Here is a 113444-nt window from a genome sequence, read left to right on the forward strand (position 1 = left end):
CCGATATGGCGTCGCGCTTTCCGCACGAGTTCTCCGGCGGTCAGCGTCAGCGCATCTGCATTGCCCGGGCGCTGGCGCTCGATCCGAAGGTGATCGTCGCCGATGAAAGCGTCTCGGCGCTCGACGTCTCGATCAAGGCGCAGGTCATCAATCTGATGCTGGACCTGCAGCAGAGCCTCAACCTCGCCTTCCTGTTCATCTCGCATGACATGGCCGTCGTCGAACGCGTCAGCCACCGTGTTGCGGTCATGTATCTCGGTGAGATCGTCGAGATCGGCCCGCGTGCTGCCATCTTCGGCAACCCGCAGCACCCTTATACGAAGACGCTGATGGCGGCCGTTCCCGTGCCCGATCCGGATCGCCGGCGCGAGAAGCGGATGGCGGCCAATGACGAGATCAAAAGTCCGATCCGGGCAGTGGACTACAAGATCGTGCCGCTTGAATACCACACGGTTTCGCCGGGGCATCTGGTGGCGATCAGCTAAATCAGCTCTGTCCGGATCCCCAAAAGCGCAAATGCTCACGCTCTATCGGCAGAACATCGAAAGTCTCGGCTATCAGGAAATTAAACGCCTGTATAATCCTCGAGCGGCGTACTTCTTCCAGTTGACGTGAGCGCGATCGCCGAGGCGACTTCAGTCAAAAAGACCAATCGCTAATCAGGAGCACCTGCTCGGCTGTGCGTCGCTCCAAAGCGACGCTTGCGCGATCGCTGGCTTCCTCATTCGTCAAGATAGCAACGATGACGGAAGTGTCGAAATAGAACATCAGTATCTGGATGGTCATATTACGGAAAAATGTGCCCGGACGCGATCACTTGCCGCGTCCACGGTGGCGCGAATACAGCGAAAGCCGCCGGTGGGGGAAGACGGCAGCTCTCGCACGGGGCAGGGAAGGTCCCCGGGAAGTCAGCAGAAGCAGGAAACTGTCGTCGGGTTCAAGCCGGCGCGATTGGCGATCGCGTTGATGAAGCCACCCACCTCGGAGGCATTCGGTTCGCGCTTGCGGGCTGCCGTTTCCAGGAGTTGCTTGAAATCGTCAAGCTTCACGCCATCGGCGCGCATCACCATGGCGATCAGCGGGTCGCGAAGGGCTTCGGATATCGTGAGGTCACTGGTCTTTCTCATGGTTCGTCCTCCTTTCGTGGGCGGTCGCCCGTGTTCCGCTGACGCCGCCAGCCCTCTCGGCATTGACTTGTACGATCGGCGGTGTTACCGGTAAGTAACAATGCATTTGTTACCGATCGGTCACATCTATGTCAAGGACTTCGTCCGTAAAAAAATCCGAAACTTCGCATGAAATCCCAAACGTGCTGACAAACGAGAAAATCCCGCCGAGGGAACGCATCGTCTCGACGGCTTCCGAGCTTTTCCGCGAACATGGCATCCGCGGCATTGGCGTCGATGCGATTGCAGATGCGGCGCTCACCAACAAGATGACGCTCTACCGGCATTTCGGCTCGAAGGACGAGCTCGTCTGCGAGACGCTGCGTCGCGCCTCCGAAAAGGCCGAAGCGATCTGGCGTGATCTCGAGGCGACGCATCCGGGCAATCCCCGGGCGCAGCTCGACGCGTGGGTTCAGGGGCGGGCTGAGTGTCTGAACGGAGAGCCGGCCGGCTGCGATCTTGCCAATGCGGCGATCGAACTAAAGGGTGAGGGACACCCTGCCCATGAGGTGATCGAGCGTCATAAGGCCGAGCAGCGCCAACGCCTTGAAGAGCTCTGTTCCGCCGCCGGGGCTCGGGAGCCTCAACTTCTTGCTGACACGCTGACACTTCTTTTGGAAGGCGCCCGCGTCACCCGGCAGGCGATGGGCAGCGACGGTTGCTGCAGCCACTTCTCAAAAGCCTGCAGTGCGGCAATTGCATCGCTCTGCTAAGCGTTGGGCTGTATCGGAACCTTCCATCTTCGAGATCGTTTTCCAACGTGATGAGGAAGGCAATATCGGAAGTGGTAGAGATATGAACTACACCTATCTCCATCGCCTGTATGCCAAGCGCGCCGAACTGGAATCCAAACTCGAGCTTCACGATGCGCGCAATTGTTTTGGCGAGGAAGAACTTGAGGATGGCACGCAGTCCGATCTGCGCGAGCGCCTCAATGAGATCTCCGACGAGATTGCAGCGCTGGAACAATCCCCCGGCCGTTAAGTCGCGGCATTGAGGATTTCTATCGTCCGCTCATCGAATTTTCCGCCGTAGAACCGATCGATTGCTTCATGAAACAGCGAACCTTGATCACTGACGGCTGCAAAAAGCGTCAGTGAAGAGCGAAGTTTGAGATCATCCGGGGACCCGAGAATCTCGTGCGCCGTGCATCCTTTGACCGAGAGGATCGCTTGGACGCAGCGAAGAAGTCGGCCGCCCAGAACGGGGTTGCCCAAATAGGCGGCAGCTTCCTCTGCTGAGCGGATCGCATATTTCTCGGCCATCGCCGACGAGCCTAGCCCGGCAATCTGCGGGAAGATGAACCACATCCAGTGCGAGCGTTTCCGCCCCGCGCTAATTTCTTGCAGGGCCTGGTCATACATCCCGTTCTGGGCATCGATAAAGCGCCCGAGATTGTAATCGACGTGACCGGCCATGGTTTTTTCTCCTTCTGGTGCGACACATCGAAGGCAGCAGACTTTCATGCAGTGGGCCGTAGCGATCCGAAGTCAACACCTCTTCTCTGCGTAAGGGCTATATTCCCGGCAAGAATCCAGGCTGCTATGAGAGGATGCGAGCGGCGCAGGCGCAGCAATAGCACCGGTCGCCTCAGGCGATACCGAAGAATTAAGATGCCCAGTCAGTCCGGCAACACCGAGAAGGACCAAGGCGCCGACCACAAGCAGCCGTTCACCTAAAGAGAGCTTCTGCGCGTTGAGGTGTTCCACATAATCGCGCTCACCTTCGCTGGCGGCTTGTGCGTTTGTTGGGTGATGTGCCACCATATCGTTGTGGTGCGGGTTCAAAATATCGTGGTGCGTCATTTTTATTGCTCCTGCGGCACAGCGGGACCGGGTGGATCAAAATATGATGCCCGGTGGGGGCCCCGCGTGTCGGACGCATGTGGTCTTGCATGGGGCAGAGTTGAAGAGCCGATCTGCAAACTCAGTGTTCAGAAAATCAGACCAATCGCGGATACCACGGTAAACAGGCTGGTCCGCAGCGACGATCCGCGATAGGTCAAGGGGAACGATGCCTTTACGGATTCTCCCATGACCAAGCCATTCGGCGCGATGACTGTCGCGCAACTGTCGGTCCTCATTCAGAGCGGCGCTGCTGATCCGGTCGAGGTCGTGCGATCGATCTTCGACAGCATCGAAGGCCATCCCGACAAGGCGGTCTTCACGGTGCTTCTAAAGGAACGGGCCATTGACGAGGCCAAAGCTTCCTCACTGCGCATCCGTAAGGGCCGCTCGCTCGGCGCGCTCGATGGTATCCCGATCGCATGGAAGGATCTCTTCGACATCGAGGGCCTTGCAACGACAGCCGGGTCGAAAGTGTTGGCGAGCACTGCGCCGGCGGAAAGCGATGCGGCGATCGTTATGGCGCTTAAGCGGGCCGGAATGATTGCGGTCGGGCGAACGAATATGAGCGAATTCGCCTTTTCAGGTCTCGGCATCAATCCGCATTACGGCACGCCGCATAACGTCCACGGCATCGATGTGCCGCGTATCCCGGGTGGTTCTTCTTCAGGGGCAGCTGTGGCTGTCGGCGCCGGCCTCGTACCGGTCGCGATGGGAACCGACACGGGCGGGTCAGTCCGTATCCCGGCCGCACTCAACGGCCTCGTGGGCTATAAGGGAACGCGCGGCCGATATTCCATGGATGGCGTCTTTCCCCTTGCAAACAGCCTGGATTCGCTTGGTCCACTGTGCCGAACAGTCAAGGATGCCGTGTGGATCGATGCTGCGATGCGCGGCCTGACCTCATCCGAGGTGCGTGCCCGTCCGCTGAAGGGCATTGAGATTGCCATTCCCACAAATGTGGTCTTCGACGGCGTCGAGCCGGACGTTGCGGCTGCCTTTGACGCAGCGGTGGAACGGCTGGAGAGGACCGGGGCCATCATCAGCCGCATGACGATGTCCGCTTTCGACCAAATCTTGACCTCGATGACCCGTTACGGAGCGCTGGTTACCGCCGAAGCTTTCGCGCTGCATCGCGAGCGCCTGGCCGGACCGGAGGCTGCGGGCATGGATCGTCGCGTTGTCATGCGCACGCGTCTCGGCGAAAAGACAGGAATGGCGGACTATATTGCAATCCTCGAGGTTCGTGAGCGGCTCATCGCCGAATGCAAGCGGCTGATCGGCAACCGGCTGATTGCATTCCCCTCCGTCGCCCATGTGGCGCCGCCGATCGCGCCTCTGGAGATGGATGACGACCTTTTCTTTGCGACGAATGCCAAGACACTGCGAAACACGGCGCTCGGCAATTTTCTCGATTGGTGCGGGGTGTCGATCCCGTGTGGCGCCGGCGATGCCGGGATGCCGGTCGGCTTCCTGTTGTCTGCGCCGGCCAATGGCGACGAAGTGCTGCTTGGTGCCGCACTTTCTGCGGAAGCCGTCATTCGCGGCGATTTCGTTTGAAGGGTCAAGCCTTTAATGCCTAGGATGGGAACAAACGAGGAAGGCGATGATGGCGCAGACTTTGCCGAACGGTCGTTTTGCAGTTTCCACATGGTCGTTGCATCGCCTCCTTGGACCGGTTTATCCCTATAGTCCTGATCAGGAAAGAAGTGCGGGGCCAAAGGAACCTTACGGCCCGGGTGTGGCCTCTCTGATCGAGTTGCCGCAGCACCTTGCCGAGCGTGGCATTCACCGGCTTGAGGTCTGCTCCTTTCACCTGCCGAGCCTTGAGGCAGGTTATCTCGCCGACCTCGGCGGTGCGATGAAGGCATCGGGCGTGCTCTTTCAGACCCTCCTGCTTGAGGATGGCGATCCTAGTCACGCCGATCATGCCAAACGCGACGCAGCGTGGATGGCCGGCTGGATCGAAAGGGCGGTCGTGGTGGGAGCGCAGAACTTACGGGTAATTGCGGGCAAGCAGCCGCCAACCGAGGAAAATCTGAGCCGGGCTTTGAAGCATCTGAGGCAACTGGCGAAGGAAGCCGATGGCAGTGGGGTGCGCATCGTCGTCGAAAACTGGTTCGACCTTCTGCCTTCGCCTCGGCAGATGAACTGGCTGCTGGACGGGCTTGAGGGCAAGGTCGGCCTCAATGGCGATCTTGGCAACTGGACTGCGCCCGAAAAATACGCAGACCTTGCCGATATCATGCGCCGCGCGGAGCTTTGTCATGCGAAGGCGGATTACAATGCCTCCGGTCTGGATGCTGCTGACTACCTCATGTGCCTGGAGGCTTGCGGCGCTGCGGGTTACGTCGGACCGTTCACGCTGATTTACGATTCACCGTTTTTCGAAGACGAGTGGGATGGAATCTTGTTGCAGAAAACATTCATCGAGGAATTTCAAGATCAGCAAACACGCGCTCGCCTGAGCGGTGAATGGAGAACGACATGACGGAGACACCGGCAATCGACAGTTTCGCGGACAGGATCAAGACAGACGGGCATGCCGGACTGGTTTCCGCCTGGATCGGTATACCCGAACCGATGGTCGTCCATCATCTGGCGCAGGAAGATTTCGATTCCGTCGTGCTCGATATGCAGCACGGCATGTGGGACATGGCTTCAGCATCGAATGCCGTTACCCAATGCCGTTCTGCGGGAAAACCGGCAATCGCGCGCATCCCGGTTGGCGATTTCGCTTCGGCCTCACGGCTGCTCGATGCTGGTTGCACCGGCGTCATCGCGCCAATGGTCAATTCGGTCGCCGATGCGGAGGCGCTTGTGCGGTTTGCGAAGTATCCGCCGCTTGGCGAGCGAAGCTGGGGACCGACACTGGCGCTCAACCACATGAAGCTCTCGGCAGATGAATACCTGCGCACCGCCAACCGGCTGACGCTGACGATTGCGATGGTGGAGACGCGGGCAGCACTTGATGCCATCGATGGCATCCTTGGTGTCGAAGGCATCGACGGCGTCTTCGTCGGTCCCTCCGATTTGTCGATTGCCCTTTCAAACGGTGCAAGGCTCGCGCCGGACACCGACGAGATCGACAGGGAACTGGCGTACATTGTCGCGCGGTGCCGAGCACACAAGAAATTCACCTGCGCCTTCGGCAGCAATGGCAAGCGCGCTGGCGAGCTGTTGGCGCTCGGTTGCGATCTTGTTGTTGCGAGCGCCGATACGACGCAACTGCGCGCTGGCGCCGCCAGTGCGATCAACGGTGCCCGGACGTTTGCTGCCGGCCACTAGGCGGACGATTTGACAGCGAGCCAGATGACGTGGCGCGCCCCGCCGCGCTTGCCGTTGGCGCGTGTATTGACAACGTCCACCGAAAAGCCGCTGTCGCGCAGCTTGCGGCTGAAGCTCGGATTGGGGCCGGAAGACCAGACGGCAAGAACGCCGCCAGAGCGCAGCGCTTCGCGGGACGCTCGCAGGCCGTTGAAATCATAAAGCCGATCATTGGATTTGCGGGTCAGGCCGTCCGGCCCGTTGTCGACATCGAGCAGGATTGCGTCGAAGCCCGCTTTGACTGAGCCGATCGCCTCACTGACGTCGCCTTGATGGATTAAGACGCGCGGATCCTCCAGGCATCCCTTAAAAACCTCCGCCATTGGCCCGTGCGCCCAGGCGACCACGGCCGGAACCAGTTCAGCGACAACCACTTCGGCCTCCGCGGGTAGGACCGCGAGCGCTGCGCGCAAGGTGAAGCCCATGCCGAGGCCGCCGATGAGGACCTTCGGGCGGCTGTGGCCCTTGATGCGATCCCAGGAAAGCGTTGCAAGCGCTTCTTCGGATCCGCTGAGACGGCTGTTCATCAGTTCGTTCGAGCCGAGCATGATGGAGAATTCGCTGCCACGCTGCTTCAGGCGCAATTCTCCGCCGTCCCCGGGGATGATCGTGGAGTCGAGCTGTATCCAAGGTAGCATTGCGGCAAGGCCTCACGGAAATTCGTGGTCTCCCCTAACACGAAATGCATGCCGGCGAGATAGAAATTGGCGTGGCGGCTCGCTGCGCCCGCTGTTGTTCTATTGCGGGCACGCCTGACCGTAGCGGCTTGTCTTGGCCGCAACGCCGCGTTTCGGCGGTGGGCAGCGCCTGACATCGGTCGGGCCGGTGTTGCGCGGTATGACGACATCGACACTGCCGGTTTCTACCGGATCAAGCGGAATGACGAGACCATTCGTCGTTGGGCTTTCCGGCGAGGTGCCGAGAGGAGGAGTGCCGTCAAAGCGCCCGGTATAATCCGTGCCCATATTGGATTGCGCCAACACGGGACCGGCTATGCCGAGAAAGACAATCGAAGTCACCGCGAAAATCGTGCGCATGATCAAAATCCTTTCGAGCTGATCAACGCGGCCACAACGGCAAAGGCGGCCATTTGTTCCGGACCGTTCCGATCACATCGCAGAGAGCGCTTCGCCTTATAGGCCAGCGGGTTTAACGCGCTGCCCAGTTGGCGCCGCGCCGGAAGATAGACTTCATCTGCGGCACGCCGAATTCTTTGGCCTGATGGCCGAGCGAGGAATAGAAGACGCGGCCTTTTCCGTATTTCCGCTTCCAGACGACCGGCATTACCACGCCGTCAATCCAGTAGGCATGATCACCTGTGAACATCGTCGTTGCCAGCACCTCGTTCGAGGGGTCGACATGCATGTAGTATTGCTCCGACGTATAGGGAAAATCGCTGATCCCTTCCATGACCGGGTCGTCACGCCGCGTGATATTCACCGTGTAGTCGATGATGTTGCCCGGATGCGCGACCCATTGCCCGCCCATGATGAACTGATATTCGACGCACTCGCGAAAGCTGTCGCCCGCGCCGCCGTGATAGCCGGCGATGCCGACGCCGTTTTCGATCGCAGCAGCGAGGTTCTTGATCTCTTCCTTTTCGATCTTCGACATGGTGATGATCGGAACCACGAGGCTCAGATCATGCACCGACGGATCGGCGAAGGCTTCGGTGCTGTGCTCGACATAGACCTTGAAGCCGTCCTCCTGAAGCATGTCCTTGATGATGGCCGCGCATTCCTGTGGTTCGTGGCCGCTCCAGCCGCCCCAGACGATCAGTGCTTCGCGCATGTTCTTTCCTCCTGAATATTACTTGCCCAACCGTCCATTGATAAGGGAATCCGACAGCGGCGCCGGGCGCTCCGTTTCTGTGGCAATCGTGACCGTGCGGCCGGTTTCGGAGGCCGCGTGAAACGCCTCCATGACTTCGAGAACGTGCAGCGCGAGGCTGCCGTTTGCCCGATGCGGGCGATCGGAACGGATGGCGTGTGCAAGATCGGCAACGCCGAGCGAGCGGTAGTTGCCGTCTGCGTAAGGCCCTGTCAGTTCCTGCGGTTCGAAGCTTCCGCCCTTTTTCAGAAGCTGGACCTCGCCGCCGAAATGGTTCGGGTCGGGAGCGATCAGCGTGCCTTCCGTGCCATAGAGTTCAAGCGGCACATGCTTGTGCCCGGCGACGTCGAAACTCATGCCAATCTGAACGACCGCCCCGTTGGCAAAGGCCATCATGCCGACGACATGGGTTGGCACGTGCACTGGAATGTGCTCGCCGCTGTGCGGCTTGCTGGTGATGATACGCTCCTTGCGTGGCGCAATCGCAAAGCCCGCGACCTGCGCCACCGGTCCGAAGAGATTGACGAGATCGGTGATGTAATAAGGTCCCATGTCGAGCATCGGCCCGCCGCCGACCTCGTAGTAGAAGGCCGGGTTCGGATGCCATCGTTCGTGGCCGGGACACATGAAGGTGGCCGTGCCGCCGACCGGCTGGCCGATCACGCCCTTGTCGATCAGGGCACGCGCCGTCTGATGCCCGCCGCCGAGAAAGGTATCGGGTGCCGCGCCGATGCGGAGGTTTTTCGCCTTCGCGGCTTCAGCGAGCTTTTTCCCTTCCGCGAAATTAATTCCGAGGGGCTTTTCCGAATAGGTGTGTTTTCCTGCTTTAAGTGCCTGCAGGCCGACCGCCACATGCGCTTTCGGTATCGTTAGGTTGACGATGACTTCGATTTTTGGATCGGCAAAGAGCTCGTCGACGTTTTTTGCCGGGAGGTTGAATTCGGCGGCTTTTGCCTCTGCCAGGGACCGGTTGAGATCGGCGACGCCGCGGATATCGAGGATCGGGAACGAGGCCATGGCCTTGAGGTATGCGCCCGAAATATTGCCGCATCCGATGATGCCGATGCCGACTGTCTCCATGATTTCCTCCCAATCGATTTTACAGTTACAGCGTTTAGAGTGCCGGCCCCGTCGTGTTCCAAGGCGACTCGTAGAGTTCGTAAAGCGCAACGGCTGCCGCACCTTGCGCCCAGAAATCGTCTGTGGAGTCGTCGAAGATGAGTTCGGTGACGCCTTTTAAGGATGGCGGGATCGCAAGTGCATAGGCATCGCGCAGGCTGTTCAGAAATGGCTCGCCGAGCGCCAGGCTGGAGCCGACGAGGATCACGCGCGGCGGGGCAAAGAGCGTGACGATATTGGCAATCGTCAGCCCGACGGCCTCGCCGGCGCGGACGGCGGCGCCGATGAGGACATTGTCCTCCGCCTTGATCAGCGCCTGGGCGTGGGCCATGCCGCGGCCGAGACGGATTGCTTCCGCAAAACGCCCGTCGGCCTGGTGTTCGCCAAGGATCGCACTTTCGCCAGCCTGGCTCGACAGCCGCACGGTGCCCTGCGACCCCGTGCCGAGCACGAGATCGCCGAGATTGTGGCTGAGGCCGCCCGCACCGCGGAAGAGTTGATTGCCATGCAGCACGCCAAGCCCGAGCGTCTGTTCCAGGGAGATCAACACCATATCCTCGAGATCTCGCGCCTTGCCGAACCAGTGATGGGCAAGCGTGATTGCATGCGCATCGCTCTCGATGATGGTCGACGTCCCAAGCCGCGCAGTCATTTCCGAGGCGAAATCGACATTCGTATCCCGAAAGACGGGGCTGCTGCGAACATGGCCGGTGCGATGCTCGATAACGCCCGGTAGGCCAAGGCAAACGGAATCGACGTCTTCCAGCGACAAGCCGGCATCCACGACGCAGCGGCGTACGCCATCCTCCACCAGGTCGGCGATGACTGTGATCGGCTGCCGGTCGATGCGGATCGGCAGGGTGAGTTTCGAAAGCACGTCTCCGCGGAAATCGGTGAGGACGAAAACGAGCCGGCTTGCCGCAATCTTTGCACCGACGACGCGCGCGGCATCCGGGTTCAATTCCAGCATCACACGGGGTCGGCCGCGGGCCGCCTCGTTGCGGATGTCGCCTTCGTGACGCGGCAGAATGAGCCCGTCATCGAGAAGCGAGGCGGTAATTGCCGATACCGTCGTGGTCGAAAGTTCGGTGCGTTCGCTGATCTCCACGCGTGCGATCGGTCCGTGGCGGCGGATCGTGTCCAGCACGTTCAAGCGATTGATCGCGCGCATTAACTCAGGATCTGCGGTCTTCATGAAAACTGGCCGGGCAATCGCTTTGCTTCAGGGCTCAGCCCCGATTATTTTCGACGGAATACAAATTAAATAACAGGCAGTTTGCGGATCCTGTCAAGCAGATTTGGCAAAAATTCCCTCCATCGGGTTGACATCGGTCAGGGCTGCGTTGAATTATTCCGCATAGGGGAAAAATTAGTGAGGACATTGGCCCCCTGGGAGGAAATCCATGACGTATATTCGCACGAATGCCGCTCTTCGCGGCAAGCGCATCGCATTTCTGGCCGCTGTCGCAGGCATTTCCGTGATGCTCGGAGCCGGTGCAGCCTCGGCAGCAACGGTCGTAAAGTGGCTGCATCTGGAGCTCGATCCGACCTATGTGGCCAAGTGGGAGGAGATTGCCAAGGCTTATGAAGAAAAGCACCCGGATGTCGACATACAGATGCAGTTTCTCGAAAACGAGGCCTTCAAGGCAAAACTGCCAACGCTTCTCCAGTCCGACGATATACCGGATTTCTTTTTCAGCTGGGGCGGGGGCGTCCTCAAGCAACAATCTGAGACCGGCGCGCTTCAGGATGTGACAGCCGCGCTCGATGCGGATGGCGGCAAGCTGCGCAACGCCTATAGTGCCGCCTCTGTCAGTGGTCTGACCTTTGACGGCAAGGTCTGGGCAATGCCATACAAGGTCGGTCTCGTCAGCTTCTTCTACAATAAGGAGCTCTTTGCAAAGGCAGGCGTGAAGGCCGAGGACATCAAGACCTGGGCAAACTTTCTCGACGCCGTGAAAAAGCTCAAGGACGCCGGCATCGTGCCGATCGCAGGTGGTGGCGGCGAAAAATGGCCGATCCACTTCTATTGGAGCTATCTCGTCATGCGCGAGGGCGGAGAAAAGGTCTTCGACGCTGCCAAGAAGGGCGAGGGCGAAGGCTTCCTCGATCCGGCGATCGTCAAGGCCGGCGAGGATCTTGCCGAACTCGGGAAGCTTGAACCCTTCCAGCCTGGCTATCTGGGTTCGACCTGGCCGCAAACGCTCGGCGTCTTCGGCGATGGTAAGGCCGCTATGATCCTCGGTTTTGAGAATACCGAAGCCAATCAGCGTAAGAATGCCGGTGACGGCAAGGGACTTTCGCCGGAAAACATCGGTCGCTTTAATTTCCCGGCCGTAGAAGGCGGCGCCGGCAAGGTTACCGATACGCTGGGTGGTCTGAACGGCTGGGCGGTCACCAAGAAGGCTTCCAAGGAAGCAATCGATTTTCTCGCCTTCCTGACGAATGCAGAAAACGAAAGATCCATGGCCAAGGCCGCGATGCTTCTGCCGGTGGCCGTCGGCGCCGATGATGGTGTGACCAATTCGCTTCTGGCTCAATCCGCCAAGGAACTCGCCGCCTCGACCTGGCACCAGAACTATTTCGATCAGGATCTCGGCGCTGCCGTTGGCCGTGTCGTCAATGACGTCTCGGTTGAAATCGTCTCCGGCCAGATGAATTCGCAGGACGGCGCCCAGCAGATCCAGGACGCCTTCGAACTGGAGCAATAACCCGCTCCGCTTCCTTTGTCCCGGCGCCTTCTCAACAGGTGCCGGGATCGGACCCGGCGAATGCGAAGGCAAGACAGATGGCGAATATTTCCATTTCACCGGCGATCGGTGCGGCAAGACCGGCCAGGAGCGCGACGAGAAACCGCAGTTCGGCTGCGCATGACCGTTGGGCCGTACTTCTGCTCTTTCTGCCGCCGGCTCTGCTGCTCTTTACGCTTTTCGTCATCATGCCGATGGGCGAGGCGGCCTGGTACAGCCTCTACAAGTGGAACGGCTACGGCATGCCGACGGAGTTCATCGCGCTCCGCAACTTCCAGGTCCTCTTGCGCAACACCGCCTTCACACAGGCGCTTGTCAATAATGGCCTCATTATCTTGATATCCATCGCCATCCAGGTTCCGCTGGCGATCTGGCTGTCGACGATGCTGGCCCACCGTATCCCTGGCGTCGTCGCCTTCCGCTTGATCTTCTTTCTGCCCTACGTTCTTGCCGATGTGGCAGCTGGCCTGATCTGGCGCTTCGTCTATGACGGCGACTACGGGCTCTTTGCCGCAATCTCGAACTTCTTCGGGCTCGCAACGCCCTATGTGCTCGCCGACAAGGATCTCGCCATCTACGCCGTGCTTGCCGTTGTCGTGTGGAAGTATTTCGGCTTTCACATGATGCTCTTCATCGCCGGCTTGCAATCGGTCGACAAAAATGTGCTCGAAGCAGCTGAGATCGACGGGGCGACAGGCTGGCAGAAGTTCCGCTATGTGACGCTGCCGCTGCTTGGATCCACGCTGCGCCTTTCCATCTTCTTTGCGGTCATCGGTTCGCTGCAGCTCTTCGACATGATCATGCCGCTGACAGGCGGCGGGCCATCGAATTCGACGCAGACGATGGTGACCTTCCTTTACACCTACGGCGTCATGCGCATGCAGGTTGGTCTCGGCAGCGCCGTCGGCGTCGTCCTCTTCATCATCTGCATGACACTCGCCTTCGGCTACAAAAGGATTTTCATGCGCAATGATTGATACGAGCTCCACCGTTCGCATGCCGCTGCAGACGCGGTTTTATCTCTACGTGTCGCTGACGCTGATTGCGGCGCTGGTTCTCATCCCCTTGCTGACGACGGCGCTCGGCGGTTTCAAGACGCTGGGCGACCTGCGCACCAATCCCTTTGGGCTCCCTGCAGAGTGGCAATGGTCGAATTATACCGATATCCTCTTCGGGGAGCGATACTGGCTGCAGATCTTCAATTCGCTGGTCATTGCAGCGCTCACGGTCTCTCTCACGCTGATCGTCTCGTCGATGGCCGCCTTCACCTTTGCGCATGTCCGCTTCTTCGGCTCGTCGTTCCTGCTGAACTATTTCCTGCTCGGCCTGATGTTTCCGGCGGCAACGGCGATCCTGCCGCTCTTCATCCGCATCCGCGACCTGGGTCTTCTCGATACCTATTGGGGCGTGGTGCTGCCGCAGGTCGCATTCGGCCTCGGCATGAGCATCCTGCTTTTCAGGAATTACTTCCGAAACCTCCCGGAAGAATTGTTCCAGGCGGCCTTCGTCGATGGTTGCGGCTATCTGCGCTTCTTCTGGTACATCTCGCTACCGCTTGCGCGGCCGATCGTTGCAACCGTCAGCATCATCTCCTTCGTTGGCAGCTGGAACAGTTATATCCTACCGCTGATCATGCTGAATTCGGAATCGAAATATCCGTGGCCGCTCGGCATCATGGTCTATCGTGGCGAGTATGGCACCGAATGGCAGCTGGTGCTCGCCTTCATCACGCTTACCATCCTGCCGACGGTGATCGTGTTCTTCGTCGCCCAAAAGCATATCATCGCCGGTCTCACCGCTGGCGCCGTGAAGACCTAAGCAGCTCAGTGCCTCATGGCCAGAGCTGATGAAAATGCTGAACCGGACCGTGGCCCGAACCGACGCTGAGCGCGCCGGCTTTGGCAACGGCGGCAGCCAGGTAATCTTTGGCTGCAGCGACCGCGGCTTCGAGCGATCCGCCCTTTGCGAGCTCTGCTGCAAGCGCGCTTGAAAGCGTGCAGCCGGTGCCGTGCGTGTTCTTCGTCGGAACGCGTGGCGCTTCAAACCAAGTAAACCCGCTTTCGCTTACCAGGACGTCAGGGCTTTCCATCCCGCCAAGATGGCCGCCCTTTACGAGAACGGCAGAGGGACCAAGTGAACGCAGCTTTTCCGCTTGCCACTCCATAGCATCTCGGGTCCCCGCGACCGGCTCTCCGAGCAGGGCGGCGGCTTCTGGAAGATTGGGGGTAAGAAGCGTTGCGAGCGGCAAAAGCCGGGTTTTGAGAAAGTCGATCGCTTCAACATCAAGGAGGGCCGCACCTCCTTTGGCAATCATCACCGGATCGAGCACGATCGGTATGCCGCGGTGCGGCAAAAGCGCATTGGCGACCGCTTCGGCAATTGGTGCATTGGCGATCATGCCGATCTTCACCGCATCGACACGGATATCGGCGAAGACCATGCCGATCTGCTCGGCGACGAAGTCAGCTGGAACTGCATGCACGCTGGAAACGCCCTGGGTATTCTGAGCCGTCAAGGCCGTCAAAACGGCCATGCCATAGGTGCCGCGCGCCGAACAGGTTTTCAAATCGGCCTGGACGCCCGCGCCGCCCGAAGGGTCGGAGCCGGCAATGGAAAGAACGTTGTAGATCATGCGCGTGCCTTTCGGATTGCGTCAGTAATGCTCGCGGCAGCCTGCCGCGGATCCGGCGTGCCACAGATAGCAGATACGACCGCGAGCCCCTTTGCCCCTGCCGCAAGCACATCTTCCGCATGGGTCGCCGTGAGGCCACCGATCGCGACCGCTGGTACGCGGCAGGCCCCCGCGAGCCTTGCCACGCCATCGATGCCGATCGGAGGCTTGTGATCCGGTTTTGTCGATGTGGCAAAGACAGGACCGATACCGGCATAGTCGACGATTGCCGGGTCGATGGCCGCTGCCAGGTCCTCGGTTTCCACCGAAAGTCCGAGGATCATCGATGATCCGATCTGCTTACGCGCGTCGCGGGCGGCCATGTCATTTTGGCCGACATGCAACCCATCCGCGTCGATCGCAATTGCAGCCTCGGCGTCATCATTGACGATCAGGAGGGCACCGGTTTCGGCAAGCGCGGCTTTCAACGCCCGGCCGGTCTTGATCAGGCTTGCCGTGCCTGCCTGCTTATCGCGCAGCTGTATGATCGTTGCTCCGCCGGAAGCCGCGGCGAGCGCCGTGTTGACCATGCCGGTGCCGGCGCACAGGCCCGGGTCGAGGACAAGATAAAGGGAAAGATCGAAACGCTTCATATCGATGCTATTCTCGCTGCTGCATCGAGCGTGGTTCCATCGAGCTGCGCAAGCGCGTCAAGAAAGCGCCATGAAAAGGAACCGGGGCCGTGTGCCAGCTGAGCCGCCTTTTCACCTGCCACCGCAAAACTTGCGAGCGCCGCAACAGTGGCATTGAAAGGATCGTCGGGGGCTGTCGCGGCAAAGGCACCGACAAGGCAGGTCAATGCGCAGCCGAGCGCCGTCACCTTGGGCATCAGCGGCGATCCTCCCGCAATGCGCACGGCCTTTGCGCCATCGGTGACGAAATCGACTGCACCGGTGACTGCGACGACAGCGCCGTATTGGATGGCAAGGCTATGCGCCATCTCTTCCGCTTCCTCGACTAGGTCACGGCTGTCGACGCCTTGGCCACGGCTTTCGAGCCCTCCTAACGCCAGAATTTCGGATGCGTTGCCGCGAATGATCGTCGGGTTAAGATCGATGAGACGCGCCACGGTCTCGCGGCGGAAAGCGGTCGCATAATGGGCAACCGGATCGAGAACCCACGGCTTGCGGTTTTTCGCAGCCGACCTTGCCGCATTCTGCATGCCGTTCACCCAGTTCGAAGAGGCGTGCCGAAATTGATCGTCAGCGCGCCGGCAATCGCGACAAACTCGCCAGCCTCTTCTTCGGCATGCACCATGGCGGGTGAAGCGCCTGCGGCAAGCAGGACATTGGCCGCGATACTCATCGCGACGTAGTTGGTGATGCAATGCACGAGCGGCGGCGTCGCGCGCATGGCCGCGAAGAGTTGTCCGGGTGAATTTCGTATCGGCATTTGCCCCTTTCCAGCGGGGCAAAGGCGCGGGGAGCGGGACTTAATAAGCCAAGGCTCCGAGCGACTCCCTCCGCCAGCATTATCCGGTTCAGGTTCGAAGGGTACTTCTCAGCCCGTCTTGCAACGAACGCCCCTGTCTCTCATCGCGGTCTTCATTGCAGACAAATCTCTGTCTGTCACCACAAAAAAAGGCATGGCTGTATTGCCTGAAGTCAGACCCCGTGACCAATATCGGCCCTGAGAGAGCCTGATGGGAGAAAGGCGGGAATAAAGACGTTTTCATGCCGCTCTTTTGTCGAACTATGGCGCTCCTTTTTCAGCAAGCGGCGGAGTTTGAAAACCTTCGATGACGGCGATGACAAGAACGAGTCCGGACGCTCAACGCTCCGATATTTGTTGGGACGCTTCGACGCGTTCGGCCGGAATACACACCCACTCGGGGCGACTGCGATCATGTATTGCGTAATCGTTTTCGTTAAATATTCTGGCTACGTCGTCAAAATTCTCGGTAACTTCCACCACTATGAGTGGCCTTATATTCGCTAGACAGCGCGAACTACCGAGAAGCACACGGTGTTCAGCGCCCTCCACATCGATCTTCAGCAGCGCCGGACGAAGGCCCGACCTTTCCAAGAATGTGTCAAGCTGCATCATCTCGACCCTGACGGATTCCATGAGCGCATCGCTGAACGCATTTTCTCGGTTTTGTTCAAAATTTTTATAGTTTTTGTCCAATGAATTGTTCTGCCCCGATAGGCCTTCTATCCAAAATTCCACGGGGCCGTCGTGATCGCCACAGGCGGCCTCAACGATTCTAATGTTCGGAAAGCGCTCTGTATTGGTTCGAAGATACGGCAAATTGTTGGGTCCAGGTTCGAAAACGATAACAGTACCGTCATCGCCAACAATCTTTGCTAAATGAACCGAAAGATAGCCGATATGGCCACCGAGCTCGACAACGGTATCTCCCGGCTTTGCAAGCTCGGCGAGCGTCTTCATGATATGCTTCTCGCGGTGCTTCCCTTTGAACCAATATCCCCGATGCTTATACAGGTTTAATCTTAAGGGCGCATCGCGCCACCAATGATGGCGCACGACAATATCGCGCGTTCCACAAGTGCGAAGGAGATGTAGTGCAACTCGTCGCAGAGGGCGGTATCTCGCCAGACTTCGCAGCGGCATCGTACGGTCTCCGATCCCAGAAGATTTAAGGGCAAGCTCTCCACGCTTGGAAGTTACTTCACTTTTTTGCGTTTTAGAATACCCTAAACCAATGGAGGCGTTGGCGATGAGCTTAAATAACGTTACATCGGCTCATAAAATCGATGAACGTGCAGGGGGGCATGAGCAACCTGCGGTCGCAATTTCGCAATCTTTGGAGTTGTATGCCTTTTTTGCTGCTATATTTCTCTGCTCGATGAATTATTTTAGAAGTGACTATATTTACTTCACACTTGCAGATCTGTCTTTCCTTCTTTGCTTCTCTCTTGCTGTTGCGAACGCAAATATCGTTGTCAATGTCATTGGCAAGCTGAGCACGGCCGCCTGGTGTTTTGGACTTGCCTTGCTGCTTTTGGGGTTGACTGCAAGCAGCATCGTAAGCCCAGGGCCGGAACGCGGACTCGTGGTCGTCCTGCAGTATTTCTACGCGTATTTCATTGTGCTGCTTTTGTTTGGTGGAAGGAGCTATGACGAGCTCTTAGCAGCCGCAAAGATTTATGTCTTTTCGATACTTATAATTTGTATCCACGGTATTTACCTCATTCATGTTATTGGAGAGACAAATACGCAGTTCGTCACCGGGAGCGGACGCTTTAACGGATTGATGGAAAGAGAAAATGCGTGCGCCGCCGTTATTGCGCTCGCAATTCAAGTCCTGCTTCTGCTCGTTTCCTTAAGAAAATTAAACAGATTTCTCGCGCTTTGCGCGTTTATAATCATGGCCTACGGACTTCTTCTGACTGGCTCTAATACCGGGCTTATTGGCTGTGGGATCGGCATCGCAATCTTTCTCTTGTTCAATCTTACGTGGAGAACGGTTGTGCCTGCCGCTGCTCTTTGCCTCTGCATTCCGCTTGTCGCGATTACCCCGTTGCGCGATTATCTACCGGACGTTTTCCAAAAACGCGTGCTTACCGCTGTCGATACAGGAGACATCAGCCAGGCGGGAACGTTTGGGCGTCGCTTTGAGCTCATACAGGAGGCGGCCGGTCAAACGGGCTCCACGCTTTTGCTCGGGATTGGGGCGGATCAGTACAGAGTAAGCAGCGCCGTACAGAAGCCTGTGCACAATATTTACTTGCTTCTCTGGACGGAGGGGGGCTTCATCGCCGCCCTTGGCTTTGCGGTCATGGTGATCAGCCTCTTGGGGCCGGCGCTTGCGGCTAGTCGCATCAAGAACGGCCTTCCGTTCGCGATCTGTATCTTTGCGACAGTTACGGCGTTCTTGGCTATGGGCAACGCAATGACTCATATGTATGGACGCTTTTGGCCGGTTCCGCTGCTCATTCCTGCCGTTCTAGGGCAGGCCTTTGTGAAACGATCGCAATCGTAGTCACTTAGGATTGGTTGTGATTGTAGACTGTGGCGCAGTGCGGAGCGTCGCGAGGCACGCGTCGAGATCAAAAAGACTAGTTATTACCGCATCGGGTCTATGGTCAGGCTCGGTAGCGTATGCCATGCGGATGCGGCCGATCCGGGCAATCTGGATCGTCCTCCATCCCAGACGCCGCGGAGCGATAAAATCCTTGGCGGGATTGTCAGCTACGTAAACCAGCTCCGCGCACGGCACTCCTGACCATTCTTGGATAGCCTCGAACGCCCTCGGATGCGGTTTCCAGAACTTGGGCCCCCAGACATCTGTATAAATGATGTGGTCTAGAATCTCCTCAAGACCCAGCGCCTTGACCTTTGCCATTTGTGTTGCTGCGTAGCCGTCGGTTATGAGGGCCAGGCGCGCCTCCCTGGCAGGATTGCAAAGATATTCCAACGCATCGGGGGCCAACGCGATGCGCGGATGATGTTGCCGGTAAACTTCAATTAGCTTTGCAGTTAACGTCCGGTCCCCGGCCATACCTGCAGCGGCGAGCGCTTCATCGAACACGTGTGAGTGTCTGCCGGTAGCGAAGATTGCATGGCAATGATCAGCGAAATTCGCAACACCCATTTCTCGATACAGCCAGGCGGACGCGGCCTCGAAGCCACTCCTGGCAAAGTCGCTTTCGAGATAGAGTGTGTCATCCAGATCGAAGACTAGAACACCACCTTGTGATTCACTCATCTTCACCATCCACGAAGATCGCTTCGTCGTAGCGCAGCATCAACACGCCGGAGTGCCAGTTGTCATGACAGCTTGCAGGTAGGCCCGAGACTTCCTCGAGCAGCCATTTTGCAAATTGCGCGCCCGCATGATCAGCCAGAGGATAGCCTCCTCCGAACCGTGCGTTGATTTCGATCACCTTGGGGCCGGCAGCGCCGTTGTCCATAATCTGAAAGCAGAATGCACCCCTGAGGCCCGGCAGCGCGGCGACGATGTCATGGGCGATGCGGGAATGTTGCGGCTGGCGCTCGGTGATTCCTTTTTCGACCTCGCCGGCCCTGACACGAACGCGACGATGTGTAATGGCTGTCTGTAGTCTACCGCGCGCGTCGACAAAACCGTTGACCGTGTATTCCGCGCCGGTCAGATTTTCTTGCACAATCATCGGTTCGCTGACCTTGGCGGGCAGCTCATCTCTCGAACCGGCGACACTAATCGCGCGGCTGGCGCTTCCAGACCGCGGCTTGACAAAGACCGGCCAAGACCATTCGCTGGTCGAGGCGAACTCCTCAAGTGCGATGGTGCGTGGGACGGGGACTCCCGCGGCCGCAAGCACAGTCATCGTTTCAAGCTTGTCGCGAACGATGTCGACCACCGCTGGTTGGCTGACATGAACGCGACAGCCGAGTGCCGCAAAATCGTCCATCGCCCCTGCGAGAGCCGGGAGTTCGGGATCGATCGTTGGAACGATCAGATCGATTTTTTCACGCGATGCAATTTCTCGCAACGCTGAAACGAAGCCCGGATCGTCGCAGGCTGGGACAGCATAGCTCGCATCGGCGGATCGGCAGGCAGGGCTCATTCTTGGATCGAGATCACATGCCACCACCGTCAGGGATATGCCGATCTCCTTCGCCGCCCTGCGGAAGCAGTCGATGAGCGCGACCCGTCGACCGGCGGACGAAATTAGGATCTTGATCGCTTCTGACGTCATTCCCGTATCCCTTTAGGCGTCCGAAGCTGCGACGGCTTTTCCAGACTGAATGATGCTTATTTCGGCCAAGCCTCGAGCGAGGACCCGGGCCGCAAGTGGCTATGCATCCGCAGCCGCGATGTTTCAGGGCGCCAAGCGCTCACATCAACACAATTGCCGTCGCCACACATAACGAGAAATCCGGTGGCGCTGACCGTTTGAATTTGTCCGGGAAGGCCTATGTAGCGATCCGGGTTGGGGAATAGATCGGCTGCATCGATATATATCCTCTCGCTTCCAGAATGGGTAAAAGCGCCGGGGTAGGGGTCTCCGACCGCACGTATGAAGCGCAGGATGTCAGCGGCCGGCAGGCGCCAGTCGATCAAGCCGTCTTCGGGCCGGCGCCTCGCGCAATAGGAGGCCTTCTCATCATCCTGGGGGATCCTGGGCGCGTTGCCGGACTCGACCATCCTGACCGCCTGGGGGACCATTTCTCGAATATTCAGCAGGTGCTTTTCGTATAGACTGCGGGCCGTCTCATTATCGGCTACGTCAAAGACGCGCTGAAGCAGGATCGGTCCGGAATCGACGCCGTCATCAAGCCAGAAAAGCGTCGATCCCGTCGTCTGTTCGGCTCGAAGAATGGTCCAAGGTATTACGCCCCGTCCCCTTAGTCGTGGAAGAGCGGCGGGATGAAAGCCAATCGTGCCGATGCTTGCAAGCTCCCGCAACGGGCGTCCGCATATTTGGGACCATCCGACGACAAGGATCACATCCGGACCGATACTGGCAATTTTCGCCAGGGTCTCGGCAGAGTTCACATTCGTCGTATGAAAAAAGGAAATGCCGCTCTTGCGCCCCATTGAACTGAGATCGGCAAAATCCGAGTGACGATCAGCAGCGGTTGGCGGCAGGGTTATGACAAGCACAGGCGGTCGCTCAGAGGATACGAGCGCTGCAAGGGCGACTCTTGAACCTTCCACTGCTCCGACGAGAACGATCCGCATTCTGGGGCCTACGACAGCGAGTCATTGTTGTATCAAGCAAGGCTTGCCTTCACGGGAGGCTCTTTAGAAGGTATAAAAACACGAGCGCGCAATTCCTGTCCAGAGGCCTGGCGGGCTCTGTCGTCTTGCCACGCGCTGAGGGGCACTATGGCCAAGGCAGATGTCATGCATATCATTACCAATTTCACAGCGCATGCCGGCGCTGAGACAATGCTGGCACGGCTGCTGCATGCCTCAGCCGACCAGCGTATAGTGGTCGTTTCGCTCATGGGGATTTCGGAGCGAAATCTCAAAATTTCGAGCAATCCCCGTGTCGAATACGTATCGCTCGAAGCCACAAAATTGACGTCTCTCGCATACGCCTCGCTGAAACTTGCCAAACTAATCAGGCAGGAGAGGCCACCCGTCATAGTGTGTTGGATGTACCATGCGATGATTGTTGGCACGGTCGCGGCCTTGCTGGCACATAGGAGCACTCCAGTGATCTGGAACGTCCGTCAGTCGTTGGATGATTGGCCGGCTCTGACCCGAAGTTCACGTGCCGCTGTGACTGTGGCAAAGTGGCTATCCTGGCATCCGGAGGGTTTCGTCTTCAATTCAGCGAGGGCGCTCAAAATGCATGCGGCGGCTGGTTATCGAACGCACAATGCCGTGGTCATACCGAACGGCTTTGAATTGCCGCAATCCGTGACCCCTCAGCCTCGATCGGCCAAGCGGATCGGCATTGCAGCGCGCTTCCATCCACAGAAGGATTATCCGACATTCTTCAGGGCCGCGGCTCGCCTGCTTCAAACACATCAGGGGCTGACATTCGTGGCTGCGGGAAGTGGCCTGTCCTGGAGCAATCCAGCCGTCTCACAGATGATCTTGTCCGCAGGCTTAGCGCGAGAAAATGTCCAACTCTTGGACGAAGTCGATGACATGGCTGCTTTCTATCGATCGATCGACATTCTCGCTCTCTCTTCGAGAACAGAGGGCTTTCCGAACGTCCTGGCGGAGGCGATGAGCTATGCGCTACCTGTTGTCACGACTGACGTTGGTGACGCTGCAAGTATCATCGGCGACGGCGGCCTGGCAGTCCCCTCCCAGGATCCGGAGGCGCTGGCCGCGGCGCTACGAATTCTTCTTGACGGTGGAACTGCTCGATATGCTGAATATGCGGCGGCGGCACGACGGCGTATCGAAGAAGAGTACGACCTGGGCATAATAGTACGGAAATACGATTATTTTCTGAACCAATGCAAGGCCGCAGTTGAAAGAGAAAATAACATCGCTCTGTAAAACTGCATAATCAGCACGGGCTAATGCCGATTGCCTTCGTTCTTTATTGGCAAGCTTACTATTTTTAAGCAATATTTGTCGGGCGCCTTTCAATGCCTGAGGCAAGTCCGGTATTGGATATGAGTTGGAACCTCAGGTGCTACGGTTTCGACGCTTCGAGGTGGCGATGTTGAAACGGCTGTTCGATGTGCTGTTTTCCGTTACCGTAGGACTATTGGCACTGCCAGTCCTTATCATCTTGGCTATTGCCGTAAGGATCGTTCTCGGTTCCCCTATCATGTTCAGCCAGGAGAGAGCTGGCAAAGCGCGTCGACCATTCAGGATGAAGAAGTTCCGGTCAATGACCACCGATGTGGATGCTGACGGGAAGCTCTTGAGCGACGACGAACGCACTGGGAAATTCGGCGGGCTTTTGCGACGTTCCCGGCTGGATGAACTGCCCGAATTGTGGAGTATCGTCATTGGCGACATGAGCGTCATAGGACCAAGACCGATACTCTTGGACAAAATACATGCCCTTGGCGAGCGCGGCATCTTGCGGTGTTCAGTGAGGCCCGGACTAACCGGCTGGGCACAGATAAATGGGAACACCAAGCTCACTGACGATGAAAAGGTTGATCTCGATATCTGGTATATCGAGAACCGCACATGCCTAATGGATGCCGAGATAATCGCTAAGACCGTTTTGGTTATGATTTTCGGCGAGAGACGGAACGAGAAACGCCTTGCTGCGGCCGTTGTTGCTGCGAGCAGTCGCATTGCGCTCGGTAAGGGACCAGAGTAAAGCTCGTTTGAAGATCGACGAGGGACGCCCGTCAAATTGCCGAGAGCATTATTATGCTTGCAGGAAAGGTAAATGTTTACCCCCCGGTATCGTCAATATACGACCTGTCAGTGGCTCTTTTTACTATGAAACCAATATACTTGTTCCTACTTTTTACAACGAAGTATTTATGCAGAACAGTTTCTGCGAAATGGAAGAAAGCGAGATTGTCTTGAATGTCATCGGAGATAAACACACCGCCAGGCCTCAGCGCCTGCCAAAGGCGGCTATAGCCAAACATTCGTCCTGAATAGCTTTTATCACTGTCGTAGTGACACATATCCAACGGATATAAGCGCCCTAGTGCCTTGCCTATCCCGCTGCGGTCGGCTTCTCGGATGAGTTCCCAACAATTGCGAAGGTATGGAGGAACCGCTGCGCCAACATGTTTTTCGCTCCCAAAGCGCAGGTAGGGTCTATCAACGCTGATAAGCCTTCCCCCGCTTCGTTTGGAAACGCTCGCAAGAATAGCGAGACTGGAATCACCCAAGGCGACTCCCGTTTCAACAACTTGCTTGGCGTTCAACGATTCGGCCATGCTATAAAGGAAGGACATATCGGCTCCGCCCCCAATGTATTGGGGGGCGACACTTCGGGCCTTAGCTATTAGTCGCGCGAGTTCAGGCTGCGCATCCTCGAACGGGGTCCAAACAAATCCGGACATGACAGAAGGAAGTCGATCACATTCGACAGCCTCTCTTGCACAACGAGCTTTCGCGAGGTGGCCGGTTGCCTCACCTTCAGCAGGAAACAGTGTACGGGAAACCAGCGATGGGATGGTCGGCCACAACGATGGTCGCAGAGCGTAACCGGCAACAGACTTAAACGCGGCCTTCATCATCTGCTCCTATTTCGGGCCGAGCGCGCTGGCGAATGGGGCTACATTCAGTATATCGCAGGCCGCTGCAGACAAACGCCCCCAAGAAATTTCAGGACTATATTATTTATAGATTACTAATATGCAAGTGGGCTGGTTGCAGTATTTCCTTTCGGCTGCAGTCATTTTGGACAGCCTGTTCGCGCCCTTCCTGTCATCGCAGCAGCGAGCCGATCGTAACTGGAGCCAACGGTAGAGGTCAGGTATAATCCTCCATTGAGGACGCGGCTGACGAAAGACGTGCCATCTCTACCCAGGCCAAACAATTCCAGGCCGCTCTCGGATCCTCGCAACCCTTGCGCTTCGTAAATCTCCGGCATGACGAGAACTTTCCGGCTTCGGCAGCATGGTCAGGTCTTTTCACCAGGTGAGCATCAAACCACGTCAACGAATTTATACCTTGGCCACCTTGACACAATGGGCCGCGGCGCCGATGAATTTCTAACGTGCGCCGGGGGGCAATTGGATTATGCAACACGGCAATCAGAACGACTTAGGGCTAGTTGCAGCAATACCAGCGCGAAACACGACTGTTGACTTTTTAAGGGCAGTAAGCGTCCTTTGGATCGTTGGCGTGTGGCATCCGATAGGATATTCGCCAATCAGGGAAGTAGGCAAGAACGCCGTGACCTTGATGGTGACGGTCTCCGCTTTGGGGCTTTTTGTGCTTCTATCTGGCTACCTACAAGGAGGCCGCGGCCGCAATCTTTTCGACTTCTATAGGCGACGTTTTTGGAGGATTTACGTACCATTCGTTGGAGCTAGCTTGATATTCCTCGTGATGAATATTGGAGATCATCTTCCGCTGATTAAAGGCGTCTTCCTGGTGGCTATGTTGGATGAACCGGCAGCGGTTACGCTGTGGTTCATCAATATGATTATGCTCTTCTACCTGTGTGCGCCAGCGCTGCTCTGGGTCAGACGGAAATCGTTGACGTTGTTGTTGATTATATCAGCCATAATCCTATTGGGGTTGCTGGCTGCCGACTGGTTTTGGAAGGTTCTGGACAATCGGCTGATGATCTACTTCCCCTGCTTCGTGGCTGGGATTGTTTTGTCTGGATCACCTCCGCCCAAAGCGGTCTGGCCGGTAGTGCTTGTGGCCGCTATCGCTTGTGTCGCCACGCTTTCTGCGCCGATCAATGGGACAGATATTGTCCTTTTGCCTTGGGCTGTGCTCGCCTCGATCTCCGTGTTTTGCTTAACCGCGGGGCGGCTTGACGACCTATCGGATACGGCGACGATGTGGATTGAGCGAGCGGCCTATGCCAGCTTCTTCGCCTATCTTCTGCACCGTCCCGTATATCGGATCTTGGAAGCACTTTCGGCTGCAATTGGGCTTGATCCGTTGATCCTAATTGTCGCGCTAGGGGTTCCGACAACCGCTGTCGCGGCGTACTTCCTACAGCAAGGGTACGATCGCTTGCTCGCGTCCGCTAGATTGGCGTAACGTTGGGCTTGCATGCGACTGCAACTGTTATAGCGTGATAGTCTGCTTGAGGGCCTCGTTCACGGCGATGCAAGATATAATGCGCTGATACCGCCAAGCCCACACGCGTAGTCGCTGAGCCCCAGCGCGCATTATATCCGTACACATCATAGGTATTACCGTGAGAAGAGAACGTGAGGCTTCAAACGGGAATCTCCATACGGTTGATCAACCGGCAATTGCAGCGCGGTTGAACGTTCAGAGAGTGGCCCGGCATTTACTCGCATCCTGGCGGTAAAAGCACCGCCTACGCGAACGGAAAATCACGTTATAATTGAATTCGTCTGGAGATTTTCGACGTAATATTATCGCACCCGTATATAAAACTAAATGATTAATCAGTATATCAAAGTATTAATATCAAATAGCTTTAATATAATGTGGCTTTACAAAAAAAATTGCTGATGTACCGTCCTACGATAAATAGAAGACTTGATTAAAACTGTCACGGAAACGTCACGGTACGCTTATGTTTTACCGACTAACGTCGGGATTCGCAAGGCATCGGAGTTTATCTTGCTATTCGCGTCGACAACGACGCGCGTTGCAGTTGTACGGGAGATGCATGCATGGAACGGGGCGAAAAAGTCATCTCTGCTCAGCGGCAGGAGATGGGCGCTAGACGAGACGACGTGTTGGCGGCCTGGAAGGCCGCGATTGCTTATGCGGGTTCTGCGGTCAGCGCGGCGTTTCTTTTGTCAAAAAAAACGGCCAGCTCTCACGTTCGCAAGGTTAGGCAGGCACCCTTGTTGTTTGCGACCGACCTCGTGTCTGCATGCTTTGCCCTGAGCTTTGCGTTCGTCGCGCGCTATGGATTGGAGCAGGTTCAGGCAAGTCCGGAGCTGATCCAAACGCTGTTATTTGCGGGTCCGCAGTATCTTGCGATTTGCATCGTGGTCTTTCCCATGGCCGGCCTTTATAGCCGCAATTGGCGATACGGTTCGATCTCCGACCTTTGGACAATCCTACGGGCAGTCCTCATAACCACGGCCCTTTTGGTCTGCGTACTATTCTTCATAACAAGGCTGGAAGATATCCCGCGCGCGGCCTTGCTTCTCGAGGCGCTCCTGCTCTCACTATTCCTTTCGGCGTCGCGGCTGAGCTTTCGCATTAACGAATTGTCCCTGCCGGATAACGCCGGCTGGCTGAAGCAAGCGCCCGAACGAGAGCAAAAGATTCCAACGCTGCTGGTTGGTGCGGGAGATGCTGCGGATCTCTATCTGCGTGCCGTGAGCCGCGACCGCAGCTGCTTCCATCGTCCGGTTGCCATCATCGAGCCGACTGGCGCCTGCGAAGGGATTATGCTGCGCGGCGTACCGATACTGGGCGCCCTGACGGATTTTGAGAGGGTCGTTAGGGAACTGCGCCTCTCCAATTCCTTCCCGCGGCACCTTGTCTTCACCGAGGCACCTTCCGTGTTCGGTGAGGAAGTCTGCGAAAAGCTCATCAGACAGGCCGAAGCGCTCGGCATCGCCGTTTCCCGTTTATCGCAGATGACGGAGCTGAAGAACGCCAAGCGGGGAAACAGATTTGAACTTAAATCGATCGAGCTGACGGACCTGCTGGAACGGCCGCAGGCCGCTTTGGACAGGGATGCCATCCTGCGGCTCATCAGGCGGCGCCGGGTTCTCATTACTGGTGCCGGCGGCTCGATCGGCTCCGAACTCACGCTTCAGATCGCCGCCTGCGAGCCGTCGCAGCTCGTTCTCGTCGAGAATTGCGAGTTCAATCTTTACACAATCGACCTTGAGCTTGCGGAACGCTTCCCGACGTTGCCCCGCGCGACCTGTCTCTGCAATGTTCGGCGGGCCAACCGCGTCAACGACGTTTTCGAAGAATATAGGCCGGAACTGGTTTTCCATGCGGCAGCGCTCAAGCACGTGCCGATGGTGGAGATCAATCCGTGTGAGGGCGCGCTCACAAACGTGATCGGCACGATGAACGTCGCCAATGCCGCCAGGCAGATCGGCGCCCTCGCGATGGTTCAGATCTCTACTGATAAGGTGGTCAATCCGACAAGCGTCATGGGAGGAACGAAACGTCTCGCGGAACTCTATTGTCAGGCGCTCGACCTCGAAGGCGTGGAGCGGGGGAGCGGGCCTCGTTACATGACCGTGCGGTTCGGCAACGTTCTTGGCTCGAGCGGCTCCCTCATCCCGTTGTTCAAGAGACAGATCGCCAGCGGTGGACCGTTGACCGTGACCGATCCCGACATGACGCGGTTTTTCATGACCATTCGGGAGGCCGTGGAACTTACCCTCCAGGCCTCCGCCTACGGGCTTGAGGGCGACATCGGGAAAGGCGAGATCTTCGTTCTGGACATGGGAAAACCGGTGAAGATCATGGACATCGCACGCAGGATGATCAGGCTTGCAGGTCTTGTTCCCGACAAGGACATAGCGATCAAGGTCATCGGGCTGCGTCCCGGCGAAAAGTGCTACGAGGAGCTTTTCGATATGAATGATACTCCGGTTCCGTCACCTGTTCCGGGGGTTTTCGGTGCAATTCCGCGGCCAGTGCCCCTTTCCAAGCTTCGCACGACGTTCGCCCGGCTGGAGCGCTTCGCCGAATTGGGTGATGCATCCATGGTGCTCGCGCTCATCAGCAGCCTTGTCCCAGGTTATGCGTGGCAGCGCCCCGCATTGGCCGGTGCGGCCCTGGCTCCAATGCAAGATGAAAGTACTCGCGAGGGCGAGGATCATGACGTGGGTCTCCCGGACAACTTACTTGCAGCTCTTGTGGCTGAGACTGATGGAGGAAGTGCTGAGGTGTCTGGGTGGATCAGCCCATCACGGCTGCAATGAAACGCAATCAGCGGCAGGCGCCGGTCGCTCCCACGAAGTTAGTCTATTGGATCTCGCTTGGAGACAACTGTGTTGAATGTAGATGCGGCACCAACGGATTGCACTCCATTGGATCGCTTGCTTTGGCGGCAGCAGGAACGAAGTCAGCGCATCCTGGTGCTGTCCAGCTATAGCCGTTCGTTGACGAATTTCCGTTTGGAACTTTTGAAATCCATGGTCCGCGCCGGCCATGTCGTGGTAGCTGCAGGTCCAGAAGACGATCCGGACGTGAAGTCCGATCTTTCCAAGATCGGAGTTGAGTTCGCCAGAATCCCTATGGCCCGCGCCAGCTTGAGCCCGGTCAGGGACATTGCGACGTTCTTCCAGATCCGGCGACTTATAAAGAAAATAAGGCCTGACGTCGTGGTCCCCTATACGATGAAACCGATCGTCTACGGCGGAATCGCAGCCCGCTCAGCGGGCGTTCCGAGGCGTTGCTTTCTTGTAACCGGTCTGGGCCATGTTTTTTCGGACGCGAGCCTCAGGACTCTAAAGGGCCGTTGGATTAAACGACTGTGCGTCTGGCTTTATCGGCTGGCGATGGCGGGAGCGAAGGCGGTCTTTGTCTATAATGATGCCGACCGCTCGGACATCATTGAAAATTCATTGGTCCACGACGTTTCCGTCATTCATCGCGTTGCCGGCTCCGGCGTGGATGTCGATCACTACGCCTTCGCACCCGCCCCATTCGAAAAGCCTGTCTTTCTGATGGTGACCCGGCTGATCAAGGACAAGGGCGTCTTCGAATATGTGGAGGCGGCGCGCCGCTTGAAGCAGCATCTGCCGAATGCCGAATTCCAACTTCTCGGACCGTTTGATCCCAATCCGGGGGCAATATCGCGGCTGCAGGTTCAGGAGTGGATCGAAGAGGGGGTCGTAGATTATCTTGGCGAGACAAACGATGTCCGCCCCTTCCTCGCGAAGTGCAACATATTCGTCCTCCCCTCCTACTACCGAGAGGGAATACCCCGCAGCATCCTGGAAGCGATGGCCGTCGGACGCGCGATTATTACAACGGACCTGCCGGGTTGCCGGGACACCATCGAACCCGGCGAGAACGGTTACCTTGTCATGCCGCGAAGCGCAGACAGCCTTTTTAGCGCCATGTCTCCGCTTGCCGACCGGCTGCGGCTGGCAGCTGAGATGGGTCGGCGTTCTCGCGAACTGGCTTGCACCAGGTTCGATGTCCACTCAATCAACGAAACACTCATCGATCGAATGGGTCTCTCAAATCATGACCATGCGAGCCGAAAGGCTGCAGGAGCCTGTGGGCGGGAGGCAAGGCAAGCTGACGCGATCAACCAACAGCTCGATGCAACGGGGAGGGTCATCTCTTGGAGAGGGTGAAAATAACACCACATGGGCTCGTTCCATCGCCGGCGGGCAGGCATCACAGCATCACTTATCAGCGGCGCCTGCTCCGCCCGCGTCCAGGCTATGGAGTTGTCGATCTGCTGGAATTGGTGCGCAGGCACCGATGGTCCTTTGGGTCAGTCCTTGTGGGCGGGCTGGTTCTCACAGTCTTGACCGCCGTCTTTATGACAAGGGTCTATGTTGCTTCGTCTGCCATTGTTTTCGATCGGAATGATGCCCGTCCCTACGAGGCGGTCGAGGAACTCCGCAAACAGGAGCGGGACAAATCCGTAATGGAAACGGAATTGGACGTAATCAAATCGCGGGTGTTCGTAGGCACCGTTGTGGACGCGCTCGACCTGGTGAGCGATCCCGACTACAATACCTACCTTCCGCGTCGTGACGACGAAAATGAAGGGGGTATCAGCCTTCTCGTTTCTGCTACGACCAAATTCTTCGCTCCGAAGCAGAACCCCGACATGGTCCGCAGCCGGCTGGTTTCGAAGAGCGTTCAACGCGACAGGGCTATATCGGCGCTGCTGGGCTCCTTCACCGTCGACCGCAATGGCGACAGCCTTGCGATGACGATCCAGGTGCGGCAGACAAGGGCGCTGAAGGCAGCGGCGATCGCCGACGCCATTGCTCAACATTATGTTGATTGGACTGCCAAGCTCACGGATGAAGCAACGAAGAACACGATCGATTATCTTCGAGGTCAGGCGAGGGAACTTGGCAGTCGCATAGCGGCAATGGAACGTGAGATAGCCGCGTTTTCGGCCAATCGCGATCTCACTTTCGATCCCAAGGATGACATTCTCAGGTCGCGATTGGAGCTTCTGAATGAGCAATTTACAGTGGCGAGTACTGACGAAACCGCCGCGCGGTCGAAGTATCTCGAGGCCAAAGCACTGATTGCGTCGGGCGATGTTTCATCCGTTGTACGTGTGGTCGCGTCCGAGCCGTTGGATCGTCTTCGCACTGAGCAGTCACGCCTGGAACGACTGAAGGCGCAGCTTAGCTCTAAATTCGCCAAGAACCACCCGTTGGTCGCTGATGCCGACGCCGAACTCGAAGCCAATCGACGGATGATGACGGACGAAGCAGAACGAATTGTCCAGGAATTGGCAAATAGCGCAGAGGTCGCGGCGGTCCGCGCTGCCAAATTTAGTACTGATGTCGCGATGCTCCAGAAGCAGATACAAGGGCGAAGTCTTGCGGAAATCCGCAGGCGCGAACTTGAGAGGGACTTGCTGGCTGAACAAAAGCGTTATGATCAGGTCGTACTTCGACTGGGGGATTTAGATCCCGAGCGGGGCGAACACAAAGCGTCAGCGAGTGTCGCGTCCTATGCGGAAGTGCCGACAAGCCCTACGTTTCCGAAGCCGGCTCTCGTTGTCGTGTCGGGGTCGATGGGTTCTCTCATCCTCGCGGTCCTGACTGTCATCATTGTCGATGTGCTGGACGATCGCCTGTATCGCTCGAACGACCTGGAAGACATTCTGGGCCGGCCGAATCTGGTGACCGTTCCGCGCGTGACCCGGCATTTTCGGGACGGTGCCAGCTCATTCGAATTTGCCGTCGACAATCCATCCTCGCCCTTCGGAAAGGCAATGCGAAATTTGTGTCTTGCGTGGCGAACGATCGAACGGTCGATTGGTGGAAAGATCGTGATGCTTTGTTCACCGTCGCCTGGTGAGGGCAAGACTGCGCTCGCTCTCGGCATGGCTGCCGCGGCGGCAACGAGCAATCTTCGCACGGTTCTGGTTGACTTTGACTCATCAGCGAAAGGTGCGGGCGCTCTTCTTGGCATAGCCGCGCCTCGCCTGGTGCCTAAGATCGCAGATCCACCCGATTTATGCATCTCGAGCATGACCTCGCCGGCCCATCCCCGCCTTGACGTCGTCTTCGCAAGCTTCACCGCCGACGATTCAGGACCACTTTGCTCCTATTTGCGCAAAATGTATGATTTGGTCATCATCGACGCGCCTAATTTGGAAAACGAAGAAGGGGCCGTTTGGCTCGCCGCCCATGTGGATTCCATCGTCGTGGTCGTCTCGGCGGGACACACAACGGAACGAAAGCTGGTCAATGCGTTGAACCGCCTTTCGGTCAATCAACCCTTCATACTTGGAGGAGTTCTCAACCAAGCCGAGATGTCTGAAGCCGGCAATGCAGCGCTGGTGAATTCCGGGTTGTGGGCGCAGGTCAAAGCACGGTTTCGCCAGAAAGCAACCGCATAACTGAGCTTCCGGATGAGAAGCCCTGGATAGTTGAAACACTGGAAACGAAATCCATCATATCGTTCGAGAAGGTCGTAGGTCAGCGCATTGCAAAAGATTCGATGGCAGAGATTGGAAAGCAAGAAAAGCACGCTCGTAAGGATTGCGTTTGAGCGACCCGCCATCGAAAACGGGCCGTCGGCCGCCTGAGGGTCTCGCGCTCGAAATCCCTTGATACCTGGATCAAATGGCCGGCGACGGTCCGTTGGGGAACGCGCTTTGCCGCAGGTTGGCAATTCAGTCCTCACTTATGCAGGGTTTGACCAAAGCATTGATCATGCGGTTCTGCCGGTAAGCTCGCGATAGATATGCATTATTTTTTCTGTATGAGGACGAATTCCGTATTGTGCCAAAGCAGATTTTTGCGCATTTGCGCTCACGCGCTGCCATTCAGACGGATCCTTCAAGAGCTTGACCATCGGCGGCACAAAGGCGCTCGGCACTTCGGGCTCGACCAGATAGCCGGTCTCTCCGTCAACGATTGCTTCGGGATTTCCGCCGTGGTTCGTCGCGACAACTGGCGTCCCGACTAGCATCGCTTCGATGAGGGTTCTTCCGAACGGTTCGTTGATTGCCGGTACAAGTAGCATGTCCATGGCGCACATCAGACGGTTGATCGGCGAGCGGAAACCCATCAGGTGAATCGCCTTTTCTATGCCCAACTCGCGCGCACGTGCTGTCACCTCGACATCAAGTCGCTCGCCGCAATGCTGGGGCGAGCCAAACAACAAACCTGCGACCGTCAGTTCAGGATGCTGCGCGCAAAACGCGTGTATGGCTTCGACAAAGCGGATTGGCCGCTTGCGATCGATGAGTGTGCCGAAAAATCCAATGAGGCGTGTTTTCTCATCGAGTCCGAGCTCCCGCACGAGATCCATACGGCACTCCTCTCTGTCAAGCAGGGGCTCGGGATGGTCAAAAGGACTATGGATCACCGAGGTTCGGGCGCTGATGGGTAGCAGAGGTGAGGTCGGCTTTGCATAGTTGGAGACAGTAACGATGTGACTGGCAATAACCGGCGCGAGAAGGTTTATGCCCCTTCCTGCCGGATCCCCGCGATGGTGCCATAGTAGGCGTGCTCCGGACAGCACGGTTGGGAGCCCCCATGTCGCGTGAATCGACCCGTCGTTGGTGTGGACGATATCGGCCTTGTGCCGGCGAAGAAAACGGATCAATCGGGCGACGGTACAAAGGTAGCCTGCTGCCGCCGCGCTTCTGGTGGCGCCGCGATATCGAGGTCTGAGAACCGATACCTCCACCGTCAGATGGTCAATCTGACGCTGGTCCAAATATTTTACGAAATCTCCGTTTGGCCTATGGACGACGACCACGGGCCGCACCTCGGAGGGCTGAAGCGCTTCAATCAGCTTGATTGCTGAGATGTCGCTTCCGCCGAATTTATCTCCGACAAACGGATAGACGACGACTATTGGCCTCGAATTCATGGATTTACCTGTGTAAACCGATTGGCAATAGTATCGCCGAATGTAGCGATATTTGATATCACCCTAATTAGTTATTGATTGTACTGGAGCCCGGCCCAATTCGACAGGGCGCGCTTCGACAAGTGGTCATTCTCGTCCAGCTGAACGGCTAACTAACGATAGCGCGAGGCGCGCTCTTTTCAGCTGTTATTGGGTTGTGAGATGGCTTTGGATGCGAACGGCATGGACGCAAGAGATGGTATGCATTGGCAAAGGCCCTGCCGCTCTCCAATGTTCAGCGCTGCAACGTGCCTACTAGCACTCAGTTTAATCTGCCTGGAGGCTGTCGGTCACACTCAGGCGGCAAACGCAGCGTCCGAAGCGTTCCCTGGTGCCGAAGGTTACGGAAAGAATGCGCAAGGCGGAAGAGGCGGCGCGATCATCGCTGTCACAAATCTGGAAGACAGCGGGCCCGGAAGCCTCAGAGCGTGCATCGAGGCCGCGGGTCCGAGGAACTGCGTCTTCCAGATTGGCGGTACGATCAAGCTCAAGCGAACCCTAATCGTTCGAAGTGACAACGCGTTAGTCTCCATCCTCGGGCAGACGGCACCCGGCGGCGGCATAGTCTTGACGATTGAGCGGCCCGACAAAAAGGGAAAAAATACGCTGCTGGGCATCAAGGGAACGAAAGACGTTATCGTGCGACATATTCGCATCCGGCCGCAGCTCCCAAACACCGTCAAAAACGTTGACGGGCTGGTCATCGAGAACAGCCAAAGGGTATACGTCGACCACGTCTCGGTTTCCTGGGCAACGGATGAAAACATCAGTACCCACGCCGACGCCACGGAGGTCACGATCGCAAATTCGATCCTTGCGGAGGGCCTCAACAAACACAGCAAATGCACGTTGCTTGGATCCGATCCACAGGCGCCGCAAAAACTGACATTTCTCAGGAACCTGTGTCTGTCGAATAATGATCGGAATCCAGACAACAATCACTTCGGACAGTCCTGTATTGAGATCGTTAATAACGTTTTCTTCAATGCGCGGTCCGAGTGGGCGGAGATTTTCTCGCAATTTCCGGGGGGAACCCCGATTGCATACGCCGGGAATTATTTCAAAGCAGGCCCGAGTACAAACGATTTGACCTATGCCATTCGGTCGAAAGATGCCGCCAGGGTTGCGAATCCGCGGATCTATCAGGAAGGCAATGTAACCTGGGCACCGCCTTCCAAGACGATCGTCACCGTGGCGCCCGATACGGAGCGCTTCCTTGTCTCCAGTCCGCCCTGCGCCTTAAGCGTGACTGCGATCGCTCCGGCAGCAAAAGCTTACCATAACGTTCGAACACGCTCGGGCGCGTTCCCGCGCGACAGTCTCGATCAGGGCTGGGCCAACGATATGGGACCGGAGGGGGAGAAGGGCGACGGCAGGATGGTAAGCGAACCCGGTCAGATTCCGTCGATGGAAACCGGGGCCCCTTATAGGGACGACGATCAGGACGGGATGGCCGACTCCGTCGAGGCCAAATTTGCCGCCAAGCCCGGGGTGAGTGATGCCTGGGCGGTGAGCAACCCTGACGGCCCAGCCCATTTCGACGAATTCATGGAATGGCTCTCGGAAGAACGGATCGCTGGTCGGTATCCACGATGATGCAGGCGCCGACCGGCAGGAACCGGCTAGTCGGTAAGCAAGGTCGCTGCAGAAGCGTCCGATCTCAGTTCCGGGGGGCGGCTGTTGGCTTACACCGACTTTCTGGCGCGATCGGTCGCCGCAAGGACAGCTTCCCGCAGCGCTCTGGCGTCTTGAAGAACTGCCTCTTCGGTCAAGCTGGGATCGACAAGGAGAGCCAGGCTTGTTTCGCCGAGTTTTTGCGCGACAGGCAATCTTCCCGCCGGTTGCACCAGGTTAGCGAATGCTTTTTCGAGGTAGATCTCTGAGCAGCTTCCGGCAAAGCAGGAAACGCCTGCGGTATTCAGGCTCGACAGGATCTGGTCGCGATCATGGCCTATCTTCAATCGATCCGGACGAATAAACGTATAAAAGCGGTAGTATGCATGGCGAATGCCATCACGCGGCACTGGTGTTCGAAGAGCGTCGAGGTCGGCAGTCGCTGCGATAAGAATGTGGGCGTTTCTTTCTCGTACCGCTTGCCACTCCTTTAGACGGGCGAGTTGGCACAGGCCAAGGACCGCCTGATACGACATCATCCGCAAGTTGGTGCCGATGGATTCGTGGAGCCATCGAAAACCGCTTCGAGCTGACTTTTGCTGAACGGCATCATATGACTTTCCGTGATCCCTTCTGCTCCATGCCTTCTTCCAAAGTACTGTATCGTTCATGGCAATGAGGCCGCCTTCGCCGCCTGTGGTGATGATCTTATCCTGGCAGAACGAGAACACCGCAATATCGCCGAACGATCCGACCGGCTTCCCGTCAATTTCCGCGCCATGTGCTTGGGCGCAATCTTCAATGACCCACAAACCTCTTTCGCGGGCAAAGGCCATGATCTCAGGCATGTCGCACGGCCATCCTGCAAGATGGACGGCGATGATGCCTTTGGTCCTCGATGAGACTTTCTCTGCTATCGCGGCTGTCGTGATATTCTGGCTGTCCTGATCGATATCTGCAAAGACCGGCACTCCCCCGCAAAAGGGTACGCAAGCAGCTGATGCGACGAAACTGCGTGGGGTCACGATAACTTCGTCCCCAGCGCTTAAGCCGAGGGCGAACAGTGCGAGTTCGAGAGCAGCGGTTCCATTTGTGACGGCGATGGCGTGTTCAACCCCGAGCAAGGCGGCGTACGCTTCTTCGAACTGCGCGACATAGGGACCTGTCCAGGCATTGACCCGACCGGTCCGAAGCATGGAAGCGACGGCTTCGATCTGCTCTTCATCAAAAACGGGCCAACGCGCCATTTCGCCCTCCGTGTTAGATGCGATATCCGCTTCCGAAACTGGTTCCTGCGTCACAGAACCTGACGAACCATCACGAAGGCTTCCGCTGCTTGACTGAAGACGGTTGCGCCGCGCAACGTCGCAAGCGCCCTCAAGGTTTCAATAGCGCGCTCATGTGGGGTGGGCCGGAGCTGCGATTGAAAGGCCGACATCGCTTCCAATTTGGTTTCGAGATGCTCCTCGATATCGATGAAGACATGTGGAATGAAACTGGGCGTCACATAGGCCGCGTTCCAATTTGTCTCCGAGAGCGTCTCATATGCCAGAATCAATCTCGGATATTGCTCCTGATGAGGTCTTGCCGCCACGAGCGCAGACGTGAAGACGATCTGATGATCGACATGCATGTCTCCGACGAAAGGGAGGAGAAGCGTTTGCGGGGAATATGCCGACACGATTTCGAACAACGCGCGGTTCAAATCGGAGACGGCCGTCTCGGCCAGGCCGGCTGCAGGGAAACCCATCCAATCGGTTCTGCCGACACCAAGGATCGCGTGCGCCCGGCGCGCCTCTTCCCTCACGCGAGATACGGCCTCGGATGCGTAATGCGGCGGCTTACCCTCGGTTACGATGACGATCCGAACTTCGGCTCCCTCCGAAGCGAGCCGTGCAATTGTGCCACCTGCCCCGAGGACCTCGTCGTCCGCATGGGGCGCGATGACAAGCGTCCTACCGAAGACGTCGCTCAACATGTGTGCGCCGCCTTTGTCCATCGGTTTTCGATCCCGCGTTCATATGGGGAGGTGGCGCTGATGCTCGGGTCCACGTTCGCTCCTCGGATTGTTACATGCCCGCGATCGAGACGGCGACGACATCCCCCGGAAGCAGCTCCGTGAATGGCGCACCATCGATCACGGTATTGACCCCGCTCTTGGGGCGGCGAACCTCGTAAGTGAAGGAGATCTGGTCGCGATTTCTTTCGTCCGCGGCTACCGAAGCAATGAGATAGAACTGCTCTTCGGCGGATTGGCGCGTGGATTCGAGCTTCTTGATCGCCGCTTCGCGCTCCTGGAGCTTCAGCAATATGTCTTTCTCCCGATCTGCCTGCAGTTTCGCGAGTTCCAGCTTGAGATTACCGAGTTCGCGTCTCGACCGGGACGTCTCCGCGTATATCTCCAGAAGCTGGGTTTTCTCATTCGAAGTCGTATTCTTGACCCGCGCGATCTCGGTCTCCGTATTCAGTTCGCGTTTGCGTAGCGCGGTCACACGTTCAAGATCTCGCTCGTTCATCTCGACGACGCCTTTTTGCTCGGTTTCAAGCTGAGCGAGAATCTTCAGACCTGCCTCTGTTTCGGCAATCCCTTGTGTCAGAATCTGGATTTGGGCCTGTGTCGTGATCAGATCGGTCTTCAGGATCTTCTCTTCGATTTCGAGCACGCTCTTGAGAGATGTTCTTTGGAGATAGGGGCGAGCGCTTTCTGGAGCGTCTTGCAAATCGATGGTTTCGGCACCGTGTAACTGGGCGACCAAACGCGCTGCATAAATCGCTTCATGGACGATTTCCACCTCGGCGCCGTCCATCACCCCACGCAATCGTGCGCGAGCCATGATCTTGTCAGCCGCACTCGACGCCGCCGTCAAAGTTCCACCTGCAAGGCCGACAGCCTGTTCGACCGTCAAGCCCGGATAAAATGGAAAGGATCCGGGGTTTTTGACCTCGCCCAGAACAAAAACCGGCTTGTAGGTCGCTATGTTCAAAGCAATTTTAGGATCGACCAATATCTGCCGATTCATGTATTCGGCCCGTAATTTTTCCAGCGCCTGGTTAACACTGAGCCCGCCGATCTCAACGCCGCCGACCAAGGGAAATTGCGCAGCCCCGTCCGCATCAACTGTCAACAGGACTGGCAGTAGGGCGTCGTCAAGAAAATCAAAATTGACGACGTCTCCGGGCTGCAGCTGGTAAACCTCTGATCGCGTATCAGTCGCGACCGCAACAAGCATTGCAATGGCGACCCAAGTAGCCCGGCGAGAAGCATTGCGTTCGCCGGAAACTGCGCCGCTTTTCACCCAAGGATGAGCTGACATCATGTCCCCCATTGACGCACTGGTTGTCGCGCAACCGACGTGGATTCGATCTCTATCTAAGAAAGCTGTTACTTTTAACGTCAAGTAAATAAATGTTAAACGGCGCACTAGATATTATAGAAGCGTCTATATAATTTGGGCTATGATGTTTTAATCATATAGCCCATCAGTATTATATTCGGCTAGATGCGCTATGTCTGCAAGACAATTTAAAAGTGTATTTATTGTATCGCATTATTCGATTTTTAGGAAATGTTTATTGCTTTTTAAGGTTAGATTTTTTGCCAGTAATATTCTAACATGAGGATATGCCGTTATACCTGCGACCAGCTGATGCGCATTACTGATGCTCTGTTGAATCCTAGCCAGTCGATATCGAGAGCCTCACCAGGAGTTGAGAGATGCTCATTGAAACCAAAGCTGAGTTGGGAGCGTATCAGCCACTTTCTCAAACACACAGCGAACGGCAAGTGTCGAAATATCGCGTCCATGCGTCCCGCCTCGAAGGGGAAGTCTTAGTCAGTGGAGCGAAGAATAGCGTCTTGCGTCTTCTCGCAGCCTCGCTGCTGACATCTGGTAAAATCGAGATCTCGAATTACCCCACGATGCTCTTGGACGCCCAAGTTCATCTTGGGATGCTGGAGGCGCTTGGAAAGCATTGCGTTGTCGACGGCGACATTGCCTATATCGAGGAAATTGTTCCCCCGCCGTCGGAGTTGGTGTGGAGGGGACGCTCAATTCGCAACACACTGTTGATATTGGGTGCCCTAACGGCTCGTACCGGGAGAGGCTCTGTGCCGCTGCCGGGTGGCTGCAAACTCGGCGAACGAAAGTATGACCTGCATGTTATGCTTTTGGAGGCACTTGGTGCGACCGTTACAGAAACAGACACCTATCTCGAAGCCTATGCACCGAAAGGTCTGACAGGCGCCGACATCCGTTTGCCGATCCGCTCAACCGGCGCTACCGAGAATGCTCTTTTGTGCGGCGCATTGGCCCGTGGTGTTACGACCGTTTGGAACCCGCATATCCGTCCTGAAATAATCGATCTGATCTCCATGCTTCGAACGATGGGCTCGAAGATCAAGGTGTTCGGTCAGGAGCGTATCGAAATTGAAGGTCGAGAAGGGCTCACAGGTGTTCGACATAGGGTCATTGGCGACAATATGGAAGCTCTAACGTGGTTGGTCGGGGCGTGTATCACGAACGGCGACGTTGAGATCCATGGCTTTCCGCTATCGGACTTGGAGGTCCCCCTCATACACCTCAAGGAAAGCGGCGCGCGTGTCTATACTGGTCAAGAGAGCATAATCGTTCGCGGCGGCAACTGTTATCCTGTGGAGATCAGTACGGGCGCCTATCCAGGGATAAATTCGGACATGCAGCCTCTCTTTGCAGCGTTCGGCGCTATGTCACGCGGAGAGAGCAAGATAATTGATTTGCGCTTTCCGGGACGCTACCTCTACGCGGAAGAGATGGGTTTGATGGGACTTGACTATTCCATCGAGGATAATCTCCTGCGCATTCGCGGCGGGACCAGGTTGCGTGGCGCGGAAGTTACAGCACGTGATCTTCGCGCAGGCATCGCCCTGACGCTGGCCGGTCTCGTCGCCGACGGAGAGACGGTCGTGCGCGATGCCTGGCAAATAGAACGTGGCTACGATCGATTCATCGAGAAAGTTACATCGCTGGGTGGGGACGTCCTCGCCGAATGAAGACAGGCGGAAATGGCGCGTTGGTCACCGTGGAACTGACTGTGAACACTCCTCAGATATCAACCAGGAATATTTCGTCGCTTCTCGGGAAAATCAGGAACGTTGAGATTTCAACTCAGGTCCCGCTGAAGTATGTCGGGCGATGGCAAATTGGCGGGCCGGCTGACGTCGTGGTCGAACCGCTCGATGCGCGCGCGGTCAGCGAGGTTTTGCAGTGCCTCGGTGCGGAAAAAGTGCCATTCTTGGTGATTGGCGATGGCACGAACCTACTCTTTGATGATGCAGGTTTTCGAGGTGTTGTTCTGCGGATCGGCCGTAGAATGTCGCAGATTGCAATCAACGGTACACACGTCGTCGCTCAAGCCGGAATCTGGACGCCTGTTTTTGCCCGAAAAGTCGGATGTGCGGGATTGACAGGTGCGGAGCATACGGTGGGAATTCCTGGAACGCTGGGCGGCCTGGTTGTTATGAACGGTGGCAGCCAGAGAAAGGGGATCGGCAGCAACCTAGTAAGGGCAACCGTCGTCGACATTGATGGCAAGGTGAACATCTTGGATCGAAACGCATGTGAATTCTCATACAGAAAATCCAACCTGCAGCGGCCGGACCTGGTTCTCCTTGAGGCAGCTTTTGAGTTTGCCACCGCCAACAAGGCGGACGTGCGAAGGAGGATGATTGAAATTATGGTGTCGAGACGAAAGAAATTCCCCCTTCGCCTCCCAAACTGCGGCTCCGTTTTCCTCAGTGACCCCAAGATGTATGACGTGGTTGGCCCCCCCGGAAAAGCGATCGAGGATGCTGGCTTGCGGGGACGTCGCATAGGTGGAGCTCAGATTGCCCCCGGTCATGGTAACTTTATCGTTAACCTCGGCGGTGCAACGAGCTCGGATGTGCTGGGCCTGATCGATTTAATAAGAAGGACGATTTTTGAACGAAGCGGCTTTTTAATGGACTGCGAAGTTCGTCACGTTCGTCCCGACGGACTGCTCCAACCAGCTCATCTTTCGGTTCAATCAGGAAAGTGGATTTGATGCCTCGCGTGGTCGTCGTGTCCCCATACTACAACAGGGCTCATTTGGTCGATGAGACTGTCAAGGCAATTCGTGATCAGACATATCAGGATCTCGAGGCTTACTTCGTTGACGATGGGTCGCAAGACGGCACCTATCATGCACTTTTGAAATATAAGTCGGATAAAATCCGCGTTTCGACGCAACCCAATGTAGGGTTCACGCGGACTATGATTTCGACGATCGCTTGCACGGATAGCGAATTCATCGCGGTGCAGGGATCAGGCGATATATCCTATCCAACGCGGCTGCAGAGCCAGGTTCGATTTTTAGACGAGAATCCCGACGTCGTTGCAGTGGGCTGCTATCGGGAAGTCGTATCAGACATAGCTTCGAGGAGTTACGTTGTTAAGCCGCTCGTCCATAAGGATATAAAAGTACAACTCTTTAACGGCAATCCTTTTTCGCAGGGCGAGGTCCTTATGCGGCGCTCTATATATGAAAGAGCTGGGGGATATAGACCATTCTTCGTATATCGCCAGGATCTCGATCTGTGGCTGCGCATGACGGACTATGGGAGTATGGCCGTCGTTCCCGAGATTTTATACAAGGCTTGGAAGCGCAAGGATTCCGTAACCGGCGATCCGCGCAAGTTAGCAGTGGCGATGAGCTGCAGAGATTTCGCCTTGTATTGTGCGCGAGAGCGCATGGCAGGGAGGCCCGATCCCTTGGACACGAATGGGCCGATTTCCGCGTTGATGCGGCCGCGGTCAAAGGATCTTGCGACGAGCCTCGCCTCAGAGGCCAGGCGGCGAGCCTTAATTGGGCTGGAAGATGATGCAAGGCATTTGCTAAAGGCAGCTTTTAACGAGAAACCAGTCATCTCAGCTTGGTTTACGCGCGTCATTTTATTCGCTCCGTGGCTGAGGCCACTGGCTCCGCTTGCCAATCGTCTTATGCGCCTACTCAAAGGCTGGGCGCCAGCGCCCGGCGCGGACAGGGCCGCTCGATCTAGATGATTTCGTCAGAGCCCGAAAACAAAGGTCTCAGTCACAAAGTCCGATCCGAGGTCGCGATGACCTCGATATTCCAAGGCGCAGGCATAGCGATCGACTTGGCTTACATGGCCATTCTATCACGCCTACTGTCGCCGGCGGATTTTGGCATCATGGCAACGGCGATCTTGTTCCTCTCATTTTGCAATCTTCTGCGTGAAATCGGAATCGGCGCGACGATCGTTCAATTGCCAAGCCTCACAGAAGTTGAGCAGCGGACGGCACTGACGTTAGTGCTGATCTCGTCGGCCATTCTCTTCCTTTTGGCGCAGGCTTGTGCTGCGCCATTTGCGCGATTCATGAACATGCCCGCTTCAGAAGATGTTGTTAGAGTATTGTCGTTCATCATCATCGTTCAAGCATTTACCTCCATATCTGAGGGCCTGCTCTTACGCCGACTGGAGATGCGCCGTATCCGAATGAGTGAGATTGCGGCCAAGACACTCGCATACGGCACGACCGGCATCGGTTTGGCATTCGCGGGCTTCGGATATTGGTCCCTTGCTGCGGCATCGATATGTGAGGCCAGTTTCCTGTCCTTCGTTCTGGTTTACGCTGCTCAGCCGAACCTTCGACCGATATTTGATAGCCAATCCAGCCGTCGCCTTATGGGAATGGGATCTGGCTTTACTGCATCACGTGTAATCAACTTTATCGCGCTTCGCGCAGACATCACCATCGTCGGCCGATCTTTGGATGCAGTTCACCTTGGACTCTACTCACGAGCATATCGTCTCATGAGTCTGCCGACGGACGTTTACGCCCGTATAGCGGATCGGGTCGTTTTTCCTGCGATGGCGCAAGTGCAGTCTAACCCAGAGCGGCTCAAGAAGGCATACCTGCGAGGCGTTGGTCTAACCGCTCTTTTTGGAATGCCAATGAGCGCAGTGATCTATATTCTCGCTCCGGAAATTGTTTTGTCTCTGCTCGGCAAGCAATGGGAGAAGGTAATCCCCGTGTTTTCCTTCCTCGCTATCGGAATGTACTTTAGGTTGGCTTCACGAGTGAGCGGGTCTCTGCTGCGCGCAACGGCGGCCATACGCGCGCTCATACTATCGCAAGCTGTTTATGCGTGCCTGACAGTATGCGGCACTTTGTTGGTTGTAGAGTATGGACTATCAGCAGTGGCGACAGCAGTGGGGCTTGCAATTTTTGTATATTTTTGCGTAATCACCGCGTTTGCCTGCCAAGCGGCCCGCGTCTCGCTCATGGAGTTAATCATAGAGCATCGATACGGTATGCGTGTATCGGCTATGGTTGGCATTCCTTGCTTTGTCATCGCTTACGTGCTGCGGCTCGAAAATGCGCATGCGAGCATCGTACTATTTTCCGAGATCTTGTTTCTGGGCCTCTTTTCGCTTTGCTTCGCATATCGCATGCCGATCAATCTAATTGGCAAAGAGGGTGCTGAATTTAGCGGCCACATGCGCAGTGCAATTCGTTCAATGCTGCGCTTCGGTTGAGGCGCGTCTTTCGCCTCCAGAAGGCACATGACGACTGCCTGCCATCAGCCGGTTCTGCGCTGTTGCGGTGGGTCTATGCCGCAAAGCTCAAAACCGCAGCCTAAAACGGATTCTTTCCTTGAACACTGCGCCGAGGATACACGGCGGGGGGCGTAAGACAGCGGCATGCCCCTGTCACGGCGACAAATGCAGCGCTGCCGTTGCCACCGGCGAGTCCCATAGAGCGATCTCGTCGTCGGTCAGCAAAGCCAGTGTGACCGACAGGCCCTGCATATCGAGCGAGGTGACATAGGTGCCGACCAGGGCGCGTTCGACGTGAACCAGCCGCTCTTCCATGAAACGGTGAGCGGCGTTGTAAGCAAGGTAGAGTTCGGCCGGCGGGGTGCCGCCAAGGCCGTTGACGAAGAGCAAGGCCTTCGTATCCGGCAGGATGGAGATGTCTGCGGAGATTGTTTCGCAGAGATGACGGATGATGGCATCGGCGGCCAGGAGGCGTTGTCTCGAATGGCCCGGCTCCCCATGGATGCCGACGCCCATTTCCATTTCGTCTGTGTTCACTGAAAATGTCGTACGCTGGATCTGAGGTATCGTGACTCCGCTGAGCGCCACCCCCATTGTCCGGATACGTCCGTTCAGCCGGTCGCCGATCCGCTTCAATTCCTCGAGCGGCAGGCCCCGTTCAGCAGCCGCACCAATGATTTTCTCGACGACCAGTGTGCCTGCAACGCCGCGGCGTCCTCGGCCTTCGCCGGTTCTCCCCGCCTCGATATCGTCGCTGACGATGACAGTTTCGATCCTGTGCCGGTGGGCGGCCATTTCTATCGCCATCTCGAAGTTCATGATGTCGCCGTCATAATTCTTGATGATGAGCAGGCATCCGGCACCTGTGTCCGCCTCCTCGATGGCGCTCACGATCTGGTCGGGCGTCGGCGAGGTAAAAATATGCCCGACGCATGCCGCATCCAGCATTCCCTTGCCGACAAATCCGATATGCATAGGCTCATGGCCGGCGCCCCCACCGGAGATGAGTGCGACCTTACCTGGTGTGAAGTGTCGACGGCGGACAAATTTTCGCCCTGCGCCGAACACGACGAATTCCCCATGGGCGCGCACGAAGCCTTCCAGGCTTTCGGCAACCATGGTTTCCGCAGTGTTCATGAACTTCTTCATCCAGCCCTCCCCAAGACGGCGATATGTTTGCGGACCTCAGCCGGTCCGCGAAATGCCGATCAATCCGTTCCTCCGGAAAGCGCGGCGATCTTCTGCACCAAATCAGAGATCGCCTCCTCCAGCAGGCGGTTTTTCCTCTCGTCGCCGAAATCCGGAACCATGATGGAAAGTTGCCGCAACTTTTCGGAATAGCCAAGCTCCGGAAGTTTCCCCGGATGCGCCGTTTGATAGGCGTTCAGGAAACGCTCCTGTTCGGTGGTACTGAAGTGGCAAACCCGAAAAATCGTCGCCAAATGCCGGGCCGGCAGCGGTGTCGCATAGGTCGGGCTTGTGATCTGCGTAACGAAGCTTCGGTGTTTTCCGAGCTCCGTGGCAAGCCGCTGGCGTGTCCCGGAGGGGCGATTGTCGATGATCTGCGCCAGGATGGACTTGTAGGCGATAATGGCGTCTTCGGTGTCGTCGCGCGCCATTTTACTCTCCGGCTGCCTTTGTTCCATCGGCTCTTAAGCCGACGATCGCCGATCTTATCGCGGGAAGTTGTACGGGCGCCACGGAAAAGTGCCGCAAGCCGATCGCAAGCAATCCCGGAAGCCATTGCGGATCGCCCGCGATGTTTCCGCAGATGCTGACAGGTTTGCCGCGCTTTGCCGCAAGTTGCATCGCTCCTTCAAGAAAACGAAACAGCGCCGGTATGGTGGCGCTATCAAAGATCGTCGAATTGGCGCCGTCGCGAGAGGAAGCGGCGAGATGCTGTGTGAGGTCATTGGTTCCGAACGAAAAGAAATCCGCGGTTTCAAAGGTGTCCAGCATCAGTGCCGCGGCCGGCACTTCCACCATCATGCCGATCGGAGGGATGAGGTGAGGCATGCCGCGTTTGGCGAGCCGCACGGCTTCCTCATGAAATATGCTCCGCATCTCGTTGATCTCTGAGGGAAAGGTCACCATTGGCAGCATCACGCGAAGATCGCCGTGGACTGCGGCACGCAGCAGGGCGCGTGTCTGAACGCGGGCAATTTCTGGATGTGCGAGCAAAAGCCGGATGCCCCGCAGATCCGTTGCTGGTCCGGCAGGCGGCAAACCGAGCCCGGCAAGCGGCTTGTCGCCGCCGATATCCAGCATGCGGACTATCACCGGCTTGCCTGCCGCCCATTTCAGGACGTGATGATAGATGTCAATCTGCTTCTCTTCGCTCGCCGCATCCGCGACCGACGAGACCGCAAATTCCGACCGCATCAATCCAATGCCGGCGGTCGTCACGGGCTCGACTGAGGCCAGTTCGGCCGGGTCGTTGACATTGATCGACAGCAGGATTCGTGTGCCATCGGCCGTGCAGACTTCGCCATTGTCACAAGGACTTGCATCCGTGAACCTGGAAATCGATTGCGGGGAAGCAGATTCGGCGCCTGCACCGTCGGCATGGACGGTGACGGCGCCGCTATCGGCATCGACACGAATATAATCGCCTTCCGAAACGGTGAAACGCCCAGCGTTGACGACCATGGGGATCGATTTCGCCCGTGCGAGCAGCGCGACGTGGCCGATGGCACTGCCATTGAAGAGCGCGATGCCTCCGCCCCCCGACCAATCATGTGCCAGGAAGCGGCTCGGCTCCATATCCCTGCCAACGAAGATCGAGCCGGACGGAAAGTCCGCGATGGGTGTTCCGGCCAATGCACAGAGCACACGGTTCTTGATGTCCAGGATATCGACGGCGCGCGCCCGTACCTGCTCTTCGTCTGCCGTTTCCAATTCGCCGATGTAGTCGCCGAGCGTACCCGCCCATGCGAAAACGATATTTTCTCCGGCATTCATACGCGCTTCAGCCATCTCCGCTATCGTCGGGTCGCGAAGAACTTCGATCTGAAAATCGATGATGTCCCGGCTTTCGGCGTCCGACCTCCCGGCAAGGGCTTCAAGCTCGCCGACCGATGATTCGATGGCGTCGATGAGCGCCTGATATCCTGAAGCGGACTGCAGTTGAGACGAGGGGGTGGGACCGGGCAGTTCCGCCAGATGCACCGGTCCGTAGGCGACGCCGGAAGAAGCGCTCGTTGCTTTTAGCCTATCCCATTCGGCCATGTTTCTTGTCCTCGTCGAAATTGCGTTCGACGAGTTCCTTCAATTCCTTGATTGCCTCTTCCGCCAGAATGCCGTCAGCTCTTATGCGTAGAACCGATCCCTTGCGGATTCTGGCGCTCATGATCTTGATAATGCTCTTGCCGTTCAGCCAGACATCGCTGCCGTTCACCGCGACTTCGATCGAACATGGGAACGACTTTGCTAGCCGGGTGAATGTCACGGCCGGGCGCGCGTGCAGTCCAACGCCATGCTTAACTTCCACGTCCGTCTGGCAGCTGACATGCAATCGTTTAGCCTCCGTCGTCTCTATTCGCAATTCACTGCTCATCAGGGTGAGAGCTCCTCGGCTGTGGCGACGACTTTTGCCAGCGAAGCACCGCCGGAGGCTTCCGCCGCCGCGATGACGGCGCCTTCCACCAAAGGGGCGTTGCAGATCGCAACGAGCGCCGACCGCGGCGTGCCGAGCATCTCGATCGCCATCTCGCTGTTCGTTTCCGCCCCGCCGAGATCGACGAAGACGGCGACGCCTGCATCCGACCAGGCCGCTTCAATTGCCCGCAGGATGCCGCCAGCGTCGGTGCCGAGCTCTCCGCGAACATTGCCTCCGGACCAGGCGAGCGGCACGCAGTCACCCACCATCTGCCGCACCATGTCGGCAATACCTCGTGCGACCAGCGGCGAGTGGGAGACGATTACGATTCCGACGTTTGCGGTAGTTCCAGTCGTCATATTCGATGGTTCTCCCCGAAGTAATGGCAGATTGCCGTGGTCAAAAGCGCGCAGCTTGATGCCCCCGGATCAACATGACCGATCGAACGATCGCCGAGATAAGACGCGCGGCCGCGCATGGCCTTCATGGCGGCGGTCAGATTGGCGGAGAGTTCGGCACGCCGCGCGACATCGATCAGCGTCGAAGATTGGGCAAGCGCATCCTGTACCGGATAGAGCACGTCGAGCAACGTCTTGTCGCCTGCATGCGAACGTCCGCGCCTTGCAACCGCATCGATCGCCTTTTTCAGCACGGTCGGAAAATCGTCAGTCCCGTCCCGGGCGCGCAGCTCCCGGCCGATTTCCATCAGCAGTGTCCCGTAAAGAGGACCCGCAGCACCGCCGACATTCATCACCAAAGTCATTCCTATCTTCTCCACGGCATCGGGGAGGGGGAGCTTGGAAAGGGCAGCCCCTTCCGCGCTCACCGCCTCGCATCCGCGCTGCATGTTGCTGCCGTGGTCTCCATCGCCGATCGCGCAATCAAGCGCGCAAAGATGATCGGTGTTTGCCGTGATGACCGCCCGGCAAGCTTCGATCAGTCCCAAAACAAGCACCGGTTCTGCCTGCACCTCGTATCCTCCCAACGGCGGCGCGTTTTTACGCCATGGCTGTCGCCGCAATGGCTGCCGCGACCTCGAATGCGCCCGCGACCGCCACCGCACCAGGATCCGGCACGCCCTCGAGATCCTTCTCTCCGACATACGAGGCGCGTCCGGCCTTTGCCTTCTTCATCGCCTTCGTCGACTCCGCACCTGCCACGGCCGCCTTCGCGGCCGCCGCGACGCTGCCGGAGGTGAGCGCTGCGAGCGCCGGGGCCAGCGCATCGACCATCGTGCGGTCGCCGATCCCGGCTCCACCATAGAACGTCATCCGATCGAGCCCGGCAAGAAGGGCCGCGGCGATATCGGCTTTTGCCGCCATAGCCTTGGCTGCGGCGGTGAAGAAGATCGACAGCAGAACGCCGCTCGAGCCCCCCATGCTGATACTGAGAATGTCGCCGACCGAAGCCAGGGTGGCGGCGGGCTCCTTGAGCGGCAAAGTGTCGATGCGGGCAAGCACGCTGCGAGCGCCGGTTGCGACCGTGGAGCCAGTGTCTCCGTCGCCAACGCGGCCGTCTAAACGGTTGAGCTCGCCTTCGAGCGAGATCAGGTGCTCGCAGAGTGCTGTTATCAGGCGACGGCTCGGGTCGTCGTCGCTGGCCACGGCTGTTCCGTTCGGATTGGCGCCTGTCTGGGGAGCCGCAATGACCTTGATCCCATGATGTTCGACTGCAGGTACCCAGGCATGGGGTTCGACCGGCGCCGTCAATGCCGCCTCGCGGGTGCCATCCAACCGGATCAGCGAGAGCGAGAAACCATTCATGTTGAGCGCCGTCATCATTGGCGCCGGCCCGATAATCAATTTGACGCAACGTGCGAAGGGGGAAGACAGGACGGTATGGGCGATCACGCCCATTTCCAGGGGCGGGACGGCGCCAAGATTGTTGATGAGCAGGGCGTGGCTTCGCGTATCGTCCACCTTTGCGGCAAGCCGCTCGGTCATAGTGGCAACGATATCGGCGACCGGTTGGAGTGCGATACGTTCGGCGCCTGGTTCCCCATGGATACCAAGGCCAAGTTCGCCCTCGTTCGCGCCAAGGCGGTCCTCATGCGACTGACCGGGTACACTGCAGGTCGAAAGCGACATCCCGAGCGAGACGATGTCGGTTGCTGCGGATGTAGCGTGTGCGGCGACCGTCTTCAGATCCGATCCGATCTCGGCGTAATATCCGGCAATCTTGTGAACGAACAAAGTGCCGGCGACGCCGCGCGGTTGGTTGATATCCGGGATCGCGATGTCGTCCGCGACAATGACCATCTCAACGTCGAAACCTTCGGCGCGGGCCTTTTCGGCCGCGAGGCCGAAATTCAAGCGGTCGCCGGTATAGTTCTTGACGATCAACAGGGCTCCCCTGGGTCCAGTAACGGCGCGGATCGCCGTCAGGACCGCGTCGACGCTTGGCGAAGCAAAGATCTCCCCCGATACAGCTGCCGTCAGCATGCCCTTGCCGACGAACCCGGCGTGCGAGGGCTCATGTCCCGCACCGCCGCCTGAAATGATTGCCACTTTCGAATGGCCCCAGTCCGCGCGCAATATCACCTTGATTTCAGGGAATGTGTCCAGACGGACAAGGCGGCTCGGGCCGCTTGTGAGCAGCAGGCCGTCCAGAGCTTCTGTGACGATGTCGTTCCGACGATTGAAGAAATGTTTCATTGATTGAGACCCGTCTGTTTTTTGCATGCCTGCTTTGGTTCAGTTTCTTCGTTCAAGCGAGCCGCTGTCCGCTCGCGTCGAAATAGAGCGGGTCGCGGAGTGTAACATTAATCCTGTCGCCCGGTCTGATTGAGAGATATGGATCCGCAAGCGTGACGAGCTTGTGATCACGAACACGGATATGCAGATGGTTCTGGTCGCCCAGGTGCTCGATCCAGTCGACCTCTGCGTTTGCATCCTTGCCGACGATGATGTCGAGATGCTCAGTGCGTGCGCCGATTGTCTTCGTACCCTTGGGAGGACTTCCGCCAGGAAGTAGATCGGCAGGCAGCAGGTTGATATGCGGTTGTCCGAGACGGGCTGCGACATGAAGGCTGGCGGGATTGCTGTAGATTTCCCGAGGCGTGCCCACCTGCAGGAGCCTGCCTTCCGCGACAATGCCGATGCGGTCCGCCATCGTCATGGCCTCCACCTGGTCGTGGGTCACATAGAGCATGGTCGAGCCCAGGTCCTTCTGGATGCGCTTGAGTTCCAGCCGAAGCTCCGCCCGAAGCTTGGCGTCGAGAGACGAAAGCGGTTCGTCCATGAGGTAGATCGCTGGTTCACGCACCAGAGCCCGGCCGATTGCGACGCGCTGCATCTCTCCGCCGGAAAGACGGGTCGAGCGGTTTTCCAACTTATGATCGATCCTCACCATCTGCGCAATCTCGCGAACACGCCGATCGATCTCGTCTTTGCTCAACTTTCGAACCGGCGCCCTAAGAGGAAAGGCAAGGTTTTCGTAAACCGTCATATGCGGATAAAGCGAATATTGCTGGAACACGAAAGCCACGTCGCGCTCGGCCGGCGATTGGCCAGCGACGTTGCGGCCGCCGATCTCGATGCGGCCGCCGTCGGGCCGCTCTAGGCCGGCGATCAGGCGAAGCGTCGTCGTCTTGCCGGCCCCAGTCGGCCCCAGCAGCACGACGAATTCGCCATCGCGGATCGCAAGATCGAGGTTGCTGAGCGCCTGCGTGTCGCCGAAACGCATGTTCAGGTCTTTGAGAACGACATCAGCCATGCCGGACCTCCGAATAGAGCGATGAAGCGACCGCACGGCCCGACTGGCAGTCGAAGAGCGCAAGATTGACAGGGTTGAATTCGAGACCAACCGTTTCGCCGATGCGGAAGTTGCGGTTTGCCGGAACGCGGGCTTTGATCAATCCGCTGCGCGTTTCGATCGCCACGATCTGATTTGTTCCAAGATACTCGCTGCCATAGACGGCGCCGCGCAGGGCGGAGGCATCGCTGAAGCGGATGTGCTCCGGCCGCACGCCAAGCGCCAGCTCGCCTACCCTCAAGTCCTGGTGAACCTCGGGAACGGCGACATCGACGCCATCAAGAGAGATGGATCGGTCGCCCTTCTGAAGGCCGGAGGTAAAGCGCATGAAATTCATCGGCGGAGAGCCGATGAAGTCCGCGACGTACATGGTCGCAGGCTTGCTGTAGATTTCCTGCGGCGTCCCGAACTGTTCTATGACGCCATGGTTCATGACGGCGATCTTGTCGGCCATCGCCATCGCCTCATGCTGATCGTGCGTGACGTAAACCGTCGTCGCGTGGATGCGGTTGTGCAATTCGCGCAGCTCATGAACCATGACCTCGCGGAACTCCGCATCGAGTGTACCGAGCGGTTCGTCCATCAAGAAGCATTTCGGGCGCCGAACGATGGCGCGGCCGAGTGCCACGCGCTGGCGGTCGCCACCGGCAAGCCCGGAGACGGACCTGTCGAGAATATGGTCGATCTGTAGTAGGCGGGCGGTCTCCTGGACGCGTTCACGTATTTCCGCTTTCGGCATCCCTTGAGACAGCAACGGAAAGCCGATGTTCTTGCGCACATTCATGTGCGGATAGAGTGCAAAGAGCTGGAAGACAAAGGCAATGTCGCGGGCGCTGGCGCGATTGAAGGTGACGTCCTCGCCGTCGAGGTAGATCTTGCCGCTGGTCGGCAGTTCGAGGCCGGCGATCATGCGAAGGGTGGTGGTCTTGCCGCAGCCGGATGGCCCGAGCAGGGCGAGAAACTCGCCGTCATGGACGACGAAGCTGGAGCCTTCGACCGCAGCGAAGCTGCCGAACTGCTTGCGGACATTTTCTACTCTGATCTCCGCCATGGTTTACTCCGCAAATTTCGAGACGATGATGAACATCGCTGTTCCTAGAAGCAGTGTGACCAGCGAGTAGGTGTAGAGCACCAGCAGGAAGGGTTGGAACAGCATCAGGAAACCTGCCGCAATCACCACCGTTGCGATGTTCTCCATCGGACCGCGTCGCAGGAAAAAAGGCCGTTTCGGACGGGCAGGGCGGGGCTTTTCGATAAGGTGCGTCATTTACGAACCGCTCCGAAGGTGATGCCGCGCAGCAGCTGCTTGCGCAGGAGAATGGTGAAGACCAGGATCGGGATCAGGAAGATGGTGGTTCCCGCTGCAACAGCCGGCCAGTCCTGCCCGCCTTCGCCGATGATTGTCGGGATGAATGGCGGTGCGGTCTGCGCGCTGCCCGATGTCAGAAGTGCGGCGAAGGCATATTCGTTCCAGGCGAAGATCAGGCAAAAGATGGCGGTTGCGGCGATGCCGGTCGTTGCCTGCGGCAGCACGACCTTCCGGAAGGCCTGCAGCCGGGTGTAGCCGTCGATCATCGCGGCTTCCTCGTATTCACGCGGGATCTCGTCGATGAAGCCTTTGAGCAGCCAGACGGCGAGCGACACATTGACCGCCGTGTAAAGCAGGATCATCCCCAAAGCCGTGTCGGACAGCCCAAGCTCCCGGTACATCAGGTAGATCGGGATCGCGACGGCGATCGGCGGCATCATGCGCGTCGACAGGATGAAGAACAAAAGGTCGTCGGCGAGCGGCATCCGGAAGCGCGAGAAGCCGTAGGCTGCCATCGTGCCGAGCAAGACGGCGAGAAAAGTAGATCCGAACGCGATCACCAGTGAATTGACGAAGCGCGGCAAGAAATTCGAGGGGCCGGCGATCACCATGTTGCGCTTGCGGGTCACCTCATCGCAGGTGCCCGTCGGCTCGGGCAAGGAAGCAATGTATTCAGGCGTCTGCCGCGTTCTCGTGGTCAGAAGATTGCAATAGCCTTCAAGCGACGGTGTGAAGACGATCTTCGGCGGATAGCTGATGGAATCAGGCGGCGACTTGATGCTGGTCAGGAAAATCCAGACCAGCGGTATTAGAGTGATCAGCGCGTAGAGGATCACGATCGCGCCGGCGATCCGCTTGCTGGTGAAGCTCGGCTCAACGACCGAATGGGCGGAGTTAGCGGAGCTCATCGTTGCTTCACCTTGTTAAGAGCCTTGACGTAGATGTTGGCGAGACCGAACACCGCGACAAAGAGAACGATAGCGAAGGCGGAAGCGCGGCCGGTGGCCCAGCTTTCGAAGGCCGCGCGCTTCAGCGTGATCGAGGCGACCTCTGTAACGGAACCTGGTCCGCCGCCGGTCAAAAGCGTTACCATGTCGAACATCTTGAAGTTCTCGATGCCGCGGAAGAGGACCGCGAGCATGATGAAAGGCAGCGCCATCGGCACCGTGATCGACCAGAATTGGCGCCATGCCGAGGCACGGTCGACCTCCGCGGCCTCGTAGATATAGTCCGGGATCGAGCGCAGGCCGGCGAGGCAGATCAGCATCACATAAGGCGTCCACATCCAGGTGTCGACGATGATGATCGCCCAAGGCGCGAGCGAAACGTCGCCGAGCATCCGGATATCCGACGTCGGGATGCCGCTGAGCCAGGAGACCGCATAGGCGAAAAGACCAATCTGCGGCTCGTAGAGGAAACGCCAGAAATTGCCGACAACAGCCGGAGACAGCATCATCGGGATCAGGATGACCGTCGTCCAGAAGGCATGGCCGCGAAATTTGCGGTCGATCAGGTAGGCGAGTGTGAAGCCGATAACGGTTTGCAGGACGATCGTCCAGAAGACGAAATGCGCTGTCGTCTGCATCGCCTGCCAGATGTCCGGATCGGTTAGGACGCGCTCGTAATTTCTCAAACCCACCCCTTCGACAGCGGCATTCGGCCGGTTGGCACGATAGTTCGTGAAGGAAAGATAGATTGCCCAGATGAGCGGAAAGATGTTGATCGCGAGCAGCAGGACGATGGCGGGCGCGATAAACAGCCATGCTATCGCTCGATCGGACAGGCCGCGGACGCGCCGGCCCACGGAAATCGGCGTTACCTTTGCAGTCGCATCCGCTGCCTTCTCGACGATGGAATTGGAGATGTTCAAGATGTCACCTGGTCTCTGCGTATGTGAGACATCATGCGGCCCGGCTCCTTTGCCGATCCGGGCCGCCGTCCAGACAAGAATTCCGCGTGTCCAGCCGGACACTAGATCTTGCCGTCGTCCTCGAACACTTGGGTCCAATCCTTCACCAAGCCGTCGAGCGCTTCCTGAGCGGTCCCATTGCCGGCGACCACATAATTATGAACCCGCTTCTGCATGGCCTGGAGAAGCGACGCGTAGCTCGGTTCGGCCCAGAAATCCTTGACAATCGCCATGGAGTCCAGGAACGCCTGAGCGTAGGGCTGGCTGCCGGCGAAGCCGGGGGCGTTGACGACGGAATTCAAGCAGGAAAAGCCGCCGAGCTCCCACCACTTGGCCTGCACATCAGGTTGTGCGAACCACTTGATGTACTCAAGCGCGGCGTCCTTCTTGTCGGAATAGGAGACAACCGAGATACCTTGTCCGCCGAGCTGGGCAAAGTGCGCCTTCTCGGCAGGATTCGGGAAGAAGCCGATGCGATCGCCGCCGACTTTCTCGTCCTTGTAAAGGCCGGGCCAGGTAAAGGCGAAATTCATCTGCATGGCGACCTGGCCGGATTTGAAGGCATCCGCCGATTCGACCATGTAGACGTTTGAGCTGCCCGGCGGAGTGCAGCAATCAAACAGGGACTTGTAGAATTCAAGGCCCTTTACCGCGTCGGGAGAATTGACGAAGCCTTCCATCTCGTAGGGCTTCTTGGGATTGTCATATTGGAAGCCCCAGTCATAGAGGACGTTGGTCACGCCCATGGTAATGCCCTCCGAGCCGCGCTCGGTATAGATCGAAGCGCCGTAGACGGTCTTTCCGTCGATCTCGCGCTTCTGGAAGAATTCAGCAATCTGCTTCAGTTGATCATAGGTCTTCGGCGCGGCGAGATCCGAGCCATATTTCTCCTTGAATTCCTTTTTCAGTTCCGGACGCTCGAACCAGTCTTTGCGGTAGGTCCAGCCGACCACGTCGCCCATGGCCGGAAGCGCCCAGTAGTTCGGGGTGTTCTTCGGCCACTCGGAGTAGCCCACGACCGTTGCCGGCACGAAGTCATCCATCTTGATGCCTTCCTTGTCGAAAAAGTCGTTGAGTTTGACGTAGTGTCCATTCTCCGCTGAACCGCCGATCCACTGGCTGTCGCCGATAATCAGATCGCAGAGCTTGCCGTGAGAGTTGAGTTCATTGAGAAACCGGTCGGCATAGCTCGTCCATGGGACGAACTCGAACTTCATCGTCGTGCCGGTCTTGGCCGTGAAGTCCTTTGACAGTTCCACGAGTGCGTTGGCGGGGTCCCAGGCGGCCCAGCAGAGTGTCAGTTCATCGGCTATTGCAAGATTGGGCAGTGCCGACGACAGCATGAGCGCCGAGGCCAGCCCGAGAAGGGCTTTCGATTTCTTCTGCATAAGTTCCTCCCAGAACCAAAGGCCGGCTCCCACCGGCGTCGCAAGTTCACCCACTTCCAAGGAATGCCCATGAACGCCGCAACGTTCATGTTTAGCAATGTGTTTAGTAAAACGTATTTTAGTAAACAATGCAAGCGACAAAATCGCGGCGGGGCACATGCCTTGGCACCTGCGCCGACCGAAAGTGTCGTAGCTGCGATAAGGGAAGTGCCGCAGGGGCAATGTCAGGCTCTAGGAGACGTTTCAGATCATTCGAGCCTTCTGCGAAACAGCCACGAGGCTGCGCTCAAGGTTCCGGCAGCAATCACGCAAAGTGGCCATGTCTGGTGCCACACCTCCACGAGGGGAATGTCTTTGAGGAAGATGCCTTTTACAATCACCAGGAAGTAGCGCAGCGGGTTGATCAGTGTGACCGGCTGAAGCCAGTCGGGCATGTTCTCGATCGGCGTTGCGAAGCCGGAAAGAAGCATGGCCGGCACCATGAACAGGAACGCGCCGAGAATTGCCTGCTGCTGCGTCATCGACAAGGCGGAGATGAAGAGCCCTAGGCCGGCGACCGATGCGAGATAGAAGAGCGAACTGCCGTAAAGAAGCAGCAGCGAACCGCGCAGAGGCACGCCGAAGATGAAGATCGCCGCTAGGATATAGACCGTCATGTGAAAGAGCCCGATTATCATCGGCGGGACAAGCTTGCCGATCAGGATCTCATGCGTGCGAAGCGGCGAGACCATCAACTGGTCGAAGGTGCCGAGTTCGCGTTCGCGAGCGATCGAAAGGGCGGTGACGATAAGCCCGATGAGCAGCGCGATGCTGGCGATCAGGTTCGGCACCATGAACCATTGGAAGATCAGGTTGGGATTGAACCAGTTGCGCGGCACTGTCGTGACGGAATGAACAGCTCCTCGGACACCCGCAGGCGTCTCAGCGGATAATGTCGCGACAATCTGCGTGATGTATCCCGAAACGATCTGCGATGCATTGGAGCGCCGGCCGTCAAGAATGACCTGCAGATCGGCCGGCTCTCCCGCCTCGATCCTGCGTGAGAAATCGGCGCCTATTTCGATTGCAGCTGTTACCGTCTGGCGATCGATAGCATCCCGCACGCTGGCTGTCGTGCCGGCGACGATCACCTTGCGGAATGTCGGCGAACCCTCGATGCGCCGCACGAGTTCTTGGCCCCAATAGCCGCTGTCGCGGCTGAGTAGCATCACATCGACATTTCGAACCTCGAGCGTCGCTGCATAGGAAAAGACCAGGAGCTGCACGATCGGCGGACCGATCAGGATGGTACGGCCCCTCGGATCGCGGAGTACGGCCAGCAGTTCTTTGACAATAAGCGCTTTCAGACGCGTCCACCACATCTTACGCAATCCTCTTTCTGGTGCTGCGTGCAGCAAGCAGGAAAAAGACAGAGCCGATCAGAAACATCACGAGGATTGCATGGAGGAACATCGGCCAGATATCGCCGGCCAGGAACACGGTTTGCAGGCTGGGGATCAGATAACGCGCCGGCACGATGAATGTGATCCATTGGATCACGGTCGGCATCGAATTGATCTCGAAGAGAAAACCGGACAGCAGGAAAGCGGGAAGGAAGGCGGTGATCAGCGCCAGCTGCGAGGCAAGGAACTGGTTCTTGGTGGCAGCCGAAATCAGCAGGCCTTGCCCGAGCGCCGGCATGAGGAAAACGGCGGACAGGGCATAGAGCGCCAGGACGGAACCGCGAAAGGGAACGCCAAACAGAAAGACGGCAAGCAGCACGCAAAGCGTCATCGATGTCAGGCCGAGCAGGAAATAGGGGAGTATCTTGCCGGCAAGCAACTCGGCGGCCGTCACCGGCGTTGCCATCATCGCTTCCATCGTGCCCCGCTCCCATTCGCGGGCAACGACCAGCGATGTCAAAAGCGTTCCAACCAGCGTCATGACGATTGCGATCGAGCCTGGCACCAGAAATGACCGGCTGGTCAGTTCCGGATTGAACCAGAAGCGTTGCTCCGCGGAAATCGGCGGCCCGCCTGCGGCAATCTCGGACTGCTGCTGGAGCCGCCAGTTTGCCACGGCCCCCTGGACATAGTTCTGCACGAAATTGGCGGTGTTGGGATCGGAACCGTCGACGATCACCTGGACTTGGGGCCGACTGCCTGCTGCATAATTCCGGGCGAAATCCGCCGGGATGACAATGATGCCGCGGATGCGGGAAAGTACCAGCTCTTCTGCGAAGAGCCGTCTGTCGCGGCCGGTGGTCACGGAAAAATAGCGGGATGCCTGGAAGCTTGCCGCAAGATCATTCGTCAGCGGTGTTGGTTCTTCGATGACCAATCCGACCCGCGTCCGCGTCGTGTCTAGCGAAACGCCGTAACCAAATAGAAACAGCAGGATCAGCGGCAGCACAAATGCAATCAGAATGCTGCTCGGATCACGAATGACCTGAAGGCTTTCCTTGCGAACCAATGCTGCAAAACGGCGGGTTCGGGTGGAGCGGGACACTGGTGCGGGGGGCGGGAGCGTCATGCCGCAATCCTCTCCTGCGAGGCTTGAACAAGCGCGATAAACGCGTCCTCCATCGTCGGATCGGGGTTGTCGGCATTTGAGGAACGCGCCTTCAGCTCATCTGGCGTACCAAGTGCGATCGAACGGCCCCGATAGATCAGCGAAATGCGGTCGCAATATTCGGCCTCGTCCATGAAATGCGTGGTGACGAGGACGGTGACGCCCTTTTCTACGAGCCCGTTGATATGTGTCCAGAATTCGCGCCGCGTAATCGGATCGACGCCCGAGGTGGGTTCGTCGAGAAAGAGCGCCTCAGGTTCATGCATGACGGCGCAGGCAAGCGCCAGCCTCTGCTTCAGCCCGAGCGGCAGGTCCTTTGCGGACATCGCAAGACGCGATTGAAGATCGAAGATCGATGTCATCAGCTGCGTGCGCTCGCGCTTGCGCTGGCCGCTCAGTCCATAGACGCCGGCAAAGAAATCGAGATTCTGCGCGACGCTGAGATCGCCATAAAGCGAGAATTTCTGCGCCATGTAGCCGAGGCGGTTGCGTGCCTGTGCCGCATCGCGGCGCAGATCGAAGCCGGCCACCCGGCCTTCGCCGCTCGTCGGCTTCAAAAGTCCGCACAGCATCTTGAAAGTCGTTGATTTGCCCGCACCGTTCGGTCCGAGCAGCCCGAATATCTGGCCGCGGGGAATATCGAACGTAATGTCGTCGGCTGCTGTGAAGTCGCCGAAGCGTTTGGTGAGACCTTTCGCTACGATCACCGGCTTGTCGTCCTTGCCGGTCAGAGGCTGTTGCGCCTCCGCAAGCCTCGACCGACCACCTGGCCCTCCGCCCAGCATATCGACGAAAGCATCTTCGAAACGCGGTTCTGTGGGGCTAACTTTTGCGATACTGGCTGCGGCAAACATGCCATCGTGGCCGGTCGCGGTAACCAGCCGGATCGCTTCACCCTGGATAACACCATCGATAACGCCGTCCTCGTCGAGAAGCTTCGCAAGCAGCTGACGGCGCCGACCCGAAACACCGGTCAACCGAAAGACACGGTCTTTGACCTGGCCCGTCAGATCCTTCGGTTCACCGGAGAAAAGCAGCTTGCCGTCATTCATCAGCAGGACCCGATCGCAGGCCTCGGCCTCATCGAGGTAGGCCGTCGACCAGACGACACCGATGCCTTCCGCTGTCAAATTCTCGACCATCTTCCAAAGGTCGCGCCGGGAAATCGGATCGACACCCACACCGGGCTCATCAAGGAGCAAAAGGCGGGGTTTCTTCAAAAGTGCGCAAGCAAGGCCGAGCTTCTGCTTCATGCCGCCCGAGAGCTTTCCGGCAAGACGGCCTGTGAAGCGTTTCAGGTCCGTGAAGGACAGAAGTTCATCGAAGGTCGCTGCCCGTTCGCTCTTTGGCAGCCCGCGAAGGTCGGCGTAGAGATCGAGATTTTCCTGGACCGACAAATCCTCATAAAGCCCGAAGCGCTGGGGCATGTAGCCGATTGAAGCTTGGATGGCAGCCGATCCGTCGCGCGTTTCGAAGCCCAGCACCTTGACCGTACCTCCTTCCGGAAGCATGAGACCGGTCATCAGGCGGATAAGCGTGGTCTTGCCTGCTCCGTCGGGTCCGACGAGCCCGGTGATCTCGCCGCCGCGGATTGAGGCCGAAATTGCATCAAGCGCCGGTTTCGCCTCGCCGAACCGCTTCGTCACGTCCTTCAGGTGAACGAGCTCGGTGATATCGCGAGGTCTTTCTGCGGCACTCATTTTTTCGCTGCCTGCAATGATGGAAGGCGCAGCGTCACCGGCATGCCCTGGCGAAGATCCGACCCGGGTTTTTCGATGATGACGCGCAGACGATAGACGAGGTCGGTGCGAAGTTCCGGCGTCTCGACAGATTTTGGCGTGAATTCCGCAACCGGAGAAATGAAGCCGATCCTGCCCTCATAGGCCTGATCCGGTTTGGTATCGGAGGTGACCTTGACCTTCATGCCCGGATGAATCCGTCCGAGTTCCACTTCTGCGACATAACTGCGGACCCATACAGGCTCGGTCAGCGATAACACATAGACGGCATCGGCGGGCGATACGATCGCACCGGGCTCCTTGATCCGCGACAGGATGATGCCGTCGTTGGGTGCCCGAAGCTCCGTATCGCCAAGCGATGTCCGCGCCGTTGCAAGGGTTGCTTCGGCCGCTTTCAACTGCGCTGCCGCAGCTGCGATGTCTTCGGCGCGGCTGCCTTCCTTCAACAAAACCAGCGCCTGATTTGCGGATTCCGCACGTGCCGCAGCCATTGCTCTTGCAGCCGTCGCCTGATCGAGACCCGCTTGAGAAACCGTACCTTGCGGCCGCAGCTGCCGGGCGCGGTCGTAAGCAAGATTGGCGTTTTTCAGGTCAGCAAGGCTTTCATTGTAAGATGCGCTTGCCTGCGCGATCTCTGCGGGCCGTGGACCGGCCCTGAGCTTGTCGAGTGTGGCACGCAGCGCGGCGACGGTTGCCTCTGCCGAACGGACCGCATGATCGTAAGGTTCGTTGTCCAGCCGCGCCAGAATAACACCGCGCTTGACGGTATCGCCCTCGTCGACGCGTGCCTCTTCGAGCCGGCCGTTCACCCGGAAAGCGAGCGAAACTTGGCGGATATCGACATTTCCGTAGAGTGTGAATTCCTTTGCCCCTTGCGGCGCCCAGCCGATCCTCGACGGCACGTCGTACCACCAGCCGGCTGCGGCTGCGCCGGCGAGAAGGATCGCAGCCGGAATGATCTTGTTCATTCTGTTTCTCCTTTCGCCGGTTCGAGCAGCGCGACAAGCTTGCGCGCGTGGGCCTGCAGCGTTGCGATCTGCTCTTCGCCGATGGAATCCCATTCCATCTGCGCGAGCACTGCGGCGTTCGCCATCCGGAATACCAGAAGGCTGCCCACGAAGGAGAGGGTACGCAAACGCACGTTCTCGGAGGCGGGGTCATCTTTCAAAATCGCCCCGATCAGCCGCCGTGCCATGTTGATCATCGGTCCCATGATGCCAGCATAGACCCTTTCGAAAGCCGCCGTCGGCTCCAGCTGCTCGCGGATGATGAAGCGGGCCCAGGCCTCCGACTCCTTGCTGACGAAAAGAACCACCATTGTTTCGACGATCTCCGTCAGAAAGAGCCGTGCCTGCGACGCATTCAACGGGGTGTTCGTTTCATCGATTTCCGCAAGATGGCGGCCGACGCGATGGCGGATGCCGGCGACATGTCCGGCGACAATTCCCGAAAGGTATTCGGCCGTTGCGATATAAAGCCCTTCCTTGCTGCCGAAGTAATAGGGGATGGCTTGCAGGTTGACGCCTGCCGTATCGGCAAGCTTGCGCGTACTAGCGCCGTCAAAGCCGTATCGGCCAAATACGTCAAGTGCCGCCGCAAGCAGCCTCTCGCGGGTAATCTCGCTTCGGGATGCCTCGGCAGTTTTGGTGCCGGTTTCGTTCATGAGGGTTACTATACGGCGTTTTTTTAGATCAGTCAATCGAATGAATTATGAAAGTATGGATGATAGCATGCGCCGTATTCCTCGGCGTTTCTGTCTGGCGGCGGGCGTGGATCGTCTCCTTGAGGCCGACAATCATAGCGTCTGTGGTGCTGGTACCGACGATTTCCGCCGGTTTGCGCGCGAGATTACTCAGCCTCGTTGTTTGTGATATTGCGCAGCGAACGCGCTGTGCTGGCGTGCGGGCGTAGCGCCTCCGCCCGTTATGGGACGAGGCAACGGGTTCGCTGAACCCGTTGTTCTTGATGTCAGCTCCGGGGCTTCGAGTTTTCCGGATCGTAGAGCGGCTTGTAGCCGACGGCGACGACTTCGACGGGATAGGTCTCGCCGAAGTAATCGACGTCGAGCTCGCGGCCCACCTGGCAATAGGACCAGGGCAGAAAGGCCAGCGCGATATTCTTGCCGATGGTCGGGCCATAGGCAATCGACGTCGTATAGGAGCGGCGGCCGAGTTCGTCGACCAGCGTTTCGCCCGTGGCCGGATCCATGACCGGCAGTGAGCCGACCGGGTAGCGGGCAACACCGCTCCTGTCGACATTGTCGGTCATCACGAGCGTGCAGAGCATGGCCGGCTGGTGCTCGCGAGCCTTGTATTCCAGGTGCTTGGACTTGCCGCGGAAGTCGGCTTCCTTGACCTTCGGACGGGCGAGGTCGGATTCGATGAGGTTGTACTGCGTAAGTAGGTCGGCGTTCTGCAGGCGCAGGCTCTTTTCCATGCGGCGGGAATTGGCATAAGTTTCCACGCCGAAGGCCATGACGCCGGTCGAGCGCAGCGCATCCCAGACAGAAAGGCCGTCCTCGTATTTCATGTGCAGTTCCCAGCCCTGTTCACCGACATAGGAAATGCGGAAGGCAGTGACCGACTTGCCGGCGATCTCGATCGGTTTTATTGCCGCGAAGGCGAAGTTTTCGGGATCAAGGCCGGCCGGATCGGCGACGACCTTTTTCAGCGTTGCACGCGCATTCGGACCCCAGATACCGATGGTGATGTACTTCTCGGCCACCTCGGTGACGGTAACGTTGAAGTCCTTGTCCTCGGCGATGCGCTTCACGTAATGGAAATCGCGCGGGCCGGCATCGGCGCCGTCGATGACGCGGCAGCGGTCGGCCATGCGGATCACGGTCAGGTCGGCACGCACCATGCCTTCGTCATCGAGGAAGTGCGTGTAGATGCCCTTTCCGACGTTGGCATCACCGCCGATCTTGGCCGCGCAGATCCATTCCATCAGTTCGACATGGTCCGGACCTTCAACGTCGAACATGTAGAAGTGGCTGAGGTTGACGATTCCGCAATCCTCGCTCATGGCGAGATGTTCAGCATTTGATACGCGCCAGAAGTGCCGGTTGTCCCACTCGTTTTCGCGAACCGGAACGCGGTCGCCATACTTTTCAAGCAGATGCTCGTTCGCCTTGTAGCCGTGCGCGCGTTCCCAGCCTCCAAGTTCCATGAAGTATCCGCCGAGCTCCACCTCGCGCTCGTAGAAAGGCGAGCGCTTGACGTTGCGTCCGGTGGCATAGGGCTCGCGCGGATGGATGGCGGGAAAGTAGATCTTCTGGGCAGCCTCGAATGTACGGCCCTCGATGAATTTTTCCTCGAGCTGGTGCGGGTAGAAGCGCGCATAGTCGATACTGGCATGGTCGATCTCTGTGCGGCCGTCCGTCATCCAGTCGGCCATCAGCTTACCGTAGCCGGGGCCGTCCTTGACCCAGATGGCGACGCAGTACCAGAGGCCGCGAACCTTCTGGCTTTCGCCGCAGGACGGGCCGCCAGCTGCAGAGACCTGCAGGAGGCCGTTGAAGGAATGGCCTTCATTGTATCCCAGTTCACCGAGGATCGGGGTGAGCTCCATGGCGCGCTCCAGCGGCTCGATGATTTGCTCCATTTCGAGGTCGCGTTGCGAGGGCGAGAGGCGAGCTTCGTGCTTCTCCAGAATGTCGCGCGGATGGCAAAGGCGAGGATTAGTCGTTTCGTAATAGCCCCATTCGATCTGGCCGCCTTCGGTGGTCTTCGGGTCGCCGGTATCGCGCATGTAGGCGGAGTTACCCTGGTCGCGCAAAAGCGGAAAGCCGATTTCCTTGCCCGTGCCCTCGAACTCGTTGTAGGGGCCGAAGAAAGTCAGCGGATGGTCGACCGGCATGACCGGAAGGTCTTCGCCGACCATTTCGGCGATCAGGCGACCCCAGATCCCGGCACAGACGACGACATGATCGGCCAGGATCGTGCCGCGATGAGTGACGACGCCCTTGATGCGGCCATTCTCGACGATCAGCGATTTGGCCGGCGTATTGCCGAAAACCTTGAGTTTTCCGGCCTTTTCGCCAGCATCGACCAACTTGCCGGCGACGGTCTGCGAGCGTGGAATGACGAGGCCGGCATCGGGATCGAACAGGCCTCCCTGAACCATGCTCTCCTCGATCAGCGGGAACTTTTCCTTGATCTCGGCCGGGCCGACGTAATATGCCCGGGTACCGAAGGCCTTCGCCGAGGTCAGCTTGCGCTTGATCTCTTCCATCCAGGTGTCGTCGCCGGTGCGTGCAACTTCCAGGCCGCCGATGCGGGCGTAGTGGCCCATTTTCTCGTAGAAATCGATTGAGTACTGCGTCGTCCAGACCGAGAGATAGTCATGGCTGGTCGTGTAGCAGAAGTCGGAGGCGTGCGCCGTCGAGCCGATGTCGGTCGGGATGCCCGACTTGTCGATGCCGACGATATCGTCCCAGCCACGTTCGATCAGGTGATGCGCAATCGATGCGCCGACAATGCCGCCCAACCCAATAATTACGACTTTCGCTTTTTGTGGAAATTCTGCCATCACATGCACCCTCGAACTTTGTTGCGCCGAATCTAGTACACGCAATGACGCGACTACAGTCGATCCACGACATAAAAATGTAGCGATCCGTCAAAAGCCTCGCCTGTTCAAGACATCTGGGCAGCCATTCTTCTGCACTCCGGCACGGTACGTCCTGTACCGGCCAGCCTCGATGGTTCCGGATTCATTTTTTTGAACAGGCGGAGAGCTGCAGACCATGGATCTGCGGGCAGGGAGGTGAGAAAGCGGGCAGCTCAGCTGCGGGCTGCGACGATCGTAGTCGCAGAAGGCTCTTTTCAAGCCGCCGAGCACTTCGGCTGTGGTTTCGAATATCGCTTGCAGTTTAGGTTCGTCTACTTTCTCGATGTCGTCGCGCAGGTCGCCTCACTGACATCGGTATTTTCCTAAGAAGGGTTTTTGTCGACCGGTTTCGTGCAGGCGGGGTTGCGGCCCTGACGCTTTCCCACTACCTTCGGCTCTCGATATCGAATATCGAGTGTCTATGATGGCGAGGAATGGAATATCAGGATCTTCTTTCCGGTTTTGTCCGGCTCCACGTCCTCCATCACGCCGCCGAGGGCGATCTGCACGGCCTGTGGATGATCGAGGAACTGGCCCGGCATGGCTACAAAGTCAGCGCCGGGACGCTCTACCCCATGCTGCACTCCCTGGAGAAGAAAGGTTATCTGGCCTCCCGTATCGAACGCGTAGGCCGCACGCACCGGCGGATCTACAACGCGACACCCTACGGCCTTGTCGCTCTCGAAAAGACCAAGGAAAAAGCCAAGGAGCTATTTCGTGAAATCCTCGCAGACAGCACTGCCTGAGTTTGCAGTCGAGCGCCCGCGTGGCAATCCCGGTGAAGTCTTTCGCGTCTTCCTGAAGCTCGGGCTGACCTCCTTCGGCGGACCGATCGCGCATCTCGGCTATTTCCGGGACGAATTGGTGGTGCGGCGCAGATGGATCGACGAGGCCGGCTATGCCGATCTCGTGGCGCTTTGCCAGTTTCTGCCGGGACCGGCGTCAAGCCAGGTCGGCTTTTCGCTCGGCATCCTGCGCGGCAACGGCTTGCTTGGCGGGCTCACAGCCTGGTTGGCTTTCACCATACCGTCGGCTGTCATCCTCCTTGTTTTTGCGCTCGGTGCCGCGGCTCTCACCGGACCCGTAGCGGAAGGCTTCCTGCACGGCCTGAAGCTGGTAGCAGTTGCCGTTGTCTCGCAGGCGATTTGGGGTATGGCGAAGGTTCTCACGCCTGACCGTGAACGCGCCGGCATTGCGCTGGCAGCCGTTGCGATCACTGTCTTCATCGGGGGAACGTTCGGCCAGACCGGCGCGATCGCACTTGGTTCTGTCGCCGGGCTCTGGCTTTGCCGCGCGGACGTCCCTGTGCAGGCCGGACGTCTCAGCTTCCCAGTCTCGCGCCGGGGCGGAGCGATCGCGCTCATCCTCTTCGCGGTCTTGCTCGTGGTTCCGCCACTTGTTGCAGGTTTCACCGGCCATGAGGCTGTCGCGCTGTTCGACGCCTTCTATCGCTCGGGCTCACTGGTGTTCGGTGGGGGACATGTCGTGCTGCCGTTGCTTCAGGAGGAAGTGGTGACGCCTGGTTGGGTGACGAACGAGGCCTTTCTCGCCGGCTATGGCTTGGCGCAGGCAGTGCCCGGACCGCTTTTTACCTTCGCCGCCTATCTCGGCGCGGTCATGGGGCCTGCACCCAACGGGCTCGCCGGGGCTGTCATCGCCCTTGTCGCCGTCTTTTTGCCGGGCCTGCTGCTGGTCTACGGGATGCTGCCGTTCTGGGACGCGCTTCGGCTGCGGCCCGCGGCACAGGCCGCCATGCGCGGCGCGAACGCCGCCGTCGTCGGGATCCTTGGTGCTGCGCTCTACAGCCCGGTCTGGACGAACGCTGTATTTTCGCCCGTGGATTTTGCACTCGCACTCGCAGGGTTCCTCTTGCTTGTCGTCTGGAAAATGCCACCCTGGATCGTCGTCTTGCTGCTGACAGCAGGCGGTGGGCTTCTCCATCCCATTTGAGGGCCCTTGGGCAAAGGGCTAGCATCTTCCAAAGTATCGGGGGTGAAGCAACGAGAACTACAACGGAGGAAAATTCCATGTCAGGCATCAGCGTGCGTTACATCGTTGACGACGTCGACGCAGCAGTCGTTTTTTACCAACAGCATCTCGGCTTCTCTGTCGCGTTTCGTCCTGCGCCAGGCTTTGCCATTCTCACCAAGGACGGGTTTCGCCTTCTCGTCAGCGCAATGACCGGACCAGGCGGAGCGCCACAGGCTATGCCGGATGGGCGCAAGCCGGAGCCCGGCGGCTGGAATCGCATTCAGATCGAAGTTGCAGATATAGAGGCGCAGGTCGCAGCACTGCGCCAAGCCGGCGCACGGTTCCGGAACGAAATCGTGCAAGGAATGGGCGGCAAGCAGATTCTTCTCGAGGACCCTGCGGGAAATCCGATCGAACTGTTCGAGGCGCCGAAGAAATGAGCTTTGCCGACATGCGCAGCCGTTAGAGCTCTCAAACGCTAGGGACATCGGGAGCGCTTGATGCGCTGATCACCTGGCGCGCTTGGTATCCGGGATGGCGCAGGTCTCGCCGCCGAGAAGGCGCGAGCGGGTGAGAAAACGCTTCTCGCGCCCGTTGTCGAGCGAAAACATGCCGCCGCGGCCGGGCACAACATCGATGATCAGTTGCGTATGCTTCCAGACCTCGAATTGGCGGGCGCTGATATAGACAGGCACGCCCCCGATCTCGCCCAGTTTCACATCTGTCTCCCCGACGCGGAATTCATTTGACGGGTAACACATCGGCGACGACCCATCGCAGCAGCCGCCGGACTGGTGAAACAGGATATCGGGATGGTCGCGGCGGATCTCGCTAATGAGAACAAGCGCCGCATCCGTTGCAAGCACGCGCGGTTCACCGGAAACGGTCGGTTCCATGCTGGTTCCTTCATGCCGAAAAGCCTCCTCCCCGAATAGGGAGAAGGCAGCAATTTGTGATCAACCCGTTCCTCAGAAAAAGCCGAGCGCCTTCGGGCTGTAGCTCACCAGCATGTTCTTGGTCTGCTGGTAATGGTCAAGCATCATCTTATGCGTTTCGCGGCCGATACCAGACTGCTTGTAGCCGCCGAATGCTGCATGCGCCGGATAGGCGTGGTAGCAATTCGTCCAGACGCGGCCCGCCTGGATTTCGCGGCCGAAGCGGTAGGCGCGGTTTCCGTCACGCGTCCAAACGCCTGCTCCCAGGCCGTAAAGCGTGTCGTTGGCGATCTCCAGCGCTTCCTTCTCGTTCTTGAAGGTCGTGACCGATACCACGGGGCCGAAAATTTCTTCCTGGAAGATGCGCATCCTGTTGTGGCCCTTGAAGATCGTCGGCTTGACGTAATAGCCGTTGGCAAGTTCGCCGCCGAGATCGTTGCGCGCGCCCCCAGTCAGGACTTCGGCGCCTTCCTGCTTGCCGATGTCGAGATAGGCGAGGATCTTCTCCAACTGTTCATTCGATGCCTGCGCGCCGATCATCGTCGCGCTGTCGAGCGGGTTGCCCTGCTTGATGGCTTCGACGCGCCTGACGGCCTTTTCCATGAAGCGGTCATAAATCGATTCCTCAACCAGGGCGCGGCTGGGGCAGGTGCAGACTTCGCCCTGGTTCAGCGCAAACATCGCAAAGCCTTCCAACGCCTTGTCAAGGAAATCGTCGTCTTCGGCCATGACGTCGGCAAAGAAGATATTTGGCGACTTGCCGCCGAGTTCGAGGGTAACGGGAATGAGGTTCTGACTGGCATATTGCATGATCAGTCGGCCGGTCGAAGTCTCGCCCGTGAAGGCGATCTTGGCGATGCGCGGGCTGATCGCAAGCGGCTTGCCCGCTTCCAGGCCGAAACCGTTGACGATATTGAGGACGCCTGGCGGCAGCAGATCGCCGACGAGTTCGGCCCACACGAGAATCGACGCCGGTGTCTGTTCGGCCGGCTTGAGAACCACGCAATTGCCGGCAGCAAGCGCCGGAGCAAGCTTCCAGGCTGCCATCAGGATCGGGAAGTTCCAAGGAATGATCTGGCCGACGACGCCAAGCGGCTCGTGGAAGTGATAGGCGACGGTGTCGTGGTCGATTTCGCCGATAGAGCCTTCCTGTGCACGTATACAGGCAGCAAAATAACGGAAGTGGTCGATGGCCAGCGGAATGTCGGCCGCCATCGTCTCACGGATCGGTTTGCCGTTGTCCCACGTCTCGGCCTGGGCGAGCAATTCCAGCTTGTCCTCCATGCGCTCAGCGACCTTCATCAGGATGTTCGAGCGTTCGGCAGGGGAAGTCTTCGCCCATTTGTCCTTCACGGCATGGGCTGCATCGAGCGCCGCGTTGACGTCCTTTTCGTCGGAACGCGCAATTTCGCAAAGCTTTCCGCCTGTCACCGGCGTGATGTTGTCGAAATATTTTCCTTCGATCGGCTCGCGCCACTCGCCCCCGATGAAATTGCCGTATTTCAACTTGAACGGCGATTCGACGATCTTCTGATGCAGCATGTCATCCTCCCTAGATGAGCCAGGTTCAGGAGTGAACCAGTGGAGGAAATCTGCGCGTCTTTTGCCGAACGAACCAGACTGGCGGGGTATTGTTGCAGTGCACAGTGTCGCAGCTTTGCGACATGATAATCGCACTTCGGAAAGAACAAGAGACGTTCAGTGGAGATTGAGCTTCCTCATCTTGCGATGGAGGGTCGCCCGGCTCATGCCAAGATCCATCGCAGCCCGCGAAACGTTGCCGTTGGTCCGGGTGAGGGCGCGCAAAAGCGCCGCACGCTCTGCTTCCAGAAGAGCGTCGCCGTTTGCGGCACAGCTTTCATGAAGCGCATCGGCTGCGGGAACGCCCGCCGCAATCTGCCGGTCGTCGAGCTTCAGCGCCAGCCGCGCCGCGCGAGTAGCTCCGAGCACGAGGTCGTGCTTGTCCACGGCAAGCAAGGCGGCCGCCGAATTCGCGCCTGAGGGGACCATCAGGAAACGTGCGCCGGTAAAGGCGCTCCGGAAGATATTGAGCTCGATGCGAAGGGCTGCGTCGCGCACGGTCTGCGAGAGGATCGACAGGGTCATCTCGTTGACATCGTCGCGGCAGGTGGAAATGTCGAGTGCGGCCGCGAGCTGGCCGCGATGATCGCGGATCGGCGCGGTCGTACAGCTGAGCCGGATATTCGAGCAGAAGAAATGCTGGTCACGGAAGATCGCAACGGCGCGCTCGTCGGCCAGCGCAGTTCCGATGCCATTCGTTCCAATGCTTGCCTCCGTCCAAATCGATCCGGTCCAGAGGCCGAGATCGTAAAACTCCTTGTCGTCGCCGGCGTTGCCCCGCCGTTCCAGCGCAATGCCGTTGCGGTCCGTGAGCAGCAAGCAGCAGCCCGCCTTGCCGACTGTCATAAAAAGCCGGTCGAGCTCGTCTGCAGCATCCTTGATCAGTTGTTCCGATTGTTCGCGTGACTGCCGAAACTCGTGATCGGTGAGCCGCAAAGGTGTGCGCACATCCTCCGGCGTCAGCTGATGCATGGTCATGCAACGCCGCCATGAGGCCACAATTGGTGAACTTGCCGCCGCTGATTTCTGCTGCGCGCATGTATAGACATGACCCGCATGTGCGGAGTGTTCGTGCATCGGCTCCTCCCACGGAACGCAAGAGCAATCTGTCGGAAATCACGAGGTTCTGCAATGCTTCTGAAATATGAAGTTTGTCGCATGGCTCGGCCGAACTGTCGCAGTCGTGCGACAGTTGGTGTTCTGGGGTGCATCCGGCGCAGCGTCATTGGGGCGATGACGCTACATCTGCCTGATGTTCCGGAGCGGCGAACGTTCGAACCAAGTTCGGTTGAGTTGGTTGATGGCGATCATCGCGAAAGCAGCAAAATCATGAGCGCGCCGGATCGGGAGGCGACAGATTGGGCCGCGATTCCATAAACGTGACGACAGTCTCGAATGGGTCCCGCAAGTCGCACTGTGCGCAACAGCATAATGGTGACGCTGTGCAGAGCGGCCCGGGAGACTGCGATCAGCACCGCCTCAAATTCGTTGAAATCGATGGGATGCCATCATCGTTTGTTATCTATTTCCTTCTAATATCTTCAAAGGACGGAAGTTGGGGGAACAGATGATCGGCCGGTTCGCACTTGCAGCAGTACTTTTTTTCGCAGGCTCGTTTGATCTCGCGACGGCGAATGAAAAGCTCCGAGTCGCGACGGAGGGCGCATACCCACCATTTAATTTTCAGGATGCATCCGGTCAGCTTGCTGGTTTCGACGTCGATATCGCAAAAGCGCTCTGCCAGCAAATGGCGGTTGATTGCACGTTTGTCGCCGTCCCCTGGACCGAGATCGTTCAAGGCTTGTCGGATGATAAATACGACATGATCGTCGCAAGCATGGCGTTTACCGAAGAGCGCGCTAAAAAAATGGAGTTCTCCGCTCCATACTACCGTTCTCATTCGGTTCTGGTCGGCGACGCTGAAAAATTCCAGGATAGTGCGCCAGCAGCCCTCTCTGGCGTCCGGATTGCGGCAGCACAGGACACGATCCAAGCGGAATATTTGCAAAAGGCCTATGGTGCAAGCAAGGCTGTGCTGGCCAAGGATCAACCCGGTGCCCAACGTCTTCTTCTGGACAACCAGGCCGATCTCTTGATCGGCGATGCCATTGAACTTTTGAGCTTCCTGCAGACCACGGAAGGTGCGCGCTTTGGATATGTGGGAGATCCAATCTCCAGCGAGTTTCTTCAAAGTTCGGCGCACATCACCGCGAAGAAGGGAAACTCGGCCCTGATCCAGAAGGTGAATGCCGCACTGAAGCAGATCAAACTCAATGGTGTCTACGACCGCATCAACGACGCTTATTTCCCGTTCAGCATTTATTGAGCCAATGGAATGGAAGAAAATAGCGCCCCGAAACGGCGTCAGCTCTCACTCAGTGCTGTTGCAAGATTTCTTCTGCTTGGCGTCGTGGCATATACGCTGATTGCAGCGGCTTTTTCGTTCGTCTTTCTGAAAAGGATCGAAACACAAGCGAACTTTACGCGCGATGTACAGATCCCCCTGATCCTGACGCAAACGCGCAATGCGGTAAAAATCGAGCGTCTCTCTTCTCTTGTTCGGTCGATTTTCTTGGCGAAAGACCGCAGACTGGAGCGCCAGATCCAGTTGCAAATCCAGGCTCTCGCGCAAGGCTTTTCGTTCGATCACAACGGTTTTCTGGTTGAGAGATCTCAAAAAGTCGCCGAGGAAGCCAAGACGATCGCCAAGCTTCGCCAGCAGGCCCGCGACAAAGAAAACGCGACGCAACCGTCGCCCTCCGCCAATTCTATTGACGCACGGGCCGTTGATGAACTCGACCGGCTGGCGACGCAGGCCTATGAGAGGGCCATACGCGATCTCGATGCGATGGGGACGCAGTTGAGCGGTGATGCTGCCGTCGTGGCGGACAATATCGCCAGCGAAATCCAGAACAGTGCGGGCTACATGCAGGTTGGATGGCTCCTCATCCTGGTTGTTCCCGGCCTTTTCGCCGTCACAATACTCATTGCTGCCAAGCATCATCTTGCTGCACCCATCGGCGCTGCGATTAAGAACTTGGAACGCATTGGCAGGAACGAACCGGTCCTGACGCTGGAACGCCTTCCACTCATTTCTGAACTCGCGATGATTGATGCGGCGATCGTTGCCTACGGCCAAGTATCCGACGATTTGCACCGCACCAATTCGATCCTGCAAGGATTGGCGGAAAAAGATCCTTTGACGGGCTTGGCGAACCGACGGACCTTTGAAAGCTATTTGGCGGCAGTCTTAACCCGTCCGGCAATAAGCTCGCCCGGCGTTGCGATCATGATGATCGATATCGACCACTTCAAATCCGTCAACGACACTTTCGGTCACCTTGCAGGCGACAGGTCTCTTGTGGCTGTCGCGAATGTGCTGACATCGGTACCATGGCAAGCAAACCATCTTGCAGCGCGATACGGCGGGGAAGAGTTCGTGGTCGTCCTGGAGGAGTGTTCGCTCGAGCAAGCGATTGAGCGCGCGGAGTGGCTGAGGCGTTCTGTGCAGGAGCTCAACATTGAGACAGGAACAGGGCCATTTCTGAGATTAACCGCCAGCGTGGGCGTCGCTGTCGCGAGCAGTGTTTCCGATCAGCCGCCAGACATAATCGCAAGAGCAGACCGTGCCCTCTACACGGCAAAGAAAAATGGACGCAACAATGTTCAGGTCGCATCGCTTGATATTGGAATTTCAAAAGCGGGCTGAGCATCTGTCAGCTGCAGTTTCACCAATCCCGGCAACATAAGGCTTCGCACGGCTTTCTACTGCCAACTTGTCCCTTTCAAGCGTCGCCGGTAGCAACATGCGCGGGCATCAGTTGCGCGGGTGCGCGGGTCTCACCAACTCGATGACGATAATGTTCGCTTCACGCGCAGCCTTGATAAATGCTGTCCGCACGTCTTCCGGAGGTATTCGGTCGTATAATCCGTCAAGGCATGCCATGACGGCCTCAGAAAAATCCTCTCCGTCATCGGTCGGCCAGTGCTGCAGTAGCGTATCGGCTGCAAGACCCACAGAGTTAACGACCCGATACTTGCCGATGCGATGCATCGCCAAACCGACCGGCCGAAACGCCAAACCGTTTCCTTTCATAACACTTTGCCTCCGTTAAACCGCCGTACCAGCACACGTTGCAAAACCCGTGCCCGATGCCGGCGATGGGCGCGGATGGCGCAATCAAGACCACAGCGTCAAACAAACAGGCTTGTTGCGCGTTTACCCAATTGCCCATGCCTATATTTGTGGCTGGTAGAGCGCTGGTCGCAGCAACACGGGGCCCGGGTTAATTCGATGGTTGGCCCACGCACTGATCGAAGCGGGAAGGACAAGGGAGACAAGGCTCGCCCAAGACCAGACATTTTACAATATTTGCGTAATGTGATGGCCGGGCTTCAACCAGGCATTGGCTGGGCAATTTACCTCGCTCTGGTGGCGCTGATCTTTTTAATGGGATCACTGCCCATGTGGTGGCTGCTATGACACCGAGGACAGAGCGCATCATTCTCGCCTTGCTTTGCCTCATCGGCATCGTGGCACTGGTCTATGAATTTGGCTAAAGTTGCCGCTTTCTTCTGCAGTCCGGCCGGGCCTTGAATCCGCATAGGCGTTAGGCCACGGGCAAGTATCGCTCTCACTGTGAAGACGCCACTCGGCCGCTCTGCTCCACAATCTCAGACGCCAGGGGGTGCCGTCGTCCGACATATCGAGCCGCGCAGGATAGATCCGCGAGCGTGAAGCGGCAGCTCGGTTCAGGGTTCCCGCCGCCTGCCGCATACCGAAGGCGACTTGCCCGCCTCTTTGGCCGCCATCTCGATGACGTCCGCGACCTTTTCCGGCCCGTCCTGCAAATCCCATAGCCGGTTCGTTGCCGATACGTCATCAGCAAGCGAAGTGAAGGGCTTCTGGACGATCATGACGTGGAAGCCGCGCCTTTCGAGGATTCCGGTCGTCTTTAGCCAAGTGCAACCACCGGCAACGCACCGACGATGTTCTTGAGTTCAGTGGCCCGAGGCTGCAAACACAATCCCGCTAGGACGTGAACCCAAAATCAGGATTGACCGAAATTGGTGGAAGGCCCTCGGTCTACTTTCAGGCACAAGATCGCCAACGCGGACAATGGAACAAGGCAGCCCCTACGCGCGGCCTTGCGGAATTGGCCACCCGCGCTATCACGGGCCTTTGATCCGAAGCGGGCATTCGCGATCCTGCGCCCAGCAATGAAAATAGTTCAAGACCGATGTCGATTTCCGGGAGGCTCATTCGTCGTCACGATAGGAAGCCGAAGAAATTCGCCCAAGCAAGGAAACGGATGCGATGACAATCACCATCACAGCATTTGAACGATCGCCCGATGGCGGCAAGGGACTGGCACGCGATACGCGTGTTCGCTGGGCGCTCGAAGAAGTGGGTCAGCCTTATGAGGTTCGTCTTGTTTCGTTCGCAGAGATGAAGGCGCCTGACCATCTGGCCATCCATCCCTTCGGCCAGATCCCCACCTATGAGGAAGGTTCTCTCTCGTTGTTCGAGACCGGCTCGATCGTCTTTCATCTTGCTGAGCAGCATGCTGGCCTGCTGCCGAAGGATCGCGATGCGCGCGCGCGCGCGATCACGTGGATGTTTGCCGCACTTAACACCGTCGAGCCGCCAATCCTCGAATTAACGACGGCAAAAATATTCGAAGGTGACAAGCCTTGGAGCGAGGAGCGCTTGCCGTTGGTAAAGGACCGTGTTCGCGCTCGGCTGGACAAGCTTTCGGCTCACCTAGGCGTCGCCGACTGGCTCGATGGTGCGTTCAGCGCGGGCGATTTATTGATGGTATCAGTGCTGCTGCGACTAAGAATGTCAGGCATTTTAGACGAATATCAAAACTTGGCTGCCTATGTAGCGCGCGGGGAAGCTCGGCCCGCCTATCTCCGGGCTTTCGCCGCGCAATTTGCAATCAACGCCCCAACAAGTAGTTGAAACATTAGCCCATAAAGCCGAGCCGGCAGCAGGTTTGAAGTCAGGATGCCGCCGAGCGTTTGACCAATGCCCGGCGCTTCCAGCTTGACCCCTTTTGGCGTAAACTTCGGCGCGAACAAACGACTGCGATTGGGTCGTTTACCCGCTGGCGACTTTCATATTGCGCCGAATTCTGATTCAGGCTCGACATGAGCCGATATGACCTGACCGTTTGGGGTCGGCTGATGGACGCTGTCACCGCCGCCAAATCACGGTGACATCCAAATGATCGACAGCACCTCCGTTCGCGCCCACCAGCAGGCCGCGACGGCAAAAGGGGGTGCAGATCACTGTCTCGGTCGCTCGCGCGGCGGGCTTACGACCAAGATCCACGTCGTTCTCGACGCATAAGGGCTCCCGATCCGGCTTGGCCTGACGGCGAGCCAAGCTCATGATGGACCGATCGCCCATACGGCTGCTCGATCACCTTGGGCCGCACACCATCGTGCTAGCCGACAAGGCCTACGACGCCGGCCATTCCTGCCGAGAGCAGGGTGCCACACCGAACATCCCGCCGAAGAGTAACCGACGCTGGAAGCCCTGCTTCAGCAGGCGGCTTTGTCGCGAGCGCAATCGGATCGAGCGCTTCTTCTCCAAGCTGACGCACTTCCGCCGGGTCGCCACCCGCTACGACAAGCTGGCGGCCAACTTCCTCGTATGGTCCAAATCCCCGCAATCCGGCTGTGGCTGCGCGCTTATGAGTCTGTGACCTAGTAATGGGAGAAACTGCGACGCTTAAAAATATCAAGGTAGTTCATATAAATACGCCCATCAGCTAACATTGTGGACAAAGGCATTGAAGAGTTTTCGAGGCCTCAGCCGAAGGTGAACGCGAAGGCTTCCACGCCCCGGTCGAGGAAACGGATCTCGAAGTTGCGGACCGTGATGTCTGCAGACTGCCGGACGAGTTGGTAGAGCTTCGTCGCCGTGACGGTGCCGTTCCCACTCGCATCGATATCTGAGCCGCGATCGTTGCCCGGGTCCTTTCCGTCGATTGTCACCCGGAAGCGGATCGGTTTTCCGGCGGCGCCAGGCCCGAGGACGAGATGCAGGTCGCGGGCGCTGAACCGGTAGGCAATGCCGCCGCCCGGTTGGGTAAGGATCGCCTGTTGTGCGCCGATCGTCCAGGTGCCTGAAAGACCCCATTCATTGAGGTTCGGTTTAGGGAAAGAGTAGTGATACGTGGCATCGGCCTGCAGGCCTTCGGGAGAAGCGAAATGCGCGGCACGCCGGTAGCCGAGATAGGTTTCGCCGGAGCCGATATTGCTCATGTCGGGACCGACTTCAGCACCCTTTGCGTCTGGCACGACCGGTGCGCTCGCGGCCGTCTCGCTACCGGCCTCGCGCAGCAGATCCTGGATCGCCTTCTCGGTCTGCGGATAGTTGCCCTCGCCGAATTGGTGGTAGCGGATCTCGCCCTTGGCATCGATCAGGTAATGGGCCGGCCAGTAGCTATTTTCAAAGGCACGCCAGATGCGGTAGTCGTTGTCGATGGCGACCGGATAGCCGATGTTGAAGCCGCCGAGCGCTTGTCTGACATTGTCGATCCTCTTTTCGAAGGCGAATTCCGGGGTGTGGACGCCGACGACCACAAGGCCCTTGTCCTTATATTTTTCAGCCCAGGCGCGGACATAGGGGATGGTGCGGATGCAGTTGATGCAGGAATAGGTCCAGAAATTGACAAGCACCACTTTTCCACGCAGCTGCTCGTTGGTGAGCGGCGCGGAATTGAGCCATTCGACGGCTCCATTGAGCGCCGGCGCGCGGCCTTCCGGCGGCAGCCCACTGCGGAACGGCCGCTTGCTATCGGCTGCCAGCTGCATCGCATCGTTGCTGGCGACCTTTGACGGCGCACCTGCTGCCGTCCTCTCATGGACCCTTTCGAGCACCGCCTGTTCGAAGGACGCGGTGCTGGCATAGGAGAGCTGCGTCAGCACGCCGGTATCGAGGCCGAGGGCGATTGCGGCGAGACTGGCCAGAACGGCTGCACCCACGCACTGACGGATTCGCTCGCCGACGCCAAGCGACCGCTTCATGACGGCAAAGACCTTTCCGCCCACAAACAGAGCAACGGCGAGAGAGGTGGCTGCACCTGCAGCATAGGCAAAGAGGAGGAATGTCGTCTCAAGATTGGCGCCCTGCAGCGCCGCGCCCGTCAGAACGAGACCGAGGATAGGCCCGGCGCAAGGCGCCCAAATCAGCCCGGTCGCCGCGCCGAGGACGAGCGAACTTGCTATTGCCGGCGCGGAACGAGCGCTTCCTGCTGAGGTCGCCAGCCGGTTGCCGAGGTCCACAGCCGGCCGCGCGAGTAGGTATGCGACACGTGGCGAAATCAGGCTCACTCCGAAAGCTGCAAGCAGCATGACGGCGGCGAGGCGACCGTATTCGTTGGCACGGACGGCCCAGCTGCCGCCGACCGCCGCGAGCGTGGCGACAAGTGCAAAACTGGCGGCCATGCCCGCCAGCATGGGCAGAGCGCTTCTAGCGAATGGCCCCTCGGTGCGAGCAAAGACGAAGGGAAGGATGGGGAGGATGCATGGGCTGAGGATCGTCAGCACGCCTCCGAGATAGGCAATGATAAGAACCGTCATCATCGTTTTCCTTTAAGACCACTTGGTTAGGCTCTGCACAGCGATGTGCCTGGATCAGCAAGTGGCTATCTGGCCGACGTGACGTATCTCGAATGTGTCGGGCTTTGAGGGAAAATGTACCGAAATGTAGAAATCGTCCCCGTGGGCGCGATAAAGGATAAAATCGACGCCGAAGAGGAATTTCACATTGATATCACCGAGGCCATCCGGTTCGGGTTGCATTTGTATCTGAACGTATCTGTGCAGCTGAAAGCTACATTCACATTCAAAAGCGGATGGTTCGGGACACAACAGTGATACATGCTGCCGGCCTTCTGCGATCGCGATCAATTCAAACGGAGGGACCAATGTCCGAAGAATTCAACCACCAACGCCGCAGGTTCTTCGGCGTGGCCGCCATGACAGTCGCTGCGGTCGAATTCGGCATCGGCGGAGCCGTCAACGCGCAGCCGGCACAGACATCTGCAGCAAAGGCGCCTGCCGTCGAAACGAGGGCGAACACGTCCTTTGGAGCGCTGAAGCAGATCAAGGCCGGCCTCTTGGATGTCGGCTACGCGGAAGCGGGGCCGGTAAACGGTTCCGCAGTCCTGCTGCTGCATGGCTGGCCCTATGACATCTACAGCTTCGTCGATGTCGCCCCGCTTCTGTCTTCTGCCGGGTATCGCGTGATCATCCCCTACTTGCGGGGCTATGGCACCACCAGATTCCTTTCGTACGACACGCCCCGTAACGGTCAGCAGGCGGCGATCGCCGCTGATGCCATCGCGCTCATGGATGCGCTCGGGATAGAGAAGGCGATTGTTGCCGGCTACGACTGGGGCGCCCGAACCGCCAACATCATGGCGGCGTTGTGGCCCGAGCGGTGCAAGGCGATGGTCTCGGTGAGCGGCTATCTGATCGGCAGCCAGGAGGCCAACAAGCAACCACTGTCGCCGAAAGCCGAGCTTGCCTGGTGGTATCAGTTCTATTTCGCAACCGAACGCGGACGACTGGGCTACGAGGCCAATCGTCGGGACTTCGCAAAACTGATCTGGCAAACGGCGTCACCGACGTGGAACTTCGACGACGCGACGTTCGAAAGGTCGGCCGATGCCTTCGACAATCCGGATCACGTAGAGATCGTGATCCATAACTATCGCTGGCGGCTCGGTCTTGCAGAAGGCGAGGCCCGATATGATGCTTATGAAAGGCAGCTTTCCACCCGACCGGTGATTGCCGTGCCGACGATCACGCTGGAAGGGGACGCAAACGGCGCGCCGCATCCAGAGCCCGCCGCCTATGCCGGCAAATTTTCCGGAAAATACGCTCATCGCACCATTACCGGCGGGATCGGCCACAACCTGGCGCAGGAAGCGCCGCAGGCGTTTGCGCAAGCCGTTCTGGATGTCGACCGCCTTTAGACCGGCAAGAGCTGCCGCAAAGACCGGCCATGACATTTTCTTAGCTTCAAAACAGCGATCTCAGGGTCTAAAGCAGAACCGGCATCCGAATTTCGCTGATATCGATAGAGCATTTGAAAGTCCCGACATGGACCACGTCGACCATATCCTGATCGTCGATGACGATCGTGAAATCCGCGAGCTGCTGTCAGGCTATCTGAAAAAGAACGGCCTCCGGGCAACGGCCGCAGCAGACGGCCGACAGATGCGCAGCTTTCTGGAGGCCAATGCGGTCGATCTGATCGTGCTCGACGTGATGATGCCCGGCGACGACGGGCTCGTCCTGTGCCGGGAGCTCAGAGCTGGCAAGCACAAGGCGACGCCGATCCTAATGCTGACTGCTCGCAGCGACGAGATGGACAGGATCATCGGACTGGAGATGGGGGCAGACGACTACTTGCCGAAGCCGTTTGCCGCGCGCGAACTGCTTGCCCGCATCAAGGCCGTGTTGCGGCGGACCCGGATGTTGCCGCCAAACCTTCAGATCAGCGAGGCCGGCCAGTTGCTGGCCTTCGGCGACTGGCGGCTCGACACGGTCGGCCGCCATCTTCTCGATAGGCAGGGGACGGAAATCGCTTTGAGCGGGGCCGAATACCGGCTGCTGCGGGTCTTTGTCGATCACCCGCAGCGCGTCCTCAACCGCGACCAGCTTCTCAATCTGACGCAGGGCCGTGAGGCGGAGCTTTTCGACCGCTCGATCGATCTGCTGGTGAGCCGCCTGCGCCAGAGACTTGGCGATGACGCGCGGGAATCCACCTATATCAAGACGGTGCGCAGCGAAGGCTATGTCTTCTCCGTTCCCGTAGAGATCGTGGAGCTGCGGCAATGAATGCGCGAATCATCTCTCCTATTGGCCGCCTATGGCCAGGCACCCTGCGGGCCAGGCTTTTCCTAATCCTTCTGACGGGTTTGGTGATTGCCTATGGTCTCTCCTTCAGCGTCCTTTTTCTCGAACGCTACATGTCGGCGAAGGCTGTGATGCTTGGCACCCTCGAGACCGATATTGCTACCTCGATCGCCGTCCTGGACCGGCTGCCCGCCGGCGAGAGGGCCGAATGGCTGAATCGCCTGAGCCGCGGCAGTTACCGCCTGGTGCTTGGACCAGGCCTTGCCGGTGTACCGGACATGTCGGGCCACAGCGCCGAGATCGCCGGAAGGATCGAAGAGGCAGTCGGCCATCGCTTCCCGCTGCGCCTCGAATCCGTTCCCGGCGAGGGTAAGCGCTTGCAGGCCCACTTGACGCTGAGTGATGGCGCCCCGCTGACAATCGATGTAACGCCGAGGGGCGTCATGCCAATTGCCGACTGGCTGCCTTATGTGCTGGCCATCCAGATGGGGCTTCTCGTTTTTTGTACGTGGTTTGCGGTGCGGCAGGCAACACGCCCTTTGGCCGAGTTTGCCGCAGCGGCTGATGCGCTGAATCCGAACAAAAAGGAGCCTCCGTTGAGCGAAGCGGGTCCGAGCGAGGTCGCTCATGCTGCAAGGGCTTTTAACGCGATGCGCGAACGGATCGCCCATTACCTCGAAGAACGGGTGCAGATCCTGGCGGCAATTTCCCACGATCTCCAAACGCCGATCACCCGCATGCGGCTGCGCGCCGACATGGCGGAGGATTCTCCCGAGAAGGGCAAGCTCCTGCAGGATCTGGGAGAGATCGAGCGTCTTGTCCAGGATGGCATCGCCTATGCCCGCAGCGCGCATGTCCGAGGCGAAAAGACCGTCCGCATCGATCTCGCATCGTTCGTCGAGAGCCTTTTCTACGACTACCAGGATACTGGAAAGTCCGTGACTGTCGTCAGCGTGGTCCAGGGGACCGTTCTCACCAAGCCGCACGCTCTTCGCCGCATCCTGTCGAACTTCATCGACAATGCGCTGAAATTCGCCGGCGCCGCCGAAATCGGCGTCGAACGGAAAGAGCAGGGCCATATCGCCATCACAGTTATGGATCGCGGGCCGGGCATCCCGGACAATATGCTTGAGGCGGCGATGCAACCCTTTTTCCGGCTCGAGCAGTCCCGCAACCGGGAAACCGGCGGAACCGGTCTCGGCCTTGCCATCGCGCAGCAGTTGACGGGCGCGATTGGCGGATCACTCAGGCTCTATAATCGCAGCGAAGGCGGACTGGCCGCGGAGATCGTCATACCCTCACGTCCAGACATCTAGCCACCTGGGCTGCCAAAGGATCGCGCCGTCGGCCGTCGCGCGGGCATGCTTGTTTCGATGACGAAAGGATGGGCGGGTCCTTCGGTTACCTAGCGGCGCTTGGTTGATTCTCCGCGTACAAATGTCGGCGTCAGGATAATGTCTTGCGGTGGCGCGGCGGCCCCCTCAGGGCTCCGGATTCTTGCCAGCAGGCGCTGTGCGGCCAGTTCGCCAAGCTTTTGGGCGTCCTGCACCACCATCGTGACGCGGGGCGTGATCACGCTGCTCCAGGGAACGTCGTCAACCATCGCCAGCGACACGTCGTCCGGGCAGCGGAAGCCCATCTCCTGCATCACCTGCAGCGCCGCAAGGCCCATCATGTTGTTGGCGCCGATTTTTGGCGGTCGGTCGATCACGGCGGGCGAGCAGGCGCATTGCTTGCGTATAGCCGCCGGCCCGCGTATAGCCGCCTTCGACTGCGAGTGAAAGGTCGACCTCAACGCCGGCACCGGCCATCGTTTCCATGTAGCCCTTCAGGCGCTCGTCGGCGGTGTAAAGGCCGGCAGGACCGGAGATGAAGGCGATTCGCCTATGACCGAGCTGCAGTAGATGCTCCGTCAAGATGGCGGTGGTGAGCGGGGTTGTCAGAGCCCACGAAATCGCGCTCCGCACCTTCCACCTTCTGGTCGAACATCACGATCGGGGTTTTGAAGTTCCGCAGGAATTCCGCGTAGTCCTCACCGCGGCCGTTTGCCGCCAGGACGATGCCGGCCATCTTCTGGGCTTCCAGCCGCTCCAGCAGGGCCCGTTCGAGGTCTGCTTTGCCCGATGAATCTGCAATCAAGACGAAATAGCCGTTTTCCAGCGCCTGGTGTTCCTCGGCACGCTAATGATCCCGCAGGTCATGCTGGTCATCCCACTCTTCCTGGTGGTCAGCAAGCTCGGGTGGGTCAACACCTATCATGGCATGATCCTGCCGGTGGCTTTCGGTTCCTTCGGCACGTTTTTGCTGCGGCAGTTCTTTCTCGGCATTCCCAAGGATCTCGACGAGGCGGCGATGATAGACGGGGCGTCGCGACTGCGTATCCTGGTTACGATCATCGTTCCGCTTGCCATGCCGGCCATCGGCCTGCTCGCGCTTTTCGCCTTCATGGGGCAGTGGAATAGTTTTCTGTGGCCGCTGATCGTCACCAACGGCATGGAAAAAGCCACGCTGCCGCTCGGGCTCACTTTGTTCCAGACACAGCAATGGACCTCGTGGAACTATATCATGGCCGGCGCAGCGATCTCGATGCTGCCGGGCATCTTCCTGGCGATCGTGCTGCAGAAGGTGATCTATCGGGGCATCACCATCGCCTCCGGCTTCGGCGGACGTTGATCCTGCCGATATTGCGGCAAAATCAGATAGCCTGCTCGCCTTCACCAGAAGCGCATCACCTCGTCGCCAACGTGATGATATGGTTGCTCCGGCCTTTGCCAAGGCCTGAGCTTTGCATCTGCTTGCCCGACAGCCACCGAATGAACGCAGCTAAGCAAGCCTCACGGTGAAGGCCGAGTATCCGCTGATCACTCGGGGCGTCGGATAGGTCTGATGCACACACGTGTCAGGTCAGCCGCAGATCCACGCCTGGATGCAACTTCTTGAGGTTGGGCAATGATTTGATCTGCCACGGGACTTGGGAAGAACCGCGTACGGTCAAATGAATGTCCGGGTGGTTGCGAGCCTCGATCGTCAATTTGGCAAGCAGGTTTATACCGGAGGAGTTCAAGAATTGAAGTCCGGTCACATCGAAAGTGGCCTTGCCGGCCCCCTCTTCGAGCGCTTTCATGGCCAAAGCATGAATGGGTGCGTAGGCATCCGGGCCTGCCAGCCGCATGGTTCCGTCAAAATAAACGGTACCGCCCTCGGACCAGACGCGGAACGCTTCTTCTCTGATTTCCATAGCACTTTTCTCGCGATTCATGACGGTGAAATTGGCATTGCAGCATATGTTTCAAGTTTTGCACGGTTGCGGGGGCGGTCCTCCTCGAAGAGCCAAGCCAGGTCTGCCTTGTAGTCGCTCATCAAAGTCAGCAAGCCTAATCCGGAACCGCTACCGGCCATTTTAGCGCTCGCCTCGATCTGCTGGATGAGAAGATCGCTCGGATCGCCTTGCGTTATGCTCGACAGCAACCGCTGGAACCTGGCTGCCGTCTGCCTGTCGACAAAATTCGATATCCTCATCTTAAAGTTGTCGTCTTCCGCCATGGCTTCGATCGCGATCTCGCCTGGAGCACGAAACTTGATGGCGTTTTCGATCAATTCGTTCGTCAGGTAGCCGATATCCTGTCGGACCTGATTATAGCGCCGCTTCGAAGGTCGAAATCGAAGCGCCATCATCTCGGCGATGAAATCCGACGTCATGCTGGAGTGTTTCCAGGCAAGGTCAAGCGGGCCATCGAGTAGCCGCAGCTGAACGGCGTGCGTCGCGTCAAACGAAGCGAGATGCTCCTGCCCATAAAGAACCGTTGTCATATCATCACCTGTGTCGCACTACGACGAGCGTAATGTCATCATGTATCTTTTGCGTTCCGATATAGGCCATGAGGCTTTCGAGAATGCCGTTCATTACCTGCTCAGCTGTTTGACCGTGCAGGCGGCGGGCGTTTTCGCAAAGCCGCTCGATGCCGAATAGTTCGCCTTCGGGATTTTCAGCCTCGGTGACACCATCGGTATGAAGGACAATCAAATCGCCCTTGTGAAAGGGTATTTCGCGGGTATCGATGAAAGACGATATATCAGATTCAAGTCCCACTGGTAGGCCGAGGTCGCTGGTGTCGATCCGTTCGACCGCACCGGTATGACGAATGACGATCAGATCCTCATGCTGGCCCGAAATCGTCAAACGCTCGCCATCGTAGTCCAGAAATGACAGCGTGACATGCTTGTCGGTTTTCGTCCGCTCGATGTTCTTGTAGATCGTGCGGTTCAGGTAACTGAGGAACCTTGAGGGGTTCGTTTCGCCGGCTTCCTGCAGCGCGCGGGCGACGGACTGCACCATAAGCATCAAAACACCGCTTTCGAGGCCGTGACCGGTCACGTCGCCGATGCCTATCTTCAGGTGATCTCCGTTTTGCAGGATATCGTAGTAGTCGCCGCCGACCTCGTCGGCGGGGCGCATATAGGCGGCAATGTCCAACTGCTCGATTGCCGCAAGCTCTTTCGCCCGTGGCAGCACCATAAGCTGAATCTGCCGAGCCACATCCAGTTCGGCACCGAGGCGTAGGTTTTCGCTCGTCAACTGGCCGTTCAGGATCGAGATTTCTTCTTTGGCCACCTCAATTTCCTTCGTGCGCTCAGCAACCAGGTTCTCGAGATTTTCGGTATGGAAGCTGATCTCCTCGGCCATGCGGTTGAACGCGAGACCAGCCTCGCCAACTTCGTCCTTGGTGGGGATATCGACTCTGACAGAATAATCCTTTGCCTGTATGCGCTTGGCGGCACCCGCCAGTGCACTGATCCCGCTTGTAATTCGCTTTGACGCCGCAAAGACCGCCCCGGTGACGACGAGCATCGACAGGAGAACCGCGAGGATCTGATATATCAGAATGCGGTTGGTTGCCCGCGAAATTTGATCCCTGGCGGCAGTGAGGGAGGCATAGATTTCACGCTCGGGGACAACGATGCCGAGCGACATGACCTCGCGCTGAACCGGTCCGTTTATCCAAAGATTGGTTGCGTTTAGCTGTTTTGTAACGACAAGATAAGGAACATCTTCGCCGCTCTCGTTCAGCGAAATGTGCCTTATGACGCCATCGGCATCAAGCGGCATTGAGGCGACCTCCTTTTGGGAACTGTTGCGTAAAGAGCGGTCAAGGCCGGTCACGCCCTTGTTCGTGGCGTCGCTCGCCGAGCGAAGACCGATAATCTTTTCCCCGGCAGGGTTGATTGCAACGACGTTGCCGTCCGACATGGTTAGAAAGCCAAAGCCGCTTTCGGCGACCTTCACGCGCTCGACAATTTCGGCGAGCTGGTCAAGCGTGATGTCTGCGCCCGCAGCCCCCGCCACGCTACGCCGATCGGCAGTCCAAAGCGGATGGAAGAAGCTGACGATCAATTTTCCCGTGATTGCGTCCGTATAGGGAGCGGTCTGGGTGATATTGTCCGGTACCGGCCGCAAGGAAGGGTCGCTTGCCCATTTCTGCCAGGATTCATAAAGACCGGGAAAGAAGAAATCCCAAAAGTCTGCGCTGTTGTGACCGGGATAAAGCCGATCGAAAGTCTGCGCTTGATCTGTATAAGGTGCCGTCCTGAAGATGGGGCGCTCTTTCGGCCCGATATAGTACATCTGCAGCTTCGATGCGCCATTTTTCAGGAGGTCGGGGGCAACAAGATCAAGGACCGCACTCGTCTCGATATCGGTCTGCACCTGCGGCAGCGGATGGCGATCCTTGTCCAGGAGGTAGCCCCATACGCTGACGACCGACGGCGCCCCTGGAAGGTTCTGCGCCCATTGACCTTTGGGGTCGAACGTCACGGTCACCGCACCTGGAGCTGCCCTTGCCATGGCGGCTCCAATCTCCCCGTTCCTCGTTGGTTGATCGATCTGACCCTGAAGCACGCCTGTCAACGCCTTGACGTCGGAATGGACCTGATGGAGAAGCAAGCCAACCTGCGCGGCCGTGGAATCGGTATACGAGCGGATATAGTCTTGGCTTGCCCGTTCAAGGCCGTGCCCCACTTCTGCCGTCGCATCCCGAGAAAGTCGCTGGACATTCCAAAGGGCGAGACCGCCGCTGACAAGCAGGTCAAATAGGACCGCCCCACCGACAACGATCATGAATTTCGCGCGAAAAGAGCGCAAACCGAGGCTTGGCTTCCTGATCGGCGCGGTCATCATAGCGGTTTTCGTCCGGACGCTGCCCAAATGGGCCAGCCGGCGTAGCCCTTTGGATGAAGCGCCGCAAAGATATGGTCGGCGAATCCTTGCCTGAAACGTTCGATGAATTCCGCTGAATCGCCTCTACGGACAGACATTTCGCCTGCGTAGACATCTCGCCATGCTGCGATGACGTCTGCGAACTCCTGGGGATCGCCGTCGAGGTTGGTGACCATGAAGCTTTCCATTTTCACCGCCTCGAAGCCCGCATCCAGCAAAAGACGCAAGCTTTTAGGCCCCATTTCGACGTCCATGTCGAAATGGCTGAAGAGCTTGGCAACCTCGTTATAGGTCCATTGGATGCTGTCGGCCCGCGGTTCCCCGAGGCAATGGGAGTTTTTCTCATTGGTGATGTAAACCCGGCCGCCAGGTTTGCAGATCCGATAGAGCTCCCTGAGCAGCAGTTCGGGGCGATCGAAGATTTGCAACGAGTGCCGGCAGGTCACGAAATCGAACTGGTCGCTTTCGAACAGCATCTGCGATGCATCGCCGTAGGTGTATTCAATATCGCGGACATCGAACCGTTCGGCAACATCACGGGCATAGTCGAGGCTTGGCGAGGAATGATCTAGCGCAACGATCCTTGCTGGGCCGAACTCCTTTCTGACAAGCATCGCGAAATCGCCAATGCCGCAACAGATGTCGGCAATCACCATGCCGTTGCGAAGCCCATGGCGCGGCAATATCTCTCGCTCATGCCGCCACGTCATCTTGGTCTGCGTTCTGAGGATTGGAATGAAGCTTTGGTTTTCAACGAATGTCTGGCCGGGATAAAAAGCCGAGTCGTAGATTTCGATCGCAATGTTCGGCGAAAGATCGCTCAAATGCCGGAACATTCGTGCCGCCCAGGCGACAACGCTTGATGCGACGACCACAAATTTGATCTCGGGCCTTGAACGCGAAGCATCGACCAAAACCCGCGTCAAGGCACGAAATGCCGTGCTGTTCATATGCGTAACGCGCTTTAGATTGACGTATAAAACACCGCTGACGGTCTCGATTCCATTTCGCAGCAGCAAGAGATCGTCGGCAATTTCAGCCGTGGAATGAGGGCGAAGCACGCCAGCGAGGGAGAATTCCTGATCGTTGATGTTGAATTGCGCTGTAAAGACAGGCGAAGGACTTTGTGCAGTCAATTCAGTAGCCTTTCGAGCGGCAGGTCGACAATGAATGCAAGTGTGCCGATACCCAAATCGTGGATCTGGATTTCCGCGTCATAGTTCACAACCAGTCCAAGCAGGATCGCCTGGCCATCGGAGGCGGCATCGTTGGTGATCACGTTGCAATAATTTATAAGCGCCCGGCCGGTTTTTAATCCCAGGACAATCTTCTTGTAGAATTGTCGCTGCTCTGGCGGGCAAGGAAAGATCAGCTCGATGCGCTCGGTCTGCTGGCAGCGATAAAAATTGCATACGAAATCGCCATCATCCGCCTCTGAGCGAAACGACATCTCCAGAAGCTCGTTAAGGGCTGAGGACAGCAGGTTGGAATGGCGCACGGGATCGCGACGGTCATGGCTGACCATTCGCGCGACGTAGTTGGACAACTGATCGCAATGCAGCCAGTCGGCGGTAAAGCTCGCCATGTCCATCTTCAGACTGAGCAACTGGTCAAATGTAGGGCCAATTGCCGCTTCTTGATTCGTCAACCGACACCTCCTCGGCGAATTGCCGCTTCACTTTTCAGGATTTGACCCGATCATTATCGGGTCCCGTGTCAGCATGCTTGCGAATAAATTCATCAACCATGTCGGCCCCCAGAGGAGGGCTCAGGAAATAGCCTTGCAACCGGTCACATCCCTCCGCCTGCAGCCAGGCCGCCTGTTCGGCCGTCTCAACGCCTTCGGCAGTCACGCGCATGCCAAGCCCATGGGCCATCGCGATGACGAAGCGGACGATGGTCTGGCTCTTCTGATCATCAGGGAGGTCGTTGATAAAGTACTTGTCTATCTTGATGTTATCGAAGGGAAAGTTCTTCAGATAACTCAAAGAGGAATACTCGGTCCCGAAGTCATCGAGGGAAATTTGGATGCCAAGCACGTTGAGCGTGTTCAGGGTATCAAGATTGTTGATCGTGCGCTCCAGCAGCACCGTTTCGGTGATCTCGAGCTCCAACCGCTCCGAGGGCAGTCCGACGACGTCGAGGGTTTGCGACACTCGGTCGGTCAGACCTGGGGTTAGAAATTCGGCGGGAGATAGGTTTACCGCAAGAGTATAGTAGGCGGGCCAGGTCAAAGCCTGCCGGCACGCTTCCTCCAGTACCCATTGACCGATTTCGCTCATAAGGCCGTCTGATTCCGCCATCGGGATAAAAGCGATCGGGGAGATCACTCCGAGGATTGGGTGGCGCCAGCGCAGCAGTGCTTCGAAGCCGGCTATCGCCAACGACCGATCGACCAGCGGCTGATATTCGATAAAGAATTCACGGTGTTGCAGCGCAACCCGAAGGCTCCGTCTCAATACCTCTCGCTGTTCCAGCACCTGCAGCATGCTCGGGTTAAAGGTCCGCGCGCGCCGGCGTCCGTCCTTCTTGGCGGCATAAAGGGCAACATCGGCAGCCTTCATCAACTGCTCGCTCTCATTGCCGTCGCGAGGTGCAATTGCAACGCCGATACTGGCACCGACAAACACGGTAATTCCGTCCACCGTGAAGGGCTTGCGAAATTCGCTGATCAGCGATTCTGCTAATCTTTCGGCTTCATCCGGCTGCTCCCGGGCGATCTGTATGACGGCGAACTCGTCGCCTGCAAGGCGGTAGGCGGTCTCGTCCTTACCCAGCGCCTTTCGAATCCTCTCGGCCGCAAGTTTTAGGACGATATCCCCGGCTCCATGGCCCAGCGTGTCATTGACGGGCTTGAAATCGTCCAGATCGATCTGCATCAGTGCAAGACCCGCCTTTGCACGAACTGGGAGAACAGTTCCCAGTTTGTCGCTGAATTGGCGGCGATTGGGCAGGCCGGTCAAAACGTCATGGGTTGCCTGGTGAAGGAGTAACGCCCGGTCAAGCTCTTGCGCTTTTGCGGTCTCATCATTGTCAGCGCCGCCAAATTCGACGATCGCAAGGCCGGCCCTGGCCTGGAACAACAGCAGATTGCGCCGCTCGGATTCACTGGCCCCGAGGCGAATGGTCCGCGGTTTGCCGCTATTGACGACGAGCTGAACGAGGGCAGCGAGGTCGGGATTTGCCAGGTCGGGATACACACCCCCCAAAGTTATGGGTGCCTCGTCAGAAAGGTCCAGGCGCTCCTTGAGTTTTTCAGACCAGTCGATAAGCCTGAGATCATGATCCCAGAGTGAAAACAGCCCCTCGGCGCGGCTTGCGGATTCGGACTTCTGCGGAGCCGGCTGAGGCCAATTCGCACGATTTTCCGGCATGGGGTCACCCTCCTAACCCGCCTCGCTTTACGTGGTCCGTTATCGATACATCCTGCCGAACCCACACCTGTTCCGTATCAGAACTAGAGCGAGCCTCGTTGTAGTCAACGCAGAGCTCTACCAGAACGCGCTATCGTGCGGCCGTGTGACGACCGGGTTTTCGATCGTATATGACAGAAAGCTTATCTAAATAATAACAAACCAACTTTCGACCGTAGCGGCGCGACGGGGCGGCGAAAATGCTGAGATCTTCGCGGTCCGTCCTGAGAATCAATCTCACCGGGCGGCGCGAAACAGCCGCGTCGCACCATGAGAAGACGCGAGTGGGCGTTTATCGAGCTTGCTGCGTCATTGCGGCCGGTTGACTGTCGCAAGGCTGCTCGATTTTAACGTTTGATTAACCGTATCCGCCGTTTATTCCTCGTTAACGGCCGGTCGGTCGTTGATTCGAACATCCATTGCACGAAGTGCCGGTGGATATCTGGAAAGACGATTTTGCGGCGGCACCCAAAATGCGCTTGCTGGGGTTGATATCGGTGGTCACGGCGGCCTTGTTGGCCGGCTGTGCGTCGACGAGCAGCAGCATCAGGCAGCCCTCGGCGCCCGAGACGGTGGCCAGCGAAAAGGCGCTCATTCTTCCGCCCCCCGGTGGCCCGGCCATCGTGAGCGTCGTCGAAACCAGGCGCGGCAACGGCGTGGAGCAGATGCTTTCGCTCTATACGTCCTCTGCCGTGCCGGGGCAGAATTTCCTGAAAGTGCAATTCTATGGGGCAAGTGGTTCCAATCCGGGAGCGGGAGGCGCGCCCTACAAGATGATCAGCGAGAGGGGGATTTCGCGCGAAGCATTCGCGGCGGCGCCGGGCGTTGCGATGGCGAGGAACAACACCTTCCTGCAAAACAGCTATGGGCCGTTCGCCTATGCCTCGGGTCGCAGCCGCGCCGGCGATACCTGCCTTTATGGCTGGCAGCAGATCCGATCGAGCCAGGCGGCACATACGCAAGTGCGCAATTTCGGGATGATCCAGGTGCGGCTTCGCCTTTGCGACTCGCGCGCCAGCGAGCGTCAGCTCTTAAGCGTCATGTATGGCTATACGGTCACCGGCACGCTCAATGGCGAGATATGGAATCCTTACGGCGAGGTAAAAGGCGCCGATGAGGTTCTCGGCCGCGCCGGCAGCCCTGTTTACCCGGACGACGGTGGCCACCGCGCTGGCGCCATTGAAATCGGCTACGAACCGGCCCCGGCCGCCCTCCGCCGTCAGCCACGTCAAGTCAAGGCGCCGGTAACAGCGCCCATGCCGGCGCCGATCGGGGTGCGTGTACCGCTGCCGGACCCCGCTTTCGAAACGCCAGGGGCCAATACCCAGCCGATGCCGGCGCGGGGCCCCGTTCAACAAGCGGCGAAGGCAGGTGGCATCACCGTGCCTTCCCCCGACTGCATAGGCGATGCGGCCATGACGGCCGCGTGCCGAAGATAGGAAACGCATAGCCCGGCGCCGCAATGCCCGGCCGTGCTTTTGAAGGGACGTCGATGCATAAGGCTCGAAGCATCTTCACCTGGGCGATCGTCTCGCTCTGCGTCTTCGTATTGATCACCTTGCCGGTGAACCTGCAGACTCAGCTTATTGCCAGTATCACCGTCGTCACGATCATGGCGATGATCAAGATCCTGAAGGGGGAGGGCACATGGCGCCTGATCGCGCTTGCCTTCGGCACTGCCGTCGTTCTGCGTTATGCCTATTGGCGCACGACGAGTACGCTGCCGCCCGTCAATCAGCTTGAAAATTTCATTCCCGGGCTGCTGCTCTATCTCGCCGAAATGTACAGTATCGCCATGCTGGCGCTCAGCCTCTTCATCGTCGCGACCCCACTTCCGCCGCGCCGGTCGCGCCCTGTCAAGGAAGAGCGGTTTCCGCATGTCGATGTCTTCGTGCCCACCTATAACGAAGACGCCCATCTCCTCGGCAATACGCTCGCCGCCGCAAAAGCAATGGATTATCCGGCCGATAAACTGCATGTCTGGCTGCTGGATGATGGCGGCACGCTGCAAAAACGCAATTCCAACAAGCTGCTCGAAGCCCAGGCTGCCATTGCGCGGCACAATGAACTGAGGCAGCTCTGTGAGGCACTCAGCGTCAATTACCTGACGCGCGAGCGCAATGAACATGCCAAGGCGGGCAATCTCAACAATGGCATGCAGCATTCGACGGGCGAGCTCATCGCCGTCTTCGACGCTGACCACGCGCCCGCCCGGGACTTCCTGCGCGAGACGGTCGGCTATTTCGACGACGACCCGAAGCTCTTCCTCGTGCAAACGCCGCACTTCTTCATCAATCCAGATCCGCTGGAGCGCAATTTGCGCACTTTCGACAGGATGCCGAGCGAAAATGAGATGTTTTACGGCATCATCCAGCGGGGCCTCGACAAATGGAACGCTGCCTTCTTCTGTGGCTCGGCCGCAGTTCTCAGCCGTCGCGCGCTGCAATCCACCAATGGCTTTAGCGGCATCAGCATCACTGAAGACTGTGAGACCGCATTGGCGTTGCATGGCGCAGGCTGGAATAGCATTTATGTCGACAAGCCGCTGATCGCCGGTCTGCAGCCTGCCACCTTCGCAAGTTTCATCGGCCAACGCAGCCGCTGGGCGCAAGGCATGATGCAGATCCTGCGCTTTCGGTTTCCGCTCTTAAAGCGCGGCCTGTCGATTCCCCAGCGCCTTTGTTACATGTCCTCGACGCTGTTCTGGCTCTTCCCGTTCCCGCGTACGATCTTCCTGTTCGCGCCGCTCTTTTATCTGTTCTTCGACCTTGAAATATTCACAGCCTCCGGCGGCGAGTTTCTGGCCTATACGCTTGCCTATATGCTCGTGAACTTGATGATGCAGAACTATCTTTATGGTTCGTTCCGCTGGCCCTGGATATCGGAACTTTACGAGTATGTGCAGACAGTCCACCTTTTACCTGCCGTCATTTCCGTCATGATCAATCCACGAAAACCAACCTTCAAGGTCACGGCAAAGGACGAATCGATTTCGGTCAGCCGCCTTTCGGAAATCAGCAGGCCCTTTTTCGTTATTTTTGCCGTGCAGATCATTGCGCTCGCCATTACGATCTATCGCATCTATGCCGAGCCCTACAAGGCGGATGTGACGCTCGTTGTCGGCGGGTGGAACCTTTTCAATCTCATCATGGCAGGCTGCGCGCTTGGCGTGGTTTCCGAGCGCGGCGAGCGTGCCGCTTCGCGGCGTGTGCGCGTCAATCGGCGCTGCGAATTCGGCGTCAACGGCAAATGGCATACCGCCTCGATCGAGGACGTCTCGGTTCACGGAGCACGTCTCCATGTCTTCAACAAGCAACTCGACCCGATGACGATCGGCGCCGAAGGCGAAATCCGCTTCCGCCCTTACAGCGGTGCTGACCTCGAAACTTTGCCGCTCATCGTTCGCAACATGGAGCAGGACGGCGATATCATGGCTGTCGGCTGCCAGTATATCCCGAAGAGCGCGCTTGATCATCGCCTGATCGCCGATTTGATCTTTGCCAATTCCGACCAATGGGCGCAGTTTCAGGAATCGCGCCGCCGCAATCCGGGCCTCATCCGCGGAACCATCTGGTTCCTTGGTCTATCGCTCTATCAGACAAGCCGCGGGCTCATTTATTTCTTCCGCAGCATGCGGCCGGAGCGCGAAGCGCAGCAGCAGATGGCAAAGGCGAACGGCTGATGAGGACGGGTCTTGCCGCTGCACTGTTTCTCATCAGCACCTCGGCGCTCACTTGGGCTCAGACTGCACTGGCGCCTGCGCCCTTTGACATGTCGCCTGAGCGCCCGGCCGGTCTTCATCCCATGGTGCCGCGCCTGACGTTGCCTGATCCAACCGTGACACCGCCTGTTACGGTTCCAGCCGCACCGTCCGTCCCTGCCGCTCCGCCGAAACCTTCCCCATCATTTCCCGGCACTGCAAATTCCGCTCGGCCGCAAGCCGTCCAGCCTGCCGGCACCCCGGCGGAGACGGCCGGCGGCATGCGCCGCTACGTCGTTCCCTTCGACAGATTCGGTCTGGAGGGCGAATACGACCGAAAGTCGTGGAGCGTCTACCTCACTCCAGAACAGGCAGCCGCGCCGGCAAAATTCAATTTCGCCTACCAGAATTCCATCGTCGTTGCGCCGGAAGCCTCGCAGATCACCGTGCTCATCAACAACCGTCCGATCGGTCAAAAGCAGATCGGCTCACCCGACACACCCTCCCAAGTCAGCTTCGATGTTCCGCGTGGTCTGTTACAGCCCGGCGCAAACCTTTTGACCTTCGAGGCAAGCCAGCGCCACCGCACGGATTGTACGATCCAGTCGACTTATGAGCTCTGGTCCAATATCGATCCTGCGCAGACCCATCTGAGCTTCGAAGGGCAAGAAGCCGCAAAGTTGTCAAGCACGGATGCCATCCGTGCGGTCGGCGTCGACGGGTCCGGCAGAACGGAATTCGACCTTCTCGTTCCAGCCCTTGAGCAGCCTGGCACGACGAAGCCGCTGCTTCGCCTCGCACAGGGGCTCTCCGTGCTGAGTGGTATGCCGAACCAATCCATCTCCTTCAGCGTCGACAGGCTGCCGGCAGCCGGTCCCGGCAGGCTTACCGTTCTCGTCGGCACGACTTCCGAGCTGCAGCCCTATTTTCCAGACCTGCCACCGGCGGCGCACTCCGCAGCTCTTTCGACATTCGTCCCCGATCCGCGCACTGGCTCGCCCGTGCTTCTGATCAGTGGCCCTTCGTGGCAGGCAATCGCCTCGGCTATCGATACCATCGTCTCCCCAACTGATCGTGCCCCGGGCATCAGGCGCGATGCGCTGACCACCGAGCGCTGGAGCGCGCCAAACGCACCGTTGATACTTAAGGATACGCGGCTCACATTTGCCGATCTGGGCGTAAAGACGACAGAGTTTTCCGGTCGGCGTTTTCGGACGAACTTCAATGTCGCGGTTCCTTCCGACTTCTATGCGAATGCCTATGGAGAAGCGACGGTTCTGCTGGACGCGGCCTATACCGGCAGCGTCCTTCCCGGCAGCCATATCGACATCTATGTCAACGGCAATATCGCCTCGACGATGCCGATTACCGGAACCGGCGGCGGCATCCTCCGTCATCTGCCGATCCGCGTGGCCATGCGCCACTTCAAGCCGGGCCTCAATTCCCTCAGTCTTGAAGCAATCCTCATGACGAGCGATGACAACATATGTGTACCCGGTGCGACCGCCTCGACCACGTCGCGCTTTGCCTTGTTCGATACGACTGAGTTCCGCATGCCGGATTTCGCCCGCGTCGGGCAGCGTCCCAATCTTGCCGCCATGGCCGGTACCGCCTACCCCTATGGACGGCTTGCCGGTCCGATGCCGCTCTTCATAGACCGCATCGACGCCGACACGCTTTCTGCCGCGGCCACGCTGCTTGGCCAGATGGCGGTTGTTTCCGGTCGCCCCATGAACATAGAGCCGACGGCTTCGCCAGGCACGATCGGTGATCAGGAGGCCGTGTTCATCGGTTCCATCTCGCAATTGCCGGCGGCGGTCTTGTCCCAACTGAATATCTCCACGGCAAGCCAGGCCACTTGGCGCCCGGTACCGGATACGCAGGTGGTCCAGCCGGACACCAATTCCGCTTTCGACCAATGGCGCTCGAAGGTGAGCAGCGGCGCATGGCGCGGTCAGGTCACGGCGTTCCAGGAGTGGCTGCGCGAGAACTTCGACATCTCGCTGAGTTCGCTGCAATTTGTACCGAGAGCAGAAGCCGTTTTCACGCCGTCCAATGTGGCGAGCCTGATGATTGCGCAAGGCGCCAGCCCGACCGGCGCCGGGGCCTGGACAGTCGTAACCGCCCCCTCGGCAAAGGACCTGCGCGAGGGTATCGATGCTGTGACGGAGCAGCGCAACTGGCCGCAGATTTCCGGACACATTACCACCTATTCCGGCAAGACCGGTGAGATCGAAACCGTACCGGTCTCGCGTTTCGACTTCGTGCCATCACAGCCTTGGTCGCTTGCGAACTTTAGGCTGATCGCCGCAAACTGGCTCTCCACCAATATCCTCTCCTATGCCTTTCTGCTCGTCGTTCTTTCGATTCTCCTCGGCATGGCGACCTCGGGCATGCTGAGCAGACTGGGCAGGGGCAAATGAAGAGGATCGTGGCAACGGTGCTGGCTTGTGCACTCGCTTTTGCGATGGCTGTCGAACCCCTTCAGGCCCAACAGGTGCTCGTCGATCCAAAGGCGTGGGCTGCCTACAAGGTGCAGTTTCTCGATCCGAGCGGCCGTGTCATCGACAACGGCAACGGCAACATCAGCCACAGCGAGGGCCAGGGTTACGGTCTGTTGCTTGCCTACCTCGCCAACAGCCCCGCCGATTTCGAGCAGATATGGTATTTCACCCGGACGGAACTCCTGCTGCGCGATGATGGACTTGCTGTATGGAAATGGGATCCTTTGGCCAAACCGCATGTGACGGACACCAACAACGCCTCGGACGGCGACATGCTGATTGCCTATGCGCTTGCGCTCGCTGGCACCTCCTGGAACAGGAGCGATTATATTGAGGCCGCTGCCAGAATGGCCCAAGCGCTCCTTTCCGAAGCAGTGGTGGAGGCCGGTGGCCGTACGCTGCTCTTGCCCGGCGTCGAAGGTTTTACACCACCCGGCCGGAGAGATGGGCCGGTGGTCAACCCCTCCTACTGGATCTTCGAGGCGATCCCGGTGATGGCGCTGCTTGCGCCGTCAGACCGGTGGCAGAAGCTGTCCGATGACGGCCTTGCACTCGTGAAATCCCTGCAATTCGGCCCGCGCAAACTGCCTGCTGAATGGGTAAGCCTTGCCCGCCGGCCGGCACCAGCCGAAGGTTTTGATGCGGAATTCGCCTACAACGCTGTTCGTATCCCGCTTTATCTCGCAAGGGCAGGGATTACCGACAAGGCCCTGCTTTCCAGGCTGCAAGATGGAATGACCGCAGATGGTGCTCCGGCGACAATCGATCTTGCCACGGGTAGCGTGAAGACGGTGCTTGCTGACCCAGGTTATCGAATTGTTAACGATGTTGTGGCCTGTGTGCTCAACGGCAAGAAATTGCCCCCGACGGCCCGGCAGTTTTTGCCTGCGCTCTATTATCCGTCCACGCTCCAGTTGCTCGGGCTGGCCCTTGTCGTGAAGAAACATCCGGAGTGTCTGTGAAGTCGTCCCTCATCGCATTATCGGCTGCAGCGGTGGTGGCCATCGTAATAACCGGGGTGAAGGACCGTGCCGCGCTGGTGGAGAAATTCGGCACCGGACGCTCGAACCTTCAGACGGACCGTCAGATGCAGCCGGACACGCCCAGCAGCCGGCCGATCGATGTCCAGGCGGTCGCCGACCGTCTTCAGGAGGCGACACCGGTGCTGACGGCTCAGGCGCCTCAACCTCAGCAGGCGCCCGTCCCCCCGGCTCAGCCGCAGCCTGCCGAGAAGGGGCGGCCGGCCCATCAGCCGGCAGCGCCGCAACCGGCAGCTCAGCCGAAGGTCGACGAAAGCGCGCTGCGGTATTTTGCAAGCCGCGGCGACAAGGTTCGCCTGCAGGCCGAAATCTCCCGTCTTCAAGCGCTCTATCCGAAGTGGGTGCCGCCCGCCGATCCGCTGGCCGTGCCGCAAAGCGGCGATAAGCAGCTCGAAACCATGTGGCAGCTTTATGCGGAGGGGCGCTATGCAGAGCTTCGCAAAGCTATCGCCGACCGCCGGACGGCTGATAGCGGCTGGCAGCCGCCCGCTGACCTGCTCGATCGCGTGGATGTCGCGGAAGCCCGGGCGCGGCTTGTGAATGCGTCCGACCTCAAACAGTATACAACAGTCATCGAGATCGGCGCTGCGACCCCGATCCTTCTGACCTGCAGCGATATCGATGTCTTGTGGCGCGTCGCCGAAGCCTTCGTCCATACAGGAAGAGAACCGCGCAGCGTAGATGCCTACAGCTACATCCTGAAGAACTGCACGAACCCGCAGGAGCGCCTTGCGAGCGTCCAGAAGGCCTCGGCGTCGCTGCCCTATCAGGCCATGCAGCGGCTGCTTGCCCTCGAGCAGCCTGCCGTGAGCGGCGCGCGCGAGTTCGATGGCATCCGTGACGAGCTCGCTCGCCGCTTCGTCGCTGACGGCAACGCCGATCCGAAGCTTGATGTCGCGGCAGACTATGTATCGCGTGTCGCGCGTCTCGCGGAAACCCAGGGGCTCGCTTCTGATGCGCTCTTGCTGGGCTGGTATCAGCTTCGACGCGAAAATGCGCCGGAGGCGGAGACGTGGTTTCGCGCAGCCCGTGCCAAGCAGGATTCGGCATCCGCTTCACAGGGCCTGGCACTGGCGCTTGTCGCCCGCAAGGCGCCTCAGGAGGCTGAGGATGTGATGTACAGGTGGCGCAGCGATTCCAAGGATGCCAGCGATACCTATCTTGCCGCTGCTGCCAATCTGATGGCTTTGCAGCCGCCCGCCAATATAAGCGAAGACGTACTTGGTCGCATGGCAAAGGAGGTCATTGCGCAGAAATACGTGCCGGCCGCGCAGCAATTCGGCTGGTATGCACGCTCGCTCAATCAGCCGCAGACTGCAGCGCGCTGGTTTGAAACTGCACTTCGCTGGAAACCGGACGACGAACCTTCCGCCTATGGTCTTGCCATCACCCGTGAGCAACTGAACGATCGCAGGGGGGTCGCGGAGGTCCAGCGGCTTTGGGCCGGCCGCTCTCAGCGCATCGCCACGCTTGACGATACATCGCTATCGGCGTCCTCCGTCGAGGCACCGGTTCAAGCGCCCGCCCGGCTTCCACAAAGCGTTGCGCGTGCGGCTGTGCCAGCTCAACCGGCTTACGGAGGAAGCGCAACCGAGCCTCCGGGCTTGGCTGTGCGAACCGAAGGATCGGCAATGGAGAGAGTGACTGTGCAGCGAGGCACCCGCAAGCCGCGCGGCTGCTCGACCACGACGGATGCGAGCCTCCTCAGCCCCGATGCCGCGCTCAGCCGCGGCTGGTGCCTGATGGATCTCAATCGTCCGATGGAAGCTGTTGCCGCTTTCGAAAGAGCCTTGAAGGGGTCTGCGCGGCAGACGCGCGAAGACGCCGCCTATGGACAGAGTCTCGCTTATCTGCGCGCCGGCCTGTCCAACAATGCAGCCGTTGCGGCAACGCGTGCGCCTCAGAGCCGTGAGCGCGCCGCCGAACTCCAGGTTTCAATCCTTGCTGACCGGGCACTCGCCGCTTATGGCGCCAAGCGGTATCGCGAGACGCTGATCTATCTCGATCAGCGGGCGCAGATCAAACGCGAGACGATCGATCTCATGGTGTTGCGCGGCTATTGTTATCTGAATCTGGAAATGTATGGCGATGCCGCACGGATATTCAATGCGGCCGCCGCCACTGGCAGTAAGGATGCCAACAGAGGGCTTGCCGACCTCAAGCGAGCCACGCGCCCAGAGACGTCGGGCTGATCCCGCTTTGGCCCGCAGCGCCGCTGTCGGCGTCCCGTCAGAACCATCGTTCTCACGCAGCCCTTGCCAGTTCGACGCGGTTTCGGCCAGCGGTCTTGGCGCGATAGAGCGCTCTGTCTGCGGCCTCGATTGTTGCACGAATATTGGTGCCGCTAGAATCGACAACCGCGACGCCGATGCTGACAGTAACCTTGATTGCGGTAACACCGACGATCAAATCTTCTGACTCGATTGCATGGCGGATCTTCTCGGCAACGGTTGAGGCGTCGCCCTCTTCGGTATTTGGAAGAAGAATGATGATCTCTTCGCCCCCGTAGCGAGCCGCGACATCGGTCTTGCGCACGGTCCGGCGAATGAGGTCGGCGACCCGGGAAAGTACGGTGTCGCCCACAGTGTGTCCCCAGGTATCGTTGATCTTTTTGAAGTGGTCGACGTCGAGCATGACGATCGAGAAAGGCCGCCCGCGATTGCTCGCCTCCTCGGCGCAGCGGTCGGCGGCCCGCTGGAAGACGCGGCGATTAGGCAGCTTCGTCAAAGGGTCGACGCTCGCCTCATTCTCAAGCGCCCGCACCATCCGGACCCGCTGTTTTTCGCGCTCAAGCAGATCGGCAAGAAGGAGGACACCGAGAATATTGGCAAGCATGACGGGAGCCGCAGCGCTTAGAAAGAGGTCCCTGGCGACATCCGGAGGCAGAAAGACAAGGACGATGAAGGAAGAGACAGTCGCAAGGCCGAGCAGCAGCGATCTCCACCAACCGGTGCCGATTCTGTGACGGGGTATGAGCGTGCTGGCGTAGCCGCAGAGCGCTACAAGGATGACGCTCGCCGCGCCGCCCGTCGCGCCGACGCCGCCAAGAACCAAACGGTGCGCGCCCATCATTGCTGCAGCAATGATGGTGCCAATCGGTCCTGCGTAGAGAGGGGAGAGAACCAGAAGAATGGATCGGGCGTCATAGATAAGCCCGGGCCTCATCACGATCGGATCGTTCATGGAAAGAATGCCGCCGAGACCAAACAAAAGGCCTGCCGCAACGCCCCTCATCAATCTTTGGCTGATGGTGCGAATGACCCAAGCATAGCCATAAACGACTAAGACAGCCAACGCCAAGACACGTATGTAAGCGGCGACGATTTCGCTGATTTCCATGCTTCTCTGTTAAATGTCAGATGACACCGGTACGTGATTCCAAATGATCACCGATAGATGGCAGCCGTCTCGCACAAGACAAGGGCCGCGCTGTCGAACGTGCCACAGGCGCGGACTCCGGTCGCGGCTGGCGCAGGCGGAGAGACCGCCCTCCGCTCCGGCGTGGCAGGAGTAGCCAGTCACATACCGGATGCGCTTAAGCCTTGCTGCTTCTGCCTTTGGGACAACCGTCCGATCGGCCAGACGAAATCGGCTCTCTTCGTCGGGTCTACCTGACCGACGGTGGCGTCTCGAAGCGGGCGATCTCGGCACCGGCTTGCAGATAGGCGCCGGCTTGGGCCTTGATCCGGATCTTGCCGGCCCGCGATGCCGTCACCAGGGTTTCCATCTTCATCGCTTCTATCACCGCGATTAGGTCACCTGCCGCCACTTCCGCGCCATCCTCGACCTTGAAGGCCTGCAGCGTACCTGAGATCGGCGTAGTCACGCTCGAGATGTCTTCCGCCCTGGCCGCAGTCACCAGCCCGGTGTCTTGGCCTGCAAGCCCACCGAGACCGGCCAGCAGTGCGACCGGAATGCCGATCTCATGGCGCCTGCCGTCAATTTCCATATGGGTGCGGATCAGCGAGGGATCGGCAACCGGCTCTGGCCGGGCTTCCGCTTCAAGATGATTGGCGAAATCGGTCTCGATCCAGCGCGTATGCACCTTGAAGCCGCTTTCGCCCGTAAAATCCTTCATCTCGATCGCGGCGCGATGGAAGGGCAGAACCGTCGCGATGCCGTCGATCTTGAATTCTCGGAGCGCGCGGCGGGCGCGTCTTAGCGCCTCGTCGCGAGTGGCGCCGGTGACGATCAGTTTCGCCATGAGCGAATCGAAGGTGCCAGGCACCGTCGAGCCGGAGACGACGCCGCTGTCAACACGGATGCCAGGCCCGGCGGGAGGGTCGAAGACGGTGATTGTACCCGGCGTTGGCAGGAAGCCTCGGCCTGGATCCTCGGCATTGATACGGAACTCGATCGAATGGCCACGCGGGACAGGCGTCTCGGTGACGCGCAGGGGCAGGCCGTCGGCGATACGGAACTGTTCGATGACGAGGTCGATGCCGGTTGTCTCCTCGGTTACTGGATGCTCGACTTGCAGGCGGGTGTTCACTTCAAGGAAGGAGATCGTGCCGTCGCCACCGAGCAGAAATTCGACGGTACCTGCGCCACAATAGCCGGCGGCAGCGCAGATCTTCTTCGCAGCATCGTGGATCGATTGGCGTTGGGTGTCGCTGAGGAAGGGGGCGGGGGCCTCCTCGACGAGCTTCTGATTGCGCCGCTGCAGCGAGCAATCACGCGTGCCAAGCACCAGCACATTGCCGTGTTTGTCGGTCAACACCTGCGCTTCTACGTGGCGCGGACGGTCGAGGAAGCGCTCGAGGAAACACTCGCCACGGCCGAAGGCGGCCTTGGCCTCGCGGACTGCAGATTCATAAAGCTCTGCTACTTCCTCCATCCTCCAAGCGACCTTCAGGCCACGGCCGCCGCCCCCGTGGGCAGCCTTAATGGCAACGGGCAACCCATGCTCTTCGGCAAAGGCGATGACTTCGGCAGCCGACTTGGCCGGGCCGTCGCTACCGGCAACCAGCGGCGCGCCGACGCTGGTCGCGATCCGCCGCGCCTCGACTTTGTCGCCCAATGCCTCAATGACATGCGGATCGGGCCCGATCCAGGTGAGGCCAGCATCGATCACCGCACGGGCGAATTCGGCCCGTTCGGACAAAAAGCCATAGCCCGGATGCACTGCATCTGCACCGGAGCGCTTGGCAATGCTTATCAATTTGTCGATGTCGAGGTAGGTCTCGTCCGGACGGGCGCCGACGAGCCCATGGGCCTCGTCGGCCAGCTTGACGAAGAGCGCATCCATGTCTGGATCGGCATAGACGGCGACAGATTGCAGGCCGTGATCGCGACAAGCCCGGATGATGCGCACTGCGATCTCGCCGCGATTGGCGATCAGGACTTTCTTCATGATGTCTCCTCACTTGATTTTAGTCGTCACCGATCGCGAGCCTTGGCGGGCTGAATATCGGCGAAAGCCGTCACGGGCCGGAATCGTATTTTGGCATGGACCGGGATTTGTCCGGCGAGATCGAGATGGTATTCGGCGACCGTGCCGATGACCGGATAGCCGCCAGTCAGCGGATGGTCGGCGAGGAAGAGGAGCGGCTGGCCGCTGTGCGGCACCTGGATTGCGCCGGTCGCCGTCCCTTCGCTCGGCAATTCCGCCTTGTCCTTGCGCTCCAACGGGACATCGCCGGAAAGGCGGATACCGACGCGGTTGGACTGCGGTGTCACCTGCCAGAGTTGGCCGGAGAGGGTGGCGATACCAGCCTCGGTGAACCAGTCGCTGCGCGGCCCCATGATCACGTCGAGCGTGATGGTTTCGTCCGCTGCCGGATGGTCGAAGGCCGGCGCTTCATGAAGCGAAACGCTGGTTAGGGCCGAGCTATCATTGTTGATAGCCAGCACTGCGCCTGCGGCGACAGGGTCGGGACCGACAACGGCCAGCGTATCGGTCGAAGCGCTGCCGAGTATCGGCCTAACGGCAAATCCGCCGCGGATGGCGAGATAGCTGCGCATACCTCTCGGTGCATGGCCGAGCGTCACGACATCGCCCGGTTCAAGCGGGATTGGCTGGTAGGTCCCGGCGCTCATCGTGCGGTCAGCTGCATCGCGGATGCTGATCGGGCAGGGCGCGCCGGTGAGCGCCATGACGGTGCGGCCAGAAACCTCGAAGGAAAAACCGCCAAGCGTGATTTCGAGGCAGGGCATGCCGGCCGGATTGCCGACCACGCGATTGGCCGCCTTGAGTGCACCCTGGTCAAGCGCGCCGGAGGATGAGACCCCCTGGTCGGTCTTGCCGAAGCGGCCGAGGTCCTGGAACAGTGCCGGGATGGGGGCGGCACGAACCTTGAGCGTAGCGCTGTCCGACGCGACTACTGGTGGGCGGGCGACCAGGGTCTTGGTCGTGGTTCTGGTCGTTGAGACTGCTTTCTTTTTGAGATCGAAGAAGTGCACCCGGTAGCCGGGCTGAAGAAGTGCTGGCGGATCGCGCGATAGGTCCCACATCTTTTTCGGCGTCGTGCCGACGATTTGCCAGCCGCCGGGGCTCGCCTGCGGATAGACACCGCTGAAAGCGCCGGCCAAAGCAACCGAGCCGGCCGGGATCCTTGTGCGCGGGCTCTGGCGGCGCGGCACCTGCAGTGCCGCATCGCCGCCGGTGAGATAGCCAAAGCCGGGCGCAAAGCCGCAAAAAGCCACGGTGAATTCGCTGTGGGTATGGCGGCGGATGACGTCCTCGACAGACAAGCCCGTAAGGTCCGCGACATCTGCCAAGTCCTCACCATCGTAGCAAACGGGGATTTCGACGAGCTTGTCGGAGGGTGCCGCGCGCATCGACAGATCGCGTGTCGCGATCTCGCCGGCCAGCTTTTCCAGCGTCAGCTTTGCCGGCCGCAAGCGGATCATCAGCGTGCGGGCCGCAGGCACCATGTCCTCGATACCTTCCAGCGGATCAGCTTTGAGCGCGGCAAACAGCGCCAGCGTCTCGTCGAGATCGGCGAGTTCGACAAGCATGGTTGTCAGGCTGACAGGCAGGAAACGCATGGGAACCTCAAGCGTGATAGGCGGAATCGGGAATGTCGGTGATGAACATGTGTCCTGGCGCGTGGGTGATCGCAAAGGGGACACGGGAGGCCATCACGGCCGCCTGCGGGGTGACGCCGCAGGCCCAGAAGACCGGGACCTCGCCCGGCTCGATGCGCACCGGATCGCCAAATTCCGGCGTGGCGAGATTCTTGATTCCAATCGCTTCCGGCGTGCCGACATGCACGGGTGCGCCATGCACTGCCGGGAAGCGTCCCGAGATGGTCGCGGCGTCTGCCACTCGCGACGCTTGGATCGGCCGCATGGAAACAACCATGTTCCCATGCAGGCGGCCGGCCGGCCGGCAAGGCCTGTTGGTCAGATACATCGGCACATTGGACTTGTCCGTGATGTGGCGGATCTCGATCCCGGCCTCCGCCATCGGTGTCTCGAAGGTGAAGCTACAGCCGATCAGGAAGCTGACGAGGTCGGGATATTCAGCCCAGGCTGCCGTCGCATCCGCTGTCTCTTCGGCGAGCTTTCCATCACGCCAGATGCGATAGAGCGGCAGATCAGTGCGAAGGTCGGCACCGGGTGCAAGCAGGGTCGCATGAGAACCCGGATCGGAGACATCGAGCACCGGACAAGCCTTTGGATTGCGCTGCGCATAGAGCAGGAAATCGAAGGCCCAGTCGCGCGGCAGCACGATCATATTAGCCTGGGTGAAGCCCGGCGCGACGCCCGAGGTCGGCTCGACGCTGCCTGCCCGATAGCGTTCGCGGGCCTTTTGAGCCGGCCCAGCTTTGATGTGGCGAAGATGTTCGATGGCGATCATTACATGTCTCTCGCAGGTCGGTCAGGCGGCCAGGAAGGAGCGGACGGCAATCCCGTCGACTTCGAAGACGCGGCGGATCTCCGTGGCGATGGAGACAGCGCGGGGGCTGTCGCCATGCACGCAGATCGACTGGGCGTCGATTTTGATGGTCGAGCCGTCGATCGCTTCGAGCGTACCTTCATGGGCAAGCTGCAGCATGCGGCGAGCGATCAGCTGGGGATCATGCAGGACGGCACCCGGTTCACGGCGTGAGACAAGGTCGCCATCGGGCGTATAGGCCCGGTCGGCAAAGGCTTCCGCCACGGCCTTCAAGCCGCAGTCGCGGGCGAGCTTGAGAATTGGCGTATTTGCAAGACCCATCAGCACCAAGGAGGGATCCACCGCCTTGATGCCGTCGATCACTGCCTGGCCTTGATTCGGGTCGCGAGCGATGCGGTTGTAGAGAGCGCCGTGCGGCTTGACGTAACCGACGGTGACATCGGCTGCCGCTGCGATGCCCTTCAGTGCGCCGATCTGATAGATGACATCGGCGGTCAGTTCGTGGCTTGCGACATCCATGTCGCGCCGGCCGAAGCCGACGCGATCAGGATAGGAGACATGCGCGCCGATCAAAACGCCCTTTTCAGCTGCGGCCCTGACGGTTCTTAGAATACCGAGCGGGTCGCCGGCATGAAAGCCGCAGGCGACATTGGCGCTGGAGACGAGGGCGAGCATAGCGGTGTCGTCGCCCATGCCCCATGCGCCATAGCTTTCGCCGAGATCGCTGTTCAGATCGATGGCAGTCATATCAGGTCTCCTTAGGCGGTCAGAAGCGCGAAGATCGGGCCGATTGACTTGTAGCCCATGTACCAGGTGAGGACGCAAGCCAGCACGCCGAGCACCAGCAGCCAGCGCGGATAGCGATAGCCACCCATCAGGTCAGAGCGAGCCCAGGCAGCATAGATGAAAATCGACAGGCCGATCGGCAGAATGAGACCGTTCAGGCCGCCGACGAAGACCAGCATCTGAGCCGGTGGGGTGGTGATAATCACATAGAAGAACAGCGATACCGCGATGAAGATCACGGTCGCGATATTGCGGGCTCTCTCACCAAGGTCCCGCTTGAAGATCGTGAGGAAGGAAACCGACGTATAGGCAGCGCCGATAACCGAGGTGATGGCGGCAGCCCACAGGATAATACCGAAGATGCGCATGCCCACATCGCCGGCGGCGGCCTCAAAGGCTTGGGCGGCCGGATTGGCACCCTTGCCTGAGACATCGATTACGACACCGCTGGCGACTACGCCGAGCACAGCGAGAAAGAGGACGTAGCGCATGACGCCGGTGACGGCGATGCCAGTGAGCGCTGCGCGGTTGACGGCGCCGAGGTTTTCGATGCCGACCGTGCCCTTGTCGAGCAGGCGATGGGCCCCGGAATAGGTGATGTAGCCACCGACCGTGCCGCCGACGATAGTGGTGATCGTGGCGAAATCGACGGTTGCCGGCAAAAAGGTCTGGAACAGTGCTTCGCCAACCGGCGGGGCCGATACGACGGCCACATAGAGCGTCAATGCGATCATCAGGATACCGGCGAAGATGATGAAGCGGTCGACGGCCATGCCGGCGCGCTTCGATAAGAAGATGCCGATAGAAAGAACCGCGCTGATTGCGCCGCCAATTTTCGGATCAAGCCCGATCATCGCATTGATACCAAGACCCGTGCCCCCGATATTGCCAATATTGAAGAATAATCCGCCGACGATCACCAGAACAGCAAGCAGATAGCCAGCGCCCGGGATTGCCGCATTGGCGAGATCGGAGGCACGCATGCGCGTCAGAGTCACGATTCGCCAGATGTTCAGCTGCACGACGAAATCAATGACAATCGAGGAGAGGATCGCAAAAGCGAAAGCCGCGCCGAGTTTGGTGGTAAATGTTGCCGTCTGGGTGATGAATCCCGGGCCAATGGCCGAGGTAGCCATCAGGAAGACCGCAGCCGTTAGTGCTGCGCGCCGCGACCTGAGCGACATGCCAGACGATGCGGCCGATGCGCCCGATGCGCCCTCTGTGGATGAAATAGATAGCTGTTCCATAAACCCCTCTCCTTATGCGGCCCTCCCGCAGTTCCTCGGACGGGCCATGTGAGTTTTGACACGAGCCAGCGTCGTCGCGTTTCTTGACGATGTCAAGATTGTTCAACGATATTAATTTATCGTTCTACTATATTGCCGAGCTGTTGAGCAATCTGAGCATTTCATGAGCGATGGCCGATTACCCATTTTGCAACACCCGCCCGCGCGCTTGTCACCGTTCGTGCCCTTAAGGAAAATGTCTGACTGGCCGCGATTGACGTTTGCCGCCGTGGCCCGATTGGCCGTGTCGTTCGCCCCATGGTTCCCATTGAGCGAGAACCGCTATATCGATGCGCAAGGGGATGGATGCTTCATCCATTTCCATGCAGAAGGGGCTTTGATGGCAGAACAGGATACCGTATCGGCGCTTGCGCCGCGCCTGGCGGAGGAGATCCGCGACATGCTGATCGCGGGCGAATTGAAGCCGGGGCAGCGCCTGTCGGAGGCAGCGCTCAGCGCCGGCCTGGATGTGTCGCGCAACTCACTGCGCGAAGCCTTCCGGCTCTTGACCAAGGAAAATCTCTTGCGCCACGAGCCCAATCGCGGCGTCTTTGTCGCCACGCCGAGCATGGCCTCAATCATCGACATCTATCGTGTGCGCCGCATGATCGAATGCCAGGCGCTTGCAAAGGCCTATCCCAAGCATCCGGCGGTGGTGCGCATGCGCTCGGCGGTCGAGCGCGCCAGGGTCGCGCGCGATCGCAAGGATTGGGCAATGGTCGGCAGCGAAAACATGGTCTTTCATGCGGCGATCGTCGATCTTGCCGACAGTCAGCGCCTGAATGCTTTCTACGCGCAGATCGCCGCAGAGCTGCGTCTCAGCTTCGGCCTTCTCGCCGATCCCGAATTGTTGCACGCGCCCTATGTCGATCTCAATGGCGCTATTCTCGAAAAGCTCGAGGCGGGATTGACGGCCGAAGCTTCTACAGCGCTCGAAGCGTATCTGATGCAGTCTGAGCGCACAGTTCTCGCCGCCTTCTCGCGGATCGATCCGGGCAAATGATCCCGCAATGATCCAGCAGCTAATAGCATGGTCTCAGACCACGCACGCCGCCGGCGAGCCGCTTCGTCGTGAAGCAGCAGCGCCGGCGGGCTTGCCGAAGAATTGCTGGCACCATTTCGCGCTTGTTGTCGTGCGAAACGCGAACGGATACTCGATACTAATTTGCCGCAACCCTTCGCGCGAGCGCCATCACATAGTCATCGGCGATGTCGGCCAAGGTCAAAGCGACCTCCGGCTCCTTCCATCCCGCAGCAAGTGCCCTTTGCACGAAATCTTGAAATGCCGCTGCAAGGACCTCCTCGCGCTCGACGGCTCGATATGGATCACTTGCGCCATGTTGCGGGTTGCTGATCTGTATAGTCGGACGGGTAAATTCCATTGATATGCCCCCTAGAGGTTGCGCTATTTGCATGGAGAGTACATTCGTTCATGTACCCGGCTTCTCTCGTCTGAACTGCTATTATGCTTCATTTCTAATAACTTAAGTGTCGCGTGTCGTTAGCCACGCATCCCGAAACTTGCAGCAGCGTCCATTTTTGCAATCACCGATCGGCGATCCGGAATTTTACCCTCGGTGGCGATGATATTCTGTCAAGCAAACATGCCCGTGGTCCTGCGGCGAGGCGGCGACCAGTAAAAAGGCTTGATCGCGAGGAGACCGCCGGGCTGCTTTGGACCTATCGCCATCGGCTGGACAATGGAGCATTCGTTTATGTGGCGGCACACGATCGATGTGTGCGCCAAGAGATATGAGGTCATCAATGCCACAGGTCGCCTGCTCTAATAAAGAACGGGCCGGGACTAGCGACTATGGCCGAGCGTCTTTAGCCATTTGTTGAAGGAAGGAGCGCTCTCGACTTCTGACATTGGTGCGACAGCATGCCCAAGATAGAGCGGAACGGCTACATTTCTCGCCTCACGCGGACTGTAGCCAAACTCCTTGCTGAATGCCCGGCTGAAATGGGCAGCAGAAGAAAAGCCGACAGCAAAGGCGATATCGACGATTTGCTGCCGATTGCTGACGTCACTCAGGGCAGCGTGAGCAGACAAAAGCCGCCGGCGCTGAATATAGTGATGAACTCCGCCATCCGGCTCGAACACCTGATAGAGGCGGGTGCGCGAAACACCGAGTTCCCGGCATATTCGATCCGTCGTGAGATCCGGCGACATCAAATTGCGCTGGACGAAGCGGCGCACGCGCTCCATCAAAGCCAACGTGCTGTGTTGCTCAGGTACGGCGATATTCGAAGCCGATGCTGAAACGCAGGTCAAAATCATATCACGTGTGGTCTGGACGACGTGGGGGAGGTCCACAGCAGCCAGACGTGAAAGGTTTGCCTCGACACCATCGAGATATTCGATCAGCAGTTTGGTGTAGGTTCCCGACAAGGCGATATTGTTTTTGATTTCGCTGGAGGCGGGAACATCAAAAAGCAGTTCGCGCGGCAAATAAAGCGAGAGGACTCGTGCCTCGGTTGATCGGCCTCGAAAGGGATGGCCCAAAGAACGCAGCTCCACCTTCCCTGGCTCGCCCTCCGAGACATGCCCATCAACTTCCGTCCATGTCCGGCCGTTGCGCAGGACCGAAATGTGCCAATGATCGATGAGATTTGACCGCACCTTTGCCTCCGATCGTATATAGCTGTGGGCAGGTGTGCTTTGTTGAACGACGAGCATGCCGCCGAGATTCCAGGCCGCATGATCGGCTACAAACTCCGCTTGCGATGGGGAATCCGGACGCCGGATGTCGATAAGGGGAGCGACATAAGCTTGCCAGGCCGCAAATTGATCTGCCGGTTCCAGCTCGCGCGTGGAAAACAGCAATGGTTCCAACGCTGGCGGAGCCGGAGGCTCTTCATTGCTTGGTTGTGCCGATCGCGGATAACGACGGCGTTCGACCTTTGCCGGCGCAGTGTCGTCGCCCCGCACGCCATTTTCGGTTTCGGCACCAGGGGGTACGGGTGGTTCTTTGCGTCGATTATCTGACAATCTGGTCCCCCGAACTGGCGTCATGACAGCGCCAAATAGTCACCCCAAACCTGTTTATGTCGCCGGATCGGCCAAAAGGGACGGAAAACGCTGTCCCTTTCCAGGCGAAGATAGGCGCTTCATCAAGCCAACGACTGCATAGTGCTGGCCGCCTCGGCAGCATGCCAGCGTTCCAGTCTGCGAGCCCGAGCCGGCCGCGTCTGATTTTCAAGCTCGCTACCACCGACCGTGTGGTCGACCCGATCCGGAACTGGTCTGATTCTGCCGATGATCTTGTTCAAGACATTCTCTAGGTAATTTCTTGTCTAGATTGTGGCATTTGGCGGCATGCACGAACGCCTGCGGGTCCGGTGTCGGCACCGACGCATGAACCGGAGCGAGTAGATGGTCGTCGGAATTGCTGGAAGTGGCAACGGTCGCGGCAGTTCCATCTAACCGGTCAGCACGATGTTAAGCGGAGACTATCGGAATCTCCAACTTCATGAGGAATGCCCTCTCGATCCGTGTCAGGCGGTTCTGGTCTCCTGGCATGGTTGAACGAATTGGGACGCTCGTCAGTCAAGATGTGTCCTGCCAGAATGTCATTGGCACTTCGTCCAGGATCACACGTCCGCATTTCCGCTGTCAGCAATTTTAAAGCGTCGGCCAATTGTCTTTCCGCATTGACGGTAGACGCCGAACCGGCTTCGCGTAATTCGCTATAGAGCGTTGCTCGCTCGTAAACCTCTTCGGCTCTGGCCAGACACTCCGCTGTCGGTTTGATCAGCCTCAAGGCAAGGCGTAGGTTGATTGCGGCCGTAAGCTCAAATGCAGCAGCCGAGAAACGTGTAACCGCGCCCGGGGGGTGGGTCCGGTTCAGAAGCGCCAGCCATTGAGGGATCATTACGGTCTCCGGAACGCAACCTGGACATCAGCAAGTAACGAGAGTACGCGATCACATATCTCTCGTGGGTTGATCATGCCCTCCCAGTCCTCGTCTGTCCTCGGACTTTGGTCCTATGCGCAAGCGGACGAAGGTCGGATCCCGTGCGCAGGAAAGGTCTGATCTTCCTTTATCAGGCGCTTCCAGGGTTGACGACCGGCATGCGTCATGAGCAATCTCAAGAACTTGGACTGGCCTTTCAGGCTTCGGATCTTGGATGCTGCATGTAAATTTGCTTAGCAGGCTTTGCCCACCGCCTCCGAGCCGAATATTCGCCATTGCTCCAGGTGCGCTCTTTAATTGACAAAGGACGTGGGCTGACCCCGCGTCAGGTAACAGCGATGACTACGCGTCGGAATTTTCTAGCCACGTTGTGTTGGGGTTTGGTTGGTGTCTCCCTTTCAATCCTTCCCTATAAGATTGAAATATCGGGATCCGCGTTCGACGTAGCCAGCCAGTCTGCCCTGGCCAAGAGTGGAAACAACGGCAATGGCGGCGGGAACGGCAATAGCGGCGGCAATGGCAATGGCGGCGGCAACGGCAATGGCGGCGGCAACGGCAATGGCGGCGGCAACGGCAATGGCGGCGGCAATGGCAACGGGAAGAGCGGCTCGAGCAACAGCTCTTCCGGAAAAAGCTCTGGTGTGTCAGCAACGAAAAGCGGCGATGTCAACTCCTCGCTCGAAGTGCTTCACGTCGATGGAATGAGCGAGGAAGTCAAAAGGGGACGCTACATCATGAAGGATGCGAAAGGGCGCACGATCGTCAATCGGCGCGCCACTTTTGATGATGTAAAGCGGCTTCAATCATTCAGTCCCTGACCGGCTTTCGATCGATCGCATCGCGAAAGACCATCGCCGCCTCTGTCCTGTTATTGACGTCAAGTTTCGCCATGACCTGTGTCATGTGATGCTTGATCGTTTTCTCGTGCAGGTCGAGCTTCCGGGCCACCTCTTTGTTGCTAAGTCCCGTCGCGACGAGCTTTAGAACTTCGTGTTCACGGGCGGTCAGCGCAGCAATGGCGTCAACGTTGGAGGGCTCGGATGGATTGTGAAGCAACTTGGCAGACAGCGTCGGAGCGACATATCCGTCCCCGTCAGCCACCGTGCGGATGATGTCGGCGAGTGCTCTGGAGCCGACGCCTTTGAGAACATAACCTTTCGCCCCCGCCTTCAAGGCTCCGGTAACATTATCGTTGGCTTCAGAGACCGTCAACATGATGATCTTCTGCGATGGTGATGCTTCAAGGATCGGACCAATCGCGTTCAGTCCTCCGCCTGGCATGGAAATGTCGATGAGGATGACGTCGGGCCGGAGATTCTGTGCAATTCGCAACGCGTCATCCTTCGAACCGCCTTCGGCGATCACCTCGAAACCATCGATCTCCGACAAGCTTCTCGTTACGCCCTCTCTAAACAACGGGTGATCGTCTATAACCGCGACCCTTATCGTTTCGCTCATACTTGCTCGGTCTCCTCGGTGTTGAGTGTCATCCTGACGATCGTACCTGGCGCCGCAAACGTGATCTCGAACGTACCGCCAAGACTTTCAACGCGTTCCCTGAGACCCGCAAGTCCAAGGCTGGTAGGTCCGACGTCGTCGGGACTGAAACCTGGTCCATCGTCTGCGACTTCTACGCTGACGCGATTTTCCTGCAGACGCTGGATAACACGCTGGCCTGCGCCGCCGCCATGACGATAGGCATTATTCAATGCTTCCTGCACAAAGCGGTAGATGCATATTTTCGCCGACGGCGACAGACAAACAGGTATGCTGGACGTCACCAGGTCGACGATTGTCCCGGTTCTCTGGCGATGCGCGTGAACACCCCGCTCCAATATTTCCGAAAGGCTCGCTGCCTCGATCTGCGGCAAGACCAGACCGCTGCAAATCGTACGGATTTCGCGCATGGCTTCGTCGAGACTTGCCTTGATGGATGCTATCTCCCGCTCGCGGGTGGCAGGAGAGGTTGATGCGCTGACGACGGTGCGGCTATCGAGCCGAAGCGAAGCATAAGCTATAAGTTGGGCTGGGCCGTCGTGAAGATCCGCGCCGATACGCCGCAGATAGCTCTCGTTCAACGCGGTGACGCGTTCGGAAGCGCGCTGGACACGCTCCCGGAGAGCCTCGTTCTGGGCAAGCAAAGCGGACAAATCGTCAATCCGCTGCCTCAACGCATGACGCTGATTTTCGATCGTTCGGCTACCCCTTAGAACAATCGCCGAAAGCGTCGCGAAGAACACGAGCGTAAAACCCGCCACCGCGAGCCAGGTGCGAAGCCGGGCCTGGCTAAGGCTGTGCTGGAAATCATTGGCAATTTCGTAAAACTCGGAAACGGCGACCACCTGTCCCGACCAGGGCTGCAGGACGGGGTTGTAGATCTCCAGAAGCGGTTTGCCGGCAAGACGTTCTACCTTGTCCTCGACATCGTCGAGCTCGTTGAACTGTGCCGCCATCTTGCCGGCAAAGGCCGTCTTGAGCTCATCACTGAGCGGGAACTTCTTTCCGACCATGGTCTTGTCGTTCGAATAGAGAATAGTTCCATCCGAACGCCACAAAC

At 58.4% G+C, this 113444-nt stretch carries 99 protein-coding genes, 4 pseudogenes and 1 riboswitch (1 of these 104 running past the window's edge); of the genes and pseudogenes, 39 read left to right on the forward strand and 64 right to left on the reverse strand.

What is annotated here, in order from left to right:
- Nucleotides 1–485, forward strand: a 485-nt coding sequence (locus A3C3_RS39310) for an ABC transporter ATP-binding protein (protein WP_033419832.1), incomplete at its 5' end; no start/stop codon positions are given.
- Nucleotides 486–908: 423 nt separating this feature from the next.
- Here A3C3_RS39310 and A3C3_RS0127135 read toward each other — a convergent pair.
- On the reverse strand, nt 909–1127 hold the full coding sequence (locus A3C3_RS0127135; protein ID WP_028740046.1) for a hypothetical protein: 219 nt from the start codon (nt 1125–1127) through the stop codon (nt 909–911).
- Nucleotides 1128–1255: 128 nt separating this feature from the next.
- Between A3C3_RS0127135 and A3C3_RS0127140 the strand changes: the two genes are divergently transcribed.
- Nucleotides 1256–1879 (forward strand): TetR/AcrR family transcriptional regulator, encoded by a 624-nt coding sequence (locus A3C3_RS0127140; protein WP_028740047.1) that lies wholly within the window; start codon nt 1256–1258, stop codon nt 1877–1879.
- 82 nt (nt 1880–1961) lie between these two features.
- Nucleotides 1962–2150 (forward strand): hypothetical protein, encoded by a 189-nt coding sequence (locus A3C3_RS0127145; protein ID WP_028740048.1) that lies wholly within the window; start codon nt 1962–1964, stop codon nt 2148–2150.
- Here A3C3_RS0127145 and A3C3_RS0127150 read toward each other — a convergent pair.
- Both A3C3_RS0127150 and A3C3_RS43995 read right to left on the reverse strand, forming a co-directional pair.
- Nucleotides 2147–2584 carry a DUF1810 domain-containing protein gene (locus A3C3_RS0127150; RefSeq protein ID WP_022717721.1) on the reverse strand — a complete coding sequence of 146 codons (438 nt, stop codon included), beginning with the start codon at nt 2582–2584 and terminating at the stop codon, nt 2147–2149. The two genes, A3C3_RS0127145 and A3C3_RS0127150, sit on opposite strands and share 4 nt — an antisense overlap.
- Before the next feature lie 72 nt (nt 2585–2656).
- Complete coding sequence (locus A3C3_RS43995) at nt 2657–2971, reverse strand: hypothetical protein (protein WP_233450544.1); 315 nt, start codon at nt 2969–2971, stop codon at nt 2657–2659.
- Between the two features lie 228 nt (nt 2972–3199).
- On the opposite strand from A3C3_RS43995, the gene A3C3_RS0127155 reads away from it, so the two are divergent.
- From A3C3_RS0127155 to A3C3_RS0127165, 3 genes are read left to right on the forward strand one after another with little or no spacing between them, the layout of a single operon-like run.
- Complete coding sequence (locus A3C3_RS0127155) at nt 3200–4570, forward strand: amidase (protein WP_022717722.1); 1371 nt, start codon at nt 3200–3202, stop codon at nt 4568–4570.
- A 49-nt stretch (nt 4571–4619) separates the two neighbouring features.
- Nucleotides 4620–5501, forward strand: coding sequence for a sugar phosphate isomerase/epimerase family protein (locus A3C3_RS0127160; protein ID WP_022717723.1), 882 nt, complete (start codon nt 4620–4622; stop codon nt 5499–5501).
- Nucleotides 5498–6298, forward strand: coding sequence for an HpcH/HpaI aldolase family protein (locus A3C3_RS0127165; RefSeq protein WP_022717724.1), 801 nt, complete (start codon nt 5498–5500; stop codon nt 6296–6298). The genes A3C3_RS0127160 and A3C3_RS0127165 overlap by 4 nt, the downstream gene beginning before the upstream one ends.
- Here the strand turns inward: A3C3_RS0127165 and A3C3_RS0127170 are convergent.
- The 5 genes from A3C3_RS0127170 to A3C3_RS0127190 form a co-directional block, all read right to left on the reverse strand.
- A complete protein-coding gene (locus tag A3C3_RS0127170) occupies nt 6295–6975 on the reverse strand; it encodes a spermidine synthase (RefSeq protein ID WP_022717725.1) in 681 nt (226 codons plus the stop codon). The genes A3C3_RS0127165 and A3C3_RS0127170 overlap by 4 nt on opposite strands.
- 99 nt (nt 6976–7074) lie before the next feature.
- A complete protein-coding gene (locus A3C3_RS39315) occupies nt 7075–7374 on the reverse strand; it encodes a hypothetical protein (RefSeq protein ID WP_084797042.1) in 300 nt (99 codons plus the stop codon).
- A 112-nt stretch (nt 7375–7486) separates the two neighbouring features.
- The gene (locus A3C3_RS0127180) at nt 7487–8128 is read right to left on the reverse strand and encodes a ThuA domain-containing protein (RefSeq protein WP_022717727.1); all 642 of its coding nucleotides are present in this window, start codon (nt 8126–8128) and stop codon (nt 7487–7489) included.
- Nucleotides 8129–8146: 18 nt separating this feature from the next.
- Nucleotides 8147–9247: a Gfo/Idh/MocA family protein gene (locus tag A3C3_RS0127185; RefSeq protein ID WP_022717728.1), complete on the reverse strand. Its 1101-nt coding sequence runs from the start codon at nt 9245–9247 to the stop codon at nt 8147–8149.
- A 34-nt stretch (nt 9248–9281) separates the two neighbouring features.
- Complete coding sequence (locus A3C3_RS0127190; protein WP_022717729.1) at nt 9282–10481, reverse strand: ROK family transcriptional regulator; 1200 nt, start codon at nt 10479–10481, stop codon at nt 9282–9284.
- A gap of 208 nt (nt 10482–10689) precedes the next feature.
- Here A3C3_RS0127190 and A3C3_RS0127195 point away from each other — a divergent pair, with 208 nt between their 5' ends.
- The 3 genes from A3C3_RS0127195 to A3C3_RS0127205 all read left to right on the forward strand — a co-directional run bounded on the left by A3C3_RS0127195 (nt 10690) and on the right by A3C3_RS0127205 (nt 13854).
- Nucleotides 10690–11997, forward strand: coding sequence for an ABC transporter substrate-binding protein (locus A3C3_RS0127195; protein ID WP_022717730.1), 1308 nt, complete (start codon nt 10690–10692; stop codon nt 11995–11997).
- Between the two features lie 77 nt (nt 11998–12074).
- Nucleotides 12075–13013: a carbohydrate ABC transporter permease gene (locus A3C3_RS0127200; RefSeq protein ID WP_022717731.1), complete on the forward strand. Its 939-nt coding sequence runs from the start codon at nt 12075–12077 to the stop codon at nt 13011–13013.
- Complete coding sequence (locus tag A3C3_RS0127205; RefSeq protein ID WP_022717732.1) at nt 13006–13854, forward strand: carbohydrate ABC transporter permease; 849 nt, start codon at nt 13006–13008, stop codon at nt 13852–13854. Before A3C3_RS0127200 ends, A3C3_RS0127205 begins: the two co-directional genes overlap by 8 nt.
- Nucleotides 13855–13867: 13 nt before the next feature.
- Here A3C3_RS0127205 and thiD read toward each other — a convergent pair whose 3' ends face one another.
- From thiD to A3C3_RS0127225, 4 genes and pseudogenes are all read right to left on the reverse strand, one after another.
- Nucleotides 13868–14668, reverse strand: a complete 801-nt coding sequence (thiD, locus tag A3C3_RS0127210) for a bifunctional hydroxymethylpyrimidine kinase/phosphomethylpyrimidine kinase (RefSeq protein WP_022717733.1) — start codon at nt 14666–14668, stop codon at nt 13868–13870.
- Nucleotides 14665–15300, reverse strand: a complete 636-nt coding sequence (thiE, locus tag A3C3_RS0127215) for a thiamine phosphate synthase (RefSeq protein ID WP_022717734.1) — start codon at nt 15298–15300, stop codon at nt 14665–14667. Before thiE ends, thiD begins: the two co-directional genes overlap by 4 nt.
- Nucleotides 15297–16099 (reverse strand): annotated as a pseudogene (thiM, locus tag A3C3_RS41770) (hydroxyethylthiazole kinase). Before thiM ends, thiE begins: the two are co-directional and overlap by 4 nt.
- Nucleotides 16100–16147: 48 nt before the next feature.
- A riboswitch (TPP riboswitch) is annotated at nt 16148–16244 on the reverse strand.
- Between the two features lie 233 nt (nt 16245–16477).
- Nucleotides 16478–17098: an FkbM family methyltransferase gene (locus A3C3_RS0127225; protein WP_022717735.1), complete on the reverse strand. Its 621-nt coding sequence runs from the start codon at nt 17096–17098 to the stop codon at nt 16478–16480.
- 289 nt (nt 17099–17387) lie between these two features.
- Between A3C3_RS0127225 and A3C3_RS0127230 the strand changes: the two genes are divergently transcribed.
- Complete coding sequence (locus A3C3_RS0127230; protein WP_022717736.1) at nt 17388–18653, forward strand: O-antigen ligase family protein; 1266 nt, start codon at nt 17388–17390, stop codon at nt 18651–18653.
- Here A3C3_RS0127230 and A3C3_RS39325 read toward each other — a convergent pair whose 3' ends face one another.
- Genes A3C3_RS39325 through A3C3_RS0127245 form a run of 3 tightly spaced genes read right to left on the reverse strand, consistent with a single transcriptional unit; the run spans nt 18654 to nt 21338 of the window.
- Nucleotides 18654–19379 carry an HAD family hydrolase gene (locus tag A3C3_RS39325; protein WP_022717737.1) on the reverse strand — a complete coding sequence of 242 codons (726 nt, stop codon included), beginning with the start codon at nt 19377–19379 and terminating at the stop codon, nt 18654–18656.
- Complete coding sequence (locus A3C3_RS0127240) at nt 19372–20352, reverse strand: ATP-grasp domain-containing protein (protein WP_022717738.1); 981 nt, start codon at nt 20350–20352, stop codon at nt 19372–19374. Before A3C3_RS0127240 ends, A3C3_RS39325 begins: the two co-directional genes overlap by 8 nt.
- Nucleotides 20353–20408: 56 nt before the next feature.
- Nucleotides 20409–21338 carry a methionyl-tRNA formyltransferase gene (locus A3C3_RS0127245; protein WP_022717739.1) on the reverse strand — a complete coding sequence of 310 codons (930 nt, stop codon included), beginning with the start codon at nt 21336–21338 and terminating at the stop codon, nt 20409–20411.
- A gap of 147 nt (nt 21339–21485) precedes the next feature.
- On the opposite strand from A3C3_RS0127245, the gene A3C3_RS39330 reads away from it, so the two are divergent.
- Both A3C3_RS39330 and A3C3_RS39335 read left to right on the forward strand, forming a co-directional pair.
- Nucleotides 21486–22619, forward strand: coding sequence for a glycosyltransferase (locus A3C3_RS39330; RefSeq protein ID WP_022717740.1), 1134 nt, complete (start codon nt 21486–21488; stop codon nt 22617–22619).
- A 166-nt stretch (nt 22620–22785) separates the two neighbouring features.
- Nucleotides 22786–23403: a sugar transferase gene (locus tag A3C3_RS39335; RefSeq protein WP_022717741.1), complete on the forward strand. Its 618-nt coding sequence runs from the start codon at nt 22786–22788 to the stop codon at nt 23401–23403.
- A gap of 76 nt (nt 23404–23479) precedes the next feature.
- On the opposite strand, the gene A3C3_RS39340 is transcribed toward A3C3_RS39335, so the two are convergent.
- A complete protein-coding gene (locus tag A3C3_RS39340; protein WP_167521910.1) occupies nt 23480–24280 on the reverse strand; it encodes a class I SAM-dependent methyltransferase in 801 nt (266 codons plus the stop codon).
- Between the two features lie 508 nt (nt 24281–24788).
- Here A3C3_RS39340 and A3C3_RS0127265 point away from each other — a divergent pair.
- The 4 genes from A3C3_RS0127265 to A3C3_RS0127280 all read left to right on the forward strand — a co-directional run bounded on the left by A3C3_RS0127265 (nt 24789) and on the right by A3C3_RS0127280 (nt 32244).
- On the forward strand, nt 24789–25769 hold the full coding sequence (locus tag A3C3_RS0127265) for an acyltransferase family protein (protein ID WP_022717743.1): 981 nt from the start codon (nt 24789–24791) through the stop codon (nt 25767–25769).
- Between the two features lie 650 nt (nt 25770–26419).
- Entirely contained in the window at nt 26420–28612 is a 2193-nt protein-coding gene (locus tag A3C3_RS39345) for a polysaccharide biosynthesis protein (protein WP_084797044.1), read from the forward strand.
- A 108-nt stretch (nt 28613–28720) separates the two neighbouring features.
- Complete coding sequence (locus A3C3_RS39350; protein ID WP_022717745.1) at nt 28721–29998, forward strand: glycosyltransferase family 4 protein; 1278 nt, start codon at nt 28721–28723, stop codon at nt 29996–29998.
- A gap of 587 nt (nt 29999–30585) precedes the next feature.
- Nucleotides 30586–32244, forward strand: coding sequence for a GumC family protein (locus A3C3_RS0127280; protein WP_167521911.1), 1659 nt, complete (start codon nt 30586–30588; stop codon nt 32242–32244).
- Nucleotides 32245–32558: 314 nt separating this feature from the next.
- Here A3C3_RS0127280 and A3C3_RS47325 read toward each other — a convergent pair whose 3' ends face one another.
- Nucleotides 32559–33161, reverse strand: coding sequence for a glycosyltransferase family 4 protein (locus tag A3C3_RS47325; protein ID WP_233450546.1), 603 nt, complete (start codon nt 33159–33161; stop codon nt 32559–32561).
- 768 nt (nt 33162–33929) lie between these two features.
- On the opposite strand from A3C3_RS47325, the gene A3C3_RS39360 reads away from it, so the two are divergent.
- Entirely contained in the window at nt 33930–35363 is a 1434-nt protein-coding gene (locus tag A3C3_RS39360) for a pectate lyase family protein (RefSeq protein ID WP_084797033.1), read from the forward strand.
- An 89-nt stretch (nt 35364–35452) separates the two neighbouring features.
- Here A3C3_RS39360 and A3C3_RS0127295 read toward each other — a convergent pair whose 3' ends face one another.
- The 3 genes from A3C3_RS0127295 to A3C3_RS0127305 form a co-directional block, all read right to left on the reverse strand.
- Nucleotides 35453–36628 carry a DegT/DnrJ/EryC1/StrS family aminotransferase gene (locus tag A3C3_RS0127295; RefSeq protein ID WP_022717749.1) on the reverse strand — a complete coding sequence of 392 codons (1176 nt, stop codon included), beginning with the start codon at nt 36626–36628 and terminating at the stop codon, nt 35453–35455.
- 50 nt (nt 36629–36678) lie between these two features.
- Nucleotides 36679–37359, reverse strand: a complete 681-nt coding sequence (locus A3C3_RS0127300; RefSeq protein ID WP_028740050.1) for a PIG-L deacetylase family protein — start codon at nt 37357–37359, stop codon at nt 36679–36681.
- Between the two features lie 91 nt (nt 37360–37450).
- On the reverse strand, nt 37451–38779 hold the full coding sequence (locus A3C3_RS0127305) for a polysaccharide biosynthesis/export family protein (protein WP_145611613.1): 1329 nt from the start codon (nt 38777–38779) through the stop codon (nt 37451–37453).
- A gap of 317 nt (nt 38780–39096) precedes the next feature.
- Here A3C3_RS0127305 and A3C3_RS0127310 point away from each other — a divergent pair, with 317 nt between their 5' ends.
- Genes A3C3_RS0127310 through A3C3_RS0127325 form a run of 4 tightly spaced genes read left to right on the forward strand, consistent with a single transcriptional unit; the run spans nt 39097 to nt 43938 of the window.
- A complete protein-coding gene (locus A3C3_RS0127310) occupies nt 39097–40410 on the forward strand; it encodes a UDP-N-acetylglucosamine 1-carboxyvinyltransferase (RefSeq protein ID WP_022717752.1) in 1314 nt (437 codons plus the stop codon).
- Nucleotides 40407–41441, forward strand: a complete 1035-nt coding sequence (murB, locus tag A3C3_RS0127315) for a UDP-N-acetylmuramate dehydrogenase (protein WP_022717753.1) — start codon at nt 40407–40409, stop codon at nt 41439–41441. The genes A3C3_RS0127310 and murB overlap by 4 nt, the downstream gene beginning before the upstream one ends.
- On the forward strand, nt 41441–42439 hold the full coding sequence (locus A3C3_RS0127320) for a glycosyltransferase (protein WP_022717754.1): 999 nt from the start codon (nt 41441–41443) through the stop codon (nt 42437–42439). Before murB ends, A3C3_RS0127320 begins: the two co-directional genes overlap by 1 nt.
- 56 nt (nt 42440–42495) lie before the next feature.
- The gene (locus A3C3_RS0127325; protein WP_167521912.1) at nt 42496–43938 is read left to right on the forward strand and encodes a lipopolysaccharide biosynthesis protein; all 1443 of its coding nucleotides are present in this window, start codon (nt 42496–42498) and stop codon (nt 43936–43938) included.
- Nucleotides 43939–44112: 174 nt separating this feature from the next.
- Here the strand turns inward: A3C3_RS0127325 and A3C3_RS0127330 are convergent, their stop codons facing one another.
- From A3C3_RS0127330 to A3C3_RS0127425, 19 genes are all read right to left on the reverse strand, one after another.
- A complete protein-coding gene (locus tag A3C3_RS0127330) occupies nt 44113–45108 on the reverse strand; it encodes a dihydroxyacetone kinase subunit DhaK (RefSeq protein ID WP_022717756.1) in 996 nt (331 codons plus the stop codon).
- A 59-nt stretch (nt 45109–45167) separates the two neighbouring features.
- A complete protein-coding gene (locus A3C3_RS0127335) occupies nt 45168–45578 on the reverse strand; it encodes a hypothetical protein (protein WP_022717757.1) in 411 nt (136 codons plus the stop codon).
- 1 nt (nt 45579) lies between these two features.
- Entirely contained in the window at nt 45580–47187 is a 1608-nt protein-coding gene (locus tag A3C3_RS0127340) for a putative PEP-binding protein (protein WP_022717758.1), read from the reverse strand.
- Nucleotides 47171–47515: an HPr family phosphocarrier protein gene (locus A3C3_RS0127345; protein WP_028740054.1), complete on the reverse strand. Its 345-nt coding sequence runs from the start codon at nt 47513–47515 to the stop codon at nt 47171–47173. Before A3C3_RS0127345 ends, A3C3_RS0127340 begins: the two co-directional genes overlap by 17 nt.
- On the reverse strand, nt 47515–47916 hold the full coding sequence (dhaM, locus tag A3C3_RS0127350) for a dihydroxyacetone kinase phosphoryl donor subunit DhaM (RefSeq protein ID WP_022717760.1): 402 nt from the start codon (nt 47914–47916) through the stop codon (nt 47515–47517). Before dhaM ends, A3C3_RS0127345 begins: the two co-directional genes overlap by 1 nt.
- Nucleotides 47913–48527 carry a dihydroxyacetone kinase subunit DhaL gene (gene dhaL, locus A3C3_RS0127355; RefSeq protein ID WP_022717761.1) on the reverse strand — a complete coding sequence of 205 codons (615 nt, stop codon included), beginning with the start codon at nt 48525–48527 and terminating at the stop codon, nt 47913–47915. The genes dhaM and dhaL overlap by 4 nt, the downstream gene beginning before the upstream one ends.
- Nucleotides 48528–48555: 28 nt before the next feature.
- A complete protein-coding gene (locus A3C3_RS0127360; RefSeq protein ID WP_022717762.1) occupies nt 48556–50211 on the reverse strand; it encodes a dihydroxyacetone kinase subunit DhaK in 1656 nt (551 codons plus the stop codon).
- Nucleotides 50212–50263: 52 nt separating this feature from the next.
- Nucleotides 50264–51271: an ABC transporter ATP-binding protein gene (locus A3C3_RS0127365; RefSeq protein WP_022717763.1), complete on the reverse strand. Its 1008-nt coding sequence runs from the start codon at nt 51269–51271 to the stop codon at nt 50264–50266.
- Nucleotides 51264–52361 carry an ABC transporter ATP-binding protein gene (locus A3C3_RS0127370; protein ID WP_022717764.1) on the reverse strand — a complete coding sequence of 366 codons (1098 nt, stop codon included), beginning with the start codon at nt 52359–52361 and terminating at the stop codon, nt 51264–51266. Before A3C3_RS0127370 ends, A3C3_RS0127365 begins: the two co-directional genes overlap by 8 nt.
- A 3-nt stretch (nt 52362–52364) precedes the next feature.
- On the reverse strand, nt 52365–52577 hold the full coding sequence (locus A3C3_RS0127375; protein ID WP_022717765.1) for a hypothetical protein: 213 nt from the start codon (nt 52575–52577) through the stop codon (nt 52365–52367).
- On the reverse strand, nt 52574–53527 hold the full coding sequence (locus A3C3_RS0127380) for a carbohydrate ABC transporter permease (RefSeq protein WP_022717766.1): 954 nt from the start codon (nt 53525–53527) through the stop codon (nt 52574–52576). The genes A3C3_RS0127375 and A3C3_RS0127380 overlap by 4 nt, the downstream gene beginning before the upstream one ends.
- Nucleotides 53524–54489, reverse strand: coding sequence for a carbohydrate ABC transporter permease (locus A3C3_RS0127385; protein WP_028740055.1), 966 nt, complete (start codon nt 54487–54489; stop codon nt 53524–53526). The genes A3C3_RS0127380 and A3C3_RS0127385 overlap by 4 nt, the downstream gene beginning before the upstream one ends.
- A 101-nt stretch (nt 54490–54590) precedes the next feature.
- Complete coding sequence (locus A3C3_RS0127390) at nt 54591–55916, reverse strand: ABC transporter substrate-binding protein (RefSeq protein ID WP_022717768.1); 1326 nt, start codon at nt 55914–55916, stop codon at nt 54591–54593.
- 248 nt (nt 55917–56164) lie between these two features.
- Nucleotides 56165–57277 carry an ABC transporter permease gene (locus tag A3C3_RS0127395; RefSeq protein WP_022717769.1) on the reverse strand — a complete coding sequence of 371 codons (1113 nt, stop codon included), beginning with the start codon at nt 57275–57277 and terminating at the stop codon, nt 56165–56167.
- 1 nt (nt 57278) lies between these two features.
- Nucleotides 57279–58427, reverse strand: coding sequence for an ABC transporter permease (locus A3C3_RS0127400; RefSeq protein ID WP_022717770.1), 1149 nt, complete (start codon nt 58425–58427; stop codon nt 57279–57281).
- Nucleotides 58424–60166, reverse strand: a complete 1743-nt coding sequence (locus tag A3C3_RS0127405) for an ATP-binding cassette domain-containing protein (RefSeq protein WP_022717771.1) — start codon at nt 60164–60166, stop codon at nt 58424–58426. The genes A3C3_RS0127400 and A3C3_RS0127405 overlap by 4 nt, the downstream gene beginning before the upstream one ends.
- Complete coding sequence (hlyD, locus tag A3C3_RS0127410; protein ID WP_022717772.1) at nt 60163–61173, reverse strand: secretion protein HlyD; 1011 nt, start codon at nt 61171–61173, stop codon at nt 60163–60165. The genes A3C3_RS0127405 and hlyD overlap by 4 nt, the downstream gene beginning before the upstream one ends.
- A complete protein-coding gene (locus A3C3_RS0127415) occupies nt 61170–61868 on the reverse strand; it encodes a CerR family C-terminal domain-containing protein (RefSeq protein WP_022717773.1) in 699 nt (232 codons plus the stop codon). Before A3C3_RS0127415 ends, hlyD begins: the two co-directional genes overlap by 4 nt.
- Nucleotides 61869–62173: 305 nt before the next feature.
- Nucleotides 62174–64735 carry a GcvT family protein gene (locus tag A3C3_RS0127425; protein WP_022717775.1) on the reverse strand — a complete coding sequence of 854 codons (2562 nt, stop codon included), beginning with the start codon at nt 64733–64735 and terminating at the stop codon, nt 62174–62176.
- Nucleotides 64736–65250: 515 nt separating this feature from the next.
- Between A3C3_RS0127425 and A3C3_RS0127435 the strand changes: the two genes are divergently transcribed.
- The 3 genes from A3C3_RS0127435 to A3C3_RS0127445 all read left to right on the forward strand — a co-directional run bounded on the left by A3C3_RS0127435 (nt 65251) and on the right by A3C3_RS0127445 (nt 67227).
- Nucleotides 65251–65562, forward strand: coding sequence for a PadR family transcriptional regulator (locus tag A3C3_RS0127435; protein WP_022717777.1), 312 nt, complete (start codon nt 65251–65253; stop codon nt 65560–65562).
- Nucleotides 65534–66766 (forward strand): chromate efflux transporter, encoded by a 1233-nt coding sequence (chrA, locus tag A3C3_RS0127440; RefSeq protein ID WP_022717778.1) that lies wholly within the window; start codon nt 65534–65536, stop codon nt 66764–66766. The genes A3C3_RS0127435 and chrA overlap by 29 nt, the downstream gene beginning before the upstream one ends.
- A gap of 77 nt (nt 66767–66843) precedes the next feature.
- Nucleotides 66844–67227, forward strand: coding sequence for a VOC family protein (locus A3C3_RS0127445; RefSeq protein ID WP_022717779.1), 384 nt, complete (start codon nt 66844–66846; stop codon nt 67225–67227).
- 69 nt (nt 67228–67296) lie between these two features.
- Here A3C3_RS0127445 and A3C3_RS0127450 read toward each other — a convergent pair whose 3' ends face one another.
- The 3 genes from A3C3_RS0127450 to A3C3_RS0127460 all read right to left on the reverse strand — a co-directional run bounded on the left by A3C3_RS0127450 (nt 67297) and on the right by A3C3_RS0127460 (nt 70380).
- On the reverse strand, nt 67297–67683 hold the full coding sequence (locus tag A3C3_RS0127450) for a DUF779 domain-containing protein (protein ID WP_022717780.1): 387 nt from the start codon (nt 67681–67683) through the stop codon (nt 67297–67299).
- A gap of 72 nt (nt 67684–67755) precedes the next feature.
- Nucleotides 67756–69264: an aldehyde dehydrogenase gene (gene adh / locus A3C3_RS0127455; protein ID WP_022717781.1), complete on the reverse strand. Its 1509-nt coding sequence runs from the start codon at nt 69262–69264 to the stop codon at nt 67756–67758.
- A 156-nt stretch (nt 69265–69420) separates the two neighbouring features.
- Nucleotides 69421–70380: a helix-turn-helix domain-containing protein gene (locus tag A3C3_RS0127460; protein WP_022717782.1), complete on the reverse strand. Its 960-nt coding sequence runs from the start codon at nt 70378–70380 to the stop codon at nt 69421–69423.
- A gap of 490 nt (nt 70381–70870) precedes the next feature.
- Between A3C3_RS0127460 and A3C3_RS0127465 the strand changes: the two genes are divergently transcribed.
- Complete coding sequence (locus A3C3_RS0127465) at nt 70871–71629, forward strand: transporter substrate-binding domain-containing protein (RefSeq protein ID WP_022717783.1); 759 nt, start codon at nt 70871–70873, stop codon at nt 71627–71629.
- A gap of 45 nt (nt 71630–71674) precedes the next feature.
- Here the strand turns inward: A3C3_RS0127465 and A3C3_RS46240 are convergent, their stop codons facing one another.
- Nucleotides 71675–72307: a hypothetical protein gene (locus tag A3C3_RS46240; RefSeq protein WP_167521913.1), complete on the reverse strand. Its 633-nt coding sequence runs from the start codon at nt 72305–72307 to the stop codon at nt 71675–71677.
- A gap of 33 nt (nt 72308–72340) precedes the next feature.
- Between A3C3_RS46240 and A3C3_RS46245 the strand changes: the two genes are divergently transcribed.
- Nucleotides 72341–73012, forward strand: a complete 672-nt coding sequence (locus A3C3_RS46245) for a GGDEF domain-containing protein (protein ID WP_167521914.1) — start codon at nt 72341–72343, stop codon at nt 73010–73012.
- A 108-nt stretch (nt 73013–73120) separates the two neighbouring features.
- On the opposite strand, the gene A3C3_RS0127475 is transcribed toward A3C3_RS46245, so the two are convergent.
- Nucleotides 73121–73399, reverse strand: coding sequence for a DUF982 domain-containing protein (locus A3C3_RS0127475; RefSeq protein ID WP_022717785.1), 279 nt, complete (start codon nt 73397–73399; stop codon nt 73121–73123).
- A gap of 656 nt (nt 73400–74055) precedes the next feature.
- Nucleotides 74056–74220 carry a hypothetical protein gene (locus A3C3_RS48660; RefSeq protein WP_022717787.1) on the reverse strand — a complete coding sequence of 55 codons (165 nt, stop codon included), beginning with the start codon at nt 74218–74220 and terminating at the stop codon, nt 74056–74058.
- Between the two features lie 400 nt (nt 74221–74620).
- On the opposite strand from A3C3_RS48660, the gene A3C3_RS0127490 reads away from it, so the two are divergent.
- The gene (locus tag A3C3_RS0127490) at nt 74621–75268 is read left to right on the forward strand and encodes a glutathione S-transferase family protein (protein ID WP_022717788.1); all 648 of its coding nucleotides are present in this window, start codon (nt 74621–74623) and stop codon (nt 75266–75268) included.
- 206 nt (nt 75269–75474) lie between these two features.
- Nucleotides 75475–76021 (forward strand): annotated as a pseudogene (locus A3C3_RS45490) (IS5 family transposase); the annotation flags it as partial.
- 101 nt (nt 76022–76122) lie between these two features.
- Here the strand turns inward: A3C3_RS45490 and A3C3_RS0127505 are convergent.
- Nucleotides 76123–77898, reverse strand: coding sequence for a cytochrome c biogenesis protein DipZ (locus A3C3_RS0127505; protein ID WP_022717789.1), 1776 nt, complete (start codon nt 77896–77898; stop codon nt 76123–76125).
- A gap of 347 nt (nt 77899–78245) precedes the next feature.
- Between A3C3_RS0127505 and A3C3_RS0127515 the strand changes: the two genes are divergently transcribed.
- The 3 genes from A3C3_RS0127515 (at nt 78246) to A3C3_RS0127525 (ending at nt 81500) form a co-directional block, all read left to right on the forward strand.
- The gene (locus tag A3C3_RS0127515; RefSeq protein ID WP_022717791.1) at nt 78246–79298 is read left to right on the forward strand and encodes an alpha/beta fold hydrolase; all 1053 of its coding nucleotides are present in this window, start codon (nt 78246–78248) and stop codon (nt 79296–79298) included.
- A gap of 127 nt (nt 79299–79425) precedes the next feature.
- Entirely contained in the window at nt 79426–80166 is a 741-nt protein-coding gene (locus tag A3C3_RS0127520; RefSeq protein WP_022717792.1) for a response regulator, read from the forward strand.
- The gene (locus A3C3_RS0127525) at nt 80163–81500 is read left to right on the forward strand and encodes an ATP-binding protein (protein WP_022717793.1); all 1338 of its coding nucleotides are present in this window, start codon (nt 80163–80165) and stop codon (nt 81498–81500) included. The genes A3C3_RS0127520 and A3C3_RS0127525 overlap by 4 nt, the downstream gene beginning before the upstream one ends.
- A gap of 89 nt (nt 81501–81589) precedes the next feature.
- Here the strand turns inward: A3C3_RS0127525 and A3C3_RS41780 are convergent.
- Nucleotides 81590–82365 (reverse strand): annotated as a pseudogene (locus A3C3_RS41780) (substrate-binding domain-containing protein); the annotation flags it as partial.
- On the opposite strand from A3C3_RS41780, the pseudogene A3C3_RS39380 reads away from it, so the two are divergent.
- A pseudogene (locus tag A3C3_RS39380) lies at nt 82348–82857 on the forward strand (carbohydrate ABC transporter permease); the annotation flags it as partial. The pseudogenes A3C3_RS41780 and A3C3_RS39380 overlap by 18 nt on opposite strands.
- Nucleotides 82858–83083: 226 nt before the next feature.
- Here the strand turns inward: A3C3_RS39380 and A3C3_RS0127545 are convergent.
- The 7 genes from A3C3_RS0127545 to A3C3_RS47330 all read right to left on the reverse strand — a co-directional run bounded on the left by A3C3_RS0127545 (nt 83084) and on the right by A3C3_RS47330 (nt 90406).
- Nucleotides 83084–83422 carry a slr1659 superfamily regulator gene (locus A3C3_RS0127545; protein WP_022717797.1) on the reverse strand — a complete coding sequence of 113 codons (339 nt, stop codon included), beginning with the start codon at nt 83420–83422 and terminating at the stop codon, nt 83084–83086.
- Nucleotides 83423–83439: 17 nt separating this feature from the next.
- Nucleotides 83440–83994 (reverse strand): slr1658 superfamily regulator, encoded by a 555-nt coding sequence (locus tag A3C3_RS0127550; RefSeq protein ID WP_022717798.1) that lies wholly within the window; start codon nt 83992–83994, stop codon nt 83440–83442.
- A gap of 4 nt (nt 83995–83998) precedes the next feature.
- Nucleotides 83999–86356: a SpoIIE family protein phosphatase gene (locus A3C3_RS0127555; protein ID WP_028740058.1), complete on the reverse strand. Its 2358-nt coding sequence runs from the start codon at nt 86354–86356 to the stop codon at nt 83999–84001.
- Complete coding sequence (locus tag A3C3_RS0127560) at nt 86356–87534, reverse strand: class I SAM-dependent methyltransferase (RefSeq protein WP_022717800.1); 1179 nt, start codon at nt 87532–87534, stop codon at nt 86356–86358. Before A3C3_RS0127560 ends, A3C3_RS0127555 begins: the two co-directional genes overlap by 1 nt.
- Nucleotides 87531–87989: a hypothetical protein gene (locus tag A3C3_RS0127565; protein ID WP_051154527.1), complete on the reverse strand. Its 459-nt coding sequence runs from the start codon at nt 87987–87989 to the stop codon at nt 87531–87533. The genes A3C3_RS0127560 and A3C3_RS0127565 overlap by 4 nt, the downstream gene beginning before the upstream one ends.
- Nucleotides 87990–88080: 91 nt before the next feature.
- Nucleotides 88081–89772, reverse strand: a complete 1692-nt coding sequence (locus A3C3_RS0127570) for a putative bifunctional diguanylate cyclase/phosphodiesterase (protein WP_022717802.1) — start codon at nt 89770–89772, stop codon at nt 88081–88083.
- Between the two features lie 424 nt (nt 89773–90196).
- Nucleotides 90197–90406: a hypothetical protein gene (locus A3C3_RS47330; RefSeq protein WP_233450609.1), complete on the reverse strand. Its 210-nt coding sequence runs from the start codon at nt 90404–90406 to the stop codon at nt 90197–90199.
- Between A3C3_RS47330 and bcsN the strand changes: the two genes are divergently transcribed.
- Genes bcsN through A3C3_RS0127595 form a run of 5 tightly spaced genes read left to right on the forward strand, consistent with a single transcriptional unit; the run spans nt 90324 to nt 99247 of the window.
- Complete coding sequence (gene bcsN / locus A3C3_RS0127575; RefSeq protein ID WP_233450585.1) at nt 90324–91250, forward strand: cellulose biosynthesis protein BcsN; 927 nt, start codon at nt 90324–90326, stop codon at nt 91248–91250. The genes A3C3_RS47330 and bcsN overlap by 83 nt on opposite strands.
- Before the next feature lie 53 nt (nt 91251–91303).
- Nucleotides 91304–93493, forward strand: coding sequence for a UDP-forming cellulose synthase catalytic subunit (gene bcsA / locus A3C3_RS0127580; RefSeq protein ID WP_028740061.1), 2190 nt, complete (start codon nt 91304–91306; stop codon nt 93491–93493).
- Nucleotides 93493–95934, forward strand: a complete 2442-nt coding sequence (locus tag A3C3_RS0127585) for a cellulose biosynthesis cyclic di-GMP-binding regulatory protein BcsB (RefSeq protein WP_022717805.1) — start codon at nt 93493–93495, stop codon at nt 95932–95934. Before bcsA ends, A3C3_RS0127585 begins: the two co-directional genes overlap by 1 nt.
- Nucleotides 95931–96977: a family 8 glycosyl hydrolase gene (locus A3C3_RS0127590; RefSeq protein WP_022717806.1), complete on the forward strand. Its 1047-nt coding sequence runs from the start codon at nt 95931–95933 to the stop codon at nt 96975–96977. The genes A3C3_RS0127585 and A3C3_RS0127590 overlap by 4 nt, the downstream gene beginning before the upstream one ends.
- Nucleotides 96974–99247, forward strand: a complete 2274-nt coding sequence (locus tag A3C3_RS0127595; RefSeq protein ID WP_022717807.1) for a cellulose synthesis protein — start codon at nt 96974–96976, stop codon at nt 99245–99247. Before A3C3_RS0127590 ends, A3C3_RS0127595 begins: the two co-directional genes overlap by 4 nt.
- A 52-nt stretch (nt 99248–99299) precedes the next feature.
- Here the strand turns inward: A3C3_RS0127595 and A3C3_RS0127600 are convergent, their stop codons facing one another.
- From A3C3_RS0127600 to A3C3_RS0127625, 6 genes are all read right to left on the reverse strand, one after another.
- Complete coding sequence (locus A3C3_RS0127600) at nt 99300–100394, reverse strand: GGDEF domain-containing protein (RefSeq protein ID WP_022717808.1); 1095 nt, start codon at nt 100392–100394, stop codon at nt 99300–99302.
- Nucleotides 100395–100662: 268 nt separating this feature from the next.
- The gene (locus A3C3_RS0127605; protein ID WP_022717809.1) at nt 100663–102408 is read right to left on the reverse strand and encodes an acetyl/propionyl/methylcrotonyl-CoA carboxylase subunit alpha; all 1746 of its coding nucleotides are present in this window, start codon (nt 102406–102408) and stop codon (nt 100663–100665) included.
- A gap of 26 nt (nt 102409–102434) precedes the next feature.
- Nucleotides 102435–104045, reverse strand: coding sequence for a 5-oxoprolinase subunit B/C family protein (locus tag A3C3_RS0127610; protein WP_022717810.1), 1611 nt, complete (start codon nt 104043–104045; stop codon nt 102435–102437).
- A 7-nt stretch (nt 104046–104052) separates the two neighbouring features.
- Nucleotides 104053–104859 (reverse strand): putative hydro-lyase, encoded by an 807-nt coding sequence (locus A3C3_RS0127615; protein ID WP_022717811.1) that lies wholly within the window; start codon nt 104857–104859, stop codon nt 104053–104055.
- 21 nt (nt 104860–104880) lie between these two features.
- On the reverse strand, nt 104881–105645 hold the full coding sequence (locus A3C3_RS0127620; protein ID WP_022717812.1) for a LamB/YcsF family protein: 765 nt from the start codon (nt 105643–105645) through the stop codon (nt 104881–104883).
- An 11-nt stretch (nt 105646–105656) separates the two neighbouring features.
- A complete protein-coding gene (locus A3C3_RS0127625; protein ID WP_233450586.1) occupies nt 105657–106868 on the reverse strand; it encodes an NRAMP family divalent metal transporter in 1212 nt (403 codons plus the stop codon).
- A 442-nt stretch (nt 106869–107310) separates the two neighbouring features.
- Between A3C3_RS0127625 and A3C3_RS0127630 the strand changes: the two genes are divergently transcribed.
- Complete coding sequence (locus A3C3_RS0127630; protein ID WP_028740062.1) at nt 107311–107973, forward strand: GntR family transcriptional regulator; 663 nt, start codon at nt 107311–107313, stop codon at nt 107971–107973.
- Nucleotides 107974–108130: 157 nt separating this feature from the next.
- On the opposite strand, the gene A3C3_RS0127635 is transcribed toward A3C3_RS0127630, so the two are convergent.
- On the reverse strand, nt 108131–108352 hold the full coding sequence (locus A3C3_RS0127635) for a hypothetical protein (RefSeq protein WP_022717815.1): 222 nt from the start codon (nt 108350–108352) through the stop codon (nt 108131–108133).
- 422 nt (nt 108353–108774) lie between these two features.
- Nucleotides 108775–109902: a helix-turn-helix domain-containing protein gene (locus A3C3_RS0127640; protein WP_022717816.1), complete on the reverse strand. Its 1128-nt coding sequence runs from the start codon at nt 109900–109902 to the stop codon at nt 108775–108777.
- 1323 nt (nt 109903–111225) lie between these two features.
- Between A3C3_RS0127640 and A3C3_RS45495 the strand changes: the two genes are divergently transcribed.
- Nucleotides 111226–111705, forward strand: coding sequence for a hypothetical protein (locus A3C3_RS45495; RefSeq protein WP_028740063.1), 480 nt, complete (start codon nt 111226–111228; stop codon nt 111703–111705).
- On the opposite strand, the gene A3C3_RS0127655 is transcribed toward A3C3_RS45495, so the two are convergent.
- Both A3C3_RS0127655 and A3C3_RS0127660 read right to left on the reverse strand, forming a co-directional pair.
- Nucleotides 111695–112345: a response regulator gene (locus A3C3_RS0127655; protein ID WP_022717819.1), complete on the reverse strand. Its 651-nt coding sequence runs from the start codon at nt 112343–112345 to the stop codon at nt 111695–111697. The two genes, A3C3_RS45495 and A3C3_RS0127655, sit on opposite strands and share 11 nt — an antisense overlap.
- On the reverse strand, nt 112342–113444 hold the 3' portion of the coding sequence (locus tag A3C3_RS0127660; protein WP_022717820.1) for a sensor histidine kinase. The gene runs 298 nt beyond the window's last position; 1103 of the gene's 1401 nt are visible here — the last part of the coding sequence; its start codon lies beyond the right edge, outside the window — the gene reads right to left on this strand; the stop codon is at nt 112342–112344. The genes A3C3_RS0127655 and A3C3_RS0127660 overlap by 4 nt, the downstream gene beginning before the upstream one ends.

Source organism: Rhizobium mongolense USDA 1844, assembly GCF_000419765.1.
In the GTDB taxonomy this organism is placed as follows: Bacteria; Pseudomonadota; Alphaproteobacteria; order Rhizobiales; family Rhizobiaceae; genus Rhizobium; species Rhizobium mongolense.

What these genes read in the sequence shown, in the direction of transcription:
- A3C3_RS0127135 (WP_028740046.1), bottom strand. Translation starts at nt 1,127, where the DNA reads ATGAGAAAGACCAGTGACCTCACGATATCCGAAGCCCTTCGCGACCCG.
- A3C3_RS0127140 (WP_028740047.1), top strand. Translation starts at nt 1,256, where the DNA reads ATGTCAAGGACTTCGTCCGTAAAAAAATCCGAAACTTCGCATGAAATC.
- A3C3_RS0127145 (WP_028740048.1), top strand. Translation starts at nt 1,962, where the DNA reads ATGAACTACACCTATCTCCATCGCCTGTATGCCAAGCGCGCCGAACTG.
- A3C3_RS0127150 (WP_022717721.1), bottom strand. Translation starts at nt 2,584, where the DNA reads ATGGCCGGTCACGTCGATTACAATCTCGGGCGCTTTATCGATGCCCAG.
- A3C3_RS43995 (WP_233450544.1), bottom strand. Translation starts at nt 2,971, where the DNA reads ATGACGCACCACGATATTTTGAACCCGCACCACAACGATATGGTGGCA.
- A3C3_RS0127155 (WP_022717722.1), top strand. Translation starts at nt 3,200, where the DNA reads ATGACCAAGCCATTCGGCGCGATGACTGTCGCGCAACTGTCGGTCCTC.
- A3C3_RS0127160 (WP_022717723.1), top strand. Translation starts at nt 4,620, where the DNA reads ATGGCGCAGACTTTGCCGAACGGTCGTTTTGCAGTTTCCACATGGTCG.
- A3C3_RS0127165 (WP_022717724.1), top strand. Translation starts at nt 5,498, where the DNA reads ATGACGGAGACACCGGCAATCGACAGTTTCGCGGACAGGATCAAGACA.
- A3C3_RS0127170 (WP_022717725.1), bottom strand. Translation starts at nt 6,975, where the DNA reads ATGCTACCTTGGATACAGCTCGACTCCACGATCATCCCCGGGGACGGC.
- A3C3_RS39315 (WP_084797042.1), bottom strand. Translation starts at nt 7,374, where the DNA reads ATGCGCACGATTTTCGCGGTGACTTCGATTGTCTTTCTCGGCATAGCC.
- A3C3_RS0127180 (WP_022717727.1), bottom strand. Translation starts at nt 8,128, where the DNA reads ATGCGCGAAGCACTGATCGTCTGGGGCGGCTGGAGCGGCCACGAACCA.
- A3C3_RS0127185 (WP_022717728.1), bottom strand. Translation starts at nt 9,247, where the DNA reads ATGGAGACAGTCGGCATCGGCATCATCGGATGCGGCAATATTTCGGGC.
- A3C3_RS0127190 (WP_022717729.1), bottom strand. Translation starts at nt 10,481, where the DNA reads ATGAAGACCGCAGATCCTGAGTTAATGCGCGCGATCAATCGCTTGAAC.
- A3C3_RS0127195 (WP_022717730.1), top strand. Translation starts at nt 10,690, where the DNA reads ATGACGTATATTCGCACGAATGCCGCTCTTCGCGGCAAGCGCATCGCA.
- A3C3_RS0127200 (WP_022717731.1), top strand. Translation starts at nt 12,075, where the DNA reads ATGGCGAATATTTCCATTTCACCGGCGATCGGTGCGGCAAGACCGGCC.
- A3C3_RS0127205 (WP_022717732.1), top strand. Translation starts at nt 13,006, where the DNA reads ATGATTGATACGAGCTCCACCGTTCGCATGCCGCTGCAGACGCGGTTT.
- thiD (WP_022717733.1), bottom strand. Translation starts at nt 14,668, where the DNA reads ATGATCTACAACGTTCTTTCCATTGCCGGCTCCGACCCTTCGGGCGGC.
- thiE (WP_022717734.1), bottom strand. Translation starts at nt 15,300, where the DNA reads ATGAAGCGTTTCGATCTTTCCCTTTATCTTGTCCTCGACCCGGGCCTG.
- A3C3_RS0127225 (WP_022717735.1), bottom strand. Translation starts at nt 17,098, where the DNA reads ATGAAGACGCTCGCCGAGCTTGCAAAGCCGGGAGATACCGTTGTCGAG.
- A3C3_RS0127230 (WP_022717736.1), top strand. Translation starts at nt 17,388, where the DNA reads ATGAGCTTAAATAACGTTACATCGGCTCATAAAATCGATGAACGTGCA.
- A3C3_RS39325 (WP_022717737.1), bottom strand. Translation starts at nt 19,379, where the DNA reads ATGAGTGAATCACAAGGTGGTGTTCTAGTCTTCGATCTGGATGACACA.
- A3C3_RS0127240 (WP_022717738.1), bottom strand. Translation starts at nt 20,352, where the DNA reads ATGACGTCAGAAGCGATCAAGATCCTAATTTCGTCCGCCGGTCGACGG.
- A3C3_RS0127245 (WP_022717739.1), bottom strand. Translation starts at nt 21,338, where the DNA reads ATGCGGATCGTTCTCGTCGGAGCAGTGGAAGGTTCAAGAGTCGCCCTT.
- A3C3_RS39330 (WP_022717740.1), top strand. Translation starts at nt 21,486, where the DNA reads ATGGCCAAGGCAGATGTCATGCATATCATTACCAATTTCACAGCGCAT.
- A3C3_RS39335 (WP_022717741.1), top strand. Translation starts at nt 22,786, where the DNA reads ATGTTGAAACGGCTGTTCGATGTGCTGTTTTCCGTTACCGTAGGACTA.
- A3C3_RS39340 (WP_167521910.1), bottom strand. Translation starts at nt 24,280, where the DNA reads ATGAAGGCCGCGTTTAAGTCTGTTGCCGGTTACGCTCTGCGACCATCG.
- A3C3_RS0127265 (WP_022717743.1), top strand. Translation starts at nt 24,789, where the DNA reads ATGCAACACGGCAATCAGAACGACTTAGGGCTAGTTGCAGCAATACCA.
- A3C3_RS39345 (WP_084797044.1), top strand. Translation starts at nt 26,420, where the DNA reads ATGGGCGCTAGACGAGACGACGTGTTGGCGGCCTGGAAGGCCGCGATT.
- A3C3_RS0127280 (WP_167521911.1), top strand. Translation starts at nt 30,586, where the DNA reads ATGACGATCCAGGTGCGGCAGACAAGGGCGCTGAAGGCAGCGGCGATC.
- A3C3_RS47325 (WP_233450546.1), bottom strand. Translation starts at nt 33,161, where the DNA reads ATGGATCTCGTGCGGGAGCTCGGACTCGATGAGAAAACACGCCTCATT.
- A3C3_RS39360 (WP_084797033.1), top strand. Translation starts at nt 33,930, where the DNA reads ATGGCTTTGGATGCGAACGGCATGGACGCAAGAGATGGTATGCATTGG.
- A3C3_RS0127295 (WP_022717749.1), bottom strand. Translation starts at nt 36,628, where the DNA reads ATGGCGCGTTGGCCCGTTTTTGATGAAGAGCAGATCGAAGCCGTCGCT.
- A3C3_RS0127300 (WP_028740050.1), bottom strand. Translation starts at nt 37,359, where the DNA reads ATGTTGAGCGACGTCTTCGGTAGGACGCTTGTCATCGCGCCCCATGCG.
- A3C3_RS0127310 (WP_022717752.1), top strand. Translation starts at nt 39,097, where the DNA reads ATGCTCATTGAAACCAAAGCTGAGTTGGGAGCGTATCAGCCACTTTCT.
- murB (WP_022717753.1), top strand. Translation starts at nt 40,407, where the DNA reads ATGAAGACAGGCGGAAATGGCGCGTTGGTCACCGTGGAACTGACTGTG.
- A3C3_RS0127320 (WP_022717754.1), top strand. Translation starts at nt 41,441, where the DNA reads ATGCCTCGCGTGGTCGTCGTGTCCCCATACTACAACAGGGCTCATTTG.
- A3C3_RS0127325 (WP_167521912.1), top strand. Translation starts at nt 42,496, where the DNA reads ATGACCTCGATATTCCAAGGCGCAGGCATAGCGATCGACTTGGCTTAC.
- A3C3_RS0127330 (WP_022717756.1), bottom strand. Translation starts at nt 45,108, where the DNA reads ATGAAGAAGTTCATGAACACTGCGGAAACCATGGTTGCCGAAAGCCTG.
- A3C3_RS0127335 (WP_022717757.1), bottom strand. Translation starts at nt 45,578, where the DNA reads ATGGCGCGCGACGACACCGAAGACGCCATTATCGCCTACAAGTCCATC.
- A3C3_RS0127340 (WP_022717758.1), bottom strand. Translation starts at nt 47,187, where the DNA reads ATGGCCGAATGGGATAGGCTAAAAGCAACGAGCGCTTCTTCCGGCGTC.
- A3C3_RS0127345 (WP_028740054.1), bottom strand. Translation starts at nt 47,515, where the DNA reads ATGAGCAGTGAATTGCGAATAGAGACGACGGAGGCTAAACGATTGCAT.
- dhaM (WP_022717760.1), bottom strand. Translation starts at nt 47,916, where the DNA reads ATGACGACTGGAACTACCGCAAACGTCGGAATCGTAATCGTCTCCCAC.
- A3C3_RS0127360 (WP_022717762.1), bottom strand. Translation starts at nt 50,211, where the DNA reads ATGAAACATTTCTTCAATCGTCGGAACGACATCGTCACAGAAGCTCTG.
- A3C3_RS0127365 (WP_022717763.1), bottom strand. Translation starts at nt 51,271, where the DNA reads ATGGCTGATGTCGTTCTCAAAGACCTGAACATGCGTTTCGGCGACACG.
- A3C3_RS0127370 (WP_022717764.1), bottom strand. Translation starts at nt 52,361, where the DNA reads ATGGCGGAGATCAGAGTAGAAAATGTCCGCAAGCAGTTCGGCAGCTTC.
- A3C3_RS0127375 (WP_022717765.1), bottom strand. Translation starts at nt 52,577, where the DNA reads ATGACGCACCTTATCGAAAAGCCCCGCCCTGCCCGTCCGAAACGGCCT.
- A3C3_RS0127380 (WP_022717766.1), bottom strand. Translation starts at nt 53,527, where the DNA reads ATGAGCTCCGCTAACTCCGCCCATTCGGTCGTTGAGCCGAGCTTCACC.
- A3C3_RS0127390 (WP_022717768.1), bottom strand. Translation starts at nt 55,916, where the DNA reads ATGCAGAAGAAATCGAAAGCCCTTCTCGGGCTGGCCTCGGCGCTCATG.
- A3C3_RS0127395 (WP_022717769.1), bottom strand. Translation starts at nt 57,277, where the DNA reads ATGTGGTGGACGCGTCTGAAAGCGCTTATTGTCAAAGAACTGCTGGCC.
- A3C3_RS0127400 (WP_022717770.1), bottom strand. Translation starts at nt 58,427, where the DNA reads ATGACGCTCCCGCCCCCCGCACCAGTGTCCCGCTCCACCCGAACCCGC.
- A3C3_RS0127405 (WP_022717771.1), bottom strand. Translation starts at nt 60,166, where the DNA reads ATGAGTGCCGCAGAAAGACCTCGCGATATCACCGAGCTCGTTCACCTG.
- hlyD (WP_022717772.1), bottom strand. Translation starts at nt 61,173, where the DNA reads ATGAACAAGATCATTCCGGCTGCGATCCTTCTCGCCGGCGCAGCCGCA.
- A3C3_RS0127415 (WP_022717773.1), bottom strand. Translation starts at nt 61,868, where the DNA reads ATGAACGAAACCGGCACCAAAACTGCCGAGGCATCCCGAAGCGAGATT.
- A3C3_RS0127425 (WP_022717775.1), bottom strand. Translation starts at nt 64,735, where the DNA reads ATGGCAGAATTTCCACAAAAAGCGAAAGTCGTAATTATTGGGTTGGGC.
- A3C3_RS0127435 (WP_022717777.1), top strand. Translation starts at nt 65,251, where the DNA reads ATGGAATATCAGGATCTTCTTTCCGGTTTTGTCCGGCTCCACGTCCTC.
- A3C3_RS0127445 (WP_022717779.1), top strand. Translation starts at nt 66,844, where the DNA reads ATGTCAGGCATCAGCGTGCGTTACATCGTTGACGACGTCGACGCAGCA.
- A3C3_RS0127450 (WP_022717780.1), bottom strand. Translation starts at nt 67,683, where the DNA reads ATGGAACCGACCGTTTCCGGTGAACCGCGCGTGCTTGCAACGGATGCG.
- adh (WP_022717781.1), bottom strand. Translation starts at nt 69,264, where the DNA reads ATGCTGCATCAGAAGATCGTCGAATCGCCGTTCAAGTTGAAATACGGC.
- A3C3_RS0127460 (WP_022717782.1), bottom strand. Translation starts at nt 70,380, where the DNA reads ATGCACGAACACTCCGCACATGCGGGTCATGTCTATACATGCGCGCAG.
- A3C3_RS0127465 (WP_022717783.1), top strand. Translation starts at nt 70,871, where the DNA reads ATGATCGGCCGGTTCGCACTTGCAGCAGTACTTTTTTTCGCAGGCTCG.
- A3C3_RS46240 (WP_167521913.1), bottom strand. Translation starts at nt 72,307, where the DNA reads ATGATGCTTGGCAGCAATGAGTATTGTGACGGCGAAAAGGCCGGGAAC.
- A3C3_RS0127475 (WP_022717785.1), bottom strand. Translation starts at nt 73,399, where the DNA reads ATGAAAGGAAACGGTTTGGCGTTTCGGCCGGTCGGTTTGGCGATGCAT.
- A3C3_RS48660 (WP_022717787.1), bottom strand. Translation starts at nt 74,220, where the DNA reads ATGATCGTCCAGAAGCCCTTCACTTCGCTTGCTGATGACGTATCGGCA.
- A3C3_RS0127490 (WP_022717788.1), top strand. Translation starts at nt 74,621, where the DNA reads ATGACAATCACCATCACAGCATTTGAACGATCGCCCGATGGCGGCAAG.
- A3C3_RS0127505 (WP_022717789.1), bottom strand. Translation starts at nt 77,898, where the DNA reads ATGACGGTTCTTATCATTGCCTATCTCGGAGGCGTGCTGACGATCCTC.
- A3C3_RS0127515 (WP_022717791.1), top strand. Translation starts at nt 78,246, where the DNA reads ATGTCCGAAGAATTCAACCACCAACGCCGCAGGTTCTTCGGCGTGGCC.
- A3C3_RS0127520 (WP_022717792.1), top strand. Translation starts at nt 79,426, where the DNA reads ATGGACCACGTCGACCATATCCTGATCGTCGATGACGATCGTGAAATC.
- A3C3_RS0127525 (WP_022717793.1), top strand. Translation starts at nt 80,163, where the DNA reads ATGAATGCGCGAATCATCTCTCCTATTGGCCGCCTATGGCCAGGCACC.
- A3C3_RS0127545 (WP_022717797.1), bottom strand. Translation starts at nt 83,422, where the DNA reads ATGGAAATCAGAGAAGAAGCGTTCCGCGTCTGGTCCGAGGGCGGTACC.
- A3C3_RS0127550 (WP_022717798.1), bottom strand. Translation starts at nt 83,994, where the DNA reads ATGACAACGGTTCTTTATGGGCAGGAGCATCTCGCTTCGTTTGACGCG.
- A3C3_RS0127555 (WP_028740058.1), bottom strand. Translation starts at nt 86,356, where the DNA reads ATGACCGCGCCGATCAGGAAGCCAAGCCTCGGTTTGCGCTCTTTTCGC.
- A3C3_RS0127565 (WP_051154527.1), bottom strand. Translation starts at nt 87,989, where the DNA reads ATGGACATGGCGAGCTTTACCGCCGACTGGCTGCATTGCGATCAGTTG.
- A3C3_RS0127570 (WP_022717802.1), bottom strand. Translation starts at nt 89,772, where the DNA reads ATGCCGGAAAATCGTGCGAATTGGCCTCAGCCGGCTCCGCAGAAGTCC.
- A3C3_RS47330 (WP_233450609.1), bottom strand. Translation starts at nt 90,406, where the DNA reads ATGAGCGCCTTTTCGCTGGCCACCGTCTCGGGCGCCGAGGGCTGCCTG.
- bcsA (WP_028740061.1), top strand. Translation starts at nt 91,304, where the DNA reads ATGCATAAGGCTCGAAGCATCTTCACCTGGGCGATCGTCTCGCTCTGC.
- A3C3_RS0127585 (WP_022717805.1), top strand. Translation starts at nt 93,493, where the DNA reads ATGAGGACGGGTCTTGCCGCTGCACTGTTTCTCATCAGCACCTCGGCG.
- A3C3_RS0127590 (WP_022717806.1), top strand. Translation starts at nt 95,931, where the DNA reads ATGAAGAGGATCGTGGCAACGGTGCTGGCTTGTGCACTCGCTTTTGCG.
- A3C3_RS0127600 (WP_022717808.1), bottom strand. Translation starts at nt 100,394, where the DNA reads ATGGAAATCAGCGAAATCGTCGCCGCTTACATACGTGTCTTGGCGTTG.
- A3C3_RS0127605 (WP_022717809.1), bottom strand. Translation starts at nt 102,408, where the DNA reads ATGAAGAAAGTCCTGATCGCCAATCGCGGCGAGATCGCAGTGCGCATC.
- A3C3_RS0127610 (WP_022717810.1), bottom strand. Translation starts at nt 104,045, where the DNA reads ATGCGTTTCCTGCCTGTCAGCCTGACAACCATGCTTGTCGAACTCGCC.
- A3C3_RS0127615 (WP_022717811.1), bottom strand. Translation starts at nt 104,859, where the DNA reads ATGATCGCCATCGAACATCTTCGCCACATCAAAGCTGGGCCGGCTCAA.
- A3C3_RS0127620 (WP_022717812.1), bottom strand. Translation starts at nt 105,645, where the DNA reads ATGACTGCCATCGATCTGAACAGCGATCTCGGCGAAAGCTATGGCGCA.
- A3C3_RS0127625 (WP_233450586.1), bottom strand. Translation starts at nt 106,868, where the DNA reads ATGTCGCTCAGGTCGCGGCGCGCAGCACTAACGGCTGCGGTCTTCCTG.
- A3C3_RS0127630 (WP_028740062.1), top strand. Translation starts at nt 107,311, where the DNA reads ATGGCAGAACAGGATACCGTATCGGCGCTTGCGCCGCGCCTGGCGGAG.
- A3C3_RS0127635 (WP_022717815.1), bottom strand. Translation starts at nt 108,352, where the DNA reads ATGGAATTTACCCGTCCGACTATACAGATCAGCAACCCGCAACATGGC.
- A3C3_RS45495 (WP_028740063.1), top strand. Translation starts at nt 111,226, where the DNA reads ATGACTACGCGTCGGAATTTTCTAGCCACGTTGTGTTGGGGTTTGGTT.
- A3C3_RS0127655 (WP_022717819.1), bottom strand. Translation starts at nt 112,345, where the DNA reads ATGAGCGAAACGATAAGGGTCGCGGTTATAGACGATCACCCGTTGTTT.